We start from the raw sequence: 115,343 nt of genomic DNA on the forward strand, positions 1-115,343 counted from the left end.
GGGGTAGCGCTGGTAGGCGCGCTGTTGCAGCAGCATTATCCCGCAACCGGCGCCAAGCATAATGAGCTGTCCAATCGGCCGGTGGTGGTTAAACGGGCATGACTGGTATATTGAAAGCTTAACGCATTCAGGATGTGCGTCATGTCGCAGATTGTTGACGCTGGATCCCCCCGGTTAATGGGATGTGGACAAATAACCCGCAATTATGAAAATCCACCAGTTGCCGCCTTTGGATGCTATCGCGAGTCTCAAGAGCAGCGAGGATGGGCTGTCTCAGGCAGAAGCTGGACGCCGGTTGCATGAGTTTGGTCTGAATCAGGTGGAAGCCATTGCGCACGAACATCTGGTGCTGCGTTTCCTTAAAAACTTTACCCATTTTTTCGCAATTATTCTGTTGCTGGCCGCTGTACTGGCATTTGTCGCAGAATGGCATGATCCGGGCCAGGACATGGCTACCCTGGGGTTTGCCATACTCGGTGTGATTGTGGTGAATGGCCTGTTTTCTTTCTGGCAGGAATTTCGTGCAGAAAAAACGCTGGTGGCATTACGCAAGCTGTTACCCCAACAGGTGAAGGTCATGCGTGATGGCGCGCTTGTTCAGTTATTGGCGGAACAGCTGGTGCCAGGGGATATCGTGGTATTGGCGCAAGGCGATAATGTTCCGGCGGATTGCCGACTGATCGAGGCGTTTGGGGTGAAGGTCAATACTGCGACGATAACCGGCGAATCGCTGGCCAAATCGCGGCAGGCGGAAGCTTCCGGTGAAGAAATGCTGTTTCGCAGTAAAAACGTGTTGCTGGCAGGCACTTCTCTGGTATCGGGGGAGGCCAGGGCGCTGGTGTTTGCCACCGGCATGCGTACCGAGTTCGGCAAGATTGCACACTTGACCCAGACTGCAGAGATCACGCTGTCGCCGTTACAGCTGGAAATTGCCAGACTGAGTCGCTTTGTAGCATTGCTGGCAACACTGATTGGGGTCGTGTTCTTTGTTATCGGCGAAGCGATAGGCTTTACTTTCTGGCAAAATTTTATTTTTGCGATCGGCATCATCGTCGCGAATGTGCCGGAGGGGCTGCTGCCTACAGTCACCCTGGCGCTGGCCATGGCGACGCAGCGTATGGCCAGGCGGCATGCGCTGGTCCGGCACTTGCCTTCAGTGGAAACGCTGGGGGCGGTAACCGTTATCTGCACCGACAAAACGGGCACGCTCACACGCAATCGGATGATGGTGAAATCAGTTTTTCTGGCGAATGCAGCTTATGCTCCTGACGTGTTGCAGCAACAGACTGAATTGACAGCGCATTATCGTCACTTCTTGCTCACTGCGAGCTTATGTCAGGATTTGCAGGAAACTGTGCAACGCGGCAAGTCAACTTGGCTTGGCGATCCCATGGAAATTGCGCTGATGGAGATGTCGCACAGTGTCATGCCCGAGCAGCCGCATTACCTGCGGATTGACGAGATTCCCTTCGATACCGATCGTATGCGCATATCTACCTTGCATCAGACTCCTGACGGGTTAATGCTGTATTGCAAAGGTGCGCCGGAAATGGTGCTGCCGCTGTGCCAGAGTATCCTGCTGGCTGATGGCGTCGCCCCGCTTACCCCTGAGCTGAAAGCCGGCCTGATTGAGCATCAGAATAAAATGGCAGAGGCAGGGCTGCGTATACTTGCTTTCGCCTATCGGGAAGTTTCGTCTGGATATGGCGATGTCAAACAGCTGGAGCAGAATCTGGTTTTCAGCGGATTGGTCGGCCTGGAAGATCCGCCTCGTCCCGAGGTGGCGGCAGCGATACAGAAATGCGAGGCTGCCGGCATCAAGGTAATCATGATTACCGGTGACCATCCTTTTACTGCCGCTGCCATTGCCCGTGAGATAGGGCTGGTGCAGACAGAGCATCCGGTCATTCTCACCGGCGACATGGTCTCCAGACTGTCGACGACCCAACTTCAGCTGACGCTGGATGCGCCGGAAATTATTTTTGCCCGGGTGCGTGCCGATCAGAAAATGCGTATCGTCAATATTCTCAAGCAGAAACAGCATATCGTGGCGGTGACGGGCGATGGGGTGAATGACGCACCTGCATTGAAAAGCGCGCATATCGGCATCGCCATGGGCATTGCCGGCACCGATGTGGCTAAGGCATCCGCCGATATGATCTTGCTGGACGATAATTTCGCCAGCATCGTCAGCGCGATTGAAGAAGGGCGTGCGGTTTTCGACAATATCCGCAAATTTCTGACTTACATCCTGACCTCCAATATCCCTGAGCTCATTCCTTATCTGGCCTTTGCACTGTTCAAGATCCCGCTGCCGCTGACGATCATACAGATACTGGCAGTGGATCTGGGTACGGATCTGATGCCGGCATTGGGTCTGGGGGTGGAACAACCCAGCCCGGGGGTGATGCAGCGCCCGCCAAGAGCACGGCAGGATCGGCTGATCAACTGGCCTTTGCTGATGCGTGCTTATCTGTTTCTTGGCTTGCTGGAGGCGACGGCAGCCATGGCCGCATTTTTCTTCGTATTGCACTTGGCCGGATGGCAGTACGGTCAGGATCTGGCGCACAATGATCCGCTGTATCTGCAAGCCACCACTGCATGCCTGAGTGCCATTATCGTCATGCAGGTGATGAACGTGTTCTTGTGCAGGAGCTCGCGCTTGTCGATTTTCACCACGGGTTTGGGCGGCAATCGCCTGTTGTTGTGGGGAGTGGCGCTGGAAATGTTACTGATATTGCTGATTGACTATACCCCATGGGGTCATGACGTTTTCGGCACTGCGCCAATTGCGCTGCGCGTCTGGCTGTTCATTCTGCCTTTCGCATTGGGCATGCTGCTGCTGGAGGAGCTGCGCAAGCGGGTGGTGCGGAAATTTTACCGGCAGGCATAGCCATGAAGCTACCAGTTTAATCCGGCATGTTGTCGAGGGGGCTACGAGGGCTTGTTTTTCCAGTCCGGCATCCATATTCGAAAAAAACGCGCGAGTCCGCTTGCAGCAGCACAGGACAAGCCGGCCACGCCGACTCCGCCAACGCCGTCCAGCACGTAATGCCAGCCCAGCATCACTGTCGATATCCAGGCCAGAAGAAAACCCGGCACGGATATCCATAAGCTGCTTCGCCATTCTTTACCTAATGCCCATACGAGCATAGCGGTCATGCCAACGTGCAGGCTTGGCATCGCCATAGTGCCCGGATAATAACCGGACTGGGCAATTTGGCCGGTCATATAGAGGCGCAACTCATCTTGCCATGCCTGACTTTGCGTTCCTTGCAGATGAAATAATTCGGGGTGATAAAATGCCGGTCCTGCGGTCGGGAACGCAAGTGCCGCCGAGCGGGTAAGGAAGTAGGCGATGACCAGCGCCATAAGAATATTCAGGTAGCGGTCCATTTTTCCGTGTATCACTAACAACGCAAGTCCCAGTATCATGCTTGTCCAGAATAAAACGTAAATTTCATCCCATAGCCACGGAATGTTCAGGGGCGAGCTGAGGAGCAGATCAAAGATCGGACGCTCAATCGACCATAAGAGTTTGTCGTACCAGACGTTGGCGCCGGTTCGATACAGCTCTACCAGATTCGAGGCCGAGGTCATTCCATAAACAGCGACCGTGAACGCAAACCCGCTCGTGACGAGACTCATGTTCATGGAGTTCCATAAACCCTTGACGTCGAGCTGTCCGGTAATTCTGTCTACATAATGATGAGTGCGAATCAGGGCAACTGCGGCGAAAATGGCGCACAGCGTGAATACGAAACTGATTAGCATATCCGCTACGAACAGCATTCTCTCCTCACCCCAATAAGGTATGGCAAAACGTCCTGCCATGAGGGTGGAGAGCCATGTGAGTACACTTACCGTGACGAGCAGAGGAAGTGTGCTGCTAATCGTTTTTTTCATCGGCGTTGCCCTGTCAAGATAAGGCTGTGCTATCTGGATATGAGGTGACTTGATAATCAAGGCAGAACTTTTCTCCTGCGGGGGATGCCCAGTGCAAAACATGCAACCGTTCCGGATCAGCAGCAGTTAATGCTTAGGCGGTTTTGACGTATTGATAAAGCATTGCGTCTATTGTTTTGCGCCTAGTGTCACTGCGCGTTGTTGTGTGTCTTCGCCCGTTTTCTTCGCAGCAACATCATCCCATTGCGCGCTTACCCAGCCTGCCAGATTGCTTAGTGTCATTTCGCCGAGTGCGTCAATCCAGGCGCTGTTTTCATTCAGTGCCGGTATGTAATGAAATTCGCCGCCGCCCGCTGCGAGAAATTCGTTTTTCACTTCCATCGCGATTTCTTCCAGGGTTTCCAGGCAGTCGGCGACGAAGCCGGGGCAGACCACGTCGACACGACGGGTTTTGGCTTTGCCCAGCTCGGCCAGGGTAGTCGCCGTATACGGCTTGATCCACTCGGCACGGCCAAAACGGGACTGGAAGGTAACGCGATATTGATTCTTTGCCAGTCCGAGCGCTTCGGCCAGCAGGCGTCCGGTTTTATGACATTCACAATGGTACGGGTCGCCCTTGTCCAGCGTGTAGCGCGGCACGCCATGGAAACTCATGATCAGGATGTCGGGGCGGCCATTGCGCATCCAGTAATGCTGGATGTTGCCGGCCAGTGCCGCGATGTAGCCGGCATCGTCATGAAAGTGCCGGATGGTGCGCAGCGCAGGCTGGGTGCGTTTGGTGAGCAGATGCTGGTATACCGCATCGAGTGCCGAGGCAGTGCTGCTGGCGGCATACTGCGGATAGAGCGGGATGGTGAGGATGCGGTCACACCCCTGTTCGCTCATGCGGGTCAGTGCGCTGTCTACCGAGGGGTTGCCATAGCGCATCGCGTAATCGACGACAAAAGGCGATTTGATCCGCTGACCTAGCCAGCCTTGCAGCAGTTTGGCCTGTTTCTCGGTATGAAAACGTAAGGGCGAACCTTCGCGTTTATCCCAGATACTGGCATATTTTTCTGCGGATTTTTGCGGACGGGTCTGCAGAATGATCCCGTTCAGGATCAGCCACCACAGCGCGCGCGGGATTTCGACCACGCGCGGGTCGGACAGGAACTGTTTGAGATAGGGTTTCAGCGCCTGTTTGCTGGGTGCGTCCGGAGTACCCAGATTGAGCAGTAATATGCCGGTCTTGGCAGTGGTGCCGTGAGTATGGCTGGGTTCGGTCTGGTAGCGGGGCATGTAGGCTCAATGAAAGGAAAGGGCGTTGGATAACAGTTTGGCGGTGATGTCGACGATGGGTACCACACGTTCATAAGCCATGCGGGTAGGCCCGACGACACCGAGCGTGCCGACGATTTCGCCATTGACCTGATAGGGTGCGGTGACGACGCTGCATTCATCGAGCGGAATGACTTCCGATTCGCTGCCTATGAAAATTTGTACGCCTTGGGCTTGCTGGCTCAGGTCCAGCAACTGCATCAGCGAGGTTTTTTGTTCGAATAAATCGAATAGCCGCCGGATGCGTTCCATATTGGAAAACGCTTCCACTTTGAGCAAATTGCGCTCACCGGACAATACCAGACCTTCGTTGTTTTGTGTCAGTGCTTCAGTGCTGGCGGTGAGCGCCTGATTCATCAGGCCGTTAATGTCCTGATGCAGCGATTTCAGCTCGGCTTGCATGCGCTGGCGTACGCTGTCGAAGGTGGTGCCCGCATAATGCTGATTGAGCAATTGTGCTGCCTGGATAAGTTCTGCGGAAGTGTAGTTACGGTCGGTGCTGAGCACGCGGTTTTGTACTTCGCCGTCAGTGGTGACGATGATCAGCAGTACGCGTTTTTCGGCAAGTCGCATGAATTCGAGCTGGCGGAATGCCGCATTGCGACGTTTGGGGATCATCACCACACCGGCAAACTGAGTCAGCTGCGACAGCAATTGCGAGGCATGGGTGACCACGCGTTGCGGGTCGTCGGTATGTAACTGGGCTTCCAGATGATCTATTTCGATGCTGTCCAGCGGCTTTACTGTCATCAGGCTGTCGACAAAGACGCGATAGCCTTGCACCGTTGGGATGCGCCCGGCGGAAGTATGCGGACTGGTGACCAGTCCCATCGCTTCCAGATCAGCCATGACATTGCGAATGGAGGCCGAGCTTAAATCCAGCGCTGAATAGTGCGACAGCGTGCGCGAGCCTACCGGCTGGCCGTCGGCAATGTAACGTTCGACCAGGGTTTTTAGCAGTATTTGTGCGCGTTCAGTTAACATGATTGTTATTGTACAAAAAATTACATGGTCATGCGGTATATCCAGCGCAGCATGTCGTCGTTATAATCAGAACTATGTCCGAATTATTTAAAACCATTGCCCTTGTCGGCAAATACGATAGCCCGGAGATGAGCGAAACTCTGCCGCGACTGGCCGATTTTCTGCGTGAACGGGATTACGAAGTGCTCATTGCACATAATACCGCCGATCAGCTCGGAATGGTCAAACATCCCACCGCAGAAATGACGGAAATCGGCGATCGCGCCGATCTGGCTGTAGTGCTGGGCGGCGATGGCACGATGCTGTCGATTGCACGCATGTTGGTCGGACATGATATTCCGCTGGTCGGCATCAATCAGGGGCGGCTGGGATTCCTGACCGATGTCCCCGCTGAATCCATGCTGGAAGATATGGCCGCCATTCTGGATGGGGAGTTTGTTGCCGAAAAACGCTTGTTGCTGAATACGACGATATTGCGGCAGGGGCAAACCATTTTTTCCGCATGTGCATTTAACGACGTGGTGGTGAGTAAAGGTTCGACCGGACGCCTGATCGAATTTGAAGCCGTGATTGACGGCGAATTCGTGTATAGCCAGCGTTCCGATGGTCTGGTGATCGCCACGCCTACCGGATCGACCGCCTACGCTTTGTCGGCAGGCGGTCCTATTCTGCATCCGACGCTGGAGGCCTTTGTGATGGTGCCGATTTGTGCGCATACATTGGCGGCGCGGCCTATCGTGGTAAATAGCCATTCAATCGTCGAATTGCATTTGAACTATGCCGATGATGCCCGGGTGCATTTTGACGGGCAGCGCCATTGCGATATTCAGATCGGCGATGTAGTGCACGTCACCCGCGCGCCTAAAGCGATCCGATTACTGCATCCCAAGGATTACAGCTATTACCGCACCTTGCGCGAGAAGCTGTATTGGGGGAAAAAACTGTAATGTTGCGTCAGCTTAACCTGCGGGATTTCGTTATTGTCGATACGCTGGATCTGGTATTTGAATCCGGGTTCACGGTGCTGACCGGAGAGACGGGAGCAGGAAAATCCATCCTGGTCGATGCGTTGGCACTGGCCTTGGGAGAGCGCGGCGATGCGGGCGTGGTGCGCGCAGGCGCTGCGCGTGCGGAAATCAGTGCCGAGTTCGAGGTGGCCGATTTGGTTGCATTGCAGACGTGGCTGACCGAAAACGAGCTGGACGACGACGGTAACTGCTTGTTGCGTCGCGTCATTGACAATAGCGGGCGTTCGCGCTGCTTTATTAACGGACGGGCTGTCAGTACGCAGCAGTTGCGCGAGGCGGGCGAATTTCTGGTGGACATTCATGGGCAGCACGCGCATCAATCATTGCTTAAAGCGGCGGCACAGCGTGAATTGCTGGATGATTATGGTCGCCTGAACGATTTGGTCCGGCAGGTGGCGCAAGGCTACCGGTATAGTCGCAAGCTGGATGAGCAACTCGCCGCATTGCGCGCGGATAGTAGCGCGGTTGAAGTCGAGCGCGAGCAGTTGCAATGGAAAACTCAGGAACTGAACGCACTGCAGTTTGAGCTTGCCGCATGGGAAGAGCTGCAGAATGAGCATCGGCGCCTGGCCAACGCAGTTAATCTGGGCGATGGTGTGGCCTTCGCCCTGGATATTCTGTCGGAAGGCGAAGCGACTGCGCTGGAGCAGATTCATGCCGTCACTTCAAAACTGGCCGCTCTGGCTGAATACGATAGCGAGCTGCAAGCGACATCGGACCTGATCGAGTCCGCCGCCGTGCAGTTGCAGGAAGCCAGCCATACCCTGCGGCGCTATGCGGATCATCTGGAAGCGGACCCGGCGCGCCTGCTGGAAGTGGAACAGCGTATCGAGCAAGTGCTGGATACCGCACGCAAATACCGGGTCAAGGTCGAACAGCTGCCTGAAGTGCTGGACGTCGCACAGCAGCGTTTGAATGAGCTTGAGCGTTGTGCCGATTTTGGAAAGCTGGAGGCAGAGGCGAAAGCCGCACGCGACGAATGGCTGGCGGCCGCACAGCAGCTCAGTGCTGCGCGCAAACAGACTGCAACGGCATTATCTCGCATTGTCACGGCTACCATGCAGCAACTGGCGCTATCCGGCGGACAATTCAGCATAGTGCTGACGCCGTTGCCGGACGGCAGCGCGCATGGGCTGGAGCAAGTGGAGTTTCTGGTCGCACCGCATGCGGGTGCTGAACCCAAGGCCTTGGCCAAAGTGGCTTCGGGCGGCGAATTGTCGCGTATCAGTCTGGCGCTGCAAACGGCCGTCAGTCAGGTGGCTGGCGTGCCGACGCTGATTTTCGACGAAGTGGATGTCGGCATCGGTGGCGGCGTGGCGGAAATTGTTGGTCACCTGCTCAAGGATCTGGCGGTCAGCCGCCAGATCCTGTGTATCACTCATTTGCCGCAAGTCGCCGCTGTAGGCGAGCATCATTTGCAAGTCAGTAAAGCCAGCCTCGATGGCAGTGTGGTGAGCCGGATTGCGCCGCTCGCTCAGGATGACAGGGTGGATGAGATCGCCCGCATGCTGGGAGGCGTGACGATCACCGCAACAACCCGGCAGCATGCCTGCGAGATGCTGGGCATAACGCGCGCAGCAGGCTGACCAGCCGTAGCATACCCATTAAATTCCCTGCGACTTCAACCATTGTTTCAGGCCGTTTGCATCCAGTGCACCGGACATTCTGGCGTGCTCTTTTCCGTTCTTGAATAGGATCAGGGTAGGGATGCTGCGTATTTGATAACGCGCAGCCAGGGTCTGTTCGGCTTCGGTTTCCACCTTGGCGAAACGGACATTGGGAGCCAGTTCTGCACCGACTTGCTTGAATGTAGGCGCCATCATCTTGCAGGGCCCACACCAGCTTGCCCAGAAATCAACCAGTACCGGCAACTCATTGCGGCCAATAAAACGGTCGAAATAAGCGGTGTTCAGATCAACAGGCAGGCCTTGATGAATAGGTTGCGCGCATTTGCCGCATTTGGGCTGCTCGTTCAGACGTTGTTCGGGAATGCGGTTGATTGCAAAACAATGAGGGCAAACGAGTTCCATGATTTTTCTCCATATGGGCAAAATAAAAAACATCCCGATACCTAAGGAAGCACTGATTTCGTTAAACATGGATTGCGTTCAAACTAAAACAGGCTTGATCAAGGCGCAAGTCACAACTCGATCTGCGATGCCAAGGCGTGCAACGCAGAGCAAGCCAGTTTTCGTTTGGGCTCGCCGGAACGGGTATTGCGAGCTACAAGCGGCGCCGGAAGCCGCTTGTGCAGAATGACTGTACGGCGTGTCTTCCTTCTTGCCCGGGTATTCGCAATGCCCCGTCGCAACCATATTTGACGAAATCAGTGCTTCCCTAAAGATATGGGATGTTTTCGTTTTTACAAGAGAATCCGGCCTTAACCTGCCAACAACGGATCCAGTCCGCCTGCGCGATCCAGAGCCGACAAATCGTCGAAACCGCCGACGTGGGTGTCGCCTACATAAATTTGCGGCACGGTACGGCGTCCGGTGCGGGTCATCATTTCTTCACGACGGCCTGGTTCAAGATCGACCCGGACTTTGGTAACTGCGACCCCTTTGCCGAGCAATAAGCGCTCAGCCATGACGCAGTAGGGGCATACTGCGGTGCAGTACATGGTAACTTCAGCCATTATTTTACCGTCGGTAAACCGGCTTGCTGCCAAGCCAGGATGCCGCCTTTCAAATTGTAAACCTTGGTAAAGCCGTTTTTCCGCAATACGCCGCATGCCGTGGAAGAACGGGCGCCGGAGCGGCAATTCACAACGATAGCCTGGTCTTTGTATTTTTCCAGCGGTTTCAGGCTGTTAGCGAGTTGCCCGACCGGAATGTGTTTGGCGTCGGCAATGTGGCCGCTGCTGAATTCATTGGCTTCGCGTACGTCGAGCACGATGGCGTTTTCGTGATTGATGAGCTGAACTGCGCCCGTCGTATCGACTTCCGAGGTACCGCTAATCTTGCCGCGCAAGCTTGGGAATATCAGCATGAAACCTGAAAACACGGCCAAAACGATCAGCCAAATGTTGTGTTGTACAAAATCCAAAATACGCTCCTATAATCCGCAGCCTGATTTTACCCCTGCCTTTTTCAGCATGATGTCCATGGGGCAGAAACGGGTGATGCCACTTTGAAATAAATTAAACCCGACAAAGGCGGTAAACCAGAGCCAGCTAGGGCTGCTCAAGTTTGCCGTACCAGCAGAGTGTGCCAGTGCCAATGATAGCATGATGAAAAAGCCAGCGATAATACGGACGATACGTTCTACGGTCATGATGTTTCCTTTGGTTAAAATCAAGCGGTTTTTTCGAGTCGGCGTTCCCACAGATAGTACATGAGGGGAATGACGACCAGGGTTAATACAGTGGAGGCGAAGGTGCCAAAAATCAAGGATACCGCCAAGCCGCCGAATACCGGGTCGGTGATCATGATAGCCGAGCCCAGAATAATCGCCAGTGCGGTGAGCATGATCGGACGGAAACGCACGGCGCCGGCTTCGATCACCGCCTGCTCCAGGCCATAGCCTTGTTTGCGGTAGTCGATGATGAAATCGATCAGCAGCAGGGAGTTGCGCACCACCACGCCAGCCAGGGCGATCACACCGATCATCGAGGTGGCGGTAAATGCCTGCTGAGTGATCCAGTGACCGGGGAATACACCGACCAGCGTCAGCGGTATCGCGCCCATCACGATCAGCGGCATCACGAAGGACTTGTAATAGCCGACCAGCATCAGGTAGATGAAGACCAGTGCGACGATGAAGGCCGAACCCAGATCGCGGAACACATCGAGCGTGAGGCGCATCTCGCCGCCCCACAGCAAATGATAGCCGACGACATCGTCGGGCTGGGCTTCACCGAAACCGAGATTGCCGGTTTTGAAAGTGACGCCATTGGACAGCATCTTGCCATCCAGCATCTTGTCGAGGGCAAGCACGGCATAGACCGGGCTGGATTTCAGCAGTTCGCCGCCGACCATGACCACAGGATGCTGGTCGCGATCGTAGATCGGCTTGTCCTGCGTCGTGCGTTCGATGGTCGCGATTGCGGATAACGGAACCTGCTGCCCCATCATGTTGGTGATGCGGATCGACAGGATCTGCTCGGGCGTCTGCCGTTGACTGCGCGGCAGGCGTATCGTCAGGTTGACCGGTTCACGGCTGTCATCGACGTGTACCGTACCGATGTTGAAGCCGGAGACATAATCGTGCAGCAGTTTCGCGACCTGACCAACGGCAACGTTGGAGAGCGCGGCTTTTTCCTTGTCCACTTTGATACGGAAGGAATCCACGGTGCTGGTAACCGTATCATCGGCGTTGATGATGCCGTATACCTTGGCGAAATCGCGATCGACGTCAGCGGCTGCGCTACGCAGCTTGTTGTAATCCGGGCCGTATAACTCGGCCAGAATCTGCGATTGCACTGGCGGTCCCGGCGGCGTTTCATAGAGTTTGATTTTGGCGCGAGGGAAGGCCTGACGTACCGGATTTAACGTCACATCCAGGTTCTGCACGATCTGATGGGATGAAGTCGAACGTTCATGCTTGTTGGTAAGGTTCACCCGCAATTGCGCGATATTGTCGCCGCGCTTGAGCATGTCGCCACGCACCAGCGCCGCAAAATCGACCGGCGCCGTCATGCCGAGAAAGGTCTGGTAATCGGTTACAAACTCTGTCTTTGCCAGCACATCACCTACCGCACGCGCTACGCGATCGGTTTCCGCGAGCGTGCTGCCTGCCGGCGTATCCACTTGCAGCAGGAAGGTGTTGGTGTTGTCATTCGGTAGCATTTTCAGCTCTACGCCCATGGCCGATAACGGGCCGTTGATGCCGGAAGGGCGGATGAACTGCCAGGCAGGCTGGATCATCGCGGCTATCAGCAAACCTACGACCACGATGAATAGCAGATTGCGTTTGCCGCTGTGCCGGATGAGCGGGGTGATGACTGCAACGTAGGCGCGATGCAGCGGATCCTTGGGATCGGCCGCTTTGTCTTCCAGCGCCGGTCTGTCGGTCAGTGATTTTGCTGCCTTGCCCGCCAGCCAGCGGTTAGCCGCCCAGGGCACGACCATGTAAGCGATAAACAGGGATGCGATCATCGCCACGGGTACGTTGAACGGAATAGGCTGCATGAACGGACCCATCATCCCGGTAACGAACGCCATCGGCACAAAGGCGAGGATGACGGCAATGGTGGCGATGTTGGTCGGATTGCCGATCTCATTGGTCGCGGTGACAAGGGCCTCCTTGAAATTCTTGCCGCCGCCGTGATGCATGTGCCGGTGAATGTTTTCTACCACCACGATCGCCGCGTCAACCAGCAGGCCGAGCGACAGGATCAGCGCGAACAGGGTGATGCGGTTAATGGTCTGCCCGGCGATAAGGCCGACGGTCAGAACCACGAACAAAATCAGCGGTACGGTGAGGGTGACGATGGCGGCTTCGCGCCAGCCGAGGAAAAATACCAGTATCACCACCACCGAGCCGATGGCAATGCCCAGATGCTCCATCAAGGTATTGACTGCGTCGTCGGCTTTCGCGCCGTCGTCGCGCGTTACGCTTACCGTTACCCCCTCAGGGATGGCGTTGCGCTTGAGACCATCGAGCTTCTTGAGTACCGCATCCGCCACGACAACGGCGTTCGTACCTGCTTTTTTGGCGATGGCGATGGTGACGGCAGGCGCTTCACCGCGATAGATGTGTTGGGCTGCGGCCGGACCGAAGGCAAAACGGCTGACCTCATCGGTTTCCGTTGCGCCATCCTGAATCTCGGCGACATCCTTCAGGTATATGGGTTTGCCATTCGGGGCGCCGATGATGATTTGTCCGACTTCACGCGCATCGCCGACGAAACCCGACAGGCGCAAGGGCTGATCGCGGTTGTTGTCGACCAGCGTGCCGATGGGCAGCGATACGTTCGCACCTTGCAGCATCCTGTCGACCTGATCGAGACTGAGGCCGGCGGCGGAAAGCCTTGCAGGATCGATCCAGACGTTTACGGCACGTTGCGCGCCGCCTGTCAGCTGGGTGAACGATACGCCGGGGACGTTGCGCAGCTGTTCCAGGACGCGCGCCGAGATGTCACGGAGCTGGAGGTCGTTGAGTGTGTCGGAGCTCAATGTGAGGGTGAGGATGGGCACGTCGTCGACATTGATAGGCTTGACCAGCGGTTGCATGGTGCCGGCCGGCAGGCGGTCCAGATTCTGCATCAATTGGTTGTAGAGTTTGACCAGGCTGCGTTCCTGATCCTGGCCGACATCGAATTGCACTGTAACCACCCCGTAATCCGCCGCGGCATAGCCGAAGGTATGCTTGACCCCGGATTGTGAATTCATGATGGCTTCCAGCGGCTTGACCACCAGATTCTGGATTTCGCTAGCCGATGCGCCGGGTTTGGCGACGATGATGTTGGCAGCCGGAACCACGATTTGCGGATTGTATTCACGCGCGGTGACGAACAAGGCCATTATTCCGGCCAGACTGATCGCCAGCATGATCATGGCGGTGATTTTGGATTCCAGAAAGACGCGGGCGATTTTACCTGCGATATTGAGATTGGCTGGTTGCTGTTCAGACATTGCCGGCCCCCGAACTGACGACCTTGTCGCCGGATTGCAGGTTGGCTGGCGCCGGGCTGACCACGCGTTCCCCGGTGCTTAGGCCGGACTGGATATCGGTCAGGCCGTTGCTGGTGTCGCCGACGCGTACCATGCGATAGTGGGCGATGTTCTGCCTGTCGACCACGAATACGCCGGTGATGCCGGCACGGTCGAGTACCGCGCTGGCGGGGACGCGCAAGCTGGAACGCTCGCCGATGGCGAAACCGACTTGTACGAACATGCCGCTTTTGAGCGTGTGGCCGGCGGGCAAATCAATCTTGACCTGATAGGTACGGCTCATCGGGTCGGCAGCAGGTACCAGTTGCGCGACTTTGCCGGTGAGTGCAGTTGTCTGACCGCCCACGCTCAGGCTTGCCGGCGAACCCGGTTGCAAATGGGCATAGACATCGGCGGATACCTGGGTTTGTACTTGCAGTTTATCGGGGTTTTCCAGCATCAGGACGGGGTGGCCCGGTGCAGCAAGGTCGCCCACGTTGGCCAGCTTCTGGGTGATGATGCCCGCAAAAGGTGCGGTGAGCGTGGCATAGCGCATTTGCGCGTTCGCCGTGTTCACCCCGGCTTGTGCAGCTGCGGCCTGTTGTTGTGCGATCTGGTATTGCAGGCGGATTTTGTCCCATTGCGCCTTGGGAATGGCTTCTTCCTTGTACAAAGCGCCAAAGCGTTCGTAGTCGTTCCTGGCATCGGCCAATGCGGCTCGCGCCTGAGCGAGACCTGCGTTGGCCTGGCTGACCTGGCCCTGAATATCGGCTGGATCGACGGAGAACAGGCGTTGACCAGCTTTGACTTTCTGGCCGACATCGACGTTGATTTCGCGTATGAATCCCATCAGGCGGGAGGCGATCTGGGCTTGCTGCTGGGCCACGACATTGCCAGGAGCGGTGACTATGATGGCGGTATTGCCCGGATTGACGAGGACGACATTGGCCTTGACCGTGTTCGTCACTTCAGTAGCAGCATGATCGGCTGGTTTCTCGCTACATCCGGCCAGCAATAACATGGCGGCAACAGCGATGACAATAGGTTTTGCAAGTAGATGGTTCACAATCGGCTCCTGTTTATAATTGGTCAAATTCGAGCTGGCCCAGTGCGAGCTTGAGGCTGGCACGCTGTATGGCGAGATCGTATTCAGCGGCGACGACGTCTGCGCGCGCTTTATCGAGTTGCGCTTGTGCGCCGAGTTGTTCGGTAATGGTTGCTACCCCGTTGGCATAACGCTTGTTGACCAGGGCGGCGGCTTCTTCGGCCTGTTCACTGGCGAGCTTGCGTGCTGTCAGGCGCTGTTCCGCTTCGTTTGCCTTGCGCCGCGCATCTTCTACCTGATAGGCAATGCCTGCCTCGGCTTGAGCGAGTTTCGCTGCCACCTCATCCTGCGCTGCACGCGCACGGGCGACGCTGGCCGAAGTGACGCCGCCGTCAAAGGCCGTCCAGGAGACGGAACCGCCGACGGTATATGAATTGGCGCTGAAACCCAATCGCGGGTCGTTCCATTCCTGTCGCAGCATCAAGCCCACTTGCGGTTTATAGGCGGCCCGGGCCACGCCGACACTGGCCTGGCTGGCGGCCACCTGCTGTCGCAGTGCATTGATGCCGGGGTTGTTGGCAACGGCGGTCTGGCGAAGTGTTTCGGTCGTCGCCGTAGTTGGCGTGACGTTGACGGGTGCGCCTACGTCCAGGGGTTGCGATAACGGGATGCCTAGCAGCAGATGCAGTTGATCGAGTGCGCTGCTGACAGCGTTTTCAGCCTGCGCGCGTTGTACGCGGATATCCTCGAGATGTACTTTTGCCGAGAGCAGATCGCTTTTCACGATAACGCCGCCTTTTACCAGGCTTTCCATCGTTTTGACTTGAGATTCGGCTGCGGCTTCGCCTTGTTTGGCCACATTCAGATAGGCGCGCGCGGTATGTACGCCCTGATAGGCTTGCAACACCTGGAAAATGACGCGCTGGCGAGCGGCTTCGTCGCCGTTGCGCGCGGCTTTGATATAGGCCTGGGCTTGCTGGATGCCGCCGCTGATCATGCCGCCGGTATAAATGGGCAGCTGGACCTCAAGACGTGTGTTGAAATTACTGGTGAATCCGGGATAATTCAGTGCCTCTGGCGCAACTGACGCACTGGCCGGCCCCAGGTACTGGGTCGCGCCGAAATCATTGAAGGTGGCGTTGCGTTGCGATAGTTTCATGCCAAACGCAGTCAATGCATCATTGGAGCCAGCCGCATTCAGCGATACCGTCAGTTTCGGCATGCGGCTGCCTTGAACCTGATTCAATCCGGCCTCGGCCTGATCGATTTGGGATCGACTAACACTCAGGTCGAAATTTTGTTTTAATGCAGTATCGACGCACTGAGCGAAGCTCAGGGTTTCAGCGGAAGCGGAAGCGGACCAGAGAAGGCTGACAGACAGCGCTAATGCGCTTAGCGCCATTTTGTGGCGAATCATGACGTGTGGTTTCATCGTATAGCTTCAACCTATGACATAGGGGTTCAAAAATACACATTGAATACTACCAGCATCGTTATTTTTATGCTGGTGAGGAAATATATTAGAATTTAATTATATTCTAATTATTTGGCCGCTAGCAAGACTATTACACGATATAAATGCAATCGTGTCATACGATAAATGGCGGGATGCTGTAAAATGATTGATTATTCGATTGAATCAGGAGCAACGCATGGCTTTTTCAGATCTCGGTCTAGTACCTGAGATACTTCGCGCGGTTGAAGAATGTGGCTATACCGAACCTACGCCGGTGCAGGCGCAGGTGATTCCGGTGGCCTTGACCGGATGCGATGTGATGGCGGGGGCCCAGACCGGTACCGGTAAAACGGCCGGTTTTACTCTGCCCATGCTCAGCCGTCTTGCGCCTTTTGCTACGCATAGCCCGTCGCCTGCGCGCCATCCGATCCGTGCACTGATCCTGGTTCCTACCCGCGAACTTGCAATGCAAGTGGAAGAGAGCGTGCATACCTACGGCAAACACCTGCCGTTACGTACGACTGTCGTGTATGGCGGTGTGAACATGAATGCGCAGATCGCTATCCTGCGCGGCGGTATCGATATTCTGGTCGCTACGCCAGGGCGATTGCTCGATCATGTGCAGAACAAGACGATTAACCTGTCACAAGTGCAAATGCTGATTCTGGATGAAGCCGATCGCATGCTGGACATGGGTTTCATGCCCGATCTGCGGCGCATTATCGAATTGCTGCCGGCCGGCCGGCAGAATCTGATGTTCTCGGCGACGTTCTCCGGCGAAATCAAGAAGCTGGCTGACAGCATCATGAACAAGCCGCAGCTGATCGAGGTGGCGCGCCGTAACACCGCAGCCGAAACGGTCAGGCAGGTAGTGCATCCGGTACACAAGGAACGCAAGCACGCGTTGCTGACGCATTTGATCAAGTCGCGCCAATTGCGTCAGGTGCTGGTGTTTTGCGGTACCAAGCTGGGGGCCAATCGGCTGGCGCAGCATTTAAGCCGCGACGGCATTCCGGCCAACGCGATTCATGGCGACAAGACTCAGCAGGCGCGCGTTGAAGCGCTGGATCAATTCAAGCAGGGCGCCATCCAGGTGCTGGTTGCCACCGATGTGGCGGCGCGGGGTATCGATATCGATCAGCTGCCATTTGTGGTGAATTATGATTTGCCGCATGCCGCAGAAGATTATGTGCATCGTATCGGACGTACCGGACGTGCGGGTGCCTCGGGTGAGGCATTGTCGCTGGTGTCGGAAGAAGAGTTGCGTTATCTGGCCGATATTGAAAAATTGCTCAACATGAAGATTTCCGCTGAAATCGTTCCCGGTTTCGAGCCTGCACTCGGTGCGATGCCGGAGCCGGTGCGGATCCAGCGCCAACGGACTGAACGCGCTCCGCGTCCGCTTGCTGCGGACACGGTTCTTGTCCCTCGCCGCGAACGGACCGAGACCGAGGTGCCGGATACTCCTCTGACCGAGCGTGCCAAAGAGCCTAATCGTCGCAAGCAGGTCGCCGCATTGTTTTTACCGCCAGTTGCCCGTAACTAAGCATGGAGTGGGGCATACTGGCCATCGTCCTGGTCTTGGCATGGTTCTGGCTGGATAGCATGAAATGCAACGACATCGCGGTCACCGCAGCCCGGCGCGCGGCGCATTTGTCCGGTGTGCAGTTGCTGGATGACACGGTGGCACTGGATAAAATTCGTCTGGCGCGGGATAGGGATGTGGGAGTGGGTTTGCGGCGCATCTATCGTTTTGAGTTCAGCGACACCGGCGACAATCGTCGCGGCGGTGTCGTTGTATTGCATAATGCCAAGGTGGAAACGGTTAATCTGGGAAATGTATGGGCAGTAACCCCAACTACTGTTGATTAGCCTCGATTTCCAGTATCGCCAGACTGATATGCTTGCCTAGCTGTTCGGTGAATCCGGGCAAATTGCTGAATTTTTTCAGCTTGGCAGCGACGGCATCCTTCATTTCATAATCGCTCTTCCCGGCATCGTACTGTTCCTTCACTGCCGCATACAGCGTGCTCAGATATTCACGATAGCGTTTGACGATGGCTACCTTGCCCGTCTGGCCATGTCCGGGCACGTAATGCTTGTCATGCAGGCCGATGGCGCGGTCGCAAGCGGCGATGCTGCCCTTGAAGGTGGCATCATCCAGGCGGGCAATATAGTTATTCAGCACATTATCCCCGGTAAATAATACCGAATCTTCAACGACTTCGATCATGATATCGGTTTTGCTGTGGGCATTTTCCGGTGCGTAAACATGAAAATGCATGCCGCCCGTCTGGATGGTCTGGTCGTCTACCACCGGTATGGTGGGAATGACGGCCCGGGTGGAGGCGGTGTAATTGTCTGTCAGCTTGTTGACCAGCGCGACCCATTCTTCCGCTCCCCCCTCCTGGGCCTTGCGTATCATTTCGGGATGAGCGACCAGCTTGGCATCCGGATAAGCTTGAGCGATGGCCTGATTGCCCAGCCAATGATCGCCATGGATATGGGTATCAAATACGTAAGTGACCGGTAGCGCGGTATGTTTGGCGATTTGTCGCAGCACCATGCGCCCGGCCTCCAGGCTGGCACCCGGATCGATGACGACTACACCGTCCTTGGTAATGATAAAGCCGGGATTGTTCATGAAACCCTGGTTTTGCGGCGAAGGCTGGCCCAGCGGGCCGTGTATTACGTAGGTGTGAGCAGCGATTTTCTGAGCAGGATAATCACGGACAGGGTTGTCGTCTGCAAAAGCGCTCGCCGGCAACAATAGCGCACCCATCAGCGCATAACCAAGTTGTTTGAAGAGTTTCATATGCTTTGACCTGAGTAAATGCGGAACAAATGATGCGTCATATCGACGTCGGTGTGGATGGTATGTTGTTACCACCACTTTTCGTAAATGATACGGCTGGCAGGCACGCCGATACTGGTAAGTACCGCACCGGCATCCTCTACCATGCCTTGCGGACCGCATAAGTAATACAAGGTATCGTCACTCATTCCGGCCTCGCGCAGCAGTTGCGCATCTATGCGCCCGCTGCGCCCCTGCCATTTGGCATCAGGTTGCGTGAGGGTGATGAGATGATGGCAATTGGGCTGTTGGCTCAGTGCTTCGATATCGGCCTGGAACAGATATTCATCGGCGTCAGGAATGCTGTAAACCAGCGTGACATCGGTTTGCGGTACTGCTGCAGCAATGTAGCGGAAAATACTGATGAGCGGGGTGACGCCCACCCCGGCGCCAACCAGTACCACGCGATGGCTCATCTCCGGTTGATAGACAAAGACGCCCTGACCATCGGAAATCCGCACGGTATCGCCGATTTTGGCATCTTCATGCAGCCAGCGCGTTACCGGATGGCGTGTACTGGATTTGACCGCCAGTTCTATGCCGCTGCCGGACTGATGCGGTGAGGAGGTCATGGAATACCCGCCCACTTCGGTTTTGCCATTCACATTGGCGTATAGGTCTATCCATTGTCCGGCCAGATAACGAAAAGGTTGCTGACCGTAATCCAGCTGGAAAATTTTGACGCTGGGCGAGGCTTGTTGTATTGATGTAATCGTGGCAGTGTGCATGCGGTTATTCAAGGTTGGGGTTCAAATTCAAGTGAAGCAGAGTTAATGCAATAGCGTAACCCAGTTGGGGGTGGTCCGTCATTAAAAACATGCCCTAAATGGCTGTGGCAATGTCGGCAAAGGACTTCTGTGCGTGCCATCATCAGACTGTGATCGACACGTTCTTCTATCGCCTCCGGGTTGGCGGATTGCCAGAAGCTGGGCCAGCCGCTGCCTGAATCGTATTTATGAGCGGCGTCAAATAATGTTTCCCCACATACGGCGCAATGATAGGTGCCGGCTGCCTTATGGTCCCAGTATTTGCCGGTAAAGGCGCGCTCGGTGCCGTGTTCGCGGCAAATGTGATACTGCTCGGGGGACATGCGTGCTCGCAGTTCTTCGTCATCGGGAATAGGTCGTGTCGGCATTTTCACTGTCTCCTCTCTGATTGACAAATGGGGGGCTGTAACTTAGTGTAACGAAGCATGTGCATTGCATTATAAGGGGAATTGGAATGGCAAACGAAGGCTATCATGAAGCACTGGAAAAATTAAGCGATGCAACTCAGGATATGCACCGGGCGATTACTTCTTTAATGGAAGAGCTGGAAGCGGTTGACTGGTATAACCAGCGTGTCGATGCCTGTACCGATCCGGAGCTCAAGGAAATTCTCATGCATAATCGCGATGAAGAAAAAGAGCATGCCGCCATGGTGCTGGAATGGATCCGGCGTCGCGACCCGGTGCTGGATCACGAGTTGCGCGATAACCTGTTTAAAACCGGCAAGATCGCCGGGCAGCATGATTAATCGGCTGCTTGCTCGGCGCTGAATTGAATCACTCTGCTGCGCTATTGCGCGGCATGCCAGGCTCGTATTGCAGCCAGATTGACATAAGGCTCGCCATGCAAGCTGCCGCTGATTATTTGCGGCGCGGCACCGGTTTCGCCCATGTCACTGACGACAGCGGCTGCGCCGCTGAAATCATGATTCTGCGTGTAGTCATTGATGGTGACGAGCGTCTTTAATCCGGCGCCCAGGCTGGAACGAATGCCGTTTTCCGAGTCTTCGAAAGCGAAGCAGGCTTCGGCGGGCAGTCCCATCTGCTGCATCGCCCATACGTAAATGTCGGGCGCCGGTTTCTTTGCAGGAATGATATCGCCTGCGGCGATGACTTCGAACCAGTCCGCTGCATCGTCAGCCATGCTGTATTTAAGCAATGCAGTGACGTTTTCCGGTGTGGTCGTGGTCGCGATTGCCAGACGCAAACCGGCATCGCGGGCTTCCTGTATCAGCCGTTTTACGCCAGGCCGCAACGGAATGCCGCCTTGTTGCAGCATATCGGTATAGTGGCGAGTTTTGGCGCGATGCAATTCCACAACCAGATCATTGAAGTCGGCGGGCGGCGTATAGTCGGGGCGGAATGACTCGACATAGTATTTCATGCGCTCCTTGCCACCGGTAACGGCGAGCAATTGCCCATAAAGGGCGACATCCCATTCCCAGTCCAGTCCGTATTCGCGGAAGGCAGCATTAAAAGCGACGCGATGGCCGTCGCGCTCGGTGTCGGCAAGCGTGCCGTCAACGTCAAATATGAGAGCTTGTAATTGCATTTATGTTCATCCTTGTTGCTCTTGGAGCAGATTTCTGATATTAAAGTAGTTTGCCTTTTTTAGTTCAATCGGAAGCGACATAAAATACTATGGCCACAGAATTTACTAAATTTACTCCCTATACTCCCAAAGCTGATGAAGAGTATATGAATGCAGCACAACTTCTTCATTTTCGCAAAATACTTGAGGCTTGGAAAGCGGAGTTGTCGCAAGACATCGATGGTACCATTCATGCCATGCAAGAAGACGCAACCTTGTTCGCCGATCCGAACGACCGTGCCAGTCAGGAATCCGACATGGCTCTGGAATTACGCAACCGCGACCGTGAGCGTAAATTGATCAAGAAGATCGATGAGACGCTTGCCAAGATCGATCACGATGAATACGGGTATTGTGAAGCCTGTGGCGTTGAAATCGGCTTGAAACGGCTGGAAGCGCGCCCGACAGCAACCCTGTGCATAGATTGCAAAACTCTGGATGAGTTCCGCGAGCGTCAGGTCGCCCGCTAAATCGATTTTGTGAGGCAATATGAGCGAATTTGAAACCAGGCTGGACGGTTTGTTATATAGCTTGTTGTCGTGGGATCAACTGACAGCATTCTGGCCACGTGTGGACGTCAATGCCGGCTGGTATCTTTATGCGGTGGGGCAGAACGTGCCGGATGCGCCGGCCAGCGGTCAGCAAGTAAGTGATTTTATCCAGCAAATCGATGCGCTGTTGCGGAAAGAGCACGAAGAAAAATATTGCGGTATCGTCTATGCCGATGATCTGCAAAGTCCGCAATTTATCGTGATTTACGATCCGCATCATCTTGGTGTCTCATGCGGATCCAGCAAGGACAGAGTATTGCCCGGCTGGGTGATGAGTCAGGTAGCGCCAACCGATTTGCAACCCAGGATCGTACCGAATAATCGCAAGCGCTGGTGGGAAAATTTCCTCGGTGAAAAAGTGGCAGAATAGTTACTTGTCCTCAGCTGGGTTCGAACCGGTTTAGTCACTGGACAGAATGCAGGCAACAAAAAAGCAGCCAACTGGCTGCTTTTTTGTTGCCTGCTATGGCTGCATTACTGTTCAGCAGCCGGTGCTTCTTCTTCCTTCTTCGGTGCTTCGATCAGCGCTTTCATGGAAAGACGCAAACGGCCTTTCTCGTCGGCTTCCAGTACTTTGACCGTAACCGGTTGGCCTTCCTTGAGGTAGTCGCTTACCGCATTGACGCGTTCATGGGCGATTTGCGAGATATGCAGCAAACCATCCTTGCCTGGCAATACGGTGACGATCGCGCCAAAATCCAGTAGTTTGATAACCGTACCTTCGTAGGCTTTACCGACTTCGACTTCGGCAGTGATTTCGGAGATGCGTTTTTTCGCGATCTCCCCGGCTTCTTCGCTGGTACAAGCGATTTTGACGGTGCCGTCTTCGCCGATATCAATCTGGGTGCCGGTTTCTTCGGTGAGCGCGCGGATAACTGCACCGCCTTTGCCGATAACGTCACGGATTTTCTCCGGATTGATCTTCATGGTGATGATGCGCGGCGCATAAGCAGACATTTCCACACGCGGCGAATCAACAACGCTCCTCATCAGGCCAAGAATATGCATGCGGCCTTCCTTGGCCTGATCCAGTGCGGCCTTCATGATTTCCTTGGTGATGCCGGTGATCTTGATGTCCATTTGCAATGCGGTGATACCGGCTTCGGTACCGGCTACCTTGAAGTCCATGTCGCCGAGGTGATCTTCGTCGCCGAGGATGTCGGTCAACACCGCAAAGCGGTTTTCTTCCTTGATCAGGCCCATGGCGATACCGGCAACGTGCGCTTTCATCGGCACGCCTGCATCCATCAGTGCCAGGCAGCCGCCGCAAACGGAAGCCATTGACGATGAGCCGTTGGATTCGGTGATTTCAGAAACCACGCGCATGGTGTAGCCGAAGTCTTCGCGGCTTGGCAGCATTGCTGCGAGTGCGCGCTTGGCCAGACGGCCGTGGCCGATCTCACGACGCTTCGGTGTGCCGACGCGACCGGTTTCGCCGGTAGCATACGGAGGCATGTTGTAATGCAGCATGAAACGGTCGCTGTATTCGCCTTGCAGTGCATCGATTTTCTGTTCATCGCGGCCGGTGCCGAGAGTGGCAATGACCAGCGCCTGGGTTTCGCCGCGGGTAAACAGGGCGGAGCCATGCGTGCGCGGCAATACGCCGGTGCGGATGGTGATCGGGCGCACGGTGCGGGTATCGCGACCGTCAATACGGGGTTCGCCATTCAGGATCTGACCACGAACGATTTTGGCTTCGAGGTTATGGAAAATATCGCTGATTTCGTTGACAGCCAGTGTATCCATATCCGCAGTAACGAGCTGTTCCATCACGCGGCTGCGTACGGCTTCGATTTCCTGCGAGCGAGCGCCTTTTTGGCGGATGTTGTATGCCTGGATCAAGCCGGCTTCGGCAGCTGCGGTGACTTTGGCAATCAATTCCACATTGGCTGCAGGTGCTTCCCAATTCCATGGTTCGGGATTGACTTCATCGGCCAGTTCGTTGATGGCGTTGATCGCCGCCTGCATTTGCTGGTGACCGTACACAACAGCGCCCAGCATGATATCTTCCGGCAGTTCCTGCGCTTCGGATTCGACCATCAGTACCGCTTGTGCAGTACCGGCAACAACCAGATCCATTGCGGAATTGGGCAATTCGCTTGCCAGCGGGTTCAGCACATATTCGTTGTTGATGAAGCCTACGCGCGCAGCGCCGATGGGGCCGGCGAAAGGGATGCCGGATACTGCGAGCGCAGCGGAAGCACCGATCAGCGCAGGAATGTCGGAGTCAACTTCAGGGTTGCTCGATAACACGGTAGCGATGATCTGAACTTCGTTGTAAAAGGCTTCAGGGAATAATGGACGCAGCGGGCGGTCGATCAAGCGTGAAGTGAGCGTTTCTTTTTCCGAAGGTTTGCCTTCGCGTTTGAAGAAACCGCCAGGAATTTTACCTGCAGCATAGGTTTTTTCCTGATAATCGACGGTCAGCGGGAAGAAATCCTGGCCGGCTTTTACTTCTTTTTTGCCAACGACCGTTACTAAAACGACGGTGTCGTCCATGCTGACTAATACTGCGCCACCAGCCTGGCGAGCGATTTCGCCGGTTTCCAGGGTGACGGTGTGGCGACCGAATTGGAACGATTTGGTAATCTTCATTGTTATCCTTTAGAGTTCAAACAAAACCGCCCCGCGTTCATAAGGGCGGGGCGGTATGTATTTAGACGATGATTATCGCCTGATAATTATTTACGCAGACCAAGCTTGGTGAGCAGATTACGGTAGCTGTCATTGTTGGTGCGCTTCAGGTAGTCAAGCAATTTACGGCGACGGCTAACCATTTTTAACAAGCCACGACGTGAATGGTGATCTTTGGAATTGGCCTTGAAGTGCTCGGTCAAGTCATTGATGCGTGCGGTCAGCAGTGCGACCTGAACTTCGGAAGAGCCTGTATCGCCTGCAGCGTGTTGATATTCTGCAACGAGTTGCGCTTTTTGTTGGGCAGTAACAGCCATGTTTTTCTCCTGATGAGATTAAAAATCGCGAAGCGCTTCGGCTGAAGGATGCGCTTCGTTCGCAAGAACTGCATTATAACCAGAAAATGTCATTTTTTCAAACGATTGGATGCGTGTAATTTCCTTACCTGTACATCCGCACTGTCGTGAGCGAAATGGATGCTGAGTTTTTCGTGCACGCTGATCTGAGTGGCGTCGCGGATGATGTCGCCTTGTTCATTGCGCACCATGCTGTAACCGCGCGCAAGTACGGCAGTCGGGCTGAGGTGTTTCAAGTGGCTGTTGATGCGATCCAGTGCTGTCAGCCGTTGCGCCAGCTGATGGTGCATGGCCAGTTGCAGCCGGCTTTGCTGCTGCTGCAATGCCTGTATATAAATGCCAGGATCGGGAAGCTGGTGTTTTAGTCGCTGCACGAGCTGCCGGTACCGCCAGATACGTTGCTGGCTGGCGCTTTGATAAGCGTGGCGCAAACGGCTGGCGAGGTGATTGGCCTGCGCTTGCTGGGCACCCAGTTTCTTTCCGGGATGAATAAGGCGCTGCCCGAGGTGAGACAGCTGTTGCTGTTGCTGGAACAGACTGTGGCGTAACTGGCGGATCAGGCGCGCCCGGAGCATATCCAGTGATTGCAATAACTGATTGCGATCAGGACTGGCGAGCACGGCCGCTGCCGTAGGTGTGGGCGCGCGCAGATCGGCAACGAAGTCGGTTATGGTGAAATCCGTTTCGTGTCCGACACCGCTGATGATGGGAATCGGACTGGCTGCGACTGCCCGAGCGACGGTTTCGTCATTGAATGACCATAAATCCTCTATGCTGCCGCCGCCGCGGCAGATGATGAGTATATCGCATTCGGCACGCTGATAGGCCGCATTCAAGGCTGTAACGATTTGAGCCGCAGCTGTCGCGCCCTGTACCTGGCATGGATAAAGTATGACGGGCAGTCCAGGCATTTTGCGGTTGAGCGTGGTTAATACGTCGCGTAACGCCGCAGCCTGGGGCGACGTAATGATGCCGATACGCCGCGGCATCGCCGGAATGGCGCGTTTGCGGGTATCGGCAAACAGGCCTTCCTGCTCCAGCTGGCGCTTGAGGCGTTCAAACGCTTCAAACAGCATGCCCAGCCCGGCCCGGCGCAAGGTGTCGACCTGTAACTGGAATTCGCCGCGCGGCTCATATAAACCGGGCGTGGCGCGTACCTCAACCTGCATGCCATTTTCAGGTTGCCAGTCTACATATTGATTGCGTCCGCGAAACATGACGCAGCGTACTTGCGCGGTAGTGTCTTTTAGCGAGAAGTACCAATGCCCGGACGCTGCGCGGGTCAGATTGGAAATTTCACCGGCAACCCAGGTAAGCGGGATTGTGCTTGCCAGTGTTTGCTGTATCAGGCGGTTAAAGGCGCTGACAGCCAGTATAGGAATTGTGGGTGTGAAATTCATCTGCATGAGGTGGGTATTGTCAAGTCTTTTCCACAGTAATTTAAATTTAATCCGGATTTTTTAAAAAGTTCTTGACGGCGAGCATGTTTATTAACTTGTTGATTTAAATGTATAAACTAATGTGATAAAAAATAAGCTGGCGCCAAAAAGTCTTATTGGCGTGAGACTTAACGCGTTGTTAAACATTTTATCCACAAAGTTATCAACAGAATATGTGGGTAACTGAGAAAAAGCCTTATAGGCAACGGACTTAGCGCTCGCCAGTGAAATTTCACCTTTTTTTATGGTGCCATGTCAAGGATTTTCCACAGATGGGAACACTAGGTAAGATTTTTTCTTACTGAAACTTGACATTAGGAAGTATTTTTAAGTGTATGTTTATATTTAATATGTTTTCGAAATAAAAAATAAGCTACAAATAAAAAGCCTTATCAGCGCGGAACTTAACGGCTTGGTGAACACGTTACCCACAAAGTTATCCACAGATAATGTGGGTAACGTGTAAAACCCTTTGTCTGCTAATGGCTTAGACCTTGCTGGTAGTGACCAGACTGGCTGCCAGTTTGGCCCGTGTACGCGCTTCGTCGGCATTTTCTGCGCAGGCGAGCGCCACGCCCATGCGCCGGCGTACAAATGAAGCCGGCTTGCCGAACAGGCGAATACTGCTGCGTGGTACATTCAACGCAGCAGCAACGCCGTTGAATGCAATGGCATCCGCATCCATGCCGCCATAAATGACTGCCGATGCACCGGGTTCGCGCAAGCGGGTATCGACAGGCAGGCCGAGGATAGCGCGTGCATGCAACTCAAATTCGCTCTGGTATTGGCTGCACATGGTGACCATGCCGGTATCGTGCGGACGTGGCGAAACTTCGGAAAACCACACATTATCACCTTTGACGAATAGCTCAACCCCGAACAAACCGCGCCCGCCGAGATTTTCGGTTACGCGCAACGCGATATTCTGCGCTCGCGCCAATGCCGTGGCAGACATCGCCTGCGGTTGCCAGGATTCGACATAGTCGCCTTTGACTTGTATGTGGCCGACAGGCTCGCAGAAACTGGTTTCCACTTCACCCGAGGCGCCGATGGCGCGCACCGTGAGCAAGGTGATTTCATAATCGAAGTTGATGACGCCTTCGACTATGACCAGACCCTGATCGACACGCCCGCCGCTGGCTGCGTATTCCCAAGCCGTTGCAACGTCATCAGCGCTTTTCAGGAAGGACTGTCCTTTGCCGGAGGAGGACATCACCGGCTTGACGATGCAAGGGAAGCCGATATGTGAGTCGATAGCATCGCGCAGTGCACCCAAACTGTCGGCAAAGCGATAGGGCGAGGTGGGAAGTCCCAGCGTTTCGGCAGCCAGCCGACGGATGCCTTCACGATTCATCGTGAGCTGGGTCGCACGTGCGGTCGGAATGACTTGGCTCAAGCCGGCCTGCTCTATAGCTTGTAATTCATCGGTTGCAATGGCTTCGATTTCGGGCACGATGAAATGCGGACGTTCCTGTTCCACCAATGCGCGCAACGCAGCGCGATCCGTCATGTCGATGACATGGGCGCGGTGGGCGAGCTGATGCCCGGGGGCATTGGCATAGCGATCGACGGCGATGACTTCCACGCCCAGGCGCTGCAGTTCGATGATGACTTCTTTACCTAATTCACCGCTGCCTAGCAGCATGACGCGAGTGGCGGCGGGGAGAGCGGGGTTCCGATTTGCATGATGAGCGATTCAGTTTAATTGATTGTGTGAAATGGATTTAATTTTGGCAGCGATGTCCGGCGGTGCTTCGGTTAAAATCGCGCTCATGCCGAGCCGGGCGCGTTCATCGCCCTGATTCGCCGCCTGTTCAAATAGCTGGTAGGCATATTCGTAGTTTTGCGGTAAGCCGATGCCGCGATAAAACATCAAACCCAGATTGAACTGAGCTTGCTTGTCGCCCTGGTCGGCTGCCGCACCGTACCATTTGGCGGCTTCCATATAATCCTGCGGTGCGTCCTTGCCTTCGAAATAAAGAACGCCCAGATTGTATTGCGCGTTAACATCGCCCGCCTGAGCTGACTCCATGAGTTGTTTGAGCGGGGCGTAGCCGGCTAATTCGAGTATATCCATGATGGCTGAGATAAAGCTGTAAGAGCCCGAAGTGTAATCAAAACAAGGGTGCGAGACAAGGATTAGCCGTACTCCCGGTGTGGTATAATGTTAACTAACTTATTGAATTTTATGTAAATCATGGCCGAATCAAATAACGTCGATACAATGTTGCCACCCGCGATCCTGTTGATGGGGCCGACCGCTTCGGGTAAAACCGCCGCCGCCGTTGCGCTATCGCGAACGTTTCCTCTGGAAATCATCAGCGTGGATTCGGCATTGGTATACCGTGACATGGATATCGGTACGGCCAAGCCGGATGCGGCGACGCTGGCGACAGCGCCGCATCACCTGATCGATTTGATCGCACCTACCGAAGTTTACTCAGCAGCACAGTTTCGTGCCGATGTATTGCCGTTGATGGCCGATATTACCGCGCGCGGTCGTGTGCCGTTACTGGTGGGCGGTACCATGCTGTATTTCAAGGCATTGCGCGAAGGCTTGTCCGATCTGCCACAAGCCGATGCCGGGCTGCGCGCCGAAATTGAGCGTGATGCGGCTGAACGTGGCTGGCCGGCCCTGCATCATGACCTGGCGCAAGTCGATCCGATGACGGCTGCGCGGTTGCAGCCAACTGACAGTCAGCGCATCCAGCGCGCGTTGGAGGTAGTACGTTTAACCGGCAAACCGATGTCGGCAGCATGGGCGCAAGGCCGTGAGGCGGCATTGCCTTATCGAGTGCTGCCGCTGGCGCTAATGCCATCTGATCGGCAGGTTTTGCATAAGCGTATTGCGCAGCGGTTTGATGCCATGTTGGGCATGGGGTTGCTCGAAGAGCTAACCGGCTTGCGCGAGCGCTACGAACTTCATCCCGATCTGCCTTCCATGCGTTGTGTCGGATATCGTCAGGTCTGGTCGTATCAGGAAGGTGAGTATGGCTACGATGAAATGCGTGATCGTGGCATCTTCGCCACCCGTCAATTAGCCAAGCGTCAGCTTACCTGGTTGCGCAGCATGGCCGATGCTGTGATGCTGGATTGCCTGGATGAACATATTGAATTGTTGTTGAAGGAGCAGGTGGATGGTTTTTTGGATGAGTACAGATATTAAAACTGCAAATCGCTCTAATTTTAGATCGTAGAATAGCAGGCATGGTTACACACAAACTAAAAGGCACAATGCCATTGTGGCAACATCGTGCATGATTTTGGCAGGGTTAATTTATAGTTGACCGGTCTGATTCAATTCCATAAAGAGGAAACGTCATGTTCAAAGGAATCCTTATTACCAGAGGCGAGACTGGTTATCTGGCCCAGTTGCAAAATATCGACGACGCTATGCTTGCAGAAGGCGATGTCATGGTTCGTGTCGATTGGTCTACGCTCAATTACAAGGATAGCCTCGCAATTACTGGCAAATCTCCCGTTGTTCGTCGCTTCCCGATGGTACCAGGCATTGACTTCGCCGGAACAGTGATCGAGAGTACCCATTCTGCTTGGAAACAAGGTGACTGTGTCATCTTAAACGGATGGGGGGTCGGAGAAACACATTGGGGTGGCTTGGCCGAAGTTGCCAGAATCAAAGGTGAATGGCTGCTTCCCCTGCCAAGAACATTTACTGCCCGTCAGGCGATGTCCATTGGCACCGCCGGTTACACGGCCATGCTTTGTGTGCTGGCACTGGAAAAACATGGCATCAAGCCGGAGGATGGAGAGATTCTGGTTACAGGTGCCAGTGGGGGTGTAGGTAGTGTGGCTATTCTGCTTCTTGCCAAGCTGGGTTATCAGGTGACGGCATCTACTGGACGTGTATCCGAAGCGGATTATCTCAGCAGGCTCGGTGCAAGCTCTATCATCCCCCGTAATGAACTCTCGACCCAAGGTAAATCCCTTGGCAAGGAACGCTGGGCTGGGGTCATCGATACCGTAGGCAGCCATACCTTGGCTAATGCGTGCGCGACAACCAAGTACCGAGGTGCTGTCGCTGCCTGTGGTCTGGCCGGTGGTATGGATTTCCCTTCAACGGTAGCCCCTTTCATCCTGCGTGGTGTAACACTCTACGGTATCGACAGCGTCATGGCGCCTCTGTCAGTGCGGCAGGAGGCATGGAGCCGTCTTGAGCGTGATCTTGATATTGCCAAATTGGACAGTATCGCCTGGGAAATCGGTCTGTCTGAGGCAATTTCAGCAGCGAGTGAATTGCTGGAAGGAAAGGTGCGCGGGCGTGTTGTGGTTGATGTGCGCCGGTGATTTTGTTTGTAATGTATCTTTGACGTTTATTTGGGGAGACACGATAGCAAGTATCGCCTGGCTTTCAGATAACGGCTGCCCATGAATGGCGGCATGTTTTATATTCTTTATGCATGCCAATAATTCCATCACCAAACACTGAGATATTCATGCCACTGCGGCGTATCCAGCTGAATCAGGCTATTCTTCACCAGTTTACATTCGGCTTCGTATTGGGTCGGCGTGATAGCGCTGCGCAGGTGCCGGAAACGCAAGTAAATCAGGTAGGTATTGAGTGCGTCGATTTCGCTGCGTTGTCTTATCTGGTCGAGTTTGCCTGCCCGCCAGTCTGACCATATCTGATTGGGTTCGATGTCGGCTGTGGCAGGCAGGCCGCACAAACGGGCGATGTCGTAGCGCGACGCCCGGACTTGCGGTTGATGGCAGGACAGTTCGTTTACCAGACTGACATGCTGCTCGCGTTTGCTGACATCCCACTGGCGAGGGGCGCTGAGTTGGTGAATAAGGGCGCGATAACCGAGCAGGGGCAGGTCGAATCCGGCGCCATTCCATGACACCGACTGCGGCTTGTATTTTTCAACTGCATCGAAAAGATGCTGGATCAGCATGGCTTCGGTCTCGTTCGGCGTGCCCAACGAACGGATATGGAAATGTTCATCATCGCGCACGGCGCAGGCAATCGCGGCAATGCGATGCAGGTGCAGCGGCAGGTGATCCTGTACATGGCTTTGGCGCCCCTGCTGGAAGGCGATTTCGGCGAGCTGTTCTGCGTTGGCGTGTGCGCCGGTACCATACACGGTACGCAAACCTTCAGTGTCGGGAATGGTGATGATGTTAAAGGCGAGAATGGGTGTCATGCTGTTTAACCATGAGCGGAAAGGGGTATTTTAGCACCCGTGACCGGGTTTCTGGCGAGCCGTGTCACAAGCCGGCGGTTTCCGCTATTACCAGGGCGTTGATCATGGCGAGATTGACTTCAACCGGGTTGATCAGGCAGCGCGCTGCGTAATCCTCGAGAGGACCCTGGTCGCCATTCTCGGCAGCTCGCGTCAGAATGAGCATCAGTCCGTTGATGCCCTTGTGTTCGAGCAGTGCGTCGTGGATATCAGGGCTGAGCCTGAGCGGAGCGATAAGCTGGGGCAGAGGGAAGCCGGTCAGTTTGTCGATGACGGATAACAGTCCCAGCAGGTACATGGCTTGCGGGTCGGTTCGTTGCAGGCTCTTGTGCGCCATGGCTTCGAGAAAGAAAGCCCGGCTCAGTCCGCACTTGAGCAGGTTCAGCGTATGCGGACTGGCGTCTACACTGGTGTGCAGCAGCAATGTGAGCCAACGATACAGGCCATCATGTTTGAGCAGTTGCAATGCCTGGGCCAGTGAGCCGATGGTGCTGCCGTTGTCGTCCAGGGTGTTGGTATAGGCGATCAACTGGTAGCCGAGTCGCGCATCGAGTTTGATCAGGGCTTCGAGCTCAGCCAAATCGTGGCGGGCAAGCACGCGATCCATCAGCTCGAGCAAGCGCAGACGACTGATTTCGGCAGGTCTGGTCGTCAGCGGAGGCTCGTGATCGAAATAGCTGCCCTGAAATTCCTCGAATTTCAGCTTGATGCATAAATCCAGTGTTTCCTGGCAGCGTATATTGGATGCGATCAAGGTCTGCATGCCGTGATGACGCAGCGTGCTGGCGGCGGTTTCCAGTTCCGTGGCATTGAGCGAGCCGACATCCAGCCGCGCCTGTTTGATGAGGCCGCATATGGCAGAGGGAATGGTTGCACCGTAGCGGTAATTGAGCAGGATGCGAAAGCCGTTTTTCTGGTGCTGCTTGAGTTTTGGCAGCAAGGGCGTGAGGTGGTTCGCATCAATGTCCAGCGCGAAAACGACATGGCGCGGCGGCAAATAACTGATATCCTCGGACAGCAAAGTCGCAGCATCGATGCTGACGAGCAATGGCTGACGCGGCTGCTTGCCGTCTTCGGTCAACGAAAATACACCGGCGATCACCGTGGTGTCATCACTCTGGCGCAATTGGCTGGCGTTTTTCCGGTCTTCGGGGTAGGTAAGGCGTATGCGCGGGCTGAGTTCGGTCGCCGTTATCTGCCTTGATTTGTCGTAGATCGGCTGCTGCATCAGCAGACGATCAAGAATTTCTTCCTGGCGGGATTTGTTGCCGCTGGTGGCTATCGGCAGGACATGCGTAGCGGTGCGATCATGTTCGCTGGCATTGGTGTTGATATTGCGTTCTTTTTTCGATTCTTTTACGGATGAGGTCGGTTCCATCATGCCTCCATTTTTATAATGATAGCACCGGCTTGCCTGATGCTAATTGTTTTTTATCAGGCTGCCGTCATGAAACATCAGATTCGCATGGCTATCCGTGCCGCGTCGCTCTATGGTGATGCGGGAGATGGCGGCGCTGCCGACCTGGATGCGATAAGCGTTGGCAGCCGGCATGCCTAATACATGGGCCAGGATCATGCGGATGACGCCGGCATGACAGACGACAAGTAAATGCTGTCCATCATGCCGGGCTGCCAGTTCATCCCATGCCAGACTCACGCGCTGATAGAAATCCGCTATGGTTTCCGCACCGGGAGGGCGGTAGGCGACCGGATTGCGTTTGAAATTGAACAGCAGGTCGGCATCGTTGATGCTGATCTCGGCGGCAGTCAGACCTTCCCATGCGCCAAAGCCCACCTCACGCAGTCGAGGCTCCTGACTCAGCGGAATATCGTGCTGCTGTGCCAGGCTGAGCGCGAATTCATGGCAGCGCGACAAGGGCGAGCTGATTATGTGCTGCCATTTATCAAAGCTGCCGACGGCGTTGCGCATTTGCATCCAGCCTTTTTCCGAGAGCGGATCGTCGATCTGGCCGCGGTATTTACGCCCGCCAACGGGTTCGCCGTGACGGATGATATCTATGGTGGTGAGCGAGGTAAGAGGCATTTGGGTTAGAATGACTGAATTAATAATATAGAGGGAGTGAATGATGCAACGTCCTGTTTTATGGCGCTGGCTGGCCGGTTTTATCCTGGTTCCGGTATTGCTGTTCGCCGTTTACACCTGGGTGGTTTTGCATTGGTCCTATTCATCCGGCGAGCGTGCCGGCTATGTACAGAAGTTTTCCAAAAAAGGCTGGATCTGCAAAACCTGGGAAGGCGAGTTGGCGATGGTTTCCATGCCCGGCACCATGAGCGAAAAATTTGATTTTACCGTGATTGACGATACGGTTGCCGACAAGATCAATAAAAATTTGGGCAAGCGCGTGAGTCTGGATTATGAACAGCACAAGGGCGTGCCTTCCAGCTGTTTTGCCGAAACCGAATATTTCGTGACTGATGTGCGCGTGGTCGAATGAGCGAAGCCAATATCGTCGTGCGCGAATTCCCGGCTGAACATGCGCAACAACTGAGCGCTGCCGGCGTACATCCGGTTCTGGCCAGGATATACGCCGCACGCGGCATACAGCAGGCCGATCAACTGGATACCGGGTTATCGGGTCTGCTGCACTTCGGGACGATGAAGAACATTCTCGCAATGGCGGCGCGGCTGGCCGATGCGGTCGATCGTCAGCAGCGCATTCTGGTCGTTGCCGATTACGATGCGGATGGCGCGACCGCGTGTACCGTCGCGGTGCGCGGGTTGCGTCTGCTGGGGCTGACGGCGGAGTTTCTGGTGCCGAACCGGTTTGAATACGGTTATGGCCTGACTCCCGAGATCGTTCAGCTCGCAGCACAGCAGCATCCTGACATCATCGTTACCGTGGATAACGGCATCGCCAGCATTGCCGGCGTACAGGCAGCGCAGGCGCTGGGTATCGAGGTGCTGGTCACCGACCACCACCTGCCCGGCGACAGCTTGCCTGACGCGTTGATCGTCAATCCCAATCAGCCGGATTGCCCGTTCCCCAGCAAGCATCTGGCCGGCGTCGGAGTCATGTTTTATGTATTGCTGGCGCTGCGCGTTGAATTGCAGGCGCGCGGTGCGTTCGCCGATCGAGTAGCGCCGAATCTGGCCGTTTTGCTCGATATCGTAGCACTGGGGACGGTCGCCGACGTGGTCAGGCTGGATGACAATAACCGCATTCTGGTCGAACAGGGTTTGCGCCGTATGCGTCAGGGACGTGCCTGTGCCGGCATCCGGGCATTATTCAATGCGGCTGCCCGGCCTATCGCCACCGCCACTGCCGCCGATCTGGGCTTCATGATCGGGCCGCGGCTGAACGCCGCCGGACGTCTGGAAGACATGTCGCTGGGCATTGCCTGCTTGTTGAGCGAGGACGATGCTGCTGCCGAAATCATGGCGCAACGCCTGCATGCCCTCAATGCCGAACGTCGCAGCATAGAAGCCGATATGCAAGCGCAAGCCCTGGCCAGCCTGGAGCATATCACCACTACCGAGAGTTACAGTCTGGCCATGTTCGACCCGGATTGGCACCAGGGCGTCATTGGCATCCTCGCGTCGCGGCTCAAGGACAAATTCCATCGGCCGGTGATCTGCTTTGCCCGCGGCAATAACGGCGAAATCAAAGGCTCTGGCCGTTCCATCGGACCGTTGCATCTGCGCGATGCGCTGGATATCGTCTCCAAGCGGGCGCCGAATCTGATTTTGAAATTTGGCGGACACGCCGCTGCTGCGGGTTTGTCCATCCGCGAGACGGATTTCGCCGAGTTCGTCAGTCTGTTCGAGCAGACGGTGCAAGGCCTGTTAAGCCCGGCTGATCTGGCACGGACGATTCCTACCGATGGCAGTCTGGCGCCGAATGAACTCAATGTTGAACTTGCGCAGGTGATTCATGCGCAAGTGTGGGGCCAGGGGTTCCCTGCTCCCAGTTTTGATGGCGAATTCCGGGTCGCGCAGCAGCGTATCCTCAAAGACAGGCATCTGAAATTGCAGCTGGAAAGCGGGGGGCGACGCTTTGACAGCATCCTGTTTAATCGCACGGAGTTGCTGCCTGCAGTTATCCATGCGGTTTATCAGCCTGAGCTGAATCATTACAACGGTCAGATCCGGTTGCAGATCAAGCTTGAGCATTGGCGGCGTGGATGAGCAGGTATGACCACAGCCGCAGCATGTCCGCTCGCGGAAAAGAATTAGGGATGGTCGTGCCGATTTGGCATAAACTTATGCCAGAGGCAACAAATCATACAGGCGGTCTTCATCGCCTAATGATGTGATTGAAAAATAATAACCGGCAAGTTTTGCTGCGAGATGGGGGCAGCGTTATGCGTAAGAAAATTAGCGTGCATGATATCCGTATGGGTATGTATATCGATGAGCTGTGCGGGAGCTGGATGGACCACCCATTCTGGAAGACTTCCTTCAAGCTTGGGGACAAGAAGGATTTGGCGGCACTGCAACAAAGCGGGATTCGAGAAGTGTGGATTGATACCTCGAAAGGACTGGATGTCGCATCTCCGGTGCAGGAAGTATCCGCTGAGGAAGCTGAGAGACAAGCGCAAGCCGTGTTGCTGCAAGCAACGACGCAGCTGCAAAAAACAGAAGAACGCGTGTCCCTGGAACAGGAGCTGGAGCGGGCCCAAAAATTGCGGGACAAGGCCAAACAGGCAGTCATTTCGATGTTTGAAGAAGCGCGTATGGGCAAAGCACTGCCGATCGGCGAGATATCCACGCTGGTGGATGAAATCAGCCAGTCGGTTTCCCGTAATTCCGGTGCGCTACTCAATCTCGTCAAATTGAAGAACAAGGACGATTACACTTATCTGCATTCCGTTGCAGTGTGTGCGCTGATGATCGCATTGGGCAAACAGATGGGCATGGAAGGCGATGCGCTGAAATCCCTGGGCATGGCCGGATTGTTGCATGACGTGGGCAAGATGGCCGTCCCTCAAGATGTATTGAACAAGCCCGGACGTTTGACCGAGCAGGAGTTCGAAATCATCAAGACCCATTCGACAAGAGGCTGGGAAATGCTGAAAGCTTCTTCGGGAGTGGATGAGGTCGCACTGGATGTCTGCTTGCACCACCATGAGCGCGTGGACGGCACAGGTTATCCGGATCGGCTATCCGCTCCTGCACTTAGCATGGCAGCGCGGATGGGCGCGGTGTGCGATGTGTATGATGCGATTACCTCCAATCGTTGTTACAAGTCAGGCTGGGCGCCAGCCGAGGCATTACGCAAGATGGCGGAATGGCAGGATGGTCATTTCGATCAGGCGGTGTTCCAGGCGTTTGTAAAAACTGTAGGGATTTATCCTGTGGGTACGCTGCTTAAACTGAAGTCGGGCCGATTGGCAGTGGTGACCGACCAGTCCAATCGGAGCCTGTTAAAGCCTATCGTGAAGGTATTCTTTTCCAGCCGCTCGAACGCGTTTATTGCCATGGAACTGGTTGACATGTCGCGCACGCAGGATGTCATCGAAAGCGTGGAGGACGTGGCTAAATGGGGGCTGGATATCAGGAAAATTACGGGAGTCTGTTAAAGGCCGTATGTGCCGATCGTGCAGAGGTCTCAAACCCGCCTGTCCGACTTGTGTGCTTGAATGCTGGTATGGTTTTCCTGGATACGCCTCTTAATAGGGATTTGTAGCGATGACCGATCCGGATTCTCCCGTTAATTCCTTTTTCCATGAAACGCAGCCTGGCGGCCTGGCGCGCTGGATGCCCGGCCTTGCCGTGCTGCGCAATTATCGGCTGGGGTGGCTGTCACAGGACATACTGGCAGGACTGGTATTGACCGCAATCCTGTTCCCTGTCGGTATGGGATATGCCGTCGCAGCCGGCTTGCCTGCCATTTATGGCCTGTATGCTACTATTATTCCGCTTGTCGCTTATGCGGTGTTCGGTCCCAGCCGCATTCTGGTACTGGGGCCTGATTCCGCACTCTCCGCATTGATTGCCGCTGCCATTTTGCCGCTGGCGGCCAGCAGCCCTGATCGAATCGTGCTGCTGGCCGGCATGCTGGCGATCATGTCCGGTGCCTTGTGTCTGCTCGCGGGTTTCATTCGCTTCGGTTTTATCACCGAGCTGATTTCAAAACCGATCCGCTACGGCTACCTCAACGGTATCGCGCTGACGGTTCTGGTCGGCCAGTTGTCCAAAATTTTCGGCTTTGCAGTGACGGGCGACGGCGTTCTGCAGCAAAGCCACGGCCTAGTGCTCGGCTTGCAGCACGGGCTGATCAACTGGGGAGCGGTTGCAATCGGACTGGGCAGCCTGCTGGTGATGCTGGCATTCAAGCATCGCTTGCCCAAAGTGCCGGGGATATTGATTGCGGTGGTCGGCGCGACGCTGCTGGTATGGTATTTCGATCTTGCCGCTCAGCTGGGCATCGCTGTCGTGGGAGCGCTGCCGCAAGGTTTGCCCGCCTTTCATGTTGGCGGTATTTCAATGAGCGAATTCAATAGTCTGTTGCCGGGCGCCGTGGCCATTGCGGTGGTGTCCTTTGCCGATTTGAGTGTGCTCTCGCGCACTTACGCCTTGCGCGGCAGCTATGAGGTGAATAGCAATCAGGAGCTGATCGCGCTCGGGATGGCCAATATCGCTACCGGCCTGTTTCAGGGATTTCCCGTCACCAGCAGCTCGTCGCGCACGCCGGTGGCTGAATCGGCGGGGGCCAGGACCCAGCTCGCCGGTATCGTCGGTGCGCTGTGTATCGCGTTGTTGCTGATTTATGCGCCGACGCTGTTGCAGGACTTGCCTTATGCGGCACTGGGCGCCGTGGTGATCTTCGCGTGTTTCGGGCTGGTCGAGATTGCCGGGCTGCTGCATCTGTATCATTTGCGCCGCGGCGAATTTACGCTGTCCATGGCCTGTTTCTTTGGTGTGATACTGCTGGGCGTGATTCAAGGCATCTTTATTGCCGTCGGGCTGGCGTTGCTGGCTTTTGTCTGGCGCGCCTGGCGGCCTTACGATGCCGTCCTGGGCCGCGTCGACGGCATGAAAGGCTACCATGATATATCGCGTCATCCCGAGGGGCGACAGATTCCGGGGCTGGTATTGTTCCGCTGGGATGCGCCGCTGTTTTTTGCCAATGCCGAGATATTCCGCGAGCATGTGCTGCTTGCCGTAGTGAATGCTCCGACACCAGCGCGCTGGGTCGTAGTGGTGGCCGAACCGGTGACGGATGTCGATACTACCGCAGCGGATATGCTGGCCGATCTGGATCAGATGCTGATCCAGGCGGATATCGAGTTGTGCTTCGCCGGCATGAAAGGCCCGGTCAAGGACCGGCTCAAACATTACGGGTTGTTCAACAAGATCGGTATCGAGAGCTTTTTCCCGACGGTGGGGCAGGCCGTTAGCCGCTATCTGGCGGAGAACAAGGTCGAGTGGGACGACTGGGATGATTGAAAATCCCTGCTGCAATGTCGCGCATCATCCATCAGTAAGGCTGCTCCTGAAATCCGCCTGATCGGTAAGTCAGCACCAGGGTATCGCGGTGGCCATCCTCGGCGGTGGGCTGTATGGGGGTGGATTCGTGGATGACGCGTTCGTCGTCGAGCAAAAGCAGGGTCCACGGTGTCATCAAGGTAAAACGCTGGCCATTCGAGCTGTCGGCTTCGAATATCCGGCTTTCGCCGCCCTTGATGTGCTCCCGCGCTACCAGCAGGATCGCGACAAAATCCACGCCGTCGCGATGTGCGCCTTCGGGCGTAGGGCGGCCTATGCCATTGCTGGTATCGATGCGGAACTGGTGAGCTTCGACATACCAGGGCTGCGCGCCTTTGAGGCTGGAACATATGCCGCCGATAGCCTGTAACAGCGGCGACCATACCGGCTGGTTAATCGTGGCGGGCGCTATCGGTTCGAACAAACGTTGCATGCCGCCATGCAGCGCATTGTATTCCAGCGGCTGCCAATGCGGACGGTGCGGGGTCTGGGTGACTGTCGCCCCGTTTACGATAAAGCTGGCATGCCTGCGTCGCCGGTAGCGGCCGCCGTCGCGCAGGAAATTGTCAACCGGCAGATCGTCCCAACCAGGCTTAATTATTTCCAGTGCCGCCGGCTCGCAATGCGCCAGCTCGCAAACGCCGGATGGACTCAATACACCATAGCCGTGCGCTTGCAGTTTGCGTGATATCTGATCCAATGCAGTGAAATCGGGAGCGATGATGGTGGTGGTCATGGCATAGGGTCTGTGCTGATTGAGAATCGCCAGGGAGCTTTGTAGCGTGCAGTTGCAAGTATCAGCGCATTTTGCGCAGTTTGTCCAATTTTGCCTTGAGTTCGGGCATGATGGCCGCTGCGGCTTTTTCGCCTTCCAGCACGGCAATGTGCCGTCCGTCCAGGCTGCTGACATCAATACCATCCGTACGCGGGCGTATGACCATGTCGGCTTTGGGGAGTTCATAGCGATTGATGCTCTGGCTCATGATATCGAAGGTTTGCATCAGTACATCCAGCGTGCTTGCGGTCGTATTGCTTTTCGGCTTGTTGGAAATATCCACGGCGATGACGAAATCGGCGCCGAGCGCACGTGCTTCGCTGACTGGAACCGGCCGTACGAGGCCGCCGTCCACATAGCTGCGGCCGAGGATGGTGACCGGCTGGAAGACGCCAGGCACCGCACTGGAGGCGCGTACTGCCTGTCCTGTATTGCCGGTGCGGAACACCATGATCTCGCCGCTGCCTAAATCGGTAGCGATTGCAGCAAAGGGACGCTTGAGTCTTTCTATGGGCGTCTGTTTGACTGCATCGTTAATGAATTTCTGCAAGGCGGCGCCTTTGAATATGCCGCGATCAGGCCAGACCCAGTCTATTACCGATTGTTCCTCCATCTGGATGGCGAGCGTCTGCAATTCAAAACCGTTGTAGCCATACGCGTAGAGCGAACCGACCACAGCGCCGGCGCTGGTGCCGACAATGATGCCTGGCGCGATGCCTTGCGCTTCCAGCGCCTTGATGACGCCGATGTGGGCGAAACCGCGGGTACCGCCGCCGCCCAGCACCAGCGCGATTTTAGGGGCGGGTCGTGCCGCTATTGGCGGAGCGGTTTCAGGTTGCTTCGGCAAGGTACCGCAACCTGCTAACCCCAGCAGCAACAGCAGAGCAGGCAGCCAGGTAGCGGGTCGGGAGGGGATAAATGTCATTTTTTGTGCTTTTCGTGCCCTTCGCGGGCAATGTTTCTGCTATTTAACCCGCATGCCTGGTGTTGCGCCTTCGTCAGGGCTGAGGATGAACAGGCCCGGAGTGTCGCCGGAGGCGGCCAGTACCATACCTTCGGACAAGCCGAACTTCATTTTGCGCGGCGCGAGGTTGGCGACCATCACGGTCATGCGGCCGATGAGTGCAGCCGGATCGTAAGCGGATTTGATGCCGGCAAAGACGTTGCGGGTGGTGCCTTCGCCGATGTCCAGCGTCAGGCGGATGAGTTTGTCTGCGCCTTCCACGTGTTCGGCGTTGGCGATCCTGGCGACGCGCAAGTCGATCTTGCTGAAGTCGTCGATGCTGATCAGTTCGCTAATAGGGGCGATATTCATGGCGGGTCTGGTTTCCGGAATGGGGGCTGCAGGTATGGGTTCGCTGATGTTGGTGGCGATCATTGCATCGATCTGCTTCTGATCGACGCGTGTCATCAGGTGAGTGTAGGTGTTGATGGTGTGCTTGGCCAGCAAGGTGTTCGCATCCGCCCAGGTCATCGCCGGAATGTTGAGGAACTGCTCGACATCGGCGGCCAGTTTCGGCAGCACCGGCTTGAGGTAGAGCGTGAGCAGGCGGAACAGGTTGATGCTGACGCTGCATATCTCGTGCAGCAAGGCATCTTCGCCGCCTTGTTTGGCGATTTCCCATGGTTTGTTGTCGTTGACGTACTGGTTGGCCTTGTCGGTGAGATGCATGATCTCGCGCAAGGCACGGCCGAAATCGCGGCTTTCGTAGCATTCGGCGATCAGCGTGGCGCTGTGCTGCAGCTCGTTGAGCAGCTCGGAAGTCGGCAAGGTGTCGGCCAGCTTGCCGCCGAAACGCTTGGCGATGAAACCCGCGGTGCGGCTGGCGATGTTGACGTATTTGCCGACCAGATCGCTGTTGACGCGGGCGATGAAGTCGCTGAGGCTGAGGTCGAGATCTTCCATGCTGCCGTTGATCTTGGCGGCGAAATAGTAGCGCAGCCATTCCGGGTTCATGCCGCTGGCGAGATAGCTCTCGGCAGTGATGAAGGTGCCGCGTGATTTGGACATTTTTGCGCCGTTGACGGTGAGGAAGCCATGCGCGAAGATGCCGTTCGGCGTGCGGTAGCCTGCATTCTTGAGCATGGCCGGCCAGAACAACGCGTGGAAGTAGAGGATATCCTTGCCGATGAAATGATAGAGCTCGGTGTCGGTATCCGGTTGCCACCAGGCATCGAAATCCAGTTGTTTGCTGGCGGCGAGATGCTTGAAGCTGGCCATATAGCCGATAGGCGCATCCAGCCATACGTAGAAATATTTGCCCGGCGCATCGGGTATTTCGAAACCGAAATACGGCGCGTCGCGCGAAATGTCCCAATTCTGCAGGCCGGCGGAGAACCATTCGTCGAGCTTGTTGGCGGCTTCGTTCTGCAGCGCGCCGGAGCGTGTCCATTCGCGCAGGAAGTTGGCGCAGTCGCCGAGCTTGAAAAAGTAATGTTCGGATTCGCGGCGTACCGGTGGCGTGCCGGATACGGCGGATACCGGGTTGATCAGGTCGGTCGGCGAATACGTCGCGCCGCACACTTCGCAGCTGTCGCCGTATTGATCCTGCGCGCCGCATTTCGGGCACTGACCCTTGATGAAGCGGTCGGGCAGGAACATTTCCTTGCTGGTGTCGTAATACTGTTCGATGGTTTTACGTTCGATCAGCTGCGCGTCGCGCAAGTTGAGATAGACTCGACTGGCAAGTTCTCGGTTTTCTGTGGAATTGGTCGAGTGATAGCTGTCGAAATTGACATGGAAGCCGGTGAAATCGCGCAGATGTTCGCCGTGGACGCGATCTATCAGGGCTTCCGGAGTAATGCCTTCCTTTTCCGCACGCAGCATGATCGGCGTGCCATGGGTGTCGTCAGCACACACATAGTAGCATTCGTGCCCCTGCATTTTCTGGAAGCGTACCCAGATGTCGGTCTGGATGTATTCGACCAGATGGCCGAGGTGGATGGCGCCGTTGGCGTAAGGGAGAGCCGAAGTTACGAGGATTTTGCGAGTCATGTTGTATGTATGTGTTGGATTTATTTTAGGCCGGCGAACAGGTAGGTCGAGAGCGCAATGCCCAGGCCGGCGAGTATCAAGGTGCTGATGGCGGCCATGTTGGCCCAGTAGCCGTCAGGGATCTCTATGGGTTTGAGCGTGCGCAATACACTGCGATATTGTATTACCGCCAGTATCGCCAGTGCGCTGCCGAGCAGGATGAAACCCATTCCCACCCAGAACGAAACGCCGCGTTCCAGTGCTTTGGATGCCTGCGCCGCTTGTGGTGCCAGCATGTGCAGAAACAGACCGAAACGCTCCACCACGAAGCCGAATGCCATCAGTGTCAGGCTGGTGCGATTCCATGCCAGCAAGGTGCGTTCAGCGGCAAAGAATACGCGGGGATCGTTAAGGTCGGACATGTTTTCAGCTCCCTAGCAGTTGAGCCAGCACGAAGGGCAGGATGCCGCCGCTCTGGTAGTAATCCACTTCAATCGGAGTGTCGATGCGAAGTTTTACGGTCGCGGTGTCAGTCGTACCATTGGTGCGGTGAATGATGAGTTGCACATCCTGCTGCGGGGTGATGCCGTTTTCCAGCCCGAGCAGGTCGAAGGTTTCGCTACCGTCCAGCTGCAAGGTGTCGGCACCCATGCCGTCCTTGAACTGGCATGGCAGCACGCCCATGCCCACCAGGTTGGCGCGGTGGATGCGCTCGAAGCTCTTGGCAACGACGGCCTTGACACCGAGCAATCGCGTGCCCTTTGCCGCCCAGTCGCGGGAAGATCCGGTGCCGTATTCTTCGCCGGCAAAGATCATTAATGGCGTGGCTGCAACTTGATAGCGCATGGCGGCATCGTAAATTGCCATTTCCTCGCCGTCCGGCTGATGACGGGTAATGCCGCCTTCGCTACCGGGTAACATCAGGTTCTTGATGCGCACATTGGCAAAGGTGCCGCGCATCATTACTTCGTGATTGCCGCGCCGCGCGCCGTAACTGTTGAAGTCGGCCTTGTCCACGCCGTGTTCCTGCAGGAACCGGCCCGCCGGCGAACTCGGCTTGATGGCGCCTGCCGGGCTGATGTGGTCGGTGGTCACCGAATCGCCGAATACTGCCAGTGCACGTGCGCCGTGGATTACGCCACTGTCGCCTGCTGCGCCGTCAAAGAACGGCGGTTGCTGGATGTAGGTGGAGGCATTGTCCCATTCGTACACGCTGCCGACCGGTGCCGGAACGGCCGCCCACAGCGGGTTGTTGGCCGTGAAGTCGGCATACATGGCACGGTAGGTGTCGGGATTGGTGGCGGTGCCCATGACTGCGGCGACTTCTTCCAGGCTGGGCCAGATGTCCTTCAGGTACACGGCCTGGCCGTCTTTGCCGGTGCCGATCGGTTCGGTGCCGAGATCCTTGTTCATGGTGCCGGCCAGCGCATAAGCCACCACCAGCGGCGGGCTCATCAGGAAATTGGCCTTGACGTTCTGGTGTACGCGCGCTTCAAAATTGCGATTGCCGGACAACACCGACGTTGCGACCAGATCGTTGCCGACGATGGCAGACTCGATGGCGGCCGGCAGCGGTCCGGAGTTGCCGATACAGGTGGTGCAGCCGTAGCCGACCAGCTTGAAGCCGACATCGCCCAGTGCATCGAGCAGGCCGGCTTCCTTGAGATATTCGGTGACGACGCGCGAACCGGGGCCTAATGAAGTCTTGACGTGGGCCGGTACGGTCAGGCCCTTGGCGACGGCTTTCTTCGCCAGCAAGCCGGCTGCCAGCATCACGCTGGGGTTGGAAGTGTTGGTGCATGAGGTGATGGCGGCAATCACCACATCGCCATGACCGAGTGTGGCTGAATCGTACGGCACGCGCTGGGTGAGAGCGGCAGCTTCCTTGCCGTAGCCGCCTTCGCTGACCGGTTTGGCGAACAGCTCGGCGAATTTGCTCTTGACGTGACCGAGCTCGATGCGGTCCTGCGGGCGGCGTGGGCCGGCGACGGAAGGCACCACGCTGCCCAGATCAAGCTCCAGCACTTCGGAGTAATCGCAATCGCCAGCGGCGGGGATGCCGAACAAGCCCTGCGCCTGGAAATAATTGCGGATAGTGGCGACTTGCTCGGCACTGCGGCCGGTAGCGGCATAATAAGCGCAAGTGGCCTCATCGACCGGGAAGAAGCCCATGGTTGCGCCGTATTCGGGCGCCATATTGGCAATGGTCGCGCGGTCGGGCAATGACAGGGCGGCGGCACCTTCGCCGAAGAACTCGACGAATTTGCTGACAACCTTGGCGCGGCGCAGCATTTCGGTGATGGTCAGCACCACGTCGGTTGCGGTGACGCCTTCGCGGATTTTGCCCTTGAGGTTGACGCCGACCACATCGGGGGTGAGGAAATACACCGGCTGGCCGAGCATGCCGGCTTCTGCCTCAATGCCGCCTACGCCCCAGGCGACGATGCCGAGGCCATTGATCATCGTGGTATGGGAGTCGGTACCGACCAGCGTATCAGGATAATACACGCCGTCTTTTTCCATCACGCCGCGCGCCAGGTATTCGAGGTTGACCTGATGCACGATACCGATGCCGGGCGGCACGACCTTGAAGGTGTCGAATGCCTGCATGCCCCATTTCAGAAACTGGTAGCGTTCACGGTTGCGGATGAATTCCAGTTGCATGTTTTGCTGTAATGCGTCAGGCTGGTTGAAAACGTCAACTTGCACCGAGTGATCGACGACCATGTCCACCGGCACCAGCGGTTCGATGAGCTTGGGGTTTTTGCCCGCTTTCGCCGTGGCGGAGCGCATCGCTGCGAGGTCGGCCAGTAATGGTACGCCGGTAAAGTCCTGTAACAGGATGCGGGCGACGATGAACGGGATCTCTTCGGTACGTTTGCCGTTCGGCTGCCAGTTCGCGAGTTCGCGGATGTGCTGTTCAGTGACTTTTTTGCCATCGCAGTGGCGCAGGATGGCTTCAAGTACGATGCGGATGGAAACTGGCAGACGCGAGATCTTGCCGACGCCGGCAGCTTCGAGTGCGGGTAGCGAATACATTTGTCCGCGTGCGCCGTTCCCTAAGTTGAATTCGGTTAGGGAACTGAACAAATTATGGGGGTTCATAGTTACCATGCTCAATAAAATTAAAGTATGCTAATTTTACCGCAATTCCCATCCATTTTCTAAGGAGAAACCCATGAAACTTGCGATAAATAGACTGGCAGGATATGTCGTGCTCGGTTTTGCACTGCTGATGCCTGTCGCACATGCCGCAGAATCGAATGCCAAAACCCCTGCGGCGACTTCGTCGATCATGCCTGGCGTTTACAAAGTGCCTCTGGCCAAGGGTGTAAGCATGGATGATGCGGTCGAATCCATGAAACTGCGTGCCAATGCGCTGAATATCAAGCTGGTTGCGGAATTGCCATTGTCCAAGCAGGTCGAGGCGATGGTAGGCAGCCCGCAGCGGCGTATGTCGATCTATCAGTTCTGCGATGCGCTGACGGCCAAGGATCTGGTCGAGATGAATGTGGATTTTGCGATATTCCTGCCATGCCGTATCGCCCTGATTGAGGATAAAACAGGTCAGGCCTGGCTGGTAATGATGGACATGAACGTCAAGGAACTGGCTAAAACCTCCAAAATGACGCCTGAGCTCGAGAAGAAAATCACCACCATCCGCAATGGTCTGATCGAGATCGTGAATGCCGGTGCAAACGGCGATCTATAATCAGAAGCATGCGTTATCAGTAATTGCCGCCGGTTTGCGCAGATTCGGTAAACCGGCGGTTCCGTATCAGGCCGCGCGCCCAGCTTTGTTCGTCAAACCCGCTGTTGTGATAGAATTTTCGCTAATCCCGGCCTCGGGAAGGCTGGAGGCGGCTTAATGTTATTTCGTTCCGTCATCAGGGAAATTACCTGCCAGGATATTGTTCCTATTAAAAATAATATCGTGCATTTGAGCTCCCCCAGAATCGATAATATCGTTATGCCAGTTGATTCCGATTACATTAATCCTGAGCAGTTATGCGTTGGGCTCTATGTCCATCTCGATCTCGGATGGATGGATCATCCCTTTGTTTTCAGCAGCTTCAAGATCAAGACCCAGGAACAGATCGATACCATACGCAAGCTCAAGCTGACGCGTATTCGTTACGAGCAGGGGAAAAGCGTCTGCAAGCCGCTGCCAGTAAAGTCTGCACCTGCATCTGTATCAAGACAGAAACCTTCCGTTGCGGTTGCCGATATCGCGTTGATGGAGGCAAAAAAAGTCAGAATAGCCCAGTTAAAGCACATCAAGAACGAAATCAGCCGAGTCGAGCACGAGTTCGTGCGCGCGGCAGATACGGTCAGAAACATTACGCGTAATATTCATAGCCGGCCGCAGGAGGCGTTTGCACAAACCGAGGCGCTGGTTGGCAAGATGGTCAAGAGCATACAGAATGAAGGCGACGTGCTGATCCATGCCATGAGCGGGAAGCTTGGCGATGACGTGTATTTCCATTCGCTTAATGTCACTGTGCTATCCCTGATGCTTGCCAATGTACTGGGGTTGAGCGGTGAACAGATGCACGAGCTCGGCATGGGCGCCATGTTGCATGATGTTGGCAAGAGCGAAGTTCCGCACAAGATCCTGTCCAAGCCGGAGCCGTTGACCAAACCAGAACAGGCCATACTGGAGCAGCATTGTGATTTCGGTGCGGTTTTTGCCAAGAAAATCGGTCTGTCCAATGCTGCGCTGGCAATCATTATCCAGCATCACGAATTCATGGATGGCAGTGGCTATCCACGTAAACTGTCGGGGGGCAATATTTCGCCTCTGGCGCGGATAGTGTCTATCGTTAATACCTACGATAACCTGTGCAACCCGGTCAATCCGGCAAACGGGCTTACCCCTGCTGAAGCGCTGTCGCGTATGTTTGCGCTCAGGCGTGCCCAGTTCGATGATGGCATGCTCAAGGCGTTTATTCATTGTCTGGGCGTATATCCGCCGGGCAGTATCGTGCAGCTTTCCAATGCCATGTTCGGCCTGGTGCTGTCGGTTAATTCGGTGAGTCCTTTGAAACCCAATGTCCTGATTTACGATGAGAGCATTCCCAAGGATGAAGCGATAGTGGCATGTCTGGCGACGGAGCCGGACCTTAAAATCAATAAAAGTCTGCGTGCGTCCGAATTGACACGCGAAGCACGTCAGTATCTCAATCCCCGTGCCCGCGTCACCTTTTATTTCGATCCGCAGAAAAACACCAATTCGGCATGAATCGAGCGAGCCGGGTGAGCGGCATTGTTGCAGGCACGTCAGAGATTGAAAATCTGACCCTGAGCCACGGCAACGGGTAAGTGACTTCCGGTCGCTGTCATAATCTCGGCCATCGTTTGACCTTCCTTGCCCGGTTCCATATGGGTGATAAGAATGTTCAGCGGTCGTTTTAGCTGTTTTAAACCTTGTGCGAGCAGGTTGGCCGTCATATGCCCGGAAGCCGGTGCTGCGGTTTTGGTCAGCTTGTTCAGAAAAGTCGTCTCTATCATCAGATAGCGCAGATTGTCGATGGCGTTTAGCGCCTCCCAGAAGGCATCGCACAGAGTGCTATCACCGCTATAGACGAAGCTGCTGGTGCCGCTGTCGAGCCGGTAGCCCACTGCGGGTACGGAGTGTTTTGCGGGCAGGGGTGTTATGCGCCGTTTTTCCAGTACGATGGTTTCGTTGCAGGTCAGGGCATGGAAACGGATATAGGGCTTTTCCATGCTGGGCTGTATGGTGTAATCCGGCCATAATTTGCCGTTCAGCATGTTTTCCCTGAGTGCGTTTATCGTTTCCGGCAACGCATGGACTTCCAGCGGGCGTTGGCGCATGAAGGCGCTGGCGTCAGCCAACAACGGCAGGAAGGCTGAGTGGTCGAGGTGGCTGTGGGTGAGGAAAACATGGTCGATCCGCGCCATCTCTTCCAGCGTCAAATCTCCGGTGCCGGTACCGGCGTCAATCAGAATGTCATCGTCGAGCAACAGGGCGGAGGTGCGTCTTGTTCCGCCGATGCCGGCGCTGCAGCCGAGGATTTTCAGTCTCATATCCTGCCTCGCTGGAATTCAACATCAGGAAAATGTCGCATCACCCGTTAATTTACAGCATGTTCAACTGTTCCTTGCTGAGGATGAAGACGAATTCATCGCTGCCCTCGGTTTCCAGCCAGGTAAACGGCAGATGCGGAAATTCGGTTTCGAGCACGTCGCGGTTGTGGCCGATCTCGGCTATCAGCAGGCCTTTGGGATAGAGGTGTTTGGCCGCGCGTTTGAGGATGGTGCGAATATGGTCGAGGCCGTCTTCGCCGCTGGCGAGCGCAAGTTCCGGCTCCGCCTGGTATTCGGGCGGCAGCTCGGCCATGCTGGGGGCATTGACGTAGGGCGGGTTGGTGATGATGACATCGTATTGCTGGTCGCCCAGTTCGGTAAACAGATCCGACTGCACCAGCGTGATCTGCTCCTCGAGGCCATATTCTCCCACGTTGCGTTCGGCGACTTCCAGTGCGTCCGGCGAGATGTCGACCGCATCGATGTCGGCATTGGGGAAGGCTTCGGCCAGCAAAATGGCCAGGCAGCCGGAACCGGTACACAAATCCAGCGCGCTGGTGACGCATTCCGGATCGGCAACCCACGGGACGAGCTGTTCGCGCAGCAGTTGGGCAATGAACGAGCGCGGAATGATGACACGTTCGTCAACATAAAAACTGAAATCGCCCAGCCACGCTTCGTGGGTGATGTAGGCCGCCGGTATGCGCTGATTGACGCGGCGGTCGAATACATCGCGTATGTCTTCACGCTCGACTTCGGTCAGGCAGGCGTCCAGGAACGGCTCGAGATTGTCTATCGGCAAATGCAAGGTATGCAAAATCAGGTAAGCGGCTTCATCCAGTGCATTGGTGGTGCCGTGGCCGAAATGCAGATGGGCTTGGTTCATGCGGCTGATGCCGAAGCGCAGCCAGTCGCGCACGGTGATCAGCGCATCGGTATCCAGAAAGTAGTTGGTAGTCATGGCGTCAGCAAGCGTTCCAAAGTGGTTTGGTAAATCGCACGTAACGGCTCAAGATCAGCCACGGCAACGTGTTCGTTAAGTTTGTGGATACTGGCGTTCAGCGGGCCGAATTCGACGACCTGTTCGGCAATCGCGGCGATAAAACGACCGTCGGAAGTGCCGCCGGTCGTGGACAGCTCGGTGTCTATTCCGGTGACTTCTTTAATTGCGGCGCTGATGGCGGCCACCAGACTGCCGCGCGGAGTGAGATAGGGATTGCCGGATTCTTCCCACTCCAGATCGTATTCCAGGCCATGCTTGTCGAGAATCGTATGCACTCGCTGCTTGAGGCTGTCCTTGGTGCTGGCGGTGGAGTGGCGGAAGTTGAAACGGATATCTACGGTGCCGGGCACCACGTTGGTGGCGCCGGTACCGCCGTGGATGTTGGAAATCTGCCAGCTGGTAGGCGGGAAATATTCATTACCCTGATCCCATTCCGTCGCAGCCAGTTCGGCAATTGCCGGCGCGGCCTGATGGATGGGATTGCGAATCAGATGCGGATAGGCGATGTGGCCCTGGATGCCTTTGACGGTAAGCCGGCCGGACAATGAACCGCGGCGCCCGTTCTTGATGGTGTCGCCCAGTCTGTCCACGCAGGTCGGTTCGCCGACGATGCAGCAATCGATTTTCTCATTGCGCGCAGCCAGCGTTTCCACCACTTTGATGGTGCCGTCGGTGGCGATGCCTTCTTCGTCGGAGGTGATGAGCAGGGCGACGGAGCCTTTATGGTCCGGGTGCCGACTGACAAAGCCCTCGATCGCTGTGACGAATGCGGCGAGCGAGGCTTTCATGTCCGCCGCGCCGCGGCCGTAGAGCTGGCCGTCGCGGATGGTCGGTGTGAACGGATCGGAGTGCCATTTATCCACCGGGCCGGTGGGCACTACGTCGGTGTGTCCCGCGAAGCAGACCACTGGTGCGCTGTCGCCGCGCCTGGCCCATAAATTGGTGACGCCGTTGGAAACTATATATTCGAAACGAAAGCCCAGCGGTTCCAGGCGCGACTGCATGAGCGCCTGGCAGCCGGCGTCGTCCGGCGTGTTGGATTGGCGTGAAATCAGGTCTTGGGTGAGCGTGAGTGTATCGGTCATGATGGGTTCTGTTGGTTACTTGAGGGCGGCAGTGTACGCAGCTTCGTCGAAGCCGACCAGTATCTGTCCGTTATGAATCAGGACGGGGCGTTTGATGACGCTGGTTTTTTCCGCCATCAGCGCAAAGGCTGCGGCCGGTGTGGTGACAGCGGCCTTGGTGTCATCGCTTAGCTGGCGCCAGGTCGTGCCCTGGCGGTTGAGCAGTTTTTCCCAGCCCGTTTGTTGCGCCCATGCACTGAGCTGCGCGGCGGTGACGCCGGTTTTCTTGAAATCGTGAAACTGGTAAGCGATGCCGTGCTGCTCCAGCCAGGCACGCGCCTTTTTGACAGTGTTGCAATTGGGGATGCCGTATATATCCATAAAATTGGTAAAGATGATAATGCGTTGATGGTTTATTTGCGGATGCGGTGCGGGCACGGGTCCTTGATACAGTCCACGTACAGGTGCAACGAATGGTCGTGTATGGTGAAGCCGCGTTCCGTAGCGATTTTCCTTTGACGGCGCTCGATCTCTTCATCGAAGAATTCTTCCACATGGCCGCATTGCAGACAAACCAGGTGGTCATGATGTTCGCCGGCATTCAGTTCATAGACAGCCTTGTCGCTGTCGAAATGATGGCGTATCAGTAGCCCCGCCTGCTCAAACTGGGTCAGTACGCGATAAACCGTCGCCAGGCCGATGTCGATTTCTTCCGCGATGAGCATGCGGTAAATATCCTCGGCTGTAAGGTGGCGTTTCTCGCTGTTTTCAAACAGTTCCAGCACTTTTAGCCGTGGCAGCGTGGCTTTCAAGCCGATATTTTTCAAATCCGATGGTGCGCTCATAATGGGACATGTTTCTTGTAAATGATTTAAGCTATCATAGAGGCTTTACATGACTTTGCAAATACCAGTTATGCGCACGCTTATTGTTTTGACATTAGTATCAGCGGGATTAATGGGGTGCAGTCATCTGCCTTCAATGCCCAAATTCAGCGCTTCTTCCTTGACGCCTTATAAAATCGACATTCAGCAGGGTAATTTTGTTGACCAGGATATGCTGGCCAAATTGCATCCCGGCATGACGCGTGCGCAGGTTAAATTCGTGATGGGTACTCCATTGGTGACGGACGTGTTCCACGCCAATCGCTGGGATTACATCTATATCTATCGTAAAAACGGCAAGTTGGCGGAAGAACGCCGGGCTGTCCTGTATTTTGATGGCGACAAGCTGGAGCGCATCGAAGACATGCTGAATGACAGCACGAAAACAGCGCCGGTAAGCAGCGATAAAGCGAATGCAGTACCTGCTGCAGCGCCGGCAGATACCTCTGTAGTGACTGGTAAACCCGCAGCGGTGACGCAATGAGCATGAAGGCGCCTTTGAAGATCGTTATTGCCGGCAGCGCCGGACGCATGGGGCAGGTCCTGCTGGAGGCGGTCAGTCAGTCGCCTGATTGCGAATTGCATGGCGCGCTGGAACGTACCGGCAGCGCTTATCTGGGGCGACCGGCTTCTGCCATCGGCGGCACAAGCGATGTGCTGGTCAGCAACGATATTGCTGCGACACTGGCAGGCGCTGACGCACTGATCGATTTCACCCGCCCCGAAGGAACGCTGACGCATCTGGCATTGTGTCGCCAGTTTGGCGTCAATATCATTATCGGCACCACCGGCTTCAGCCTGGAACAAAAGCAGTTCATTGCCGAAGCCGGCCAGGATATCGGCGTGGTATTTGCACCCAATATGAGCGTGGGCGTAAATCTGACATTCAAACTGCTGGAAATCGCTGCCAAAGTGCTGAACGAAGGCTATGATATCGAAGTCGTCGAAGCACATCATCGTCACAAGGTGGATGCGCCTTCCGGGACTGCATTGCGCATGGGTGAAGTGGTTGCCGCTGCCCTGGGGCGCGATTTGAGCGAATGTGCCGTGTACGGGCGCGAAGGCGTCACCGGCGAGCGCGATCCCTCTACCATCGGCTTTGCCACTGTGCGCGGTGGCGATATCGTGGGCGATCATACCGTGATGTTTGCCGGTATCGGCGAGCGGGTCGAGATTACGCACAAGGCTTCCAGTCGCATGACCTTTGCGCAGGGCGCAGTGCGTGCGGCGCGTTTTCTTGCAAGAAGCGGCGCAGGCTACTATGATATGCAGGATGTGCTGAGTTTGCGGGACTGACTCTGTAACAATTTGTAACGCTTCTCTGCCGGGATGAAACATTCATATAACAAACCAGCCCCATACTGACTCCGTCAGCAGCACTGACACCCGTCTAAATTTTAGCGTTTTTTTGAATTGATATTGAGGAGTAAGCAAATGAAAAAGACCAGCCTGATCGTTGTCGCATTCACAGCAATGGTGGCACAAGCCAGCTTCGCTGAAGATACAACCAGCACTTCCCCCAGCATGGAAAGCGCCCAAGCACGCGCGCAGGCATTTCAGAACCTGACCCCTGAACAACAGCAGGCCGCAATCGCTGCAGCCAAACAAAAAGGTCAGACAACAGCGCAACAAAAACAGGAAAACTGGAACAGCATGACCCCGGAGCAACAGCAAGCTCAAAAGGAAACCATGCAATCCAACATGCAAAGCAAAATGACCGGCATGAAAACCAAAATGCAATCCCGCATGGGTAGCGGCGGTGGCGGCATGATGCGCAGCCGTATGGGTCAATAACCCATTTCACGCAACAAAAAGCCCCGAGGTAACCACCTCGGGGCTTTTTTATTTACGCCGCATTATCGCAATGCCTTGGCAGCGGCTACCATATTCGCCAGTGCTGCTTCGGTCTCCGGCCAGCCGCGGGTTTTGAGTCCGCAGTCGGGATTGACCCAGAGATGCTCGGCAGGAATCACTTCGGCGGCTTTTTTCAGCAATCGCACCATTTCTTCGGTAGCAGGCACGCGCGGGCTGTGTATGTCATAGACGCCGGGACCGATTTCATTAGGATAGTTGAATTCGCCGAAGCCGCGTAGCAATTCCATATCGGAACGCGACGTTTCTATCGTAATCACGTCGGCATCCAGTGCTGCGATGGCGGGCAGAATGTCGTTGAACTCCGAGTAGCACATGTGCGTATGGATCTGGGTGTCGTCGCCGACCCCGGAAGCCGAGATGCGGAAGGCGCGGCCAGCCCAGGCCAGATAGTCGTTCCATTCGCTGCGGCGCAATGGCAAGCCCTCGCGTATGGCCGGTTCGTCAATCTGGATGATGCCGATGCCGGCGTGTTCCAGATCAACCACTTCGTCGCGGATAGCCAGGGCGATTTGCAGCGCCGTAGCGCTACGAGGCTGGTCGTTGCGGACGAACGACCATTGCAGGATAGTGACCGGCCCGGTCAGCATGCCTTTCATCGGCAGACTGGTCAGGCTTTGCGCATAGCTTGTCCAGGTTACGGTCATGGCATGCGGGCGCGCCACGTCGCCGTAAATGACAGGCGGCTTGACGCAACGCGAGCCGTAGCTCTGTACCCAGCCGTTCTGCGTGAACGCGAATCCCGACAGCTGTTCGCCGAAATATTCGACCATGTCGTTGCGTTCGGCTTCTCCGTGCACCAGCACATCCAGTCCAAGCTCGATTTGCTTGTTCACGGCAAATCCGATTTCCGCTTGCATGGCTTTGATATAGTCGGCCGCTGCCAGTTCATGGCGCTTGTAGGCAGCACGTACAGAGCGGATGGCTTTGGTCTGCGGAAATGAGCCGATGCTGGTGGTGGGGAATAGCGGTAATTTGAAACGGCTGCGCTGCAGCGCCTGGCGAACCTTGAATGGCGAATGGCGCTGGTCCGCATCGGCGGGTAATGCGGCGAGGCGCGCTGCGACCCCGGGGTTGTGCACGCGCGGGCTGTTGCGCCTGGACGCGGCAGCGACACGGGATGCGGTAAATACCGGTTCGGCAGCCAGCATGCCTTGATCCAGCGCCGTTTTCAGTGCGCCGAGCTCGTCCAGCTTTTGCACGGCAAATGCCAGCCATGAACGCAGTTCTGCATCCATCGCGGTTTCGCAAGACAAATCCACCGGTACGTGCTGCAGTGAGCAGGATGGCGCGAGCCACAGCCGCTCACCGAGTCTGGTGCGTGCATCTTCTATCAGGGTCAGTGCCTGGTCCAGTTCGGTGCGCCAGATATTGCGACCGTCGATCACACCCAGTGACAGCACCTTGTAATGCGGCAGACGGTCGAGCACGTTGCTGATCTGCTGCGGCGCCCGTACCGCGTCGATGTGCAATCCGGCGACGGGCAGGTTGCATGTCAGGACCAGATTGTCCTCCAGCGCGCCGAAATAAGTCGCCAGCAGCAGCTTGATGCCGACCGCGTTTAACCGATTGTAAGCGGACTCGAATGCAGCCTTCCACTCGACAGGCAGATCCAGACACAGGATGGGTTCATCGATTTGTACCCATGTTACGCCCTGGTTTTTGAGCTTGAGCAGAATCTCGCAGTACACGGGGATCAATTGCTCCAGCAGATGCAGGCGGTCGAGATCGGCGGTCTTTTCCTTGCCCAGATAGAGGAAAGTGAGCGGGCCGATCAAGGTGGCCTTGACTTGATGGCCCAGCGCCCGGGCTTCGGCTACTTCATCAAACAGGCGGCTGGAATTGAGCTTGAATTGCGTATCTGCAGTGAATTCCGGAACCAGATAATGGTAGTTGGTATCGAACCACTTGGTCATTTCCAGTGCCCATGTGCCCTGATCCTGGTGGGCGTGGCCGCCGCAACAGGCGGGGGCTTCGTCAGCCACGCCGCGTGCCTGGGTAAAGTAGCGGCCCAGTTCCGTTTCCTGGCCGGTGAAATGGAAGCGGCTGGCTTCGCAACCAAGCAACTGGATGTGATTGAGCATCTGGTCGTAGTAGGCGAAATCGCCCACGCTGACAAAATCCAGGCCGGCAGCCTGCTGGATTTGCCAATGGCGCGCGCGCAGTTCGCGCCCGCTGGCTTCGAGTGCGGTCGAGTCGATTTCGCCGCGCCAGAATTGCTCCAGTGCGACTTTGAGTTCGCGGTTTTTACCGATGCGGGGAAAGCCCAGGCTATGTATCGTGGTCATGTTTTTACTCCGTTGATTGATGACGTGCATCTTGCGGCAATATGATTTATGATACAAACGAATTGTTTTCGTAAACTCCATGAATTTTATTCATATATGCTGGCTCTTAAACATTTACGTCTGATCGAAGCCCTGAATGACAGCGGCAGTATCACCCGTGCTGCGACGCGGCTTTACCTCACGCAGTCCGCGCTTTCCCATCAACTGGTGGCGCTTGAGTCGCATTACGGGGTGAGCCTGTTTGAGCGCGCACGTCCGTTGCGATTAACACCGGCCGGGGAGTTGCTGCTGGCGTTATCCCGAGAGATCATGCCCAGAATCGATGCGGTTAAACGCGACCTGGCGCGGCTGGCAGAAGATAATCAGCCGGGTAAATTGCGCATCGCCGTCGAATGCCACACCTGTTATGACTGGCTGATGCCTGCGATGGATGCCTATCGCGCGCACTGGCCGGAAGTGGAAATGGATCTGGTGGGCGGTTTTCATACCGACCCGGTCACGTTGCTGGATGAAGACAAGGCCGATCTGGTGATCGTGTCCGAGACTGGAAAGCACAAAGATGTGGTGTTTAACCCATTGTTTCGCTACGAGATGCTGGCGTTGATGGCAACCGGACACCCGCTGGCAAGCAAGCCGTATCTGACCGCGAGAGATTTTGCGAATGATACGCTGATTACCTATCCGGCCCCGGATCGCTTGCTTGATGTCGTGCGTCGCGTGCTCAAACCGGCAGGCATTGCGCCCGAGCGCCGTCAGGCCGAGCTGACCGTGGCCATCGTGCAGCTGGTAGCCAGCCGGAAGGGCTTGGCCGCCCTGCCGGCATGGGCGGTGCAGTCGTACCTGGAGCGCGGCTATGTCGTTGCCCGCCCCATCACCAAGCGCGGTTTGTGGAGCGGCCTTTACGCGGCATCGCGTGAGAGTGATGCCGGACGCGCCTATCACAAGGATTTCGTGGGAACCCTGCGCGAGCAGGCATTCATGACCCTGGCGGGAATAGAGCCACTGGGGGCATGAGCGTCGCTTGCCTAATCGGGCATTGGTTGTTATTGTGTTTTCGTCTATGATTTCAACGGGAGCAGATCGATGTCCACTCAGCCGCAATTAGACCAGATCCATCATGTCGCCATTCCGGTGAGCGATATTGCTGCCAGTGTCGCATGGTATCGCGAGCAGTTTCATTGTGATGTCGCTTATCAGGATGCCACCTGGGCATTGCTGAAGTTCGCCAATATCAGTCTGGCGCTGGTGACTTCCTCGCAGCACCCGCCGCATATTGCGCTCATTCATCCAGACGCTGCGCAGTTTGGTCCGCTGACTACCCATCGGGATGCCACCCGCTCGATTTATATCCCCGACCCGGACAGCAATCAGGTAGAAGTGATGGACGCAGCAAGTGTGCGTCGCTATTAGCCTTTAGGCGATTTGTCTGCGGCGTAGCGCACCAGTTCCCTGGCAGGCATGGGGCGTGCAAAATAATAGCCTTGTGCTTCATCGCAACGATGCAGACGTAATGGCGCGAGCATGTTCTGGTCTTCGACACCTTCGGCAATGGTTTTCAGGTTCAGGCTGTTCGCCATCTGGATAATGGCATGAACGATGGCCGCATCACTGGGCGTGTCGACCATATTGCGGATGAAAGACTGGTCGATCTTCAATTTATCCACGTTAAAGCGTTTCAGGTATGACAGGCTGGAATAGCCGGTACCGAAATCATCAATCGACAGTTTTACGCCCAGCGTCTTGAGGCGCTGTACCGTGGCCAGCACTTTTTCGGTGTCCTGGATCAGGATGGATTCAGTCAGTTCCAGCTCGAGAAATACAGGGTCCAGACCGGATTCGCTCAGTGCATCGTAAATGCTTTTTTCGACATTGCCACGCCTGAACTGCACGGCCGAAAGGTTGACTGCCATCATTAACTCAGTCATGCCAGCCTGGTGCCAGGCAGCGGCCTGACGGCAGGCTTCTTTCAGTACCCAGTCGCCGATGGGGATGATCAGGCCGCTGTCTTCGGCAATCGGGATGAATCGTGCTGGCGGTATCATGCCGAGCTCGGGATGATGCCAGCGGATGAGGGCTTCTGCGCCTATCATCGCACCGCTAGTAAGATTGAGCTGAGGCTGGTAATACAGTTCGAATTCGTTTCTTTCCAGCGCTTTCCTCAAACCGTTTTCTATCGTCAGCCGTTCATGCACGGTATCGTTGAGTGCTTTTACGAAGAAGCGGTACTGGTCGCGGCCGGACTGCTTGGCGTGGTACATGGCGGCATCGGCGTTCTTGACCAGGGTTTCTTCATTGTCGCCGTCTTCCGGATACAAGGCGATGCCGATACTTGCCGAGATGGCGATTTCATGGGAATTAAGCTGGACAGGGGAGGCCAGTACCGCAATCAGGCGCTCGGCAATATGGGCTACTTCATCGGGGGTATTGATGTCCTGCAGAATAAGAATGAACTCGTCGCCGCCCTGGCGGCAAATCGAATCCGTTCCCTTGATCCTGGATTTGAGCCGTTCAGCGATCGCCTGCAGTAATAAATCGCCATAATGATGGCCGAGTGAATCGTTGATATTCTTGAAGTGATCCAGATCGATAAAAAATAGTGCCAGCCGTTGTTGATGATGTTTGGCATTTGCGATGGACTGGATCAGCTCGCTGGTAAACAATGCCCGGTTGGGCAATCCGGTAAGTATGTCGTGCTGGGCCAGGTAGCGGATCTTTTCCTCGGCGGCCTTGCGTTCGCTGATATCGGAAAATGCGGCGACATAGTGAGTGACCAGATCGTTTTTATCATGCAATACGTCGACGGTTAACCATTTTGGATAAAGCTCGCCATCCTTGCGCTGATCCCATATCTCGCCATGCCAATGGCCGCTGTCATCGATCGACTGCCAGATTTCGCGGGAAAATTCTGGTGTAACATGCTCGTCCGAGCTTAGCTGCAGCGATTTGCCTGCCATTTCCTCGACGGTATAGCCGGTCAGGCGGGTATAGGCTGAATTGACGGTGACGATGTTACGCTCGGCATCGGTAATGATGATCGCATCGGAACTGGATTCGAATACCTTGGCGAGCAGCCGCAGCTGATCTTCCGCCAGCTTGCGCTCGGTGATGTCGCGGGCAACGCCGGTCGTGCCTATCACCTGGCCGATTTCATTGAAAATCGGGGATCTGATAGTTTCTATCCACGAGATTTTGCCGTCTCTTTTTTGCAGGCGTTCCTCTACTTTTTTTCCTGTTGCGGTGTTGATGACTTCAAGCTCGTCTTTGCGATAAGCCGTGGCCAGCTCCAGCGGCCAGATATCGAGATCGGTTTTGCCTATCAATTCCTGAGGCGTCAATCCGCATGCCTCGCCGAAGGGCTCGTTGACGCTGATAAAGCGACTTTCCTTATCTTTCAGCCAGGCTATGTCGGTGATGTTGTTGAGCAGGGCCAGTTGCTGGTATGCGGCTATCTTTAACGCTTCGTCTGCCAGTTTGCGTTCGGTGACATCAGAAAATATCCCGATGTAATTGCAGATTTGATTATCTTCATCCCGTACCGCAGTCAAACCCAGCCATAATGGATATATCCCGCCATTTTTGCGCCGGTTCCATATTTCGCCTTGCCAGTAGTTGTTTTCGAGCAGGGTCCGGGTTATATGCTGGAAGAACTCCGCGTTATGCAGACTGGAATTCAGCATGTCCGGCTTGGTCCCGATCACTTCATCGCTGCTGTAGCCGGTCACTTCGGTAAAGGTTTTATTGACCGAGAGTATGGATTGCTCGGCATCGGTAATGATGATGCATTCGCCGCTGTTCTCGAACACATTGGCGGCAAGGCGTAGAAAATCCGCCTGTTTGTTGCGTTCCAGCACGATGCCGATGATGGAGGCGCCGATTTCAAGCAATTTGCGGTGAAACAGACTGGGGGTGCGTTGTTCAAAGCTGGTGAGGGCGAAGGTGCCGATTATCTTCTGACCGGCAGTATAAATGGGCATCGACCAGCATGCCCGCAGACCGAGGTTGACGGCGATGGGCAGCAAATCTACCCAGCGTGAATCCGTGAAGGTGTCCGAGACAAAAACCGGTTCCTGGCGGTAAATCACGTTGCCGCATGAGCCAGCACCCAGACCTGGGCGCAAACCGTTTAACTGGCTGATTCCTTCAGGCGGGATGCTGGGGGCGGCAAATACATTCAAATGCTGCTGTTTTTCATCCAGCAGCATCACGGAGGCAACGGAGTCGGGCAACAGCTGTTCTTCGAGTCGGCACAGGTCGTCGATTATTTCCTTGTGGTCATGGCCCAGCGCCACCAATTCTAAAATAGCCTGCTGCAGCGTAAGGATTTTTTCCTTTTCCTGTTCGGTTAATACCTCGTATTGAACGGTATTTGCCGGAGCCGGGCGCGACTGATCTTTAGAATGGATGTTTCCGTTCATTACCTCCTCCGAGGTTGGGTGGAATTGCGTGATGTCCGGGACTCAAAAACATGGGAATTGAAGGATTTTTAATTTTCGCAGGTTTTCAATCCGGCATTTAATGCGTATATGCATCATCGCTTTGCCTTGGTATTGTGAATAAGCGTCGAGCGACACCATCATAATAGCGAAACCTGCTCGTACAGGGCAAGTGCTGATAGTGTCTTTATCCAAATTTGTCAGCAACTTTAAAGAATGCGGCTGCCAGCGGGGAACTCATGACGCATTGCGTAGCGCATCGCATAGCTGCCGTATTACACTTTCCCAATCGCCTGATCGTGATTGCGTGAATATGCGCATGGTCGGGTACCACGGGCTGTCTGTGCGCTCGCGTAGCCAGCGCCATTCGCCTGCATGGCGATTCAACAGCCAGGTCGGCTGGCCGAGACTTCCCGCCAGATGCGCTACTGCGGTATCAACGGATATGATCAGATCAAGTTTGGCCGCCAATGCGGCAGTGTCGTCAAAATCGTTGAACTCATCCGACCAGTCGATCAGCTTGCCGGAAGCAATCCGTGACGCTTTGTCGGGATCCGGCTCTTTTTGCAGGCTGAACCAGCTGCAACCGCTCAGATTGAGCAGGGGGAATATCTGCTGCAAGGCAAGGGCGCGCAACGCTGCGTTTTTCATCTTGCTGCCCGGCTTCCAGACCACACCAATCTTGCGGGTGGAGGCAGGCAGATCAAGTGCAGCGATTTTCGATTGCCAGTAGCTCATCCTTATTGGGTCTGGAATCAGATAGGGGACCTGATTCGGGATGCTTTCCAGTCGGGTGCCCATTGCCAATGGCAAAGAAAGCAGCGGGCATTGCCATTGCCAGGCTGTCTGATCGGCGGGTACGGCATCGATGATTTCGATATCGGGAAACGAACGGCGGAACAGCGTCAATAAGGGCGCAACGGTGACGATGCTGATCCCGCCGGGAAAACGCTTTGCCGCCAGCGTGAGGTAGCGCGAAAACTGTATCTTGTCGCCCATGCCCTGTTCATTGAATATCAACAGGCGATCAGTGGATAAAGGCGTCTGTCCCGTCCATTGCGGCAGAACGGTAACGGGGCGCTGCATGGTCTTTATCGCCTTGGCATCCCAGCGGTATTCGTATTCTTGCCAGGCTTCGGCAAGCTTGCCCAGGGTTAATAGCGTATGACTCAGATTATGGCGGGTATCGGCGCAGCGAGGGTTGATTTCCAGCGCACGGCGAAAGGCCGTCTCGGAATCGCTCAATCTGCCCAGATCCCTGAGCGTGATTCCCAGATAGTTATACGCATCCGCATCGCGCGGATTGAGTTGCAACGCTTCACGATAGCAGGCTTCCGCCTCGTCCAGACGGTCGAGGTCGTGCAGGGTGGCGCCCAGATTACGATGCGCATCGGCATGCTCCGGACTGAGTCGTAATACTTTGCGGTAACACGCTTCGGCCTCGTCCAGACGCCTGAGATCATGGAGCGCGGCACCCAGATTGTTGTGTGCCCTCACGTAATCCGGATTGAGTTTGAGCGCCGTGCGATAGCAGGTTACGGCTTCATCCAGACGGTTGAGGTCATGAAGGGTCACGCCCAGATTGCTATGTGCCTGGGCAAAAGACGGGTTGATCCGGATCGCCCTGCGGTAACTGGCTTCAGCCTCCTCGTGGCGTTTCAGATCATTGAGGGTGATGCCCAGATTGTTGTGTGCTTCCGCGTCATTGGAAGAAAGCGCAGCCGCTTTTTGCATCGGAACCAGCGCGTCGGCACTGCGTCCCATTTGCTTGAATGCCGCTCCCAGCGCCTTCCAGCCAAAATCGTGCTGCGGGTAATGCTCGGTCAATGTCCGGGCGAGTGCTATGGTTTCGTCAAGGCGCCCGCTGTTGAATAGCGTTACCAGTGTGTCGATTTCCTGTTGTGCGGGGCCGTGCGATTTCTGCCCAGCCGGTTTTTTTACATGGGCATCCTGGGTGTCGGGGGATTGCGCCGAAGATGCCGGGCCATCGTTCAAGCGTAAAGCCAGTGCATCCACATCCTCGCCCTGCAAGCCATGCTGCTGGGCAAGCGCCAGTATTTGCCGCGCTTCGTCGAATTGGCCGGCTCGGCATAACGCATCAATATAGCTTACCCAATACCTGCCGTTGGCCGGGTCGGCGTCCAGTGCGACCACGAAAAATGCCAGGCTGGCAGCCGGCTCTCCAGTCTGTAATGTCAGTACGCCCAGATTGTGGTTGGCTTCAGGATGAGTGGGCAGTGTCTGCAGGATATCCCGGTAAAGGGCTTCTGCTTCTTCAAGCTTGGCGGCCTGGTGCAGCGCGATCGCTTGATTCAGGGTTTTTTCTGTTGCTTGTGACATGGTTTGGGATGAGGAAGTGTCGGTTGTCATCTGCTTATCGTTTATGTATGTTCAGATGATTGGATTATGTAGCCTAATTGATGCGGTTGTAAATTTTTATTGGCCCTGACTTCCGCTTCAGTTCAATATGGGTACTGATAACTTCAATCGCTGAACAGAAAGACCGGCATGACAGAAGAGATACTAGTCGTAAATTCAGATTCCGCTCTGCTTCAGGCAGCATTTGCCCTGCGCCGCGAAGTCTTTGTCGTCGAGCAGAACGTGCCGCTGGAGCTCGAAATCGACGAGCATGATACGTCAGCCATCCATTTCGTTATGAAACAGAATGGCAAAGTGGTGGCAACGCTCAGATTGCTGTCATACGGAGATCAAATCAAGATCGGACGGGTTGCGGTCAAACAGCCTTTGCGACGCCAGGGTCTGGGGACGAAACTGATGTTGCGGGGAATCCGGTATGCTGCCGAATCCGGCTTCAGTTCGGTTATCCTCGATGCGCAGGTGATTTCCATGCCGTTCTATCATACCTTGGGTTTCATCAAGGAGGGGACGGAATTCGACGATGCCGGAATCCCTCATATGCGGATGGTGTTGCGGTTATGAACACAGCCGATTACGTTAAATATATGCCGACATGGAGATAATGGATATGAAGAAGGCTGCAGTCGTTTTATTCGGCATCGCTACGGTCATTATCCTGCAGAGCTGTGCTGGCGTGCCGCCAGCCTCAACGGCGGATGAGGTGCCGCTGACCCGGAGCGACCATCGGACGGAATTGAAGGCCGCATACGTCGCGCTGGGAGAAGCCGGGGGCAGGGTCTTCACTCTCGATCCGGGTAAATCGGCGATCCGGATTTATGTGTTCCGTGGAGGCCGTGCAGCAAAGCTGGGACACAATCATGTCCTCTCGGCTCCCCGGTTCGCCGGATTTCTTTATCTGCCGACCGCCGGGGCGTCAAATGCCCGATTTGATCTTGAATTCCGTCTCGACCAGTTGGAAATCGATAATCCGGCGTACAGATCGGACCTCGGCAGTGCTTTCTCGTCCATGCTTACCCCGGAGGATATCGACGGCGTGCGCAAGCACATGCTCGGTGATGATAATCTGCAGGCGGACAAATTCCCGTTTGTCCGTGTGCATTCCCTGCAGATCGTTGGAGAGTCCCCGAAATTCGCTGTCAAGGTGCAGATCGAAATGCACGGCCAGAAACGCGAGATGTGGATTCCGCTTGGCGTTGAAGGTTTGCCGAACTCTGCCGCCGTCACAGGGGCGCTGGTGCTGCGTCAAACCGATTTTGGCGTGCAGCCTTATTCAGCGCTGGGTGGTCTTCTTGCCGTGCAGGATGAGGTCGTTATCGAATTCAAATTGTTGGGCGTACCCGGTTAACGAGTTGTTTCGTCAATGGATGACAATAAAAAGGGTTAAATCATTTCTGATCTAACCCTTTTTGAATTGATTGGTGCGCCCGAAGAGATTCGAACTCCTCGTGTCCCCTCATTACCCCGAATAAGAAGCCGCACCAGTAGGGCGGGGCAACCCTGTTTTCCCTCCGTCGAGGTAGGGTGCAGCTATAATCTTTATGCGCCGTTGCCATTTAGTGGCATCACGTCCGCACCCGCTTTCAACTTGTCCAAATAATCCGCCCATAGCTGCATCATCTTCCTGCGCTCGGGTAGGTGTGCTGTGCGATTGTAGGCGCGCCCGTTCGGGTCTTTCACTGCGTGGGCGAGTTGATGCTCGATCAGGTCAGGGCGTACCCCCAGCACTTCATCAAGAATGGTTCTGGCCATTGCACGGAAACCGTGCCCGCTCATTTCATCCTTGGTTATACCCATGCGCCGCATTGCGCCAAGGATAGCGTTGTCTGACATTGGCCGTCCGTTGGTACGCGCTCCCGGAAACACAAAGCGGCTTGATCCGGTCAGGCCGTGAAGTTCGCGCAAGATTGTTACTGCTTGCGTTGCCAATGGCACAATATGCGCCGTGTCTGTTTTGGTAACGGTATAACGCCATTCTGCCGTGTCTAGGTTAATATCCGCCCATTCTGCATTGCGAAGCTCGCCAGGTCGAACAAATACCAATGGCGCAAGGCGTAGGGCGCAAGCGACTGTAAACGTGCCTTGGTAGCCGTCTAGTGTTCGCAGTAATCCAGCTACTAGCTTCGGTTCGGTGACAGCGGCGAAGTGTTCGCCTTTAGTTGGGGTAAGTGCGCCGCGCAAGTCGCCGGATGGATCGCGCAAAGCTCGGCCTGTTGCAACTGCATAACGGAATACCTGTCCGCAATTACTTAGTACTCGGTGTGCTGTTTCAATTGCGCCCCTGTTTTCAATCTTACGCACCACGTCCAGCAATTCAGGTGCGGTCACATCTGCAATTGGTCGCCCGCCAAGCCACGGGAAAATATCACGCTCTAAGCGGCGGATGATTCTGTTGCCGTGATTCTCTGCCCAATTAGGTGAAAACTTTGTGTACCACTCACGCGCCACTACTTCAAAGCTGTTTGCGGCTCGTTCCTGTTTTGTTGCTTTCTGTGCTTTGCGATTCTCGCCGGGGTCGATGCCATCAGCAAGTAACTTGCGGGCATTGTCGCGCCGCTCTCTTGCGTCTTTTAAACTGACGTCTGGATAGACGCCAAGGGATAACAGTTTTTCTTTGTTGTCGTTTTTGTAGCGGTAGCGCCACCACTTACCCCCAGCAGGGGTAATAAGCAAGAATAAGCCGCGCTCATCATATAACTTGATAGGCTTTGCGCCGGGCTTTGCGTTGCGTACTGCGGTATCAGATAGGGGTATTTTGGGGTAAGTCCTTTTTAAATTTTGGAGTTACCCCGTAGAGTTACCCCAATTAAAAGCCGGATGCTGTTGGGCAACGTTACCCTCGAATGGATAAAAAGGCAATAAAAAACCCGCACTTGGCGGGTTTAATGGGTGTTAATGGATTGTGTTGGATGGAATATTGGTGGAGGCGGCGGGAATCGAACCCGCGTCCGCAAGCACTCTACAGACAGTTCTACATACTTAGTTCGGTGATTTGGCTTTAACCGGTTTCACGCCCGCCGAACAGGCTGGAAACCAGCGAGTTACCTTGGTTTTAACAGTAATCAAAGTAACCCTGATTACCGCGAGCATACTGAGATTACCCTACCGCTGATTGCTCAGCCCAACTCGTATGCAAGCTGGTGTAGGGTCTAGCCGGATTAAGCGGCTAGAGCGTAAGTTTCGTCGTTTGCAGTTAAACGATTTCGGGTTGTATTTACGAGGTAATCCGTCCTCGGTATGCCCTGCGCTGCTTTGCAACCCACGTCGAAGCCAGGTCGCCCCCAATGTATTACTAAGAGTGGCTGAATCCGTATAAGTTCCAGCGTGGGCTGATTATACATGATTCATCTGCTACACGGACTATATGGGTTCAGTAACCGAGGAAATCAAGCAGGGCGGTAGGGGTTTGAATAAATGCATCGGCATGCCAGCTTAGTGGATCATCCTGCGGGCCGATGTAGCCGTATTCGGCGATGATGGCGGGCATACCGCAGGCGTGGGCTGCCTCGATGTCGCGCTCGGCGTCGCCGATGTAGACGCAGGTGCTGGGTAGCACGCCGATTTCGCGGCAGGCCGTGAGGATAGGTTCGGGGTGCGGTTTGGAATTGACGCAGCTGTCGCCACTGACAACGCTGGCAGCGCGGTCGAGCAGGCCGAGTGCATCGAGCAATGGCGTGGTGAGACGCGCCGGTTTGTTGGTGACGACGCCCCAGGGTATGCCCCGGGTTTCGAGCTCGTCGAGCAGTTCCATCATGCCGGGGAACAGCTGACTGTAGGGATTGGCATTTTCTTCGAACAGGTTCAGGTATTCAGTGCGCAAATCGGCAAATGCAGGATGGTCCGGACTGATGCTGAAACCGGCCTGCAACAGGCCGGCAGTGCCGTGCGAGGCATAGGGGCGAATCAGTTCGAACGGCATTTCCGGCAGACCGTGCATCTGCCGCTGCTGATTCAATGCGTGGGCCAGATCGGGTGCGGTATCGACCAGCGTGCCGTCGAGATCGAATAATACGGCATCAACCATGGCGACGGCAGGCCACGATGTAATTGACGTCGGTATCGGCTTCGAGCTTGTAGATTTTGCTGAGCGGGTTATAAGTCATGCCGATAATATCCTGGATTTCCAGCCCGGCCCCGCGTGCAAAGCGCGAAAGTTCGGACGGTTTGAGGAATTTGGCGTAATCATGCGTGCCGCGCGGCAAAAGATTCAGCAGATACTCGGCACCCAGGATGGCGTAGAGATAGGATTTCGGATTGCGGTTAAGCGTGGAGAAAAATACCCAGCCGCCTGGTTTGACCAGCGTCGCGCAGGCGCGCACGATGGAAGCCGGATCAGGGACATGCTCCAGCATTTCCATGCAGGTGACTACGTCAAAGCTTGCGGGGTGCTGTTCCGCTAGTGTTTCCACGGCGATACATTGGTAGTCCACGCTGGCGCCGGATTCAAGCAGATGCAGTTTGGCCACCTTGAGCGATTTGTCGGCAAGGTCGATGCCGGTCACCTGTGCGCCGCGATTAGCCATGGATTCGCTGAGTATGCCGCCGCCGCAGCCGACATCCAGCACGGTTTTGTCTAAAAGCTGGGCATGCTGGTCGATGTAGTCCAGGCGCAGCGGGTTGATCTCGTGCAGCGGCTTGAATTCGCTGTTCGGGTCCCACCATTTGTGCGCCAGAGCGCTGAATTTGTCGAGTTCGATCTGGTCGGCGTTACTCATGATTGCATCCTTGTCAGACTTGCGCGCCATCGGCAGATACATCCGCTTTGGGCTTGTTGTCCTTGATGAAGTGTTCACGCTTGACGCCGAACATGAGCAGCAGCGGTGAAGCGACCAGGACGGAAGAGTAAATACCGAACATGATGCCGATGGTCAGTGCCAGAGCGAAATTATGCAGGGCTTCGCCGCCGAAGAACAGCATGGACAGCACCATTGTCTGCGTCATGCCATGGGTAATGATGGTACGGCTCATGGTGGTGGTGATTGCGTTGTCGATGATGTCCGGGATGCTGGTTTTACGCATCTTGCGCAGGTTCTCGCGAATCCGGTCGAAGACCACGACCGATTCGTTGACCGAATAACCCAGCACCGCGAGGATGCCTGCCAGCACGGTCAGCGTGAATTCCCACTGAAAGAATGCGAAGCAACCCAGAATAATGACGACGTCATGGATGTTGGCGATGATGGCGGCGAGCGCAAACCGCCATTCAAAGCGTAATGCCAGATAAAGCAGGATGCCGCCGGCCACGACTACCAGCGCCAGTGCGCCGTTGTCATACAGCTCCTTACCGACTTGCGGGCCGACAAAATCGACGCGTTTCAGGGTGACGCCGGCATCCTGCGCCTTGAGCGCGGCCATTACGGTGTCGCTGGTCTTGGCGCTGGTGGTGTCCTTATGCAATGGCAGCCGTATCAGTACATCCCTGGAGGTGCCAAAGGTTTGCACAGTGACTTCGGGCAGGCCGGTTTTGGTCAGGGTGTCGCGAATCTGATCGAGGTGAGCGGGCTGGTTGTAAGAGACCTCAATCACTGTGCCGCCGGTAAAGTCGACGCCCAGATTCAGGCCTTTATAGGCCAGCGCCCATATCGCGAAAAGGAAGGTGATCAGGGAAATGGCAGTGGTGAGTTTGCCATAACGCATGAAGGGAATGTCGTGTTGGATGCGAAAAAATTCCATGATTGATTCCTGTTAAATGGACACTTTTGCCAGGCGCGCACGGCGACCGTAGCTGAGGTTGACCAGAGCGCGCGAGATAGTCACCGCACTAAACATCGAGGTGAGGATGCCCAGGCACAATACGACCGCAAAGCCGCGCACCGGACCGGAACCCAGCCAGAACAGCGCGATACCGGCGATGAAGGTGGTGATGTTGGAGTCCAGGATGGTTCCCCAGGCGCGGTCGTAGCCCGCATGAATAGCCGCTTGCGGCGAGTTGCCGTTGCGCAGCTCTTCGCGGATGCGCTCGTTGATGAGTACGTTGGCGTCGATCGCCATACCCAGTGTCAAGGCGATACCGGCCAGGCCTGGCAGGGTCAGGGTGGCCTGCATCATCGACAGCAGCGCGATCAGGAACAGGCCGTTGGCTGTAAGCGCCAGCGTTGAGAAAATGCCGAAGATACGATAATAAAATATCATGAATACCGCAACGGCCACAAAACCCCACAGGTTGGAATGGAAGCCTTTTTCGATATTGTCGGCGCCCATGCTCGGGCCGACGGTACGCTCTTCAACGATATCCATCGGCGCAGCCAGTGCGCCGGCGCGTAGCAGCAGCGCGACGTCAGAAGCCTCCTGTGCGGATTCCATGCCGGTGATCTGCACACGGCCGCCGCCGATTTCTTCCCGGATGACCGGAGCGGTGATGACTTCGCCCTTGCCTTTTTCGATGAGCAGAATGGCCATGCGTTTGCCGACGTTTTCACGGGTCACGTCGCGGAAAATGCGGGCGCCGCGCGAATCGAGATTGATGTGCACAGCAGCCTGACCGGATTGCTGGTCAAACCCGGGTGAAGCGTCGGTGATGTAATCGCCGGTCAGAGAAACCGTTTTCTTTACCAGTATCGGCATGCCGCCACGCTCTGTATAGAGCTCATCGTCGAATGGTATCTGGCCTTGCAGCGCGGCGGTAATGTCATGGGTTTCGTCGACCAGCCGCACTTCCAGCGTGGCGGTACGGCCGAGGATCTCCTTGGCCTTGGCGGTATCCTGTACGCCCGGCAATTGCACCACGACGCGGTCGGCACCTTGCTGCTGGATGATAGGCTCGGCGACGCCAAGCTCATTGACGCGATTGCGCAGAGTGGTGATGTTTTGCAGGATGGCGTTGTCCTTGGTGCGTTTCTGTACTTCGGCACGCAGAGTGGCGGTCAATGTGTAGTCGTTGTTCGTATCGTTTTCAGCGGTGACCAGATCGCCAAAATTCTTGTTGATGAACTGATTGGCGAGCTCGCGTGTGGCGGTATCGCTGAAATGAATGATGACGGTTTGATGGTCGCGGCTAATCGATGAGTAGTGGATTTTCTGTTCGCGCAATTGGCTGCGGATATCGCCGGTATAACGTTCGACGGCTTTATCCAGTGCGGCCTGCATATCCACTTGCAGCAGGAAGTGCACGCCGCCACGCAGGTCCAGACCTAGATACATGGGTTTGGCACCGATGGCGGTAAGCCAGTCAGGCGAGGCGGAAAGCAGGTTTAACGCGACGCTGTAGCCGTCACGAAAGCGGGCTTGCAATGCGTCCTTGGCTTTCAGCTGGGTATCGGTGTTATCGAATTTCACCTTGATGCTATCGCCGTCCAGAATGGCGTTGCGGTAGGTGATATGCGCCGCTTTGAGCTCGTCTTCCACCTGCTGCATCAGCATGGCGTCTGCCTTGATTGCGGAGCGCGTCGGGGATATCTGGACCGCAGGCACTTCGCCGTAAAAATTGGGCAAGGTATAGATGACGCTGATGAGCAATACAGCGGCGATAAGCAGATACTTCCAAAGCGGGAATCGATTCATTTCATTGCCTTCTTTTAACCGCCACGGTAGCGGTTGTATGTGACATGCAGGTCCGGGCCGGGTTTTTTATAAGCATTACACAGGATAGGTCGTGTGAGGCGGGCTTCATCGGACTGTATCCTGTGCGGGGTAATATGCGGATTCGCGTTGGCAAATCAAATGGATTTGATCGTGCCTTTTGGCAGCATGGTCTGCACGGTGCTTTTTTGTACATTGGTGACGACGCCGTCGGCGATTTCCAGACTGATGAACTGTTCGCCAACTTTGACTATCTTGCCAACCTGACCGCCAGTGGTGATGACTTCGTCACCTTTCTGCAAGGCGTCGATCATTTTGCCCTGTTCCTTGGCGCGTTTCATTTGCGGACGAATAATCATGAACCAGAACAGTACAAAAATAACAATCAGCGGCAAAAAGCTCATGACCGCATCCATGGGTGAGGCGGCTGTGGCAGAGGCGGCGTAAGCGTTACTGATAAACATGGGTTGCTCCGTTTGTATGATTAAAAATGGGATGATTCTAGCATGATAGCGCGCGTTGCTCATGAAACTTGGCGACGAAATCATTGAGTTTTCCGTTTTCGATTGCCTGACGCAATCCGGTCATGAGTTGCTGGTAGTAATGCAGGTTGTGGATGGTCGCCAGACGCGCGCCCAGTATCTCGCCGCAGCGAATGAGATGATGCAGATAGGCGCGGCTGAAATTGCTGCAGCAATAGCAGGTGCATTCATTGTCGACGGGTGCGGTGTCGATGCGGAAGCGGGCATTCTTGATACGGATGTCGCCGAATTTGGTGAACAGAATGCCGTGACGGGCATTCCGGGTGGGCAAGACGCAATCGAACATGTCCACGCCATGCTGTACTGAGGCGACAATATCCTCCGGTGTGCCGACGCCCATCAGGTAACGCGGCTTGTCGGCAGGCAATTGAGGTGCCGTGTGGGCCAGGATGCGGCGCATATCGGGCTTGGGTTCGCCTACACTGAGGCCGCCGATGGCGTAACCGTCAAAATTCATTTGCCCGAGCTCGCGCAAGGATTCGTCACGCAAGTCTTCATACATGCCGCCCTGGACGATGCCGAACAAGGCGTTGGGATTGCCTGCGTGCGCGGTTTTTGAGCGCTCGGCCCAGCGCAGCGACAAACGCATGGAGTAGGCGGCTGCGTCATGTTCGGCCGGGTAGGGTGTGCATTCGTCGAAAATCATGACGATGTCGGAATTCAGCACTTTCTGGATATGCATGGATTCTTCGGGCGAGAGGAACAGTTTGTCGCCGTTCTGCGGCGAAGAGAACTTCACACCCTGTTCGGTAATCTTGCGCAATGCACCCAGGCTGAATACCTGGAATCCGCCGGAATCGGTGAGGATGGGACGATCCCAACCCATGAACTTGTGCAATCCGCCGTGGGCTTCGATGGCTTCGAGCCCCGGGCGTAACCAGAGGTGGAAGGTATTGCCGAGCACGATTTGGGCGCCGACGGTTTTGAGTTCGTCAGGCGCCATGGCCTTAACCGTGCCGTAGGTACCTACGGGCATGAAAGCGGGGGTCTCGACCTGGCCGTGCGCCAGAGTGAGCGTGCCGCGGCGGGCAAGGCCGTCAGTTTTGTGAAGTTGGAATTGCATGTCGAACCTTACTGTAAGTGTGCGTGTTGTGTCTGGCGTCTTTGGCGGGTGTCAGATGGATTAGGGTTTGTGCATGAAGTTCAGTCGGCCCGTTCGATCAGCATCGCATCCCCATAGCTGAAAAAGCGATACTTGCGCGCAACAGCGTGAGCGTATGCCTGTCGCATCATGTCCATGCCGCCAAACGCCGATACTAGCATGAGCAGTGTGGATTTAGGCAGGTGGAAATTGGTGAGCAGACGCTCTACCACTTTGAAGCGATAACCGGGTGTGATAAAGATGCTGGTTTCGCCTTCGCCTGCCTGCAGGTGACCTGATTGGGCGGCGGCTTCGAGCGCACGCAGGCTGGTGGTGCCGACAGCGACGATGCGTCCGCTGCCGGCGTTGGCTTGCGCAATCGCATCTACTGTGGCTTGCGGAATGGTATAGCGCTCGCTGTGCATGACGTGATCGGCGATGTTATCCACGCGTACCGGCTGGAAGGTGCCCGCGCCCACATGCAAGGTGACATGCGCGCGGATTACGCCCATGGCGTCCAGCTGCGCCAGCATGGTCTCATCGAAATGCAGGCCTGCAGTGGGAGCAGCGACTGCGCCTGGGTGACGCGCATATACGGTCTGGTAGCGCGCGTCGTCAGCGCGGTCCGCGGCGCGCTCGATATAGGGCGGCAGCGGCAACGCGCCGTACTGCTCGAGCACTTCGAGCACGGTTTGCGGTACATCGAACCGCACATGGTACAGGTCGTGTTCACGTCCTAATACGGTTAGCGGCACCTGTTCGGCAATGGTGATCTGCGAGTCTGTCTTCGGCGCGTGACTGGCACGGATGAAGGTCAGTGCTTCATGTTCGTTGATGACGCGCTCGATGAGCAGCTCCACCTGCCCGCCGCTAATCTTTTGGCCATACAGGCGGGCCTTGATGACCCGGGTATCATTAAACACCAGGACATCGCCCGCCTGCAGATAGGTGGGCAGGTCGGTAAACAGGCGATCGGTCAACTGGCGGTTTTTCGGGTCGACATGCAGCATGCGGCTGGCGGTGCGCACAGCGGGCGGAAATTGTGCGATCAGGGCGTCAGGCAGTTCAAAATCAAAGTCGTCAGTGCGCATAAATATTACTAAGGTGTTGCAAGTGGATGGGGTTTTATGGATAATGCCGGACTTGTCAAACGCATCTCAAATAGCCGGGATGGCGGAATTGGTAGACGCAGCGGATTCAAAATCCGCCGCTGGAGACAGTGTGGGGGTTCGAGTCCCCCTCCCGGCACCAGGCAGATTTTCAGTAGTGTTCAGCACAGCATTTGAGCCCACATTCATGTGGGCTTTTTTGTTTCTATCGTGCCGCTGAGTTTTAGTTGTCTGCATCCTGACGAACGCCAACAGTCCGTTAACGGATTCGAAATCGTGCGCTATAAACCAAGTATCGTATCTGCCAACATGTTCAGTTGTGCCGACATGAGATATTTGGTTGAGTCTGCTTGCGTCGGATTTAAACACGGCCATTATTTCTTTTGCGCTGACATCCGTTCTTCTTTCACACTGCGATAAACCGGCCCCCAGATGGGGTGCCCGGCTTCGGCCATGGATAACTCGAAATTGGGGTCAAGCACTAATGCTCTTTTGAACTCTTCTCGACACAGTTTTTCACGTTCTGATATGCAATTTATGAATGCCAGATATTTATGTGCTGTCACCTGGTCGCTCTTGAATGTCAGCCCGTTATTCAGTGCGTTTTGTATGGTTTTCGCAGCGGTTTGATAATTGCCATTCTCATAGCTGTGGATACCTGTAGAGAGTTCCTGTTCTGCTTTGCGTGGTGCGAATTTATCCAATCCTAAATCCCGTACTGTGTTTGAAGCGCAGCCGGAAATAAAGATTAATGGAATCATGGATATGAAAATGAAGCGACTAAGCACGGCAAGCCTTCTTATTTGAAAGTGTATTTAATATATTTAGTAGATTCGGCTTTCAGCTCGAGTGTTTCCGAATACGGCGTGAAATTCAAATTTCTTATTTCAATTTTATGCTTTCCGGCAGCAACTGTCAGCTTTTTTAATGGTGGTGATACGCCCATTTCCTTCCCGTCTATATAAATAGTACCCCAAGGCAAAATGGCAAAGCTGACAAGTGCATTGTCATTATGCTGGCTGGGTTGCGTAACGGGCGAAGTGGATTTGGCCGTTTTGATTTTTCTGGCGTGTTGATGGGTGAGTTCTGTGCGGTGCGGAGCAGATGTGCTTACTGGTTCTTTTTTTGTTACTGCGGGTTCCGCAACGATCGGTGGAATAGGTGCCGATACGCTGTTTGCTGCGGCAGGTTTAATGTTAATTGGGTTGGCCGCAACTGTAACCGCCTGTGCTGGCCGGATATTTTGTTGCTGCGTATTTTTATGAGGCATCAGGGTTATGGCAATAGCCGGGACTAAAATGATGCTGGCAATAATCAGCGCTTTTTTGTTCAGCCCAAAAAATGGTGCATGAAAATGCCTTTGGGTCGTATTGGCTTGAATTGCATGTGTGTGACTGTTGATAGTGTTATTGTCATCAGGCCGTTTACTCAGTAACACGGTTTCTTCGCCCCGGGCAGATCTGGGTTTGGATCTGCGATCCAGCGTTTTGTGTTGGCCAAGCGCTTTCGCTTCGGCTTCCGGAATGACTAGGTTGCTATGATTTCTGAGGTCATTTGCCAGTTCCTTGGCGTTTTGATAACGCTCGTCAGGTTCTTTGGCCAGCGCTTTGGTAATGATATAGTTGAACGTGTCGGGAATGCGTGGTGTCAGCGACTTGGGTGGTACAGGGGTCGTATTGAGGATGCGATACATGATGGTATTGATGTTGTCGCCATCGAATGGCGACTCACCAGTCAGCATTTCATACAGTATGACGCCTAATGCAAACAAGTCAGAACGGCCATCAACCGGTTTGCCGATTATTTGCTCAGGGGCCATGTATTTAGGAGATCCTATCACTGTGCCTGCACGCGTTCTGGAGCCGGTAGGCATTTGTGCAATCCCGAAATCCATGATTTTGGCAACGCCGTCGCGAACCAGCATGATGTTGGCTGGTTTGATGTCGCGGTGGACGACCCCGTTTTCATGGGCATATGCCAAGCCATCAGCAACCTGGGCGGCGATATGGACTATCTTGTCGATGCTCAGCGCAGTGTGTGCATCCAGTATTTCTCTTAATAATTGGCCTTCCAGAAACTCCATCGCCATGTAGGCGGCGCTGTCCGTTTTACCGGCATCATAGATAGTTACTATGTTTGGATGATTGAGGCGGCCAGCGGATTTTGCTTCGCGATAAAAACGCTCCTCGAAATTGGCAAGCTCTTCCCTGGACAGGTCGAGTTTGATGGTTTTGATTGCGACAGTGCGTTCAATGAGCGGGTCGATTGCTTTATATACAATGCCCATGGCTCCTTGGCCAAGCTCGGAGAGGATTTCGTATCGGCCTAATTTTTCAGTTGGCATCAAGTTGATACAATTGATTAAGGATAGGAAATGGAATAAAGATAATATCCATAAAGGGATTGTGTATGATAGACGCTCGTAACATTAGTTTTTTCGATGGGTATTGTCAATACCGGACAGAGTCATTCTGGCTATTGTTCTCTGATACAGGTATTTAATAGCATATCAATACTTCGTGTCTTGCTTTTGTCTGCAGTCGAGTGAGAGAATGGAACAGAATAAAGCAATGAATAGCATTGTGGAGTACGTGCGTTTTCGCATTGTTGGACAATAAATATTATAACGTCAGGGAGTTATTGACGCATGACTTTGCATACCCATTTGGAAATAGCCAGCGGAACTGATCCGGGTGTGGTTCGTACCTTTAACGAAGATAGTATTGCAATCGAGCGTGATCTTGGTCTGCTGATGCTGGCCGATGGTATGGGCGGGTATAAGGCAGGTGATGTGGCCAGTGCCATGGCTACCGATCTGATTACGGATGTGCTGAAACAACAGCGGCATAGTGAAATGGCGCAATCGATGCGTCAATTCAGTCAACTTTCGGATTCGTCCCAGGCGGTTAAATCAGCCATTGAAAAAATCAATCGGGTTATTTATCAGTCCGCCCAGACAAATGAGGAATATCACGGCATGGGCACAACAGTGGTGCTTATGCTGTTTCATGATGGCTGGGCAACGATCGCGCATGTTGGTGATTCTCGGCTCTATCGCATGCGTAATGATGCGTTCGAATTACTGACGCATGATCATTCGTTGCTTCAGGAGCAAGTGGAAATGGGTGTGATTTCTTCGGATGAGGCCAAGTATTCTCACAATCGCAATCTGGTTACGCGTGCTCTGGGGTTGGATGTTGATGTCAAGGTCGATGTCTGTGAGATTGATGTATTGCCGGGGGATGTTTACCTGTTGTGCTCAGATGGTTTGAATGACATGGTGGATGATGCGGATATTGAGTTGGTCATGAGTGAGTTGCAGGCTAATCTGCCTCTGGCAGTGACTCAGTTGATACAGATGGCCAATGATAATGGCGGACATGATAATGTATCAGTACTGATCGCTAAGGTGCAGGATGAGGTGAATCGGAAACGCAGCCTGCAGAACAGCTTGTTTGGCTGGCTGAAAGTGTTTTAGAGGCGGGATCGGCATGGCAAAATTGATCGTAAACTTTAAGGGTGAGGTTCAGGGCCATTATTTTCTGGATAAGGACAGATTCGTTATCGGCCGCAATGAGGATAGCGATATTTGCCTGGATGACCTGAGTGTGAGCAAGCTTCATGCGGTTATTGTTACCATAGGTAATGACCAGGTGCTGGAAGATACACATAGTGGCAATGGCGTCCAAGTGAATGGAAACAAAGTTGCCAAGCATATTCTGCAGAATAATGATGTTGTCGAGATCGGTGATTTCCAGCTGAAATATATCAATCAGCGCGCTACATCTAATATGGACTTTGATAAAACCATGATGCTCGAATCGGCATCCTTGCAGCTGAATGAATTGTCGGAAGGTGCTCGGTCTGTCGCCAGATCCCCATTGACTACGGCATTGGCCTCCGCCAGGTCGGTCAAGGCTAATTTTCCGTTGGGTGGCGTGAAGGACAGATATGCCGCAAAGGAAGTAATAGTCAGTCGTCCGTTAAAAACTTTTGGCCAGCCTGGTGTGCAGGTTGTCATGATCGCGCGACGGCCTCATGGCTATTACGTGACGCATGTTGAAGGTAAAAAGCCAGCCAGATTGAATGGGAAGTCCATTGGTACTCAACCACATCTGCTGCAGGAAAACGATTTGATTGAAGTGGCGGATCAGAAGCTGATATTTTTTATGAAAAACTGAGGCATGTGTTTTACATGATTTGTTCTGCCGTGACAGTCCATTTCCGGAAATGGCAGATTATATTGGTAATGCGTCAAGGATTTGGTTAGGCCCGCCTGTCAGTATGATCAGGCAGAGGACAGTCGGGCGGGATGGTGATGCTGTCGGGTTGCCACATCGTTCGTTCACATGAGGGTGAAACCGGTGCGGTTTGCGCACCGGGTAGGGTCGTTCAAGCCGCTTCCTGTATCATCATTTCCGGCATGGTTGGCATTTCCCCCGTGTTCAGGGTACGGTATATATAATCAATATCCAGTACCTGGATCAGCAGATTGCCGTGATTGGCTTGAATGACCTGCGGTACCAGCGTGCCGTTCCCGTTTTTGGCGAAAGGTGTAGGCGTGATCTGTTCGTCGCCGAATTCAGGGACGCCGTGCAGTTCATCCACGAGCAGGCCTATGCTCTGCTGGTCGTGTTGTACAACGATGACCTGACAGCCTGCGGTGATTTCCGAGGATTTGCCGCGTACCATGTAGCCCAGATCGAATACCCAGATGAACTGTTTGGCTTCGTTTTCATGTTCGACTGCCAGCATGCCGACTCGCCCTTCGAAGCCACCCATGGACATCGGCAGTATGGCCGATCCCGGCAATGCTTCCAGTACCAGTTCGGCGGGTATGGCGAACAGATTGCCGTCGATGAAGAACGTCGCGAATTGCTTGCCGCCGGCCTCCACTGAATTGCTGTCGAGTACGGAAGCGGCCTTGTTGCACGACAGATTGCGTTCGCGCACCTCGCCAAATGATTCGAATACCACGGCGATAATGTCATCCTTGTAACCGTCTGTTGCCTTGAATTCGCGATAGCCGCTCGATACGGTGCACCCCATGCTGGCGTAGTGGTCGTCGTGGATGGTGATGCCGGAGCTGCTGCGACCGTTTTTCTGATGCAGAATATCGCTGTCCAGGTCGAGCAGGGTGCCAACCGGACGGTCGGGGTCAGTGCTGGCGATGATATAGCCTTCCCGGTTGACAAAAAATGCAGAGGTGTCTGCTTTTCCATTCAGGCCGCCGTGGAGCATGGCAGAGAATTCCGGTGCTGCATCAAATACGATGCCTATGCCGCCGACGATTGTGTTCGGATTGTCAGGGTGGCGAATGGCAGCGTGATATATGTAGGTCGGCAAATTGTCATAGAGTGGTGTCGCTGTGAATGGGGTGACGTAATAGTCCTGTTCGGTTGCAAGCGAGAGGACGGCTTGCAGCGTGCCGTGGTCGATGGCAGTGCCGATTGCTGCACCATCTTCGCCCTTGTGCGCCAAATTGGTGCTGGCGATAATGCGTCCGCTTTTGTCATAAACAAAAATCCGGGTGTAGACGGTATACAGGCTGTTGATATAAGCCAGTATGCCGGTGATGTTCTTGAGCATGGCGTCAGTTTGCACCGGCGTAGCCAAAGCGTTGCGCAATGCTGGCGTTAATGCCCACCAGCGGCAATCGTTGGAACGTTCATACAAGTTGCGGTCGAGCAAATCGACCAGCAGGTGCGACATGAATTCCGTGCCGCGCAGACTGGAACCCAGTACGGTTTCATACAGATTGCTGATCGACTGGGAAAACAGTTCGTTGCTACGATTGCCAGTCTCGCTGATTTGCTCCAGTACGGATTTGAGCTGGAGTAGATTGCTGCCATGACCGGCGGTCATGACCTGCCCATTCCAGACCACGCGCTGTATGGTTTCCGCTGCCTGCATGATTTTATAGAGTGGCGGCGAGAAAGTCTGGGCGTGCGATAACAGTCCGTCGGCAATGACCGGATCAAGCGATGTCAATGTGCTGCTGCCGCTTTCCATGAAAGCGACCTCGACCGGTACCATGACCTGGCCTTGCCAGCCGGGAGGCCCCATGTAACCCTGATAACCTTCGGCGACAAAAGTCTGCACCAGGTATTTGCGGCCGCCGAACATCATCAGTCGCGTGCTGCCGCTGCGGTTGACCGGCACAACTGCCCCCAGCGGCATCCACAGGGTGTCGGCGCTGGCGATGACGCGGTTTTCACTGTCGAGCAACAGCATGTTGGCGCGTTCTTCAGGATCACGGTGCGAATCGAAAATTCCGCGCATTTCTTTTTCAAAATCAAAGCACAGGCAGAGTATGCCGATTACTTCTCCGGTTTCCGGATGTAGCATGCGTTGCGAATAAATCAATGATTTTTCCTTGCAGGGGCGCAGGTCGACAGCGCGGAAGGTTTCCACATAGGTTTCGGATGCCAGCGTTTGAGCGATGAGCGGGTCGATACTGCCTTCTACTTCGGAGTGTTCGTTGATTTGTATCAGCAGGTTGCCGTCCTTGTCCAGCAACATGATTTCATCATAGACGGTGTATTTATTGCGATAGGCCAGCAGGCGCGCGCGTATCGAATCCGGATCGTCATGCACGCCGGCTACGAATTCGCACAGATCGCGGTCGGTGGCGAGGAACCCGACATCGGCAGTGCGTTCGTACAGATTGCGCACCACGATATCGATGACGTAATGCGCTTTGGTGCCTATTTCCATCAGGACATTGGCGATCTTTTCGTGTACCAAGCTGGAGACCAGTTCCTGTTCCAGCTGGTCGAATCCGGCTCGGGTCGCGGCCATGGTTTGCAGAATCGACTTGGTCTCGGCCAGGTAATTCATCTTGGCGGAAGACTCTATCATGCGCCACATCAGGTTCAGCTCGCGCAACGATTGTTCGCTACGGACAACATCGCGCATGTAAGGCAGGAACATGTCGTTTTGGTGGGTAGTGGCGTTAGTCATGTGAATGCTCCTTGGGTGGCGTTGTGTTGAACTACCAACATTTAAGCAACATTCGGGCCAATCTTTGACGGGTAGCGTATAGCGGTGGATTCAGGAGTAATCCGGGGGGGTGAGCCTTCCCGTACATGCGGCAAGGCTCAAGTTTGACTGCCTGGGTTGGTCGAATTACATCGAGGGGTAATCGGTATAGCCCGCTTCATTGCCGCCATAGAAGGTATTGACGTCAGGGGTGTTGAGCGGTGCGTCTATGGCAAAGCGTTCCGGCAGATCCGGGTTGGCGATGAATAGCTTGCCGAAAGCGACCAGATCGGTTGCACCCGAGGCGATGGCTGCGTTGGCACTGACTTTGTCATAGCCGCCATTGGTGATATAGGTGCCATTGAATACAGCACGCAAGCGCTGAAAATCGAAGTCGGGGCTGCCCTGTCCGGAATCCTGTCCGGCCCATTCGGTGACATGCAGATAAGCCAGATTAAAGGGGTTAAGCGCATTGGCGACGAATTCAAACGTTTGCTGCGGATGACTGTCGTACATGTCGTTGAACGGATTGATGGGCGAGAGACGGACGCCGACACGATCCGCTCCCCATACGTCGGTCACCGCTGCGGTGATCTCCAGCAGCAGGCGACTGCGATTCTTGAGCGAGCCGCCGTATTCGTCGGTGCGCTGATTGGAACCGTCACGAATGAACTGATCGATCAGGTAGCCGTTGGCAGCATGTATTTCAACGCCGTCAAACCCGGCGGCCAGCGCATTTTTTGCGGCAACGCGGAAATCGCTGATGATGCCAGGAATCTCCTCCAGCGTGAGCGCATGCGGCGTCACGAAGTCCTGCGTGCCTTCCATGGTATGGGCATGACCTTCCGGACGGATGGCCGAAGGGGCGACTGGCAGCATGTTGTTCGGCAGCAAGGATGGATGAGAGACGCGTCCGCAGTGCCACAGCTGCAAGAAGATGTGGCCATTGCGGTCGTGCACCGCATCGGTTACCTGTTTCCAGCCGGCGATTTGCTCAGGGCTATGGATGCCGGGTGTGCCCAGATATCCGACTGCAGTCGCCGATATTTGCGAGCCTTCGCTGATGATGAGTCCTGCCGAGGCGCGCTGCCGATAGTATTCGACGTTCATTGCCTGCGGTACGTTGCCTGCCCCGGCGCGGTTACGTGTCAGGGGCGCCATGACCAGGCGGTTGTTCAGGCTGTAACGTCCGAGGCGGACCGGGGTAAAGAGATCAGGTTGCATAATTTATTCCTGTAGTTGATGAATCGGTAAAAGTAGCCGTGGTTGATGCACGCTCAAGCGATATCGGGATGCATATCGAATAGCAGCACTTCAGCCTCGCTGCTGGTGGTGAGCGTGAGTAATACCTCATCCTGCACAATGAGGGCGTCTCCCGCCGTTAACGTTTTCCGGTTGACGGTCACCTCGCCGGTCGCAACATGCAGATAGGCGATGCGGTTGGTCTGGAGTGGGTAGCTAATTGTGTCTTCAGCGGTCAGAATCGACGCATACATCCGCACGTCCTGATGCAGCAGGATAGTATCGTTATCCGCTTCCGGTGAGGCGATCAGGCACAGGCGGCCCTTTTTGTCCTCGCGGCGATAGCTTTTCTGTGCATAGCTCGGGGTGATGCCGCGTTCGCGTGGCTGAATCCATATCTGTAACAGATGGACAGGGGTGTCCTCGGACGGATTGAATTCACTGTGACGGATGCCGGTGCCCGCGCTCATCTTTTGCACGTCGCCGGCCCGGATAATGGAGCCATTGCCCATGCTGTCGCGGTGTGCCAGTGCGCCGGATAGCACATAGGTGATGATTTCCATGTCGCGGTGCGGGTGGGTAGGGAAACCGCCTTTTGCTGCGATATGGTCGTCGTTGATGACGCGCAGGCTGGCGACTCCCATTTTGTTTGGGTCGTAGTAGTCTGCGAAAGAAAAGCTGTGCCATGATTCCAGCCAGCCGTGATTGGCGTGGCCGCGTTCTGTGCCTTTATTGATCTGGATCATTGTGGCCTCCATCTGAATGCAAATCGATAATGAAGAATAATCTTGAAGTAAGTGGATTGATAGCGAATAATTCCGCAAGACTCGTTCAAAAAAATTGATGATGCGATTGAATCTGGATAATTTGCTGGTGATCGACGCCATAGATCGTCATGGCAGTTTTGCTGCGGCCGCTGAAGCCCTGCATCGTGTGCCGTCAGCATTGACCTATAGCGTGCATAAACTGGAACAGGATTTGACGGTGCAATTGTTTGATCGCTCCGGTCATCGGGCCGTACTGACTCCGGCAGGTGTGGAGCTACTGCGTGAAGGCCGCCATCTGCTGCATGCGGCAACAGAGCTGGAGAATCGGGTAAAACGCGTGGCCGCAGGCGTGGAGACGGAGTTGCGCATCGCGGTGAGCGACCTGATCGCGTGGCCGGCGCTGTATGCGATGCTTAAGGAATTTTATGCGCAGTCTTTTGGAACGCGACTGCGTATCATGACCGAAGTTTACGGCGGTTGCTGGGATGCACTGGTGAATGGACGGGCTGATCTGGTGATCGGCGCGCCCAATGAAGGCCCGGCTGGCGGCGGCTATGTAACCCATGCATTGGGAACGGTCGAATTCGTGTTTGCCATTGCCCCTGACCACCCGCTGGCTGCATACAATGAGCCATTGCAAGCTATTGATATCATGCAGTTTCGCGCGGTGTCCGCAGCCGACAGCTCACGGCATTTGCCTGCGCGTACGTCAGGTTTATTGAACGGCCAGGATGTATTGACTGTGCCGGATTTGGCGGCAAAAGTGATAGCGCATCAGTGGGGTTTGGGTGTGGGCTATCTGCCCAAACAGATCGCATTAAGGGAGGCGGCTGCCGGACGGCTGGTGATCAAGGCCGTCGCCGAGCCCAAGCCGGAGACGCAGTTTTTCATGGCCTGGCTGAGCCATCATCAGGGTCCGGCATTGCACTGGCTGATCCAGCGCTGGATGCAGCAGGTTGCATGGCTGGAATGAAATCCGCTCATGGGTGGCGCGCATTTCCACAATTTGCCAATGAATGAGAAAATAGCGGCATGCAAATCAATATTTATCGTTACAACCCCGAAAGCGATGCCCAGCCTTATCTGCAATCTTTTGAGGTGGACATGGCGTCGGCCGGTAATATGCTGCTGGATGCGCTGCTGTTCATCAAGGATAACCTCGACAGCACGCTGACGCTGCGTAAATCCTGTCGTGAGGGGGTATGTGGTTCGGACGGCATGAATATCAACGGGCGTAACGGATTGGCCTGCATCACGCCGCTTTCCGAATTAAAGCAGCCGATAGAGGTGCGCCCGCTACCCGGTTTGCCCGTGATTCGCGATCTGGTCGTGGATATGGTGGCATTCAACCGGCAACATCGCTCGGTGCAGCCCTGGCTGATAAATGATAGTCCCGCGCCGGTGCATGAACGCCTGCAATCACCCGCCCAGCGTGCCGCACTGGATGGCGCGGATGATTGCATACAGTGCGGCTGCTGTTCGACTGCATGTCCGTCTTTCTGGTGGAATCCGGATAAATTCGTGGGGCCGGCTGGATTGCTCGCAGCATACCGTTTTGTCGCGGATAGTCGTGATGAGGCGCGTGCGGCGCGACTGGATGACTTGCAGGATGCGTACCGTCTGTTGCGCTGTCACGGCATCATGAATTGTGTCGAGATCTGTCCCAAGGGATTAAACCCCACTGCGGCGATTGGTAAAATGAAAACATGGATGTTAAAGTCGGGCCGATGATCAGCGTTAACGAACTGCGTTGGCGATGCCGGCGCGGAATGCTGGAGCTGGATACAGTATTGACAGCATTTCTGGAAACCGGCTATCCCCGGCTGAACCCGGTGCAACAGCAAGCCTTTGCTGAACTGTTGATGCTCGATGATATGGCTTTATGGGATAAAATACAGCATAACGATGGAATATTTGCCGTGTTGCACGCGCAATCAATTTAAGGAATCAACATATGACAGCAGCTACCAAAGTAACCCTGACTTTTGATAATGGTCAGCCCCCGATTGAATTGCCAGTGCTGGCAGGGACACTCGGGCCGAATGTGATCGATATCCGCAGTTTGAGTCAGCAGGGTTACTTGACCTATGATCCCGGTTTCATGGCGACGGCAAGCTGCACCTCCAGCATCACTTATATTGATGGCGATGAGGGCTTGTTATATTACCGCGGATATCCGATCGAACAATTGGCACAGCATGCCGATTTTGTTGAAGTGTCCTATTTGCTGATTTTTGGCGAGCTGCCAACGCCGGAACAGAAAACCAGATTCGAACAGGGCGTTCGCGCCCATACCATGCTGCACGACCAGATCAATAACGTGTTTCGGGGTTTCCGCCGCGACGCACATCCGATGGCGGTCATGGTGGGGGTGACGGGAGCCTTGTCGGCGTTCTACCATGATTCGATTAATGCGTTCGACGTGCACAGCCGTGAAATCTCGGCGTATCGATTAATGGCAAAAGTGCCGACGATAGCCGCGATGTCGTACAAGTACAATATGGGCCAGCCGTTTGCTTATCCGCAAAACCGGTTGGGTTATGCGGAGAACTTCCTGTACATGATGTTCTCGACACCATGCGAGCCTTACGAAGTCAATCCGGTGCTGGCGCGCGCTTTGGATCGGATTCTGATCCTGCACGCAGATCACGAGCAAAACGCTTCGACGTCGACGGTGCGTCTGGCCGGCTCGTCCGGTGCCAATCCATTCGCTTGTATAGCCGCTGGAATGGCGTCGCTGTGGGGGCCGTTGCATGGCGGCGCGAACGAAGCGGTGCTCAAGATGCTGGAAGAAATCGGCGACGTGTCGCGCATTCCGGAATTCATCAATCGCGCCAAGGATAAAACCAATCCGTTCCGCCTGATGGGTTTCGGTCATCGCATCTACAAGAATATGGATCCGCGCGCAGCGGTGATGCGGCAGACCTGTCATGAGGTGCTGGACGAATTGAACCTGAATGACGATCCCCTGTTCAAAATCGCGCTGGAACTGGAACGCATTGCCCTGCAGGACGAATATTTTATTGCGAAGAAGCTTTACCCCAATGTGGATTTCTATTCGGGTATCGTTTTCCGCGCTATGGGTATCCCGACCTCGATGTTTACCGCCATTTTTGCGATGGCGCGCACCGTGGGCTGGGTCGCGCAGTGGAACGAAATGCTGTCTGAACCGGGGCACCGTATCGGTCGTCCGCGCCAGCAATATACAGGCAAGACCCGGCGTGAGTATGTGCCGATGACCGAGCGCAGTTAATCATGGGTGGCGAATTGCTGAATTTGCCATCGTCATTTCATCCCATGGATTGGTTCGAAGCGCTTTATCAGCAATATCTGGCCGACCCCGGCCGGGTCAGTGCTGACTGGCGCGCTTATTTTGCTGCATTGGATCAACAGCCGTCGGTGGCGGCACCACCTGCTTGCGATCGCCGCCAGGTGGCGGTGTTGCAGCTCATCAATGCTTACCGCTTTCTGGGTGTGCGCCACGCCAATCTTGATCCGTTGCAGCGTTTCCCCCGGCCGGACGTACCCGAGCTGGATCTGGCTTATTACGGCCTGGGCGTGGATGACATGGAATCGGTATTCGATACCGGCTCGCTGGTCGCACCGATGCAGGCGACACTCGCGGATATCCTTTCCGTTGTCCGGCGCACTTATTGCGGGACGCTGGGTGCGGAATATATGTATATTTCCGACAACGTGCGCAAGCGCTGGCTGCAACAGCGACTGGAAGGCTGTTTGTCGACGCCGGAGTTTGATCCGGCGCAACAGCAGCAGATATTGCAGAGTCTGACTGCTGCCGAAACGCTGGAGAAGTTTTTGCATACCCGTTATGTCGGGCAAAAGCGTTTTTCGCTTGAAGGCGCGGAGACGCTGATTCCGATGCTGCACTATCTAATCAGTGGCGCGGCAGCGCATGGCGTTCAGGAAGTGGTATTGGGTATGGCGCACCGTGGCCGCATCAATGTTCTGGTTAACGTGCTGGGCAAGCCGTTAAAACAGATCTTCGGTGCCATGCCTGTGGATACCGGGAATGCGCTGACCGGCGACGTCAAATACCATCAGGGCTTTTCTACCGATGTCGCCACGCCCAACGGTACGGTACATCTGGCGCTCGCATTCAATCCTTCGCATCTCGAAATCGTGCATCCCGTGGTACGCGGTTCGGTGCGCGCCCGTCAGCAGCGGCGTGGTGATGTCGCCGGGAGCGAAGTCATCCCGGTGCTGCTGCATGGCGATGCGGCGTTTTCCGGACAGGGCGTAGTGATGGAAAGCCTCAATATGTCGGAGACGCGTGGCTACAATACCGGCGGCGGCATTCATATCGTGGTCAATAACCAGATCGGATTTACCACGTCCGATACGCGCGATAGCCGCTCCTCGCTTTACTGCACCGATGTGGCCAAACTGATTGAGGCGCCGGTGCTGCATGTGAATGGCGACGATCCGGAGGCTGCGTTGCTTGCTATGCAGATCGCGCTGGATTACCGGCGCGAATTTCATAAGAACATTATTATCGATCTGGTATGTTTCCGGCGTCATGGTCACAATGAGCAGGATGAGCCCGCAGTGACCCAGCCGTTGATGTATCACGCGATTGACACTCATCCCGGAACACGGCAATTGTATGCGGATAAATTGATCGCCCAGTCCAGCCTGGGCCTGGAAGGTGCGCATGCAGCGATCCAGCAATACCGGACGCGGCTGGAGAATGAAGAGCGCATCGTTGCGCCTGCGGTTTCGATTTATGGACGCAGTTTCGCCGCACATTGGGAGTCATATCGCTATAACGACTGGCGTCATGCTGCAGACACGCGCGTTTCGCCCAATCAGCTCGGCGAACTTGGCGAGATCATTACGCAGGTTCCCGACGGTCTGACCTTGCATCCTCGTGTCGAAAAGGTTGTTGCTGACAGGCGGGCGATGATGGCAGGCAAATTGGGCGTGGATTGGGGTATGGCCGAGAATCTGGCATACGCCAGCCTGCTGCGCGATGGTTATCCTATCCGTATATCAGGGCAGGATAGCGGGCGCGGTACATTCTTTCATCGTCATGCCGTATGGCACGATCAGCGTCGCGAGCGCTGGGATGCGGGTGAATACGTGCCGCTGCAGCATATTTATCCGAATCAGCCCAATTTTCTGGTGATCGATTCCCTGTTGTCCGAATTGGCCGTGCTCGCATTCGAGTATGGCTACGCGACTGCCGAACCGGACGAGCTGGTGATCTGGGAAGCGCAGTTCGGCGATTTCGCCAATGGTGCACAAGTGGTGATCGATCAGTTCATTGCCAGCGGGGAGGCAAAATGGGGGCGCTTGTGCGGCCTGACGTTATATCTGCCGCACGGACAGGAAGGGCAGGGGCCTGAGCACTCTTCGGCCAGACTGGAGCGTTATCTGCAGCTGTGCGCCAATGACAATATCCAGGTGTGTCAGCCCACCAATGCCGGGCAGATGTTCCATCTGATCCGGCGGCAAATGGTGCGCCCATACCGCAAACCTCTGATTGTGATGACGCCGAAGAGCCTGCTGCGCGCGAAACATGCGAGTGTGCCCTTATCCGCATTGACTGATGGCCGGTTCGAACTGGTACTATCCGAAATCCAGGCGCTGGATGCCGTTGCTGTGCGTCGTATCGTGGCATGCAGCGGGAAAGTCTATTTCGATTTGCTCAATGCGCGCGAGCAACGCGGCATCACCGATATCGCATTAGTGAGAGTGGAGCAGTTGTATCCGTTCCCCCGCAGCGAGTTTTATGCGGAACTTGCTCGCTATCCGAATGCGCACGAATTGGTGTGGGCACAGGAGGAACCACAAAATCAGGGAGCGTGGTTCTCTATCGGACATCATCTGCGCGAGTGTATGATGGAAGGCCAGACCTTGCGCTACGCCGGTCGCGCCTTTGCTGCGTCTCCGGCAGTCGGCTATCCTGAGATCCATGAAGCACAAAAGCAGGCATTGCTTGATGAGGCATTGAGCTAGGGGAATTATGTTAATAGACGTTAAAACTCCTGAACTATCCGATTCGATCACTGAAGGCACCTTGCTGGAATGGCATAAACAGGTGGGGGATAAGGTAAGTCGCGATGAAACTCTGATCGACCTGGAAACGGATAAGGTCATTCTGGAGATTGCAGCTCCCGGTAGCGGTGTTCTGGTCGAATTGTTGCGCGAGAATGGCGCGGTGGTGAAGGCGGGGGAAGTGATTGCCCGGATCGATAATGGCGAGGCGGCTATTGCCGCGGCAGAGCCTGCTGAATCGGTACACGAGGTTCCTGTAGTGCCACCTCAACAGAAAAACGAGAGGGGCGCGCCGGTAGCATCCACCGGGATCGTGCCGTCACATCACGTTGAGGCGCCGGAAATGGCGTCGGAACATACGAGAACCATGCTCGCGAAGCTGCCTGGCACTGGCGATGGGCGTTCGCGGCGTCAACCGATGAGCCGCATCCGTCAACGCACAGCGCAACGTCTGGTCGAAGCCCAGCATACCGCAGCGATCCTGACGACGTTTAACGAAGTCAACATGCAACCGGTCAAGGATCTGCGCATGCAATATCAGGAAGATTTCCAGCGCGAGCATGGCGTAAAACTGGGATTCATGCCGTTCTTCGTTAAAGCGGCGGTGCAGGCATTAAAACAGTTTCCCATCATTAATGCTGTGATCGACGGGCAGGATATCGTGTTTCACGATCATTATGACATCGGCATTGCCGTTTCCACTACGCGCGGGCTGATTGTTCCGGTTTTACGGAATGCGGATGCACTGGATTTTGCCCAGATCGAGCGTGCGATAGGCGATTTCGCCCAACGTGCCGAAACCATGTCATTGGGGCTGGACGAGATCAGCGGCGGTACTTTTTCCATCAGCAACGGGGGCGTTTTCGGCTCGCTGCTATCCACGCCGATTGTCAATCCGCCTCAATCCGCGATCCTGGGAATGCATGCAATACAGGAGCGCCCGATCGCAGAGCATGGCCAGGTGGTGATTCGGCCGATGATGTATCTGGCACTGTCCTACGATCATCGTTTGATCGACGGACGCGATGCAGTACGTTTTTTGGTCGAAATAAAAGCCGCGCTGGAAGATCCGGCGCGGCTTTTGTTGGGGATTTGATGCGGTTTAATTAAACGGATGGCGCAATACGATGGTCTCCTCGCGATCGGGGCCGGTAGAAATCATGTCGATCGGCACTTCACATAATTGTTCCATCCGTTCCAGATAAGCGCGTGCGTTGGCCGGCAGGTCGGCAAACTGCTTGATGCCGACCGTGCTGGTGGTCCAGCCTGGCATTTCTTCGTAAACCGGTTCGCATTTGGCGAGCGTTTCGGCACCCACCGGGAGAATGTCGGAATGACCGTTGCCGATGTTGTAACCGACGCAAATGCGCAGGGTTTCCATGCCGTCAAGCACGTCCAGCTTGGTGACGCACAGACCGGATACGCCATTGATCTGAATCGAGCGTTTTAGCGCGGCGGCATCGAACCACCCGCAACGGCGTGCGCGACCGGTCGTGGAGCCGAATTCGTGCCCGCGTTCAGCCAGATATTTGCCGTTGTCGTCGAACAATTCTGTCGGGAATGGGCCTGAACCGACACGCGTGGTATAGGCCTTGGTGATGCCCAATACGTAATGCAGAGTATGCGGACCTACGCCTGCACCCGTTGCCGCGCCGCCTGCCGTGCAGTTGCTGGAAGTGACGAACGGGTAGGTGCCGTGATCGATATCGAGCAGGGTGCCCTGGGCGCCTTCGAATAACAGGTTGCTGCCACTGCGATTGGCCTCATACAACAGGCGCGGCACATCGGCGACCATGGGCTTGATGCGCTCGGCCAGCAGCAGGGTTTCTTCCAGCGTCTGGGTAAAGTCGACGATGTCGGTATTGAAGTAATTCTTCAGGATGAAATTGTGGTAGTCCAGCACTTCACCCAGTTTTGCTGCAAAACGTTCACGATGGAAGACATCCTGCAGGCGTATCGCACGGCGCGCGACTTTGTCTTCGTAAGCAGGGCCGATGCCGCGACCGGTCGTGCCGATCTTGCTTACACCTTTGGCCCGCTCGCGCGCCTGGTCTATGGCAATGTGATACGGAAGAATAAGCGGGCAGGCTTCGGAGATTTTGAGTCTGGCAGCAACGTCGACACCGTGTTGCGCCAGCATATCCATTTCTTCGAGCAGGGCGGCAGGTGAAACGACGACGCCATTACCGATGTAACAGGTGACGTTATCACGCAATATACCCGACGGGATAAGGTGCAGCACGGTTTTCTTGCCCGCGACAACCAGCGTATGGCCCGCATTGTGCCCGCCTTGAAAGCGTACGACGCCTTGTGCATGATCGGTCAGCCAGTCAACGATTTTACCTTTGCCCTCATCACCCCACTGGGTGCCTATGACGACGACGTTTTTACTCATATTGATTATTTCCAGATAGTTGCTAAGTAGTTATTGGAGCTGGTCCGGGCGTTTGCTGACAGTCCATTCGCCTTGGGCATCCTGACTCAGAATGCGGTCGTAGTCGTATTCGTTGCGGTGCGCTTCGTGCCCTGGCAGATCGACGATGACGATCTCGCCACTGGTACGGAGTTCGTTGATTTTCTCGGCCAGTTTGGCATTTTTAAGATACGGTGCGAGTATGGCTTGCGCTCCGGCAGCCCGCCAGAACTGGGTGGCGATCTCGCGCAGATCGAGGCTGAATCCGGTGGCCGGCCGTGCGCGTCCGAAACTTTTGCCTACTTCGTCATAGCGTCCGCCCTGGGCCAGCGGCACAGGATGATTGCTGGTATAGACCGCAAAGACAACGCCGCTGTGGTAGTGATAGCCGCGCAGCTCGGCTAGATCGATATTGATTTTGGCTTCATCCTTGAGTTCGTTGATGATGGCACGCAATTCTTCCAGCGCCTGACTGATGTCGAGGTGGCTCGGTAATACGCGGAAAGCTTCGTCGAGTACTTCCACGCCGCCATATAAACTCGGCAGGGCACAGAAAGCGTCTTGCAAACTTGCGTCCAAATGGGCGGTGAGCTCGCGGATCGTGCTGATGTCCTTGGCCTGTAGCGCTGCAAACAGCGGTGCGACTTGCTCGTCGGTAATATTGGCATATTGCAGCAATCCGCGGAATACGCCGACGTGGCCTATGTCCAGATGCAATTCGCCTGCCCCCGTCAGCTTTAAGGCATTGAGCATGAGTTTCTGTATTTCTACATCTGCCTCGTAGCTGGGATGCCCGTACAGCTCGGCGCCGAGCTGCATCAGTTCGCGCGAGCGGTTGGTGCCATCCGGCAGGGTATGGACGACGGAACCGGCATAACAGAGTCTGGTAACGCCCTGACGGTTAAGCAGGTGGGCATCGATACGCGCGACCTGAGGGGTGATGTCAGCGCGCAGTCCCATGGTCTTGCCGCTGATCTGGTCGACCAGTTTGAATGTTTTCAGATCCAGATCGCTGCCCGCTCCTGTTAACAGCGAGTCGATATACTCAATGAGAGGAGGGGTGACCAATTCGTAGCCATGGACGCGAAATAAATTGAGTATGGCCCGGCGCAGGTTTTCCATGCGCAAAGCGGTGGGCGGGAGCAAATCTTCGATATATTCAGGAAGTAGCCAGTTATGCATTTTAGCGCACCATTATTAGAATAAGTAAACCGCCCAGCATGGAAACAAGGCCTACTGAACGCAATTGACCATCGGTAAAGCTGATCATCTTCGTAAAGGTCTCCCGCCATAAAGCTGGCATGATGAGCGGCAAAATGCCCTCGATGATGAATACGAGGGCAAATGCGGTAAATAAACCGGACGCCATTTTTATTTGGCGGCCTTTGGCGATTTCATGTACTTGAAAAAAGCCGAATTAGGTTCAAGCACGAGTACGTCACTCTTGTTCTTGAAGGTTTGACGGTATGCATCCATGCTGCGATAGAACGCGTAGAACTCGGGGTTCTGCGAATAGGCGGCAGCGTATATCGTACTGGCTTTGGCATCGCCTTCGCCCTTGATGCGTTGGGCATCGCGATAGGCTTCGGCAATAATGACCTCGCGTTGACGGTCGGCATCAGCGCGGATTTTTTCGGCTTCAGCAGAACCGGTGGAGCGCAGTTCATTGGCGACGCGCTTGCGCTCGGCTTCCATGCGGCGATAGACGGAGTCGCTGACTTCTTGCGGCAAGTCGACATGCTTGATGCGGACGTCCAGGACTTGCACGCCGATTTTGCGTGCGTCCTGGTCGGCTTTGGCGCGTAGCGAAGCCATGATCTGGTCACGTTCGCCAGAGACCACTTCGTGCACGGTACGGTTGCCAAATTCGGCTCTCAGGCCGTCATTGATCGTTTGCTGCAAACGAGTCTGGGCACGCGTTTCATCACCGCCGACGCTGACATAGTATTGTTTGACGTCAATAATGCGCCATTTGGCGAAGTAGTCGACCAGCACGTTTTTCTTTTCCGAGGTGATAAAACGGTCTGGGTCGGCCGGGTCGAGCGTCAAGATACGGGTGTCAAAGTGACGGACGTTTTGCACCAGCGGTAATTTGAAATACAGACCCGGTTTCTTATCTACCGCAACGACTTCACCTAACTGAAACACCATGGCATTCTGGCGCTGATCGACCGTATAGATAGTCATGCTGCCGATAATCAGCAGGCCAAGTATTACGATAATTATAATGTTGATGTTTTTCATGGTCTGTCCTCCCGCTCACGGCTGCGGAAGGCATCACGTGAGCGCGCGGTGTCTTGTATGGCAGAGTCGGCAGGTGCTACAGGTTTAATGACGGTATCCTGTGCATTTGACGTTGTGGCGGTAGCCGACGCATTACCGGTAGTCGAGCCTGTCATTTGCATCAGTTTGTCGAGCGGGAGGTAGAGCAGGTTATTGCCGCCCTTGCTGCTGTCGATCAGTACTTTGCTGCTGTTGCTCAATACTTGCTGCATCATGTCCATATACATGCGATCGCGAGTCACTGCCGGCGCTTTGCTGTATTCGACCAGTACCTGCTTGAAGCGGCTGGCTTCACCTTCGGCGTTGGCGATGACGGATTGCTTGTAGCCATTGGATTCTTCTGTCAGGCGCGCAGCCATGCCGCGCGCTTTAGGAATGACGTCATTGGCATAAGCCTGGCCTTCGCTCTTCAGGCGTTCGCGATCCTGCCCGGCCTTAACGGCATCGTCAAACGCTGCCTGTACCTCCTGGGGCGGCTGAGCGTTTTGCAGGGTGACCTTGCTTATGCTGATGCCGGTCTTGTAGAGATCCAGTGATTGCTGAATTTGTTTGGTGGCGCGGGCGGCGACATCGGCACGCCCTTCGTACAGCACATAATCCATTTTGCTTTTACCGACGATTTCGCTCATTACACTCTCGGCTATCTGGCGTACGGTATCGTCAGGCGAGCGGTTGTTGAACAAATAGTCTTCCGGGTCTTTAAGTGTGTATTGCACCGCGAACTGGATATCGACGATATTCTCATCGTCGGTCAGCATGAGCGATTCCTTGAGCATTTTGCTCTTGACATTGTTACGGTAGCCTACTTCGACTGTCCGTACCTGTTCGATATTGACGACTTCGACTGTTTCCAGAGGATACGGCAAATGCCAGTTAGGGCCGGGCTGGGTGGTTTCGATGAATTTGCCGAAGCGTAATACGACGCCACGTTCGCCGGTATCTACGATGTAGAAACCGGATGCCAGCCAGATCGCAATAATGACGCCGGCAATGATACCCAAGCCACCCATGTTGAAGGGTTTGCCAGTGCCAGGCGAGGGTTTGCCGCCAAATAACCCATTCAGTTTTTCATTGAAACGCCGCCAGATTTCATCCAAATCCGGTGGACCGTCGTTTTTTTTACCCCATTGTGGGTCATTCCAAGCCATGGTTAATCCAATTCCGGGTGATATTCGTTGTTAATAATGTTCGTTTGAACGATGTCTGGCAGCGGCTGCATAAAATGCATTTTAGCTTCTGTTAGCGCCTCGCGCAGCGTATTTATTCCGAGTCCGGTTTTGGCGCTGAGCCGGATTGCTGTAATTTTATCATATTCATCCCTTTCGATGCCGGGTAAGGATGAGCATAAATCAATCTTATTCATTACCAGAATCTGCGGAACGTTGGCTGCGCCGATTTCATTCAATACCTTATTGACTTCGTTGATATGTTTGTCGCGCATCGGACTGGCGGCATCGACGACATGCAGCAACAAGTCGGCCTGTATGGTTTCTTCCAGTGTGGCGCGAAAGCTTTCGACCAGGGTATGCGGCAGACGGGTAATAAAACCGACGGTGTCGGATAGTACGATTTCGCCGACCTCTGGCAAATAGAGTTGGCGGGTTGTGGTGTCAAGAGTGGCGAACAGTTGATCGGCAGCGTACGAACCGGCATTTGTCAGTGCATTGAACAAGGTTGACTTGCCGGCGTTGGTATATCCGACCAGCGAGATTGACATCACTCGCCCCCGGTTCCGCGCGCGGCGCTGGATAGTGCGTTGGCGGTGCAATTTGGCTAATCGTTCCTTGAGCAGCTTGACGCGTTTGCCGATCAGACGGCGGTCGGTTTCGAGCTGGGTCTCACCTGGACCGCGCAAGCCTATACCGCCTTTCTGCCGTTCAAGGTGGGTCCAGCCGCGCACCAGACGGGTAGCGATATGCGCGAGCTGAGCAAGCTCGACCTGCAATATGCCTTCCGCACTTTTTGCACGACTGGCGAATATGTCCAGTATGAGCGTGGTGCGATCGACTACGCGGCATTGCAATGCCTGTTCAAGATTGCGTTCCTGTGCCGGGGAGAGCGCATGATTGAATATGACCACGCCGGCCTCTGTCGCCTGCACCATGGCGGCAATTTCCTCGACTTTGCCGCTGCCTGCAAATAATGCAGGGTCCGGGCGTGCACGCCGACCTTCGATCAGATTGACTACGGTGAGCCCTGCGCTTTCGGCGAGGCGATGCAATTCTTCGACGCTGTCACGGTAATCCGGTTCGCCAAAGTCCATGCTGGCGAGCACGACTCGTTCATTGCCGCTATGGCGTTCAAACATTCAGCGCCGAACCTTTTTGTGGATAGGATGTATTAAACGGCTTACTCTGCATGCAAGGGAACTGGGCGTGAGGGGACGATGGTGGAAATGGCGTGTTTGTAAACCATTTGCGTTACCATGTTTTTCAGCAGGACGACATATTGATCGTAGGCTTCAATTTGACCCTGAAGTTTAATGCCATTTACCAGATATACTGATACAGGCACATTATCTTTGCGCAAGGTGTCGAGGAATGGATCCTGAAGCAGTAAGCCTCTGTTATTTTTAGGTGCGCTCATGATGGCGTACTCCCAATTTAATTGTTAGGGTGCGATTATGCTGATTTGCAGGTGGTTCAGCAATATTAGTATTTGCTAATTTTTTATAAATTAAGGTAAAGCGATGCATTCGGGGCGACCATAATAATAACCTTGTCCCCAATTGACGCCCATTTTGGTGAGTAGTTCCGCAGTTTCGGCATCTTCTATGTTTTCTGCAATAGTAATTATGTTTTGTTTGCGTGATATTTCAATAATGGCCTGAATGATATCAAGAATCTTGGTATTGCCGTGCATGTTGTTTACCATCCAGCCTTCGATTTTCAGGAAGCTGATAGGGAGCTTGGCAAGATAAAGGAAAGACGAGTAACCACTTCCAAAATCATCTAGCGCCAGGCGGAATCCCATGTCTATCAGCGGCTGGATTTGCCGGGTTAACTGATCGAAATCGTTAATGAACTGGCGTTCGGTAATTTCGAATACCAGTGGCTTGATGCCATTAATCGGCATATCGCACATGGTGCAATGCTGTTTTACCCCATTGAGCAGGCTTCGAACCATTTCCGGGCGAGACAGGAATTGCGGTGAAAGATTAATGAAATGGGCGAATTCGGGATTTGCATTGCTGTTTTGATTCATGACGCAATGCTTCATGGTCTGGTGTGCGATCGTATCGTCGATGAGGTGTATTAGTTGCAGGCCTTCAGCAGCTGCAATGAAATCGGCTGCCGGAGTAGGGGCGCCATGATTGTTAGTCAGGCGAGCCAAGGCCTCCTCAGCTACGGGAAGGCCGGTTTGCAAATCAACGATGGGTTGAAATGCGGGGATTATACGGTTGTTTTTTAGTGCGTTTTGTATTTCACCTCCGTGCCACAATGTAGCGCGTTGCCCGCTTTGGTGAAGTACCACCCGATTCCTTCCCGCGTTCTTGGCTTCATATAACGCGCTGTCTGCATCCGCAAGCAGCCGGGCCAAGTCGATTTTTTCAGCGCGCACGCTCGCCATGCCTACGCTCATGGTGAGTTCTAGCGTGCCATTGCCGCGGACAAATGGTGTCTGCTGATAAATCAACCGCAATCTGTCTATGGCATGGTGGGCCTGATCGCTGTCTGCATGATGCAGGAAAATCAGAAACTCCTCCCCACCCCATCGGGCAATCCAGTCGCCGTCGCGCATTTGCTGTTGCAGGGTGCGGGCAGCCCATTTGAGGACGTTGTCTCCCGTTTTGTGACCATAGTGATCGTTGATGAGCTTGAATCGATCGAGGTCGCAAATGCTAAGTGTCATTACGTCATGCTCGCGTTCGGCTCGCGCTATTTCTTCGTTCAGACGTATTTCAGCCGCGCGCCGGTTAGGCAAGCCGGTCAATGCATCGGTAAGGGCGAGATCCTGCAAGGCTTGTTGCTGATGGATCTGTAATAATATTTGACTGAATCCGGCTGCAAGCAGGTCAACAAAACCGCAAACAAGAGGCGGGAAAAGCTGCTGGGTATTGCTGGTAAAACATAATAGGCCAAAACGGGATTTGTCCAGCCATAGCGGTGCGGCAATATACGAGACGGTGGACTGACCGGTTTCCAGAGTGATGATGCCGGTAAGCCATGGGGTATTGGGCGAGTCGGTAATCTGGCCGTTTAATATCCTGATCCAGTCTTCACTTGGTTCGGCGGTTGCTGAGGGATGTCGCTCAAATTTATGATGGATGCCGATTTTCTCTAATTCGTCTATTGCGATAATCCATGCGCTGTCAGCCTGTAAATAGTTCGCGGCAAGTGCCAGCATGGCATCAATTTTCTGGCGCTCATCCAGATCCCTGTTTGTTGCCAGTCGCCATTGCGCCTGCAGCAGCCCTTCGATGGCTACTGACTCATTGCTCGTGTTCATTTTGTGGATAATCTGTTTTTAAATATGATGAGAACATTCGGGGGCACTTATAATGATAGTCTGACTCTCAGTGTAACCAATTTAGCCGGAATTGCCAGTTTCCAAGTTCTATCGATGAAGGAGAACAAATGACAGATTGCACGCAGTACCCTGCCTGGAAGAAGCTTAAAGAACACAAGAAAGACATGGCGCGGATACAAATGCGTTTTTTATTTGCTGAAGATCCGAAGCGATTCAAGCGCTTTTCTTTGGAGGCTGCAGGCATTTTACTTGATTTTTCCAAAAATCGGGTAACCAATACAACGATGAAGTTATTGACGCATCTGGCGCGAGATTCCGATTTGCCTGGCGCAATTTCTGCCATGTTCGGCGGGGAGCGTATCAATCGTACCGAGGGGCGTTCGGTGTTGCATACTGCTTTGCGTAATCGTGCTGCCACACCTGTGTATGTGGATGGTACCGATGTCATGCCGCAAGTGAATGAGGTGTTGTCCCGTATGCGGAGTTTTACTGCAGCCGTGCGTAGCGGTAAATGGCGCGGCCACAGTGGCAAGCGTATCACGGATATCGTCAATATCGGAATTGGCGGCTCCGATCTGGGTCCGGTAATGTTGACGCAGGCCTTGACGCCGTACTGGCAATCGGGTTTGTGCGCGCATTTCGTGTCGAACGTCGATCCTAGCCAGATCATGGAAACCCTGGCCGCAGTTAATCCTGAAACCACTTTGTTTATCGTGGCATCCAAATCCTTTACTACGCCGGAAACGTTGCTGAATGCGCAGGTTGCCAGGCGCTGGCTGGTGGAACAGTTGGGCGATGAGTCTGCCGTTGCCAAACATTTTGTGGCGATTTCCACCAATACCCGAAAAGTTCGGGCTTTCGGCATCGATCCGGTGAATATGTTCGAATTCTGGGATTGGGTGGGTGGCCGATATTCCATCTGGTCGGCAGTGGGTTTGCCGGTTGCGCTGATGATAGGGATGGATCATTTTGAAGCGTTGCTGGACGGCGGGTTTGCAATGGATGAGCATTTCCGCAGTGCGCCGCTGGAAAAAAACATGCCGGTAATCATGGCGCTTTTGGGGGTATGGCACAATGATTTCTGGAATGCGGATAGCCATGCGATTTTCCCTTACGATCAATATCTGGCGCGTTTCCCCGCTTATCTGCAGCAACTGGATATGGAAAGCAATGGCAAGAGTGTGACGCTGGATGGCAAGTCAGTGCATTGCCAGACAGGGCCTATCATCTGGGGTGAGCCGGGATGCAACGGACAGCATGCCTTTTTTCAGCTGGTGCATCAGGGGACAAGATTGGTGCCGGCTGATTTTCTGGTGGCGGCGGAGTCACATCATCCGGTAGAACACCAGCACGAAGTGCTGCTGGCGAATTGCTTTGCCCAGACCAAGGCGTTGATGCGCGGAAAAACGCGTGACGAAGCGCGCGTGGAGCTGATACGTTCGGGCGTCACGGGCGCCCGTCTGGATGCGTTGTTGCCGCATAAAGTGTTCCCTGGCAATCGCCCTTCCAATACTTTATTGTATCGCAAGCTCGATCCTTACACCTTGGGTGCACTGATCGCGCTATATGAGCATAAAGTATTTGTGCAAGGCGTGCTGTGGAACATCAATTCGTTTGACCAGTGGGGGGTGGAGCTGGGTAAGCAGCTGGCCGGTGCAATCGAGAGCGGATTGATCTCGGAAGATAGGGTGACCGAGCATGATAGCTCGACTAACGGCTTGATGAACGCATGCAAGCGTTTACGTCGGGCATGATTATAATCTCGGCTGTACTGACCTATCCGTACAGCCGAACTGATTAAAGCCGCAGGTTACTTGACGCCCAGTAATTCGACTTCGAAGACCAGCGTGGCGTTAGGCGGGATGACGCCGCCCGCACCGCGTGCGCCGTAACCAAGCTGTGGTGGAATGGTCAGCTTGCGCGTACCGCCTACCTTCATGCCGGCAACGCCTTCATCCCAGCCGCGAATTACTTCGCCTGCGCCGAGATGAAAGCTGAACGGCTGGTGGCGATCCTTGCTGGAATCAAATTTTGTGCCATTGGTAAGCCAGCCGGTGTAATGGACTGTCACGGTTTGGCCTGCAGTGGCAGTTGCGCCTGTGCCTACGGTTGTATCTTCGTAAATTAATCCTGATTCGGTTGTCATTTTTTTGGAGACCTTGGTGGTTGGTGGAATGGGAGTCGAGGTATCGGCAGTAGCTAAACCTGATATGGACAGACAAAGCAATGCGGCTACTACAGGTTGCAATACGGATATTTTCAATGTGGGAAGTTCCTGTAAATTAAAACGATAAAAATACCATCCTACCGGTGTTTTGTGCAAACGTGTTAATGCCATTTGCTTCATGCAGCTGCGGGCCGGGCGAATTTCACGATGAGCAGCTTACGCTGATATGCTGTGCCCAGTCAGGCGGTGCTGCGGCATAGGCTTCCATGCCCGGATGTTCGTCATAAGGCTGTTGCAATATGTGCATCAGATTGTTGATTTCGCTCATATCGTTATGATCGCGTGCCGCCACGATGGCATTTTCTGCAAGGTAGTTACGTAGTATGTATTTTGGATTGACGCGGCGCATGGCGATTGCGCGAGCATGATCGTCGTTTTGCGCTGTATTAAGCTGGGTGCGATAAATCGCCGCCCAGCTATCAAATGCCGCACGGTCTGCGAACAAATCGCGCAACCGCGCATTGAGTGCATCGGCCGCGCTGTTGAAATCGCACAGTCGGCGCATGAATATGGTGTAATCCACACGATTTTCTTGCAGGATGTCGAGTAATTGCATGATGAGCGGTACCCGGGTCTTGTCGGCGGTCAGCCCTAATTTTGCACACATGAGATCAATATAGGCGCTGGTAAAAACTGCCGGATAGACATCCAGGGCGGCTTTGGCATCCTCCACGCTCATCAGAGGGGTAAGCGCCTGTGCCAGACGGGTCAGATTCCATGCCGCTACATCCGGCTGCTGATCGAATGCATAACGCCCGCCTTGATCCGAATGGTTGCAAATGAATCCGGGGTCGTAATGGTCGAGGAAGCCGAATGGACCATAATCCAGGGTTAATCCCAGTATAGACATGTTGTCGGTATTCATTACTCCGTGCGCGAAGCCGACAGCTTGCCATTGCGCTATCAGTTTGGCTGTGGCGACGACGACGGCCTGTAAAAAACGTGGGTACTTGTCCTTGCAGGCATTCAGTTCCGGGTAATGGTGTCGGATAACGTAATCGGCGAGCGTCCGTATCGCATCGGGTTGCCCGCGATAGAAAAATACCTCAAATGAGCCGAAACGGATAAAGCTTGGACTCATGCGCATGATTACTGCCGCTGTTTCGACGGTCTCGCGATATACTGGTAACGAGCTGCCGACCAATGAGAGTGCGCGTGTTGTAGGAATGCCCAAACCATGCATGGCTTCAGATCCCAGATACTCACGGATGCTGGAGCGCAATACTGCGCGCCCATCGCTATTGCGTGAATAGGGCGTCGGTCCCGCGCCTTTTAATTGGAGTTCCCAATAACCGTGTTCGCCTTCGATGCCGCCTAGCAAAATGGCGCGCCCATCCCCCAGTTGCGATACAAAATGACCGAATTGGTGACCGGCATAGAGTGCTGCTACAGGCTCGGCACTGGCTGGAATGGCATTGCCGCATAGCCAGTCGGCAATATTGCATTCGGTTTGATCGGTGGCAAGATTGATAAGGGCGGCGGCAGAGTGATTAAGGTGCAGTAAATTGGCATTCGGTAAAGGTGTTGGTGTGATTTTGCTGTAATAGAACGATGTTAGATTGGCGAAATGATTGCAGAAATTGAGCGAGTCGAGAGTAGGCATAGGTAATTAAGTGTTTGCTGAATTTAAATAGCTGCGGGTTTAAGGGCTGGTATAAAATCGTATAAAAATTTGTAAGACAACAACCGACGTTGAAATGTTCGGTGTTGACGTTTCTCAGATAAATTATAAAAAGCGGTTCAGGGATATGATTGATAAAAAAATATTTAAGGTAGGGGCATTCGTCTTGTCTTCAGTAGGTTCACCGGCACAGGCGGGAGAGTGGTCAGCCGAAATCGATTTCGAGATGCGGCATTTTTTGAACAAGTCCCAGACCGTGCAAGAGCTGGCAAATGCCACAACCGCATTTCAGCAAGAGCAAATTGCATCTACCGGTTTGGCAAGCCAGGATCAGCCGTCCATTGTAATCCAGCCAAGCTATTTTAATGAGTGGGATGGAAAACAAAATTCATTTTCGTTCAAGCCGTTTTATCGTTGGGATGACAGAGACGATTATCGTACGCATTTTGATATCAGGGAAATGGTATGGCGCTCCGCTCATGGTGGAACCGAGCATCCGTGGGATACCCGGGTGGGAATAGACAAGGTGTTCTGGGGAGTGGCCGAATCGCATCATCTCGTCGATATCGTCAATCAGACTGATGATGTCGAAGATCCCAAAATGGAGCAAAAATTAGGGCAACCCATGGTGCGAACTACGCTTAGTCGTGACTGGGGTACGCTTGATATGTTTGTACTGCCATTTTTCAGGGAGCGTACTTTTGCAGGCCCGGAGGGACGGCTGCGCTCGCCTACCTCCCTGGTTCGTTCGCCGGTACATTTCGAATCCGGTCAAGGCGAGAATCATGTTGATTATGCACTGCGCTGGTCAAAAGGGCTGGGTCGGCTGGATATAGGGCTTACCTATTTTAGGGGAACAAATCGCGACCCGCGTATTTCACAGCTCGATTCATTGATTACCCCGAGAATCCACTGGGGCTTCAAGTCAATTATGATTTGATCAGTCAGGTCGGATTGGATGTGAATTATCTGTTGGGCGACTGGATACTGAAACTGGAGGCGATTGATCGTCATTCGAATTTCGAGCGATTTTATGCCTTTGTAACGGGGGTTGAATACACTTTTAACGGTATTTACAACACCCAGATGGATCTGGGTACTTTCCTTGAGTATAACTTTGACAGTAGGGGGCAAGGTTCAGCGGGGGTGTTGCAGGACGATTTGTTCACGGGCTTGCGCCTGGCAATGAATGACGAGCAGTCCACTGAAATCAAATTGGGAATCATGACGGATTTGAATGACGCTTCCCGTACCACCCGCGTCGAGCTTAACCGGCGATTGGATGATAAGTGGAGTATCCGGTTTCTGGGGCAGGGCTATCACCGGATGGACAGTGGTAATCCGATCTATCTCTTTAAAGAGGATAGTTTCATTCAATCGTCGCTGGTCAGATACTTCTAATAATAGTTGGTATGTTTATTGCTTTTTGTTTGCGGGGAAACTTGCTAACTAGGGATAAATAATAATGTCGATTCGTTTTGAGAAAAAACTTGGATTCAAAATAGGGGTGTTGGTTTGTGCATTAATGAATGCCGCCGCCGTTCGGGCGGGAGAATGGACTACCGAGGTTGATCTGGATTACCGTTATTTCCGTAAGCCGGCTGCACAAGTGCCAAGCGGAACAAGCACTCAGGAAACTGCAGCCAGCTTTTATCAGTTTCTGGTCAGTATGGGCGTGCCTGTCAGCAATTTTGTCAGCGTGCCTCAAGCCGTACTGGCGGTGTCTGCAGCGCAAGCGGGCAGCTCCGGTACGCAGGGTAATAACGAGCCATCGGTAGTGATACAGCCGGCTTACTTTAACGAGTGGGCGAATAAAACCAACTCCTTTTCCTTCAAGCCGTTCTTTCGTTACGACAACATGGATGATTCGCGTACCCATGCCGATATACGGGAGATGGTATGGACTTCCAGACATGGTACTGATGCCAAACCATGGGATCTGCGCATAGGTATTGATAAAGTATTTTGGGGCGCGGCTGAATCGCAGCATCTGGTTGACGTCATCAACCAGACTGACGACGTTGAAAACATCAACCGTGAAAGCAAGCTCGGCCAGCCTATGGTGCGCGCGACTGTGAGTCGTGGCTGGGGAACGCTGGATGCCTTTATTCTGCCATGGTTCCGCGAACGTACTTTTGCCGGGCCGGATGGACGTTTGCGCCCGTTGGTCTCGTTGGATACCTTGCCTGTAGCATATCAATCCAATGATAAGGCCAGTCATGTCGATTATGCGTTGCGCTGGTCGAAATCCTTTAATGGTATCGATTTCGGTATTTCCCAGTTTGTGGGAACCAATCGTGATCCGCGAGTCGCCACTTCTCCGGTATATGTAATCACTGCAAACCCGGCTGGCTTATATCTCAGTTATGACCAAATGAGTCAGACGAGCGTTGATATGACTGCGGTAAGGGGTAACTGGATTTACAAACTGGAAGCTTTGCATCGCGATACGAATTATGACCATTACTGGGCGGGCGTAACTGGTGTGGAATACGCATTTAATGGCGTGTTTCATACCCGGTACGATGTAAATACATTCCTTGAATACAACTACGACAGTCGCGGTCAAGGCCAGGCCGTTTATCAAAGCGATGTGTTTGTCGGTGCTCTTCTGAATATGAACGATGACAAATCCACTCAGCTTAAATTGGGAGTCCTGGTTGATACCAACGACAGTACGCGTAGTACCCGGCTGCAACTCAGCCGTCGCCTGAATGATAACTGGTCAACCAGATTTGAAGGCCAGTGGTTCAATTCGGTGGATTCGGGTAACCCTTTGAATGCCTACAGAGAGGATAGTTATCTCCAGGCTTCGCTGATGCGGTATTTCTAATACGTTGCCATGACTGTCGGATTCCTGACATTGTTGTGCGGAATTCGACGATTGCAGGTGAGGTTTGCCTGTTGCGGTTGAGTCTCCGAATTGAATTTGACGTGTCGCGTCACCAGGAATTGCAGGACGATCCATTGCCGCATATTTTTAAATTGAATATGCGGCTTTTTTATGCGAATTCGCGTATGTGTCTGGGTAGGCTATGAAAAATAATTTTGCAATGCGCTTTGGCTACGGCGTGATCAAATATCGTTGGATGGTCGTTTTGTTAACGATCATTATCGCCGTAATTGCCGGCTTGGGCATGAAAAAACTAACCATGAGCGGGGATTACAAGGTCTTTTTCAAGGCTGATAATCCGCAACTGGTGGCATTCGAGGCATTACAAAAAACTTATACAAAAAGTGACAACATCATGTTTGTGCTCGCGCCCAAAAATGGTGACGTCTTTACCCGGAAAAATCTGGCTGCAGTCATCTGGTTAACGGATAAGGCATGGAAAATGCCGTATTCGTCGCGTGTCGATTCCGTCACCAACTATCAGAACAGTACCGCAGACGGCGATACGCTGAATGTCCGGGATCTGGTATCGAAACCGGAAACGCTGACAGAGGCAAATTTAAAAAGTATTCGGGAAATCGCGGTGCATGACCCGTTGCTGGAAAAACGGATTATTTCCCCAAGTGGCCATGTCACTGGCGTGAATGTGACTTTCCAGTTGCCCGACAGGACCAAGGCCAAGGCGATTCAAGTGAGCGTTGCCAAGGCGCGTGAACTGAAGCGTGAATTTGAAGCCCGTTATCCGGATATGGAAGTGTATCTGACGGGTGTGGTGATGATGAACGCGGCATTTCTGGAAGCAACACGCGATGATATGCGCACGCTGGTTCCCATCATGATGGCGGTAGTGGTTGTGATGCTGCTAATCACTTTGCGCAGCGTAGCGGGTACGGCCCTGATCATGCTCAGTATCGTATTGTCAATTGCAGTCACTATGGGATTGGGTGGATGGTACGGCATAATCATGTCGGCGCCGCTGGCAACTGCACCATTGGCGATCATGATCATGGCCATTGCGGATGGCGTGCACGTTCTGTCGCATTACGGCCATTCGGTGCGTCATGGGATGCCGCGCGAAGAAGCCATGGCTGAGAGTATCGGCTCCAATTTGGGAGCGATGTTCCTGACCAATATCCTGTCCGCAATTGGTTATGCCAGCATGGTCTTCAGCGAAGTGCCGCCATTCCAGACGCTGGGTGTGGTAGTGGCTGTCGGCATCGTCGTGGGCTTTCTGATTTCAGTGGTGCTGATTCCGGCAGCCATGATTATTTTGCCGGGGCGTGTCAGTCAGGTGCATTCGCGCGAAGACGAGAAGATCACCTTGATGGAGCGTTATACCGAATTTTTCCTGGCGCATCGTAACAAGATGCTGGCTGGGAGTCTTCTGGTCACCCTTGTATTGGGTACCTTCATAACTCGTAACGAATTTAACGATTCGTTCCATAAATATTTCGCAGAAAGCACCGAGTTCCGGCAGGCAACCGATTTCACGCTAAAAAACCTCACGGGCGTGTACCTGATTGACTATTCCCTGTCTTCCGGACATCCAGAATATGTAAATGATCCCGCGTTCCTGCAAAAAGTGAATGAATTTGCCCAATGGTATCGCCAACAGCCTGAAGTGCTGCACGTCAATACCTTCACTGACATTATGAAGCGGCTCAACAAGAATATGCATGGAGACGATCCTGCTTATTACAATTTGCCGGATGAGCGGGCACTGGCCGCGCAGTATCTGCTGTTATATGAAATGTCCCTGCCTTATGGGCTGGACTTGAATGATCAGATCAATCTGGACAAATCTTCCACGCGTTTCACCGTGACATTGAAAGCAGTGAGTTCCAACGAAATGATCGCTGTGGAAGAGCGCGCCAATCAATGGTTAAAGGCTAACGGTCTGGAAATTATCCAAACGACGGGAGGCTCGGGGGCAGGCATGATGTTTGCTCATATCGGTAAGGAAAATGGCAAGAGCATGATGATCGGAAATATCTGGCAGATCGTGCTGATTTCCGCGCTTATTGTGTTTGCAGTACGTTCATTCAAGTTGGGCGTCATCAGTCTGATTCCTAACTTGATGCCTGCGGTCATGGCTTATGGGGTGTGGGGTATCGCTGTAGGGGAAATCAATATGGCTGTGTCCATGGTAGGTGGTATTTCACTTGGCATCGTCGTTGACGATACGGTTCATTTTTTGAGCAAGTATTTACAGGGACGCCGCGAGCTGGGGTTCGACGCTGAAAAAAGCATACGTTATGCATTCGATCTGGCCGGTGTCCCCATGTGGATCTCGACTTTTATTCTGGTAGCGGGATTCCTGGTGCTGGCCACATCGCCGTTTAGCATGAATGCGGATATGGGGATTCTGACTGCGATTACGATCACGTTTGCGGCTTTCGCAGAAGCGTTCATGCTGCCGGGTTTGTTGTTGCTGGTAGACCGTAGTGAAAAAATTTAATCAATTTAATAAAGGGATGATTATGTATAAGTTATTGGCAATATTGGCATTAATTGTACCTGTGAGTGCCGTTGCACAAACGACGCAGGAAAAAGGCCTGGCGATCGCGAAGCAGCAGGACGCAAAAAATAGCGGATTTAAAGACTACACCAACGATATCGTCATGACCTTGAAAAATGCGCAAGGCCAGGAGTCGGTGGACTACCTGCATTCGATGACCCTGGAAGTTACAGCTGCCGGGGAGGGCGACAAGAGCAAACTTGTGTTTGATAAGCCTGCCGATGTGAAGGGGACGGCCATGCTAACTTATAGCCACGGTCTGCAACCGGATGATCAGTGGCTGTTCCTGCCTGCGGTGAAACGTGTTAAGCGTTTGAATTCTAATAACAAGTCAGGCCCGTTCATGGGCAGTGAATTCGCTTATGAAGATTTGAGTTCACCTGTCGTGGAGAAATTTTCTTACAACTGGCTGCGTGATGAGGCATGCGGTGAATGGCAATGTTATGTTGTTGAACGCACTCCTCGCTATGAGTATTCGGGATACGTTCGTCAGGTTACCTGGATAGATACCAAGGAATTGCGTACGGTCAAGATTGATTACTATGACCGTAAGAATGAGTTGCTGAAAACCCTGACTCAAAGTGGATTCAAGCTTTATAAAGGGAAATTCTGGCGTGCCGAGACCGGCAAGATGGTCAATCATATCACCGGAAAAAGCACCGTTATGGTTTCCAGTAATTTCCAGTTCGGCACCGGGTTGACAGCAGCCGGATTCGAGCCCAATTCATTGCAGGATACACATTGAACAACGTTCGGGGTGAATGAAAATGTTAAAACTGGCTAACGGATTCGTGCTGGCTGTTACAGTACTGTGTACATTGGTGCTAATTCAGCCATCGAGTGCGACTGAGCCTGATTTGGCTAAAAGCTCCGTTACCAAAACGATTACATTCATTCACCTTAATGATCTGCATGCGCATCTGACCACGCATCCCGATCTGGTGCGCTATGGGGACAAAGACAAACTGGAACAGCGCGGCGGCATAGCCAGACTGGCTACTTTAATCAAGCGCTTACGCAAACAGTATCCGGATAGCGTTTTGATGAATGTGGGCGATGCGTTCCATGGCGGAGTAGAGGCGCTGTTTACCAACGGAAACGCCATCATTGATCCGGTAAATGCTTTAGGGGTCGATGTGGGTGTAGTCGGAAATTGGGATTATGCGTATGGTCCGATCGTGACACGCTCGCGCTACGGCTCATTGAAATCCCGAGGCTGGTTCACCGACGGCAAGATAAAACGGCCGAATTATCCGAATTTGGCCGCTAATTTGAAAATCTCCCTGCCGTTCTTTCGTCGTGGAGATTATCTGATGCCACCGACGATGACCAAGGCGATAAATGGAGTGCAAGTCGGTTTTATCGGTATTACTTCCGATATTGTGCCGCGCATGCACCCCATGCTTGCCTTCGGTCTGAATTTTCTTGATTACAACACTCAGCAATATACCGATTTAATCGAAAAGCATGCAACCGAATTGCGCCAGAACGGTGCGCAAATCGTGGTGGTAATGAGTGAGCTGGGCGTACAGAAGGATTACTCACTGGCTAATCACATTGCACCGAATTTAGTCGATGTCTTTTTCTCGGCGCATACGCATGAAGTTGTGCGTAAACCGCTTACCTCGAGCAGCGGTGCCCTGGTCGTGGAGTCCGGAGGTGGTGGAGGATATTTGGGACAAATGAATATTACCGTCCATGGTGGGCACGTGATTCGTCGGGATTGGCATTTGTTCGATGTGGATACGAAAATCCCCGAAGACGCTGCAATGAAAACATTGGTAGCTGCTGCGCGCGCACCATTTTTGGGTAATCAGGTAAATGTGAAATTGCCGAGTATGGCAGTCGATATGCGTCTGACTCAATCCATTGATACTGTCGTAGGTTATACCGGTCTCCCTCTGGACAGGCGTAATGCATTGGAAAGTACATTTAACGACGTCATGGCAGACGTCATGCGCAAAATCGGCAAGACACAAATAGCCATTACTCCCGGATTCCGGTTCGACAGTCCGATTGTCGCGGCAGGGACTTTGCTTGAAGACAATACCATCGCCAACGGCGCGATTACGCTTGAAGACGTCTACCGCTATTTCCCGGTACCTTATCTGATTGCTATGGGTTCGATACGTGGCGACAAACTGCGTCAGGCGATAGAACAGAATCTGACGAGTGTTTTCTCGACAGACATGTCTGCCCAAGGTGGCGGTTGGGCAGATGGCTGGTCGGGCTTGAAAATCAAACTGGATCTGGCTCATGCAAACGGTAACCGCATCGTCGATCTGCAGCTGAAAGATGAAGGACGCGCGCTGATACCCGATGAAATGGTTACGGTTACAGGTTGTTCGCGGCCATTTGATACCAAGGCTGATACGACCTTATGCAGTTATGACGGTTTTGAGTCAGTCGATGTGCTAACAAATCCTGCTACAAGAAAAGAATGGACGGCGATAGATTTATTTGTTTATGGATTGCAGAACGGTCTGATCGATAAGCAGGTGCGACATGATATAGAAGATGTACATCACACCAAAATGTGGCCGCAGAATGAATTCGTGCAGCCGCTTAGGGGTGTTGGAGAAGGTGGCGAATAGTTTTCAAGCATGAGCGCCATGCAACCGGATAGCTTGTTCCGCTACGTAAAGCGGCAGATTTGTGTGAGTGATATGTAAGCAGATGCTGATTTAAATGTAATTAAGTTCAATTTATGTGTGGTTATTTTTATGAAAAATCAGAAAAAAGATACGGCCAAACGAATAGTACGGATGTTAGGCCTGGCGATTTTGAGTGCGGGAATATTAACGTTATCGGGTTGCGGCAAGAAATCCGAAGCAGCTCGGGAAGTGGCCATCGCTGAAGGTAAAGCGCTGGTTGAAAAGGGACGTGGTGCAGTACCGGCCTGCGTGGCATGCCATGGTGCCAATGGCGAAGGTGTCGAGGCCGCAGGCTATCCGCGCCTGGCAGGTCTTAATTCCGGTTATATCGAAAAACAGCTAAAAGATCTGGGACGCAAGTTGCCTCCTGCCGGCGTGGTGATCGAATCGGTTGCGAAAGACTATAGTAAAACCCCCCGTATCTATTCTGACTTGACGGTGTTCAGTCCCGGCTTGCGCCATGATGAGGTGATGAGTTCCATTGCCAAGAAGTTGAGTGCGTCAGATATTCATAATGTTGCTGCGTATTACAGTAGCCTGCCGTTCCAGGCTAAACCGGTGGCTGCTGATTATGAAGTTCTGGAACGTGGTCAGGATTTGGCATTGCGCGGCAAGCCGGAATATGGCTTGCCGGCCTGTGTTTCATGCCATGCGCCTGATGGGGAAGGCTTCGGTGCCGATTTTCCTCCTTTGGCTGGTCAACCGGCTGCCTATATTGTGAATCAGATTAATAAATGGCAAAGCGGCGATCGTGACAACGATAATCTCGGCTTGATGCGCGCTGTCGCTGACCAATTGACCGATGCGGATAAATTGAATGTGGCAGCCTATTATGCAAATCGCTCGTTGACGGTTAAAGGGAAATAACCCAATGACGCGATTGATTTATTCGTTGATAGCGCTTTCCGGATTAATTGCTCAGACCGGTTCGGCCACCGAATTGCAACAGGGTGAAGTCAGGCCTGCAGCATACGATGCCCGCGCCAACATTCCCACGGGATTGACCCGGGAAAAAGCCATTCGCCAAATTCCCGCGATTAATCCGGGCGAATATTTTGTTCCGCCTGAGGTTGGCGATATCCCCACAAGCAAATACGGTGATATGGTGAAACTGGGGCGGAATATCTTCATCGACACCCAGCATTATGCCAAGCGTTACGTGGGAAATGGCCTGAATTGCAGCAATTGCCATTTGCAGGAAGGGCGCAAGCCATTTGCCGGGCCGCTGTGGGCGGCTTATCCGATGTATCCCGAATTCCGTAATAAAACACGGGATGTAGTGACGTACGAAAAACGGGTTCAGGACTGTTTCAGATTCAGCATGAATGGGATTGCACCAACGTTGGATTCACCTGAAATCAAGGCGATAACCGCTTACTCGCATTGGCTTTCGAAAGGCGCGCCAATTAACAAGGAATTGCCTGGCCGCGGATTTGCACGGTTAAGCAAGCCCAGGGATCCGACCCCGGTAAATGGCGAAAAATTGTACAAGGAAAATTGCGCAAGCTGTCATGGCATTGATGGCAAAGGGCAAAAGTTTGCCAATCGAGGTGGATACATGTTCCCGCCTTTGTGGGGAGGGGATTCTTTCAATCACGGTGCCGGAATGAGTTCGGTCAAGGATTGCGCGCAGTTTACCAAGGCCAATATGCCTTTGGGCAAAGGCTGGACTCTTACCGATATGGAAGCCTGGGATGTCTGTACCTACATCTGGCTGCAGGACCGACCGTGGGATCCGCGTTTTGGCTGGTTCTTTAATATATTTACACCGCCTACCGGCGGTAATTGAATGAGGGGTGTGGATATGAGTTTATCTCGCATGCACAAATATCTTCTCGCTGCGGGTGCGATATTCGGTATTGCTTTCGGTAGCTGGGTGATTGCTGATTCGGATACCGAAGACGGGGATGATTTGCCGACTTTGGACAGTATTGAAGTTCGCGCCAGTATGCAGCAGCCGAAACTGACGTTGCCGAATGAATTGACGGTGGTGCCTGTAGTAAAGCCTGGGGAATATTTCGTACCGCCGCGACTGGAAGATTTGACTGAGAGCAAATATGCCGATGAAGTTCGGCTCGGCCGTAACATTTTTGTGCATACCCAGCAATACGCCAAACGTTATGTAGGCAATGGATTGAATTGCAGCAGCTGTCACTTGCAGGAAGGGCGTAAACCGCATGCGGCACCATTGTGGGCAGCCTATCCAATGTACCCGATGTATCGGGATAAAAGCCGGCAGGTGGTGTCTTTCCAGGAGCGCTTGCAGGATTGTTTCCGTTTCAGCCTGAATGGGATTGCGCCCACGCTCGATTCTCGCGAAATTGAAGCGCTGACGGTATATGCGCAGTGGTTGTCTACCGGAATTCCCATGGGGACGATCATGTCCGGGCGAGGGTTTGCCCGCATCGATAAATCGGAAGATCCATCGCCGTTCAACGGTGCGATTGTTTACAAGAATTATTGCGCCAGTTGTCATGGCGATGATTTGATGGGCAAGAAATTTACCAACCGGGACGGTTACATGTTCCCGCCTTTGGCAGGCCCGGATAGTTATAACAAGGGTGCGGGCATGCACAAGGTTAAAACCTGTGCGAGTTTTGTGAAGGCGAATATGCCGTTAGGCAAACCCTTTACCCTGAATGATGATGAGGCGCTTGAGGTATGTGTGCATATGTTTATCCAGGATAGGCCCTGGGATCCGCGTAAAGGAATGTTCATGAGTATATTTATGCCTGTGACGGAGGGTTGAAAATGATAAATCGGATCCGTCATTCGGCGAAAATTCGTAATGCGTTATTCCCGTTTATGCTGTGGATACCACTGCTGGACAAGGCAACTGTACGAAATGACATTGTGGCAGGCATTACCGCGGGGGTGTTGATTCTGCCGCAGGCAATCGCATTGGCAACACTGGCAGGATTGCCGCCTGAATACGGTTTATACACTGCCATTTTCCCGGTCATGATTACCGCGCTATATGGCTCGTCCTGGCATTCCCTGTCGGGTCCGAATACCGCACTGGCTGTATTAACTGCGATGACGATCGCACCATTTGCCAATATCGGCACCCCTGATTACGTGCAATATGCCATTACTCTGACGTTTATGGCCGGTGTATTGCAACTGGCTTTCGGTTTTTTACGTCTGGGTGTGGTATTCAACTATTTCTCACATACGGTGATGGTCGCCATCGTTACGGCGGTCGGCATCATTATTGTCATACAGCAAGTAGGGAATTTCATGGGCGTGATCATGAACCTCAACGAATCGCTGGATGAAGTGGTTTACCAGATTATTCTGGCGATTCCGCGGGCTAACATATATGCAGTGATGGTCGGTATTATCACTGTGGCATCCGGGCTGATTATTAAGCGCATGCGTCCAAAATGGCCGCATTACATCATGGCTGTGGCGATAGGCATGCTGGCTGCCTGGGTGATAGGGATGTGGGTTGGCAGTGCAACAGCGCATATCGATATGCTGGGTTATATGAGTTTTTCTGCCATGCCTTTTTCCCATCCTGACTTCTCGCCGGAAGATTTTGGCCCGTTCTCGAACTTTGCATTTCCTGCCGCTATCGGTATGGCCGTGCTGGGTTTGATGCAATCGTCTGTGATAGCGCGTTCCATGGCGGCAAAGTCAGGTCAGCAAGGTCTGGACATTAATCAGGAAGTCGTGGGGCAGGGGCTATCCAATGTGGTCGGCAGCTTCCTGTCGTGTTTCCCCAGTTGCGGATCGTTCAATCGTAGCGCGGCCAACCTTGAGGCTGGCGCGCGCACTCCACTGGTGGGGTTGATATCCGCATTAGCGTTGGCGCTGCTGGTATTTATCGCGGCCCCGGTGATCGCCTATCTGCCCGTACCGGTAATGGCCGGTGTGCTGTTTCTGGTGGGGGCGGCGCTGATTAAAATAAAAGACATACGCCATTTATTGGCCATCAAGGACGGCGGTCGTATCGTATTCCTGCTGGTATTGGCGGTGACTCTGGGAAGCGGCCTGGATGACGGCGTGTATCTAGGCATATTTCTGTCAATCGCAGGGTATTTACGCAGTGTTTCCAAGCCCTCACTGGAATTGCTGTTTGAACAGGAGAAATCCTATTATTTATCCGACGGAATGGTTGCAGATGATACAACGGCGATTGCCATCTCCGGCAGCCTGTTCTTCGGTTCCGGTCACAATATCGAGCGTGCATTTATCAATGTGTCGAAAGACGACCATCGCAAAGCAAATCTGATTGTCATTGCCGAATATGCAACAGGTATCGACGTACCCTCCGCGGAACTGATTGCACAGGAAGCGCGTCGCCGACAGGCCAATGGCTACCGGCTGACGCTATGGGTACGCCCTTCTGCACTGGTTGATCCGCAGGTAACCAAGATATTGGAGAAGGCCTTGGGCAGCGAGAATATCTTTTGCAGCGGACGTGCCAAGAAGAGTATGGCAGTCACAGGCCTTATTGCGCCGATTGCCCGTAATAAATTGGTTTAATTATTTTGATGCAAGGATAGAAACGTGAAAATTAAATTCTGGTTAATGGCGGTGGTTTTATCGTTGGCAAGTTTGAGCGCAGTTGCGGCTGAACAGGTGAAACATCGATTATTGATACAAGTGAGTGAAGATAGCATCGAGCGTTTGATGGCCGCATTAAATGCTGCCAAATTTGTACAGGCTCAATATGGGGCACCCAATGTTGAAATCGAGATTGTCGTGTTCGGTCCGGGTGTGCAAACCCTGAAATATTATGCCCCGAAACCTGTTCCAGATCGCGTTAAGCAGGAAAAGTACAATGGTATCCGCATACTGGTATGTGATTATTCGATGCGCGCCGCCAAATTGCGCCCATCCGACATGCTGCGCGAGGTCAGCTATGTGCCTTCCGGCGTAGTCGAGATCATGGAAAAGGAACAGCTGGGCTGGTCTTATATTCGTCCCTGAGCACATTTCTTGCTTTTGATTAGGTTTGTATAAGGATGTTATGGACACACTTGGTCAGATAAGGTGTGTCGGGAAAAAAATAATGTTAAAAACGATACGCGCTATTACATTGACGGTTTGTTTATCCGCAATTTGCCAGTCCGGAACTTCGATTGCCGCGGGTAGCGGTGATGTGACTTTTATCCATATGGGGGATTTGCATGGCCATTTGATCCCGCGCCCGAACATGCGTGAAGGTGACCCCGATCAGGGGCTGATGATGGGAGGCTTGGCTTACGTTTATGATGAAATCAAGAAAATCCGCAAAGCACATCCTGATGCATTACTGGTGAACGGCGGTGATACCGTACAGGGTTCAGCCGAGGCGCTTTATACCCGTGGCGGCGCGATGGTGGACATTCTCAATATGTTCAAGATCGATGCCTTTAATCCCGGGAACTGGGATTATCTGTATGGTACGGAGCGTTTCCGCGAATTGTTTGCCGGGGACAAGCCGTTGGCAAACTGGCATGCGTTATCGGCCAATTTATATTATTCAACATTGTATGAGTTTCCTGAAACCATTTACGCCAAACAGGCAGGTCAAAGGGTGCTGAAGCCCTATCTGATTCGCGATGTAAATGGCGTAAGAGTAGGGATCGTCGGGCTGACGGCTGATCGTGGCCCACAAGCAGTAAGTACACGGGTGATGGAGGGTTTTACCATGACCCCAGGCGAATTTGAAGTTGCAGCCGCTGTGCCGTTATTGCGGAAAAAGCATAAGGTGGATTTGATTGTGCTGATTTCGGAACGAGGCCTGGGAGCAAACCTGGAGATCGCCGAGACCATTCCTGGTATAGATATCATTTTGTCTTCCGACATGCATGAAGAATCGCGTAAGGAGCTTATCGCAAAGAGCGGCACGATCCTGGTGGAAGAAGGGCAGGATGGTACGATTGTCGGAGAACTGACTGCCCATGTGCGCAATGGCAAGATGGTCGGACATCAATGGACATCGCACCGGATCACTACCAAGAACAATCAGCCTGATCCTGTGATCGCTGCCAAGATTGAAGAAATCCGGCGTCCCTTTACCAAGGCAGGGTTTGTTCCGCATGTGAACCCCATCAATGCGGCCATATTGCGTACGCCGATCGATACCGTGATCGGTTTTACCAAGGTGCCGTTACACCGTGCTAAT

The 115,343-nt window shown here is 54.2% G+C and carries 102 protein-coding genes, 1 tRNA gene, 1 other RNA gene and 1 pseudogene (2 of these 105 cut by a window edge); 46 read left to right on the forward strand and 59 right to left on the reverse strand.

The features are described from left to right. Together CAP31_RS05340 and CAP31_RS05345 are read left to right on the forward strand one after the other, a co-directional pair. Positions 1-102 carry the 3' end of a TPM domain-containing protein gene (locus CAP31_RS05340; protein ID WP_087446591.1) on the forward strand. The gene continues 405 nt to the left of window position 1, outside the view, so only the last 102 of its 507 coding nucleotides appear in the window; its start codon lies off the left edge, out of view; its stop codon occupies positions 100-102. A 103-nt stretch (positions 103-205) separates the two neighbouring features. Continuing rightward, positions 206-2,893 carry a cation-transporting P-type ATPase gene (locus CAP31_RS05345; protein WP_087446592.1) on the forward strand — a complete coding sequence of 896 codons (2,688 nt, stop codon included), beginning with the start codon at positions 206-208 and terminating at the stop codon, positions 2,891-2,893. A 41-nt stretch (positions 2,894-2,934) separates the two neighbouring features. Here the strand turns inward: CAP31_RS05345 and CAP31_RS05350 are convergent, their stop codons facing one another. From CAP31_RS05350 to hrcA, 3 genes are all read right to left on the reverse strand, one after another. After that, positions 2,935-3,906 (reverse strand): phosphatase PAP2 family protein, encoded by a 972-nt coding sequence (locus tag CAP31_RS05350; protein WP_157662659.1) that lies wholly within the window; start codon positions 3,904-3,906, stop codon positions 2,935-2,937. 168 nt (positions 3,907-4,074) lie between these two features. Further along, positions 4,075-5,184 carry a ferrochelatase gene (gene hemH / locus CAP31_RS05355; RefSeq protein WP_087446594.1) on the reverse strand — a complete coding sequence of 370 codons (1,110 nt, stop codon included), beginning with the start codon at positions 5,182-5,184 and terminating at the stop codon, positions 4,075-4,077. Positions 5,185-5,190: 6 nt separating this feature from the next. After that, the gene (gene hrcA / locus CAP31_RS05360; protein ID WP_087446595.1) at positions 5,191-6,207 is read right to left on the reverse strand and encodes a heat-inducible transcriptional repressor HrcA; all 1,017 of its coding nucleotides are present in this window, start codon (positions 6,205-6,207) and stop codon (positions 5,191-5,193) included. Positions 6,208-6,281: 74 nt separating this feature from the next. Here hrcA and CAP31_RS05365 point away from each other — a divergent pair, with 74 nt between their 5' ends. After that, a complete protein-coding gene (locus CAP31_RS05365) occupies positions 6,282-7,154 on the forward strand; it encodes an NAD kinase (protein ID WP_087448271.1) in 873 nt (290 codons plus the stop codon). After that, positions 7,154-8,821 (forward strand): DNA repair protein RecN, encoded by a 1,668-nt coding sequence (recN, locus tag CAP31_RS05370; RefSeq protein ID WP_087446596.1) that lies wholly within the window; start codon positions 7,154-7,156, stop codon positions 8,819-8,821. The genes CAP31_RS05365 and recN overlap by 1 nt, the downstream gene beginning before the upstream one ends. Before the next feature lie 18 nt (positions 8,822-8,839). Here recN and trxC read toward each other — a convergent pair whose 3' ends face one another. The 7 genes from trxC to CAP31_RS05410 form a co-directional block, all read right to left on the reverse strand. Beyond that, positions 8,840-9,265: a thioredoxin TrxC gene (gene trxC / locus CAP31_RS05375; protein ID WP_087446597.1), complete on the reverse strand. Its 426-nt coding sequence runs from the start codon at positions 9,263-9,265 to the stop codon at positions 8,840-8,842. Positions 9,266-9,615: 350 nt separating this feature from the next. Next, positions 9,616-9,870, reverse strand: coding sequence for a glutaredoxin 3 (gene grxC / locus CAP31_RS05385; protein ID WP_087446599.1), 255 nt, complete (start codon positions 9,868-9,870; stop codon positions 9,616-9,618). Beyond that, positions 9,870-10,280 (reverse strand): rhodanese-like domain-containing protein, encoded by a 411-nt coding sequence (locus tag CAP31_RS05390; RefSeq protein ID WP_087446600.1) that lies wholly within the window; start codon positions 10,278-10,280, stop codon positions 9,870-9,872. The genes grxC and CAP31_RS05390 overlap by 1 nt, the downstream gene beginning before the upstream one ends. A gap of 9 nt (positions 10,281-10,289) precedes the next feature. Beyond that, positions 10,290-10,508, reverse strand: a complete 219-nt coding sequence (locus CAP31_RS05395; protein WP_087446601.1) for a DUF2892 domain-containing protein — start codon at positions 10,506-10,508, stop codon at positions 10,290-10,292. 20 nt (positions 10,509-10,528) lie between these two features. After that, positions 10,529-13,810, reverse strand: a complete 3,282-nt coding sequence (locus CAP31_RS05400) for an efflux RND transporter permease subunit (RefSeq protein ID WP_087446602.1) — start codon at positions 13,808-13,810, stop codon at positions 10,529-10,531. After that, positions 13,803-14,894 carry an efflux RND transporter periplasmic adaptor subunit gene (locus CAP31_RS05405; RefSeq protein ID WP_157662660.1) on the reverse strand — a complete coding sequence of 364 codons (1,092 nt, stop codon included), beginning with the start codon at positions 14,892-14,894 and terminating at the stop codon, positions 13,803-13,805. Before CAP31_RS05405 ends, CAP31_RS05400 begins: the two co-directional genes overlap by 8 nt. A gap of 13 nt (positions 14,895-14,907) precedes the next feature. After that, positions 14,908-16,305: a TolC family protein gene (locus CAP31_RS05410; protein WP_223247380.1), complete on the reverse strand. Its 1,398-nt coding sequence runs from the start codon at positions 16,303-16,305 to the stop codon at positions 14,908-14,910. Positions 16,306-16,525: 220 nt separating this feature from the next. Between CAP31_RS05410 and CAP31_RS05415 the strand changes: the two genes are divergently transcribed. Then, positions 16,526-17,875 carry a DEAD/DEAH box helicase gene (locus tag CAP31_RS05415; protein ID WP_087446604.1) on the forward strand — a complete coding sequence of 450 codons (1,350 nt, stop codon included), beginning with the start codon at positions 16,526-16,528 and terminating at the stop codon, positions 17,873-17,875. A 2-nt stretch (positions 17,876-17,877) separates the two neighbouring features. Next, a complete protein-coding gene (locus CAP31_RS05420) occupies positions 17,878-18,201 on the forward strand; it encodes a DUF3301 domain-containing protein (RefSeq protein WP_087446605.1) in 324 nt (107 codons plus the stop codon). Here CAP31_RS05420 and CAP31_RS05425 read toward each other — a convergent pair. The 3 genes from CAP31_RS05425 to msrB all read right to left on the reverse strand — a co-directional run bounded on the left by CAP31_RS05425 (position 18,188) and on the right by msrB (position 20,318). Further along, positions 18,188-19,144: an MBL fold metallo-hydrolase gene (locus CAP31_RS05425; protein ID WP_087446606.1), complete on the reverse strand. Its 957-nt coding sequence runs from the start codon at positions 19,142-19,144 to the stop codon at positions 18,188-18,190. The two genes, CAP31_RS05420 and CAP31_RS05425, sit on opposite strands and share 14 nt — an antisense overlap. Positions 19,145-19,212: 68 nt before the next feature. Then, entirely contained in the window at positions 19,213-19,911 is a 699-nt protein-coding gene (locus tag CAP31_RS05430; RefSeq protein ID WP_087446607.1) for a ferredoxin--NADP reductase, read from the reverse strand. A gap of 8 nt (positions 19,912-19,919) precedes the next feature. Next, positions 19,920-20,318, reverse strand: a complete 399-nt coding sequence (gene msrB / locus CAP31_RS05435) for a peptide-methionine (R)-S-oxide reductase MsrB (RefSeq protein WP_087446608.1) — start codon at positions 20,316-20,318, stop codon at positions 19,920-19,922. An 86-nt stretch (positions 20,319-20,404) separates the two neighbouring features. Between msrB and CAP31_RS05440 the strand changes: the two genes are divergently transcribed. Beyond that, positions 20,405-20,698, forward strand: coding sequence for an encapsulin-associated ferritin-like protein (locus tag CAP31_RS05440; protein ID WP_087446609.1), 294 nt, complete (start codon positions 20,405-20,407; stop codon positions 20,696-20,698). 41 nt (positions 20,699-20,739) lie between these two features. On the opposite strand, the gene CAP31_RS05445 is transcribed toward CAP31_RS05440, so the two are convergent. Beyond that, positions 20,740-21,501 (reverse strand): HAD family hydrolase, encoded by a 762-nt coding sequence (locus CAP31_RS05445; protein WP_087446610.1) that lies wholly within the window; start codon positions 21,499-21,501, stop codon positions 20,740-20,742. A gap of 89 nt (positions 21,502-21,590) precedes the next feature. Between CAP31_RS05445 and dksA the strand changes: the two genes are divergently transcribed. Both dksA and CAP31_RS05455 read left to right on the forward strand, forming a co-directional pair. Beyond that, positions 21,591-22,010, forward strand: coding sequence for an RNA polymerase-binding protein DksA (dksA, locus tag CAP31_RS05450; RefSeq protein WP_087446611.1), 420 nt, complete (start codon positions 21,591-21,593; stop codon positions 22,008-22,010). Positions 22,011-22,029: 19 nt separating this feature from the next. Beyond that, positions 22,030-22,461 (forward strand): hypothetical protein, encoded by a 432-nt coding sequence (locus tag CAP31_RS05455; protein WP_087446612.1) that lies wholly within the window; start codon positions 22,030-22,032, stop codon positions 22,459-22,461. Positions 22,462-22,565: 104 nt separating this feature from the next. On the opposite strand, the gene pnp is transcribed toward CAP31_RS05455, so the two are convergent. The 5 genes and pseudogenes from pnp to CAP31_RS05480 all read right to left on the reverse strand — a co-directional run bounded on the left by pnp (position 22,566) and on the right by CAP31_RS05480 (position 28,597). After that, entirely contained in the window at positions 22,566-24,686 is a 2,121-nt protein-coding gene (gene pnp / locus CAP31_RS05460; RefSeq protein WP_087446613.1) for a polyribonucleotide nucleotidyltransferase, read from the reverse strand. Between the two features lie 86 nt (positions 24,687-24,772). Next, a complete protein-coding gene (gene rpsO, locus CAP31_RS05465) occupies positions 24,773-25,042 on the reverse strand; it encodes a 30S ribosomal protein S15 (RefSeq protein ID WP_087446614.1) in 270 nt (89 codons plus the stop codon). Between the two features lie 89 nt (positions 25,043-25,131). Then, positions 25,132-26,481: an exodeoxyribonuclease VII large subunit gene (gene xseA / locus CAP31_RS05470; protein WP_087448273.1), complete on the reverse strand. Its 1,350-nt coding sequence runs from the start codon at positions 26,479-26,481 to the stop codon at positions 25,132-25,134. 526 nt (positions 26,482-27,007) lie between these two features. After that, a pseudogene (gene purT, locus CAP31_RS05475) lies at positions 27,008-28,206 on the reverse strand (formate-dependent phosphoribosylglycinamide formyltransferase). Positions 28,207-28,216: 10 nt separating this feature from the next. Next, a complete protein-coding gene (locus CAP31_RS05480; RefSeq protein ID WP_087446615.1) occupies positions 28,217-28,597 on the reverse strand; it encodes a tetratricopeptide repeat protein in 381 nt (126 codons plus the stop codon). A gap of 120 nt (positions 28,598-28,717) precedes the next feature. On the opposite strand from CAP31_RS05480, the gene miaA reads away from it, so the two are divergent. Then, positions 28,718-29,686 (forward strand): tRNA (adenosine(37)-N6)-dimethylallyltransferase MiaA, encoded by a 969-nt coding sequence (miaA, locus tag CAP31_RS05485; protein WP_223247381.1) that lies wholly within the window; start codon positions 28,718-28,720, stop codon positions 29,684-29,686. 155 nt (positions 29,687-29,841) lie between these two features. Beyond that, positions 29,842-30,825, forward strand: coding sequence for an MDR family oxidoreductase (locus CAP31_RS05490; protein ID WP_087446616.1), 984 nt, complete (start codon positions 29,842-29,844; stop codon positions 30,823-30,825). Positions 30,826-30,953: 128 nt separating this feature from the next. Here CAP31_RS05490 and CAP31_RS05495 read toward each other — a convergent pair whose 3' ends face one another. The 3 genes from CAP31_RS05495 to CAP31_RS05505 form a co-directional block, all read right to left on the reverse strand. After that, entirely contained in the window at positions 30,954-31,682 is a 729-nt protein-coding gene (locus CAP31_RS05495) for a ribonuclease H-like domain-containing protein (protein WP_087446617.1), read from the reverse strand. 64 nt (positions 31,683-31,746) lie between these two features. Then, positions 31,747-33,102 (reverse strand): EAL and HDOD domain-containing protein, encoded by a 1,356-nt coding sequence (locus tag CAP31_RS05500; protein ID WP_157662662.1) that lies wholly within the window; start codon positions 33,100-33,102, stop codon positions 31,747-31,749. A gap of 39 nt (positions 33,103-33,141) precedes the next feature. Continuing rightward, entirely contained in the window at positions 33,142-33,765 is a 624-nt protein-coding gene (locus CAP31_RS05505; protein ID WP_087446619.1) for a histidine phosphatase family protein, read from the reverse strand. Between the two features lie 40 nt (positions 33,766-33,805). On the opposite strand from CAP31_RS05505, the gene CAP31_RS05510 reads away from it, so the two are divergent. From CAP31_RS05510 to CAP31_RS05525, 4 genes are all read left to right on the forward strand, one after another. Beyond that, entirely contained in the window at positions 33,806-34,177 is a 372-nt protein-coding gene (locus CAP31_RS05510; RefSeq protein ID WP_369802443.1) for a hypothetical protein, read from the forward strand. Next, positions 34,174-35,868: a single-stranded-DNA-specific exonuclease RecJ gene (gene recJ / locus CAP31_RS05515; protein ID WP_087446621.1), complete on the forward strand. Its 1,695-nt coding sequence runs from the start codon at positions 34,174-34,176 to the stop codon at positions 35,866-35,868. Before CAP31_RS05510 ends, recJ begins: the two co-directional genes overlap by 4 nt. 176 nt (positions 35,869-36,044) lie before the next feature. Continuing rightward, positions 36,045-37,262 (forward strand): HD-GYP domain-containing protein, encoded by a 1,218-nt coding sequence (locus CAP31_RS05520; RefSeq protein WP_087446622.1) that lies wholly within the window; start codon positions 36,045-36,047, stop codon positions 37,260-37,262. Positions 37,263-37,371: 109 nt separating this feature from the next. Next, positions 37,372-39,132, forward strand: coding sequence for a SulP family inorganic anion transporter (locus tag CAP31_RS05525; RefSeq protein ID WP_087446623.1), 1,761 nt, complete (start codon positions 37,372-37,374; stop codon positions 39,130-39,132). Positions 39,133-39,163: 31 nt separating this feature from the next. On the opposite strand, the gene CAP31_RS05530 is transcribed toward CAP31_RS05525, so the two are convergent. The 5 genes from CAP31_RS05530 to acnA all read right to left on the reverse strand — a co-directional run bounded on the left by CAP31_RS05530 (position 39,164) and on the right by acnA (position 46,025). Then, positions 39,164-39,907, reverse strand: a complete 744-nt coding sequence (locus tag CAP31_RS05530) for a 2OG-Fe dioxygenase family protein (protein ID WP_087446624.1) — start codon at positions 39,905-39,907, stop codon at positions 39,164-39,166. Positions 39,908-39,968: 61 nt separating this feature from the next. Further along, positions 39,969-40,871 carry a patatin-like phospholipase family protein gene (locus CAP31_RS05535; RefSeq protein WP_087446625.1) on the reverse strand — a complete coding sequence of 301 codons (903 nt, stop codon included), beginning with the start codon at positions 40,869-40,871 and terminating at the stop codon, positions 39,969-39,971. 39 nt (positions 40,872-40,910) lie between these two features. After that, entirely contained in the window at positions 40,911-42,941 is a 2,031-nt protein-coding gene (gene metG, locus CAP31_RS05540; RefSeq protein WP_087446626.1) for a methionine--tRNA ligase, read from the reverse strand. A gap of 20 nt (positions 42,942-42,961) precedes the next feature. After that, positions 42,962-43,342, reverse strand: a complete 381-nt coding sequence (locus tag CAP31_RS05545) for a YidH family protein (RefSeq protein WP_087446627.1) — start codon at positions 43,340-43,342, stop codon at positions 42,962-42,964. 4 nt (positions 43,343-43,346) lie between these two features. Continuing rightward, on the reverse strand, positions 43,347-46,025 hold the full coding sequence (gene acnA / locus CAP31_RS05550) for an aconitate hydratase AcnA (protein ID WP_087448275.1): 2,679 nt from the start codon (positions 46,023-46,025) through the stop codon (positions 43,347-43,349). A gap of 73 nt (positions 46,026-46,098) precedes the next feature. Here acnA and CAP31_RS05555 point away from each other — a divergent pair, with 73 nt between their 5' ends. Beyond that, complete coding sequence (locus CAP31_RS05555) at positions 46,099-46,632, forward strand: DUF302 domain-containing protein (protein ID WP_223247382.1); 534 nt, start codon at positions 46,099-46,101, stop codon at positions 46,630-46,632. A gap of 258 nt (positions 46,633-46,890) precedes the next feature. Further along, the gene (locus tag CAP31_RS05565; RefSeq protein WP_189836646.1) at positions 46,891-48,162 is read left to right on the forward strand and encodes an HD-GYP domain-containing protein; all 1,272 of its coding nucleotides are present in this window, start codon (positions 46,891-46,893) and stop codon (positions 48,160-48,162) included. 38 nt (positions 48,163-48,200) lie between these two features. Here CAP31_RS05565 and CAP31_RS05570 read toward each other — a convergent pair whose 3' ends face one another. From CAP31_RS05570 to fur, 5 genes are read right to left on the reverse strand one after another with little or no spacing between them, the layout of a single operon-like run. Next, the gene (locus CAP31_RS05570; protein WP_087446630.1) at positions 48,201-48,968 is read right to left on the reverse strand and encodes a 3',5'-cyclic-nucleotide phosphodiesterase; all 768 of its coding nucleotides are present in this window, start codon (positions 48,966-48,968) and stop codon (positions 48,201-48,203) included. Between the two features lie 52 nt (positions 48,969-49,020). After that, on the reverse strand, positions 49,021-49,929 hold the full coding sequence (gene prmB, locus CAP31_RS05575) for a 50S ribosomal protein L3 N(5)-glutamine methyltransferase (protein ID WP_087446631.1): 909 nt from the start codon (positions 49,927-49,929) through the stop codon (positions 49,021-49,023). Further along, on the reverse strand, positions 49,926-51,056 hold the full coding sequence (gene dapE, locus CAP31_RS05580; protein WP_087446632.1) for a succinyl-diaminopimelate desuccinylase: 1,131 nt from the start codon (positions 51,054-51,056) through the stop codon (positions 49,926-49,928). The genes prmB and dapE overlap by 4 nt, the downstream gene beginning before the upstream one ends. 15 nt (positions 51,057-51,071) lie before the next feature. After that, complete coding sequence (locus tag CAP31_RS05585) at positions 51,072-51,416, reverse strand: ArsC family reductase (RefSeq protein ID WP_087446633.1); 345 nt, start codon at positions 51,414-51,416, stop codon at positions 51,072-51,074. Positions 51,417-51,448: 32 nt separating this feature from the next. Then, a complete protein-coding gene (fur, locus tag CAP31_RS05590) occupies positions 51,449-51,880 on the reverse strand; it encodes a ferric iron uptake transcriptional regulator (protein ID WP_087446634.1) in 432 nt (143 codons plus the stop codon). 136 nt (positions 51,881-52,016) lie between these two features. Here fur and CAP31_RS05595 point away from each other — a divergent pair, with 136 nt between their 5' ends. From CAP31_RS05595 to CAP31_RS05605, 3 genes are all read left to right on the forward strand, one after another. Continuing rightward, the gene (locus CAP31_RS05595) at positions 52,017-52,403 is read left to right on the forward strand and encodes an outer membrane protein assembly factor BamE (RefSeq protein ID WP_223247383.1); all 387 of its coding nucleotides are present in this window, start codon (positions 52,017-52,019) and stop codon (positions 52,401-52,403) included. 2 nt (positions 52,404-52,405) lie between these two features. Next, positions 52,406-53,215, forward strand: a complete 810-nt coding sequence (gene dapB, locus CAP31_RS05600) for a 4-hydroxy-tetrahydrodipicolinate reductase (RefSeq protein WP_223247384.1) — start codon at positions 52,406-52,408, stop codon at positions 53,213-53,215. A gap of 138 nt (positions 53,216-53,353) precedes the next feature. Next, positions 53,354-53,713: a hypothetical protein gene (locus tag CAP31_RS05605; protein ID WP_087446637.1), complete on the forward strand. Its 360-nt coding sequence runs from the start codon at positions 53,354-53,356 to the stop codon at positions 53,711-53,713. Positions 53,714-53,775: 62 nt separating this feature from the next. On the opposite strand, the gene metE is transcribed toward CAP31_RS05605, so the two are convergent. Continuing rightward, positions 53,776-56,079, reverse strand: a complete 2,304-nt coding sequence (metE, locus tag CAP31_RS05610) for a 5-methyltetrahydropteroyltriglutamate--homocysteine S-methyltransferase (RefSeq protein ID WP_087446638.1) — start codon at positions 56,077-56,079, stop codon at positions 53,776-53,778. Between the two features lie 96 nt (positions 56,080-56,175). Here metE and CAP31_RS05615 point away from each other — a divergent pair, with 96 nt between their 5' ends. Beyond that, positions 56,176-57,093, forward strand: a complete 918-nt coding sequence (locus CAP31_RS05615; RefSeq protein WP_087448277.1) for a LysR family transcriptional regulator — start codon at positions 56,176-56,178, stop codon at positions 57,091-57,093. A gap of 69 nt (positions 57,094-57,162) precedes the next feature. Beyond that, positions 57,163-57,489: a VOC family protein gene (locus tag CAP31_RS05620; RefSeq protein WP_087446639.1), complete on the forward strand. Its 327-nt coding sequence runs from the start codon at positions 57,163-57,165 to the stop codon at positions 57,487-57,489. Here CAP31_RS05620 and CAP31_RS05625 read toward each other — a convergent pair. Both CAP31_RS05625 and CAP31_RS05630 read right to left on the reverse strand, forming a co-directional pair. Continuing rightward, positions 57,486-60,494 (reverse strand): EAL domain-containing protein, encoded by a 3,009-nt coding sequence (locus tag CAP31_RS05625; RefSeq protein ID WP_087446640.1) that lies wholly within the window; start codon positions 60,492-60,494, stop codon positions 57,486-57,488. The two genes, CAP31_RS05620 and CAP31_RS05625, sit on opposite strands and share 4 nt — an antisense overlap. 255 nt (positions 60,495-60,749) lie before the next feature. Next, on the reverse strand, positions 60,750-62,882 hold the full coding sequence (locus CAP31_RS05630) for a tetratricopeptide repeat protein (protein WP_087446641.1): 2,133 nt from the start codon (positions 62,880-62,882) through the stop codon (positions 60,750-60,752). A 138-nt stretch (positions 62,883-63,020) separates the two neighbouring features. On the opposite strand from CAP31_RS05630, the gene CAP31_RS05635 reads away from it, so the two are divergent. Both CAP31_RS05635 and CAP31_RS05640 read left to right on the forward strand, forming a co-directional pair. After that, positions 63,021-63,452, forward strand: a complete 432-nt coding sequence (locus CAP31_RS05635; RefSeq protein WP_087446642.1) for a GNAT family N-acetyltransferase — start codon at positions 63,021-63,023, stop codon at positions 63,450-63,452. A 46-nt stretch (positions 63,453-63,498) separates the two neighbouring features. Beyond that, the gene (locus tag CAP31_RS05640; protein ID WP_157662663.1) at positions 63,499-64,236 is read left to right on the forward strand and encodes a YceI family protein; all 738 of its coding nucleotides are present in this window, start codon (positions 63,499-63,501) and stop codon (positions 64,234-64,236) included. A gap of 191 nt (positions 64,237-64,427) precedes the next feature. Here CAP31_RS05640 and CAP31_RS05645 read toward each other — a convergent pair whose 3' ends face one another. From CAP31_RS05645 to queA, 9 genes are all read right to left on the reverse strand, one after another. Beyond that, positions 64,428-65,642 carry an integrase arm-type DNA-binding domain-containing protein gene (locus CAP31_RS05645; RefSeq protein WP_087446644.1) on the reverse strand — a complete coding sequence of 405 codons (1,215 nt, stop codon included), beginning with the start codon at positions 65,640-65,642 and terminating at the stop codon, positions 64,428-64,430. Positions 65,643-65,806: 164 nt separating this feature from the next. Beyond that, positions 65,807-66,171: a transfer-messenger RNA gene (gene ssrA, locus CAP31_RS05650) on the reverse strand. 87 nt (positions 66,172-66,258) lie between these two features. Next, positions 66,259-66,912 carry a phosphoglycolate phosphatase gene (gph, locus tag CAP31_RS05655; RefSeq protein ID WP_087446645.1) on the reverse strand — a complete coding sequence of 218 codons (654 nt, stop codon included), beginning with the start codon at positions 66,910-66,912 and terminating at the stop codon, positions 66,259-66,261. Beyond that, positions 66,905-67,603, reverse strand: coding sequence for a bifunctional 2-polyprenyl-6-hydroxyphenol methylase/3-demethylubiquinol 3-O-methyltransferase UbiG (ubiG, locus tag CAP31_RS05660; RefSeq protein ID WP_087448278.1), 699 nt, complete (start codon positions 67,601-67,603; stop codon positions 66,905-66,907). Before ubiG ends, gph begins: the two co-directional genes overlap by 8 nt. Positions 67,604-67,616: 13 nt before the next feature. Beyond that, on the reverse strand, positions 67,617-68,561 hold the full coding sequence (secF, locus tag CAP31_RS05665; protein ID WP_189836647.1) for a protein translocase subunit SecF: 945 nt from the start codon (positions 68,559-68,561) through the stop codon (positions 67,617-67,619). Positions 68,562-68,573: 12 nt separating this feature from the next. Beyond that, positions 68,574-70,388 (reverse strand): protein translocase subunit SecD, encoded by a 1,815-nt coding sequence (gene secD / locus CAP31_RS05670; protein WP_087446647.1) that lies wholly within the window; start codon positions 70,386-70,388, stop codon positions 68,574-68,576. A 155-nt stretch (positions 70,389-70,543) separates the two neighbouring features. Next, positions 70,544-70,870, reverse strand: coding sequence for a preprotein translocase subunit YajC (yajC, locus tag CAP31_RS05675; protein ID WP_087446648.1), 327 nt, complete (start codon positions 70,868-70,870; stop codon positions 70,544-70,546). A gap of 37 nt (positions 70,871-70,907) precedes the next feature. After that, entirely contained in the window at positions 70,908-72,011 is a 1,104-nt protein-coding gene (gene tgt, locus CAP31_RS05680) for a tRNA guanosine(34) transglycosylase Tgt (RefSeq protein ID WP_087446649.1), read from the reverse strand. 80 nt (positions 72,012-72,091) lie between these two features. Beyond that, positions 72,092-73,120 (reverse strand): tRNA preQ1(34) S-adenosylmethionine ribosyltransferase-isomerase QueA, encoded by a 1,029-nt coding sequence (queA, locus tag CAP31_RS05685; RefSeq protein WP_087446650.1) that lies wholly within the window; start codon positions 73,118-73,120, stop codon positions 72,092-72,094. A 73-nt stretch (positions 73,121-73,193) separates the two neighbouring features. On the opposite strand from queA, the gene CAP31_RS05690 reads away from it, so the two are divergent. Further along, positions 73,194-73,280, forward strand: a tRNA-Leu gene (locus tag CAP31_RS05690). A gap of 232 nt (positions 73,281-73,512) precedes the next feature. Here the strand turns inward: CAP31_RS05690 and CAP31_RS05695 are convergent. Continuing rightward, on the reverse strand, positions 73,513-73,842 hold the full coding sequence (locus tag CAP31_RS05695) for a TssQ family T6SS-associated lipoprotein (protein ID WP_223247385.1): 330 nt from the start codon (positions 73,840-73,842) through the stop codon (positions 73,513-73,515). 95 nt (positions 73,843-73,937) lie between these two features. After that, the gene (locus tag CAP31_RS05700) at positions 73,938-75,482 is read right to left on the reverse strand and encodes a serine/threonine-protein kinase (protein ID WP_087446652.1); all 1,545 of its coding nucleotides are present in this window, start codon (positions 75,480-75,482) and stop codon (positions 73,938-73,940) included. A gap of 303 nt (positions 75,483-75,785) precedes the next feature. On the opposite strand from CAP31_RS05700, the gene CAP31_RS05705 reads away from it, so the two are divergent. Both CAP31_RS05705 and CAP31_RS05710 read left to right on the forward strand, forming a co-directional pair. Beyond that, positions 75,786-76,616, forward strand: a complete 831-nt coding sequence (locus CAP31_RS05705) for a Stp1/IreP family PP2C-type Ser/Thr phosphatase (RefSeq protein WP_087446653.1) — start codon at positions 75,786-75,788, stop codon at positions 76,614-76,616. A 13-nt stretch (positions 76,617-76,629) separates the two neighbouring features. Then, entirely contained in the window at positions 76,630-77,319 is a 690-nt protein-coding gene (locus CAP31_RS05710) for an FHA domain-containing protein (protein ID WP_087446654.1), read from the forward strand. Between the two features lie 211 nt (positions 77,320-77,530). Here the strand turns inward: CAP31_RS05710 and CAP31_RS05715 are convergent, their stop codons facing one another. From CAP31_RS05715 to CAP31_RS05725, 3 genes are all read right to left on the reverse strand, one after another. Further along, positions 77,531-80,101: a chemotaxis protein CheW gene (locus CAP31_RS05715; RefSeq protein ID WP_087446655.1), complete on the reverse strand. Its 2,571-nt coding sequence runs from the start codon at positions 80,099-80,101 to the stop codon at positions 77,531-77,533. Positions 80,102-80,266: 165 nt separating this feature from the next. Beyond that, complete coding sequence (locus CAP31_RS05720; protein ID WP_087446656.1) at positions 80,267-81,343, reverse strand: alkene reductase; 1,077 nt, start codon at positions 81,341-81,343, stop codon at positions 80,267-80,269. Positions 81,344-81,396: 53 nt separating this feature from the next. Further along, the gene (locus CAP31_RS05725) at positions 81,397-82,107 is read right to left on the reverse strand and encodes a pirin family protein (protein ID WP_087446657.1); all 711 of its coding nucleotides are present in this window, start codon (positions 82,105-82,107) and stop codon (positions 81,397-81,399) included. A 97-nt stretch (positions 82,108-82,204) separates the two neighbouring features. Here CAP31_RS05725 and CAP31_RS05730 point away from each other — a divergent pair, with 97 nt between their 5' ends. The 6 genes from CAP31_RS05730 to sucB are packed head-to-tail and all read left to right on the forward strand — an operon-like array spanning position 82,205 to position 89,242. Beyond that, a complete protein-coding gene (locus tag CAP31_RS05730) occupies positions 82,205-83,101 on the forward strand; it encodes a LysR family transcriptional regulator (protein WP_369802445.1) in 897 nt (298 codons plus the stop codon). A 59-nt stretch (positions 83,102-83,160) separates the two neighbouring features. Further along, entirely contained in the window at positions 83,161-83,859 is a 699-nt protein-coding gene (locus tag CAP31_RS05735) for a succinate dehydrogenase iron-sulfur subunit (RefSeq protein WP_087446659.1), read from the forward strand. Beyond that, complete coding sequence (locus CAP31_RS05740) at positions 83,856-84,071, forward strand: succinate dehydrogenase assembly factor 2 (RefSeq protein WP_087446660.1); 216 nt, start codon at positions 83,856-83,858, stop codon at positions 84,069-84,071. Before CAP31_RS05735 ends, CAP31_RS05740 begins: the two co-directional genes overlap by 4 nt. An 11-nt stretch (positions 84,072-84,082) precedes the next feature. After that, the gene (locus tag CAP31_RS05745) at positions 84,083-85,381 is read left to right on the forward strand and encodes a citrate synthase (RefSeq protein WP_087446661.1); all 1,299 of its coding nucleotides are present in this window, start codon (positions 84,083-84,085) and stop codon (positions 85,379-85,381) included. Between the two features lie 2 nt (positions 85,382-85,383). Further along, a complete protein-coding gene (locus CAP31_RS05750) occupies positions 85,384-88,107 on the forward strand; it encodes a 2-oxoglutarate dehydrogenase E1 component (RefSeq protein ID WP_087446662.1) in 2,724 nt (907 codons plus the stop codon). Positions 88,108-88,114: 7 nt separating this feature from the next. Beyond that, positions 88,115-89,242, forward strand: a complete 1,128-nt coding sequence (sucB, locus tag CAP31_RS05755; RefSeq protein WP_087446663.1) for a dihydrolipoyllysine-residue succinyltransferase — start codon at positions 88,115-88,117, stop codon at positions 89,240-89,242. A gap of 6 nt (positions 89,243-89,248) precedes the next feature. Here sucB and CAP31_RS05760 read toward each other — a convergent pair whose 3' ends face one another. The 8 genes from CAP31_RS05760 to CAP31_RS05795 form a co-directional block, all read right to left on the reverse strand. Further along, positions 89,249-90,541 (reverse strand): adenylosuccinate synthase, encoded by a 1,293-nt coding sequence (locus CAP31_RS05760; RefSeq protein WP_087446664.1) that lies wholly within the window; start codon positions 90,539-90,541, stop codon positions 89,249-89,251. Positions 90,542-90,571: 30 nt separating this feature from the next. Then, the gene (locus tag CAP31_RS05765; RefSeq protein ID WP_087446665.1) at positions 90,572-91,741 is read right to left on the reverse strand and encodes an ATP phosphoribosyltransferase regulatory subunit; all 1,170 of its coding nucleotides are present in this window, start codon (positions 91,739-91,741) and stop codon (positions 90,572-90,574) included. 1 nt (position 91,742) lies between these two features. Further along, positions 91,743-91,928 carry a DUF2065 domain-containing protein gene (locus CAP31_RS05770; RefSeq protein ID WP_087446666.1) on the reverse strand — a complete coding sequence of 62 codons (186 nt, stop codon included), beginning with the start codon at positions 91,926-91,928 and terminating at the stop codon, positions 91,743-91,745. Positions 91,929-91,930: 2 nt separating this feature from the next. Next, positions 91,931-92,746 (reverse strand): protease modulator HflC, encoded by an 816-nt coding sequence (gene hflC, locus CAP31_RS05775; protein WP_369802456.1) that lies wholly within the window; start codon positions 92,744-92,746, stop codon positions 91,931-91,933. Between the two features lie 53 nt (positions 92,747-92,799). Beyond that, complete coding sequence (gene hflK / locus CAP31_RS05780; RefSeq protein ID WP_087446668.1) at positions 92,800-93,990, reverse strand: FtsH protease activity modulator HflK; 1,191 nt, start codon at positions 93,988-93,990, stop codon at positions 92,800-92,802. 2 nt (positions 93,991-93,992) lie between these two features. Beyond that, positions 93,993-95,150, reverse strand: coding sequence for a GTPase HflX (hflX, locus tag CAP31_RS05785; protein ID WP_087446669.1), 1,158 nt, complete (start codon positions 95,148-95,150; stop codon positions 93,993-93,995). A 41-nt stretch (positions 95,151-95,191) separates the two neighbouring features. Continuing rightward, a complete protein-coding gene (gene hfq, locus CAP31_RS05790; RefSeq protein WP_087446670.1) occupies positions 95,192-95,428 on the reverse strand; it encodes an RNA chaperone Hfq in 237 nt (78 codons plus the stop codon). Positions 95,429-95,518: 90 nt separating this feature from the next. Beyond that, on the reverse strand, positions 95,519-97,291 hold the full coding sequence (locus tag CAP31_RS05795) for a bifunctional diguanylate cyclase/phosphodiesterase (protein WP_087446671.1): 1,773 nt from the start codon (positions 97,289-97,291) through the stop codon (positions 95,519-95,521). A 128-nt stretch (positions 97,292-97,419) separates the two neighbouring features. Here CAP31_RS05795 and pgi point away from each other — a divergent pair, with 128 nt between their 5' ends. Next, positions 97,420-99,066 carry a glucose-6-phosphate isomerase gene (gene pgi, locus CAP31_RS05800; RefSeq protein ID WP_087446672.1) on the forward strand — a complete coding sequence of 549 codons (1,647 nt, stop codon included), beginning with the start codon at positions 97,420-97,422 and terminating at the stop codon, positions 99,064-99,066. Between the two features lie 56 nt (positions 99,067-99,122). Here pgi and CAP31_RS05805 read toward each other — a convergent pair whose 3' ends face one another. Together CAP31_RS05805 and CAP31_RS05810 are read right to left on the reverse strand one after the other, a co-directional pair. Continuing rightward, complete coding sequence (locus CAP31_RS05805) at positions 99,123-99,458, reverse strand: FKBP-type peptidyl-prolyl cis-trans isomerase (protein WP_087448279.1); 336 nt, start codon at positions 99,456-99,458, stop codon at positions 99,123-99,125. 223 nt (positions 99,459-99,681) lie between these two features. Beyond that, positions 99,682-101,142: a YdiU family protein gene (locus CAP31_RS05810; RefSeq protein ID WP_087446673.1), complete on the reverse strand. Its 1,461-nt coding sequence runs from the start codon at positions 101,140-101,142 to the stop codon at positions 99,682-99,684. 145 nt (positions 101,143-101,287) lie between these two features. Between CAP31_RS05810 and CAP31_RS05815 the strand changes: the two genes are divergently transcribed. The 12 genes from CAP31_RS05815 to CAP31_RS05870 all read left to right on the forward strand — a co-directional run. Beyond that, positions 101,288-102,100 (forward strand): hypothetical protein, encoded by an 813-nt coding sequence (locus tag CAP31_RS05815; RefSeq protein WP_087446674.1) that lies wholly within the window; start codon positions 101,288-101,290, stop codon positions 102,098-102,100. Between the two features lie 20 nt (positions 102,101-102,120). Then, on the forward strand, positions 102,121-102,561 hold the full coding sequence (locus CAP31_RS05820) for a hypothetical protein (protein ID WP_157662665.1): 441 nt from the start codon (positions 102,121-102,123) through the stop codon (positions 102,559-102,561). A 64-nt stretch (positions 102,562-102,625) separates the two neighbouring features. Continuing rightward, positions 102,626-103,993 carry a hypothetical protein gene (locus tag CAP31_RS05825; RefSeq protein ID WP_087446676.1) on the forward strand — a complete coding sequence of 456 codons (1,368 nt, stop codon included), beginning with the start codon at positions 102,626-102,628 and terminating at the stop codon, positions 103,991-103,993. A 202-nt stretch (positions 103,994-104,195) separates the two neighbouring features. Beyond that, positions 104,196-106,511, forward strand: a complete 2,316-nt coding sequence (locus tag CAP31_RS05830; protein ID WP_087446677.1) for an RND family transporter — start codon at positions 104,196-104,198, stop codon at positions 106,509-106,511. After that, positions 106,498-107,316, forward strand: a complete 819-nt coding sequence (locus CAP31_RS05835; RefSeq protein ID WP_223247386.1) for an outer membrane lipoprotein-sorting protein — start codon at positions 106,498-106,500, stop codon at positions 107,314-107,316. Before CAP31_RS05830 ends, CAP31_RS05835 begins: the two co-directional genes overlap by 14 nt. 22 nt (positions 107,317-107,338) lie before the next feature. Next, positions 107,339-109,165 carry a bifunctional UDP-sugar hydrolase/5'-nucleotidase gene (locus tag CAP31_RS05840; protein ID WP_189836648.1) on the forward strand — a complete coding sequence of 609 codons (1,827 nt, stop codon included), beginning with the start codon at positions 107,339-107,341 and terminating at the stop codon, positions 109,163-109,165. Positions 109,166-109,294: 129 nt separating this feature from the next. After that, positions 109,295-110,092, forward strand: a complete 798-nt coding sequence (locus CAP31_RS05845) for a c-type cytochrome (RefSeq protein ID WP_087446679.1) — start codon at positions 109,295-109,297, stop codon at positions 110,090-110,092. A 4-nt stretch (positions 110,093-110,096) separates the two neighbouring features. Beyond that, the gene (locus tag CAP31_RS05850) at positions 110,097-111,014 is read left to right on the forward strand and encodes a c-type cytochrome (protein ID WP_087446680.1); all 918 of its coding nucleotides are present in this window, start codon (positions 110,097-110,099) and stop codon (positions 111,012-111,014) included. Positions 111,015-111,029: 15 nt separating this feature from the next. After that, positions 111,030-111,974, forward strand: coding sequence for a c-type cytochrome (locus CAP31_RS05855; protein WP_157662666.1), 945 nt, complete (start codon positions 111,030-111,032; stop codon positions 111,972-111,974). A 2-nt stretch (positions 111,975-111,976) separates the two neighbouring features. Further along, positions 111,977-113,716, forward strand: coding sequence for a SulP family inorganic anion transporter (locus CAP31_RS05860; RefSeq protein ID WP_087446682.1), 1,740 nt, complete (start codon positions 111,977-111,979; stop codon positions 113,714-113,716). A gap of 24 nt (positions 113,717-113,740) precedes the next feature. Beyond that, positions 113,741-114,163, forward strand: coding sequence for a DsrE family protein (locus CAP31_RS05865; RefSeq protein ID WP_087446683.1), 423 nt, complete (start codon positions 113,741-113,743; stop codon positions 114,161-114,163). Between the two features lie 82 nt (positions 114,164-114,245). Next, positions 114,246-115,343, forward strand: the 5' portion of a protein-coding gene (locus CAP31_RS05870; RefSeq protein ID WP_189836649.1) for a bifunctional UDP-sugar hydrolase/5'-nucleotidase. It continues 657 nt past the right edge of the window; only the first 1,098 of its 1,755 coding nucleotides appear in the window; it begins with the start codon at positions 114,246-114,248; its stop codon lies off the right edge, out of view.

It is taken from the genome of Sulfuriferula sp. AH1, assembly GCF_002162035.1.
Taxonomy (GTDB): Bacteria; Pseudomonadota; Gammaproteobacteria; order Burkholderiales; family Sulfuriferulaceae; genus Sulfuriferula.

Excerpts from the sequence above, each read along its gene's own strand:
- CAP31_RS05345 (WP_087446592.1), top strand. The coding sequence starts at position 206 with ATGAAAATCCACCAGTTGCCGCCTTTGGATGCTATCGCGAGTCTCAAG.
- CAP31_RS05350 (WP_157662659.1), bottom strand. The coding sequence starts at position 3,906 with ATGAAAAAAACGATTAGCAGCACACTTCCTCTGCTCGTCACGGTAAGT.
- hemH (WP_087446594.1), bottom strand. The coding sequence starts at position 5,184 with ATGCCCCGCTACCAGACCGAACCCAGCCATACTCACGGCACCACTGCC.
- hrcA (WP_087446595.1), bottom strand. The coding sequence starts at position 6,207 with ATGTTAACTGAACGCGCACAAATACTGCTAAAAACCCTGGTCGAACGT.
- CAP31_RS05365 (WP_087448271.1), top strand. The coding sequence starts at position 6,282 with ATGTCCGAATTATTTAAAACCATTGCCCTTGTCGGCAAATACGATAGC.
- recN (WP_087446596.1), top strand. The coding sequence starts at position 7,154 with ATGTTGCGTCAGCTTAACCTGCGGGATTTCGTTATTGTCGATACGCTG.
- trxC (WP_087446597.1), bottom strand. The coding sequence starts at position 9,265 with ATGGAACTCGTTTGCCCTCATTGTTTTGCAATCAACCGCATTCCCGAA.
- grxC (WP_087446599.1), bottom strand. The coding sequence starts at position 9,870 with ATGGCTGAAGTTACCATGTACTGCACCGCAGTATGCCCCTACTGCGTC.
- CAP31_RS05395 (WP_087446601.1), bottom strand. The coding sequence starts at position 10,508 with ATGACCGTAGAACGTATCGTCCGTATTATCGCTGGCTTTTTCATCATG.
- CAP31_RS05400 (WP_087446602.1), bottom strand. The coding sequence starts at position 13,810 with ATGTCTGAACAGCAACCAGCCAATCTCAATATCGCAGGTAAAATCGCC.
- CAP31_RS05410 (WP_223247380.1), bottom strand. The coding sequence starts at position 16,305 with ATGAAACCACACGTCATGATTCGCCACAAAATGGCGCTAAGCGCATTA.
- CAP31_RS05415 (WP_087446604.1), top strand. The coding sequence starts at position 16,526 with ATGGCTTTTTCAGATCTCGGTCTAGTACCTGAGATACTTCGCGCGGTT.
- CAP31_RS05420 (WP_087446605.1), top strand. The coding sequence starts at position 17,878 with ATGGAGTGGGGCATACTGGCCATCGTCCTGGTCTTGGCATGGTTCTGG.
- CAP31_RS05425 (WP_087446606.1), bottom strand. The coding sequence starts at position 19,144 with ATGAAACTCTTCAAACAACTTGGTTATGCGCTGATGGGTGCGCTATTG.
- CAP31_RS05430 (WP_087446607.1), bottom strand. The coding sequence starts at position 19,911 with ATGCACACTGCCACGATTACATCAATACAACAAGCCTCGCCCAGCGTC.
- msrB (WP_087446608.1), bottom strand. The coding sequence starts at position 20,318 with ATGCCGACACGACCTATTCCCGATGACGAAGAACTGCGAGCACGCATG.
- CAP31_RS05440 (WP_087446609.1), top strand. The coding sequence starts at position 20,405 with ATGGCAAACGAAGGCTATCATGAAGCACTGGAAAAATTAAGCGATGCA.
- CAP31_RS05445 (WP_087446610.1), bottom strand. The coding sequence starts at position 21,501 with ATGCAATTACAAGCTCTCATATTTGACGTTGACGGCACGCTTGCCGAC.
- dksA (WP_087446611.1), top strand. The coding sequence starts at position 21,591 with ATGGCCACAGAATTTACTAAATTTACTCCCTATACTCCCAAAGCTGAT.
- CAP31_RS05455 (WP_087446612.1), top strand. The coding sequence starts at position 22,030 with ATGAGCGAATTTGAAACCAGGCTGGACGGTTTGTTATATAGCTTGTTG.
- pnp (WP_087446613.1), bottom strand. The coding sequence starts at position 24,686 with ATGAAGATTACCAAATCGTTCCAATTCGGTCGCCACACCGTCACCCTG.
- rpsO (WP_087446614.1), bottom strand. The coding sequence starts at position 25,042 with ATGGCTGTTACTGCCCAACAAAAAGCGCAACTCGTTGCAGAATATCAA.
- xseA (WP_087448273.1), bottom strand. The coding sequence starts at position 26,481 with ATGAATTTCACACCCACAATTCCTATACTGGCTGTCAGCGCCTTTAAC.
- CAP31_RS05480 (WP_087446615.1), bottom strand. The coding sequence starts at position 28,597 with ATGGATATACTCGAATTAGCCGGCTACGCCCCGCTCAAACAACTCATG.
- miaA (WP_223247381.1), top strand. The coding sequence starts at position 28,718 with ATGGCCGAATCAAATAACGTCGATACAATGTTGCCACCCGCGATCCTG.
- CAP31_RS05490 (WP_087446616.1), top strand. The coding sequence starts at position 29,842 with ATGTTCAAAGGAATCCTTATTACCAGAGGCGAGACTGGTTATCTGGCC.
- CAP31_RS05495 (WP_087446617.1), bottom strand. The coding sequence starts at position 31,682 with ATGACACCCATTCTCGCCTTTAACATCATCACCATTCCCGACACTGAA.
- CAP31_RS05500 (WP_157662662.1), bottom strand. The coding sequence starts at position 33,102 with ATGATGGAACCGACCTCATCCGTAAAAGAATCGAAAAAAGAACGCAAT.
- CAP31_RS05505 (WP_087446619.1), bottom strand. The coding sequence starts at position 33,765 with ATGCCTCTTACCTCGCTCACCACCATAGATATCATCCGTCACGGCGAA.
- CAP31_RS05510 (WP_369802443.1), top strand. The coding sequence starts at position 33,806 with ATGATGCAACGTCCTGTTTTATGGCGCTGGCTGGCCGGTTTTATCCTG.
- recJ (WP_087446621.1), top strand. The coding sequence starts at position 34,174 with ATGAGCGAAGCCAATATCGTCGTGCGCGAATTCCCGGCTGAACATGCG.
- CAP31_RS05520 (WP_087446622.1), top strand. The coding sequence starts at position 36,045 with ATGCGTAAGAAAATTAGCGTGCATGATATCCGTATGGGTATGTATATC.
- CAP31_RS05525 (WP_087446623.1), top strand. The coding sequence starts at position 37,372 with ATGACCGATCCGGATTCTCCCGTTAATTCCTTTTTCCATGAAACGCAG.
- CAP31_RS05530 (WP_087446624.1), bottom strand. The coding sequence starts at position 39,907 with ATGACCACCACCATCATCGCTCCCGATTTCACTGCATTGGATCAGATA.
- CAP31_RS05535 (WP_087446625.1), bottom strand. The coding sequence starts at position 40,871 with ATGACATTTATCCCCTCCCGACCCGCTACCTGGCTGCCTGCTCTGCTG.
- metG (WP_087446626.1), bottom strand. The coding sequence starts at position 42,941 with ATGACTCGCAAAATCCTCGTAACTTCGGCTCTCCCTTACGCCAACGGC.
- CAP31_RS05545 (WP_087446627.1), bottom strand. The coding sequence starts at position 43,342 with ATGTCCGACCTTAACGATCCCCGCGTATTCTTTGCCGCTGAACGCACC.
- acnA (WP_087448275.1), bottom strand. The coding sequence starts at position 46,025 with ATGAACCCCCATAATTTGTTCAGTTCCCTAACCGAATTCAACTTAGGG.
- CAP31_RS05555 (WP_223247382.1), top strand. The coding sequence starts at position 46,099 with ATGAAACTTGCGATAAATAGACTGGCAGGATATGTCGTGCTCGGTTTT.
- CAP31_RS05565 (WP_189836646.1), top strand. The coding sequence starts at position 46,891 with ATGCCAGTTGATTCCGATTACATTAATCCTGAGCAGTTATGCGTTGGG.
- CAP31_RS05570 (WP_087446630.1), bottom strand. The coding sequence starts at position 48,968 with ATGAGACTGAAAATCCTCGGCTGCAGCGCCGGCATCGGCGGAACAAGA.
- prmB (WP_087446631.1), bottom strand. The coding sequence starts at position 49,929 with ATGACTACCAACTACTTTCTGGATACCGATGCGCTGATCACCGTGCGC.
- dapE (WP_087446632.1), bottom strand. The coding sequence starts at position 51,056 with ATGACCGATACACTCACGCTCACCCAAGACCTGATTTCACGCCAATCC.
- CAP31_RS05585 (WP_087446633.1), bottom strand. The coding sequence starts at position 51,416 with ATGGATATATACGGCATCCCCAATTGCAACACTGTCAAAAAGGCGCGT.
- fur (WP_087446634.1), bottom strand. The coding sequence starts at position 51,880 with ATGAGCGCACCATCGGATTTGAAAAATATCGGCTTGAAAGCCACGCTG.
- CAP31_RS05595 (WP_223247383.1), top strand. The coding sequence starts at position 52,017 with ATGCCCAAATTCAGCGCTTCTTCCTTGACGCCTTATAAAATCGACATT.
- dapB (WP_223247384.1), top strand. The coding sequence starts at position 52,406 with ATGAAGGCGCCTTTGAAGATCGTTATTGCCGGCAGCGCCGGACGCATG.
- CAP31_RS05605 (WP_087446637.1), top strand. The coding sequence starts at position 53,354 with ATGAAAAAGACCAGCCTGATCGTTGTCGCATTCACAGCAATGGTGGCA.
- metE (WP_087446638.1), bottom strand. The coding sequence starts at position 56,079 with ATGACCACGATACATAGCCTGGGCTTTCCCCGCATCGGTAAAAACCGC.
- CAP31_RS05615 (WP_087448277.1), top strand. The coding sequence starts at position 56,176 with ATGCTGGCTCTTAAACATTTACGTCTGATCGAAGCCCTGAATGACAGC.
- CAP31_RS05620 (WP_087446639.1), top strand. The coding sequence starts at position 57,163 with ATGTCCACTCAGCCGCAATTAGACCAGATCCATCATGTCGCCATTCCG.
- CAP31_RS05625 (WP_087446640.1), bottom strand. The coding sequence starts at position 60,494 with ATGAACGGAAACATCCATTCTAAAGATCAGTCGCGCCCGGCTCCGGCA.
- CAP31_RS05630 (WP_087446641.1), bottom strand. The coding sequence starts at position 62,882 with ATGACAACCGACACTTCCTCATCCCAAACCATGTCACAAGCAACAGAA.
- CAP31_RS05635 (WP_087446642.1), top strand. The coding sequence starts at position 63,021 with ATGACAGAAGAGATACTAGTCGTAAATTCAGATTCCGCTCTGCTTCAG.
- CAP31_RS05640 (WP_157662663.1), top strand. The coding sequence starts at position 63,499 with ATGAAGAAGGCTGCAGTCGTTTTATTCGGCATCGCTACGGTCATTATC.
- gph (WP_087446645.1), bottom strand. The coding sequence starts at position 66,912 with ATGGTTGATGCCGTATTATTCGATCTCGACGGCACGCTGGTCGATACC.
- ubiG (WP_087448278.1), bottom strand. The coding sequence starts at position 67,603 with ATGAGTAACGCCGACCAGATCGAACTCGACAAATTCAGCGCTCTGGCG.
- secF (WP_189836647.1), bottom strand. The coding sequence starts at position 68,561 with ATGGAATTTTTTCGCATCCAACACGACATTCCCTTCATGCGTTATGGC.
- secD (WP_087446647.1), bottom strand. The coding sequence starts at position 70,388 with ATGAATCGATTCCCGCTTTGGAAGTATCTGCTTATCGCCGCTGTATTG.
- yajC (WP_087446648.1), bottom strand. The coding sequence starts at position 70,870 with ATGTTTATCAGTAACGCTTACGCCGCCTCTGCCACAGCCGCCTCACCC.
- tgt (WP_087446649.1), bottom strand. The coding sequence starts at position 72,011 with ATGCAATTCCAACTTCACAAAACTGACGGCCTTGCCCGCCGCGGCACG.
- queA (WP_087446650.1), bottom strand. The coding sequence starts at position 73,120 with ATGCGCACTGACGACTTTGATTTTGAACTGCCTGACGCCCTGATCGCA.
- CAP31_RS05700 (WP_087446652.1), bottom strand. The coding sequence starts at position 75,482 with ATGCCAACTGAAAAATTAGGCCGATACGAAATCCTCTCCGAGCTTGGC.
- CAP31_RS05705 (WP_087446653.1), top strand. The coding sequence starts at position 75,786 with ATGACTTTGCATACCCATTTGGAAATAGCCAGCGGAACTGATCCGGGT.
- CAP31_RS05710 (WP_087446654.1), top strand. The coding sequence starts at position 76,630 with ATGGCAAAATTGATCGTAAACTTTAAGGGTGAGGTTCAGGGCCATTAT.
- CAP31_RS05715 (WP_087446655.1), bottom strand. The coding sequence starts at position 80,101 with ATGACTAACGCCACTACCCACCAAAACGACATGTTCCTGCCTTACATG.
- CAP31_RS05720 (WP_087446656.1), bottom strand. The coding sequence starts at position 81,343 with ATGCAACCTGATCTCTTTACCCCGGTCCGCCTCGGACGTTACAGCCTG.
- CAP31_RS05725 (WP_087446657.1), bottom strand. The coding sequence starts at position 82,107 with ATGATCCAGATCAATAAAGGCACAGAACGCGGCCACGCCAATCACGGC.
- CAP31_RS05730 (WP_369802445.1), top strand. The coding sequence starts at position 82,205 with ATGATGCGATTGAATCTGGATAATTTGCTGGTGATCGACGCCATAGAT.
- CAP31_RS05735 (WP_087446659.1), top strand. The coding sequence starts at position 83,161 with ATGCAAATCAATATTTATCGTTACAACCCCGAAAGCGATGCCCAGCCT.
- CAP31_RS05740 (WP_087446660.1), top strand. The coding sequence starts at position 83,856 with ATGATCAGCGTTAACGAACTGCGTTGGCGATGCCGGCGCGGAATGCTG.
- CAP31_RS05745 (WP_087446661.1), top strand. The coding sequence starts at position 84,083 with ATGACAGCAGCTACCAAAGTAACCCTGACTTTTGATAATGGTCAGCCC.
- CAP31_RS05750 (WP_087446662.1), top strand. The coding sequence starts at position 85,384 with ATGGGTGGCGAATTGCTGAATTTGCCATCGTCATTTCATCCCATGGAT.
- sucB (WP_087446663.1), top strand. The coding sequence starts at position 88,115 with ATGTTAATAGACGTTAAAACTCCTGAACTATCCGATTCGATCACTGAA.
- CAP31_RS05760 (WP_087446664.1), bottom strand. The coding sequence starts at position 90,541 with ATGAGTAAAAACGTCGTCGTCATAGGCACCCAGTGGGGTGATGAGGGC.
- CAP31_RS05765 (WP_087446665.1), bottom strand. The coding sequence starts at position 91,741 with ATGCATAACTGGCTACTTCCTGAATATATCGAAGATTTGCTCCCGCCC.
- CAP31_RS05770 (WP_087446666.1), bottom strand. The coding sequence starts at position 91,928 with ATGGCGTCCGGTTTATTTACCGCATTTGCCCTCGTATTCATCATCGAG.
- hflC (WP_369802456.1), bottom strand. The coding sequence starts at position 92,746 with ATGACTATCTATACGGTCGATCAGCGCCAGAATGCCATGGTGTTTCAG.
- hflK (WP_087446668.1), bottom strand. The coding sequence starts at position 93,990 with ATGGCTTGGAATGACCCACAATGGGGTAAAAAAAACGACGGTCCACCG.
- hflX (WP_087446669.1), bottom strand. The coding sequence starts at position 95,150 with ATGTTTGAACGCCATAGCGGCAATGAACGAGTCGTGCTCGCCAGCATG.
- hfq (WP_087446670.1), bottom strand. The coding sequence starts at position 95,428 with ATGAGCGCACCTAAAAATAACAGAGGCTTACTGCTTCAGGATCCATTC.
- CAP31_RS05795 (WP_087446671.1), bottom strand. The coding sequence starts at position 97,291 with ATGAACACGAGCAATGAGTCAGTAGCCATCGAAGGGCTGCTGCAGGCG.
- pgi (WP_087446672.1), top strand. The coding sequence starts at position 97,420 with ATGACAGATTGCACGCAGTACCCTGCCTGGAAGAAGCTTAAAGAACAC.
- CAP31_RS05805 (WP_087448279.1), bottom strand. The coding sequence starts at position 99,458 with ATGACAACCGAATCAGGATTAATTTACGAAGATACAACCGTAGGCACA.
- CAP31_RS05810 (WP_087446673.1), bottom strand. The coding sequence starts at position 101,142 with ATGCCTACTCTCGACTCGCTCAATTTCTGCAATCATTTCGCCAATCTA.
- CAP31_RS05815 (WP_087446674.1), top strand. The coding sequence starts at position 101,288 with ATGATTGATAAAAAAATATTTAAGGTAGGGGCATTCGTCTTGTCTTCA.
- CAP31_RS05825 (WP_087446676.1), top strand. The coding sequence starts at position 102,626 with ATGTCGATTCGTTTTGAGAAAAAACTTGGATTCAAAATAGGGGTGTTG.
- CAP31_RS05830 (WP_087446677.1), top strand. The coding sequence starts at position 104,196 with ATGAAAAATAATTTTGCAATGCGCTTTGGCTACGGCGTGATCAAATAT.
- CAP31_RS05840 (WP_189836648.1), top strand. The coding sequence starts at position 107,339 with ATGTTAAAACTGGCTAACGGATTCGTGCTGGCTGTTACAGTACTGTGT.
- CAP31_RS05845 (WP_087446679.1), top strand. The coding sequence starts at position 109,295 with ATGAAAAATCAGAAAAAAGATACGGCCAAACGAATAGTACGGATGTTA.
- CAP31_RS05850 (WP_087446680.1), top strand. The coding sequence starts at position 110,097 with ATGACGCGATTGATTTATTCGTTGATAGCGCTTTCCGGATTAATTGCT.
- CAP31_RS05855 (WP_157662666.1), top strand. The coding sequence starts at position 111,030 with ATGAGTTTATCTCGCATGCACAAATATCTTCTCGCTGCGGGTGCGATA.
- CAP31_RS05860 (WP_087446682.1), top strand. The coding sequence starts at position 111,977 with ATGATAAATCGGATCCGTCATTCGGCGAAAATTCGTAATGCGTTATTC.